Origin of the sequence: Spirochaeta thermophila DSM 6578 (genome assembly GCF_000184345.1) — a bacterium.
GTDB lineage: Bacteria > Spirochaetota > Spirochaetia > Winmispirales > Winmispiraceae > Winmispira > Winmispira thermophila.
Genome location: NC_017583.1, coordinates 1,718,438 through 1,833,780, shown reverse-complemented (window position 1 = coordinate 1,833,780; position 115,343 = coordinate 1,718,438). Strand labels below are relative to the sequence as shown.

General features: G+C 56.8%; 102 protein-coding genes and 2 pseudogenes (2 of these 104 running past the window's edge). 71 read left to right on the top strand and 33 right to left on the bottom strand.

Annotated elements, in window-relative coordinates; genetic code table 11:
* Together SPITH_RS08335 and hisS are read right to left on the bottom strand one after the other, a co-directional pair.
* Positions 1-162: the 5' portion of a helicase-related protein gene (locus SPITH_RS08335; protein ID WP_014625224.1), read on the bottom strand. Its footprint begins 2,352 nt before the window's first position; only the first 162 of its 2,514 coding nucleotides appear in the window; it begins with the start codon at positions 160-162; its stop codon lies beyond the left edge, outside the window.
* 51 nt (positions 163-213) lie between these two features.
* Positions 214-1,527 carry a histidine--tRNA ligase gene (gene hisS / locus SPITH_RS08330; RefSeq protein WP_014625223.1) on the bottom strand — a complete coding sequence of 438 codons (1,314 nt, stop codon included), beginning with the start codon at positions 1,525-1,527 and terminating at the stop codon, positions 214-216.
* Positions 1,528-1,648: 121 nt separating this feature from the next.
* Between hisS and pcnB the strand changes: the two genes are divergently transcribed.
* The 20 genes from pcnB (at position 1,649) to SPITH_RS08240 (ending at position 22,800) form a co-directional block, all read left to right on the top strand.
* Positions 1,649-2,716, top strand: coding sequence for a polynucleotide adenylyltransferase PcnB (gene pcnB / locus SPITH_RS08325; RefSeq protein WP_245523366.1), 1,068 nt, complete (start codon positions 1,649-1,651; stop codon positions 2,714-2,716).
* A 99-nt stretch (positions 2,717-2,815) separates the two neighbouring features.
* Positions 2,816-3,106: a nucleotidyltransferase family protein gene (locus SPITH_RS08320; protein ID WP_155816539.1), complete on the top strand. Its 291-nt coding sequence runs from the start codon at positions 2,816-2,818 to the stop codon at positions 3,104-3,106.
* On the top strand, positions 3,103-3,372 hold the full coding sequence (locus SPITH_RS08315; protein WP_014625220.1) for a HepT-like ribonuclease domain-containing protein: 270 nt from the start codon (positions 3,103-3,105) through the stop codon (positions 3,370-3,372). Before SPITH_RS08320 ends, SPITH_RS08315 begins: the two co-directional genes overlap by 4 nt.
* Before the next feature lie 173 nt (positions 3,373-3,545).
* On the top strand, positions 3,546-5,051 hold the full coding sequence (locus SPITH_RS08310) for a hypothetical protein (RefSeq protein ID WP_014625219.1): 1,506 nt from the start codon (positions 3,546-3,548) through the stop codon (positions 5,049-5,051).
* Positions 5,052-5,085: 34 nt separating this feature from the next.
* Positions 5,086-6,366, top strand: a complete 1,281-nt coding sequence (locus SPITH_RS08305; protein WP_014625218.1) for a sugar transferase — start codon at positions 5,086-5,088, stop codon at positions 6,364-6,366.
* 24 nt (positions 6,367-6,390) lie between these two features.
* On the top strand, positions 6,391-7,326 hold the full coding sequence (locus tag SPITH_RS08300) for an NAD-dependent epimerase/dehydratase family protein (RefSeq protein WP_014625217.1): 936 nt from the start codon (positions 6,391-6,393) through the stop codon (positions 7,324-7,326).
* 84 nt (positions 7,327-7,410) lie between these two features.
* Positions 7,411-7,764: a HEPN domain-containing protein gene (locus tag SPITH_RS08295; protein ID WP_014625216.1), complete on the top strand. Its 354-nt coding sequence runs from the start codon at positions 7,411-7,413 to the stop codon at positions 7,762-7,764.
* Between the two features lie 2 nt (positions 7,765-7,766).
* Positions 7,767-8,882 (top strand): glycosyltransferase family 4 protein, encoded by a 1,116-nt coding sequence (locus SPITH_RS08290; RefSeq protein ID WP_014625215.1) that lies wholly within the window; start codon positions 7,767-7,769, stop codon positions 8,880-8,882.
* A gap of 2 nt (positions 8,883-8,884) precedes the next feature.
* On the top strand, positions 8,885-10,021 hold the full coding sequence (gene gmd / locus SPITH_RS08285; protein WP_014625214.1) for a GDP-mannose 4,6-dehydratase: 1,137 nt from the start codon (positions 8,885-8,887) through the stop codon (positions 10,019-10,021).
* Positions 10,022-10,037: 16 nt separating this feature from the next.
* Positions 10,038-11,147 carry a GDP-L-fucose synthase family protein gene (locus SPITH_RS08280; RefSeq protein WP_014625213.1) on the top strand — a complete coding sequence of 370 codons (1,110 nt, stop codon included), beginning with the start codon at positions 10,038-10,040 and terminating at the stop codon, positions 11,145-11,147.
* Positions 11,148-11,167: 20 nt separating this feature from the next.
* The gene (locus tag SPITH_RS08275) at positions 11,168-12,517 is read left to right on the top strand and encodes a flippase (RefSeq protein ID WP_014625212.1); all 1,350 of its coding nucleotides are present in this window, start codon (positions 11,168-11,170) and stop codon (positions 12,515-12,517) included.
* Positions 12,504-13,532, top strand: a complete 1,029-nt coding sequence (locus tag SPITH_RS12010; protein WP_169311818.1) for a nitroreductase family protein — start codon at positions 12,504-12,506, stop codon at positions 13,530-13,532. The genes SPITH_RS08275 and SPITH_RS12010 overlap by 14 nt, the downstream gene beginning before the upstream one ends.
* Complete coding sequence (locus SPITH_RS12005; protein WP_014625210.1) at positions 13,529-14,830, top strand: polysaccharide pyruvyl transferase family protein; 1,302 nt, start codon at positions 13,529-13,531, stop codon at positions 14,828-14,830. The genes SPITH_RS12010 and SPITH_RS12005 overlap by 4 nt, the downstream gene beginning before the upstream one ends.
* Positions 14,827-15,741 (top strand): glycosyltransferase, encoded by a 915-nt coding sequence (locus SPITH_RS08270; RefSeq protein WP_014625209.1) that lies wholly within the window; start codon positions 14,827-14,829, stop codon positions 15,739-15,741. Before SPITH_RS12005 ends, SPITH_RS08270 begins: the two co-directional genes overlap by 4 nt.
* A complete protein-coding gene (locus tag SPITH_RS08265) occupies positions 15,711-16,991 on the top strand; it encodes a glycosyltransferase family 4 protein (protein WP_245523365.1) in 1,281 nt (426 codons plus the stop codon). The genes SPITH_RS08270 and SPITH_RS08265 overlap by 31 nt, the downstream gene beginning before the upstream one ends.
* Positions 16,988-18,049, top strand: coding sequence for a glycosyltransferase family 2 protein (locus SPITH_RS08260; RefSeq protein ID WP_014625207.1), 1,062 nt, complete (start codon positions 16,988-16,990; stop codon positions 18,047-18,049). The genes SPITH_RS08265 and SPITH_RS08260 overlap by 4 nt, the downstream gene beginning before the upstream one ends.
* 59 nt (positions 18,050-18,108) lie before the next feature.
* Positions 18,109-19,218, top strand: coding sequence for a glycosyltransferase family 4 protein (locus SPITH_RS08255; RefSeq protein ID WP_014625206.1), 1,110 nt, complete (start codon positions 18,109-18,111; stop codon positions 19,216-19,218).
* Positions 19,211-20,548: a hypothetical protein gene (locus tag SPITH_RS08250; protein WP_014625205.1), complete on the top strand. Its 1,338-nt coding sequence runs from the start codon at positions 19,211-19,213 to the stop codon at positions 20,546-20,548. Before SPITH_RS08255 ends, SPITH_RS08250 begins: the two co-directional genes overlap by 8 nt.
* Positions 20,539-21,651 carry a glycosyltransferase family 4 protein gene (locus SPITH_RS08245; protein ID WP_014625204.1) on the top strand — a complete coding sequence of 371 codons (1,113 nt, stop codon included), beginning with the start codon at positions 20,539-20,541 and terminating at the stop codon, positions 21,649-21,651. The genes SPITH_RS08250 and SPITH_RS08245 overlap by 10 nt, the downstream gene beginning before the upstream one ends.
* 9 nt (positions 21,652-21,660) lie before the next feature.
* Positions 21,661-22,800: a glycosyltransferase family 4 protein gene (locus SPITH_RS08240; RefSeq protein ID WP_014625203.1), complete on the top strand. Its 1,140-nt coding sequence runs from the start codon at positions 21,661-21,663 to the stop codon at positions 22,798-22,800.
* On the opposite strand, the gene SPITH_RS08235 is transcribed toward SPITH_RS08240, so the two are convergent.
* On the bottom strand, positions 22,797-24,053 hold the full coding sequence (locus SPITH_RS08235; protein ID WP_014625202.1) for a glycosyltransferase family 4 protein: 1,257 nt from the start codon (positions 24,051-24,053) through the stop codon (positions 22,797-22,799). The two genes, SPITH_RS08240 and SPITH_RS08235, sit on opposite strands and share 4 nt — an antisense overlap.
* Before the next feature lie 128 nt (positions 24,054-24,181).
* Here SPITH_RS08235 and SPITH_RS08230 point away from each other — a divergent pair, with 128 nt between their 5' ends.
* The 6 genes from SPITH_RS08230 (at position 24,182) to SPITH_RS08205 (ending at position 30,923) form a co-directional block, all read left to right on the top strand.
* Positions 24,182-25,306 carry a GumC family protein gene (locus SPITH_RS08230; RefSeq protein WP_014625201.1) on the top strand — a complete coding sequence of 375 codons (1,125 nt, stop codon included), beginning with the start codon at positions 24,182-24,184 and terminating at the stop codon, positions 25,304-25,306.
* A gap of 9 nt (positions 25,307-25,315) precedes the next feature.
* Positions 25,316-26,281, top strand: coding sequence for a glycosyltransferase family 2 protein (locus tag SPITH_RS08225; protein ID WP_014625200.1), 966 nt, complete (start codon positions 25,316-25,318; stop codon positions 26,279-26,281).
* Positions 26,278-27,171, top strand: a complete 894-nt coding sequence (locus tag SPITH_RS08220) for a glycosyl transferase (protein ID WP_245523364.1) — start codon at positions 26,278-26,280, stop codon at positions 27,169-27,171. The genes SPITH_RS08225 and SPITH_RS08220 overlap by 4 nt, the downstream gene beginning before the upstream one ends.
* A gap of 6 nt (positions 27,172-27,177) precedes the next feature.
* Positions 27,178-28,653 carry an oligosaccharide flippase family protein gene (locus SPITH_RS08215; protein WP_041624073.1) on the top strand — a complete coding sequence of 492 codons (1,476 nt, stop codon included), beginning with the start codon at positions 27,178-27,180 and terminating at the stop codon, positions 28,651-28,653.
* A gap of 208 nt (positions 28,654-28,861) precedes the next feature.
* Positions 28,862-29,665, top strand: coding sequence for a LicD family protein (locus SPITH_RS08210; RefSeq protein ID WP_014625197.1), 804 nt, complete (start codon positions 28,862-28,864; stop codon positions 29,663-29,665).
* Positions 29,666-29,807: 142 nt separating this feature from the next.
* Positions 29,808-30,923 carry a DUF362 domain-containing protein gene (locus tag SPITH_RS08205; RefSeq protein WP_014625196.1) on the top strand — a complete coding sequence of 372 codons (1,116 nt, stop codon included), beginning with the start codon at positions 29,808-29,810 and terminating at the stop codon, positions 30,921-30,923.
* A gap of 108 nt (positions 30,924-31,031) precedes the next feature.
* On the opposite strand, the gene SPITH_RS12565 is transcribed toward SPITH_RS08205, so the two are convergent.
* Complete coding sequence (locus tag SPITH_RS12565) at positions 31,032-31,376, bottom strand: hypothetical protein (RefSeq protein WP_245523363.1); 345 nt, start codon at positions 31,374-31,376, stop codon at positions 31,032-31,034.
* A gap of 37 nt (positions 31,377-31,413) precedes the next feature.
* Here SPITH_RS12565 and SPITH_RS08195 point away from each other — a divergent pair, with 37 nt between their 5' ends.
* From SPITH_RS08195 to SPITH_RS08185, 3 genes are all read left to right on the top strand, one after another.
* Positions 31,414-31,734 (top strand): HEPN domain-containing protein, encoded by a 321-nt coding sequence (locus SPITH_RS08195; protein ID WP_169311817.1) that lies wholly within the window; start codon positions 31,414-31,416, stop codon positions 31,732-31,734.
* A gap of 118 nt (positions 31,735-31,852) precedes the next feature.
* Positions 31,853-32,302, top strand: coding sequence for a nucleotidyltransferase domain-containing protein (locus tag SPITH_RS08190; RefSeq protein WP_169311816.1), 450 nt, complete (start codon positions 31,853-31,855; stop codon positions 32,300-32,302).
* The gene (locus SPITH_RS08185; RefSeq protein ID WP_014625192.1) at positions 32,299-32,721 is read left to right on the top strand and encodes a HEPN domain-containing protein; all 423 of its coding nucleotides are present in this window, start codon (positions 32,299-32,301) and stop codon (positions 32,719-32,721) included. The genes SPITH_RS08190 and SPITH_RS08185 overlap by 4 nt, the downstream gene beginning before the upstream one ends.
* 7 nt (positions 32,722-32,728) lie before the next feature.
* Here the strand turns inward: SPITH_RS08185 and SPITH_RS08180 are convergent, their stop codons facing one another.
* The gene (locus SPITH_RS08180; protein ID WP_014625191.1) at positions 32,729-33,067 is read right to left on the bottom strand and encodes a MarC family protein; all 339 of its coding nucleotides are present in this window, start codon (positions 33,065-33,067) and stop codon (positions 32,729-32,731) included.
* A 46-nt stretch (positions 33,068-33,113) separates the two neighbouring features.
* On the opposite strand from SPITH_RS08180, the gene SPITH_RS08175 reads away from it, so the two are divergent.
* The gene (locus SPITH_RS08175; RefSeq protein WP_014625190.1) at positions 33,114-33,509 is read left to right on the top strand and encodes a HEPN domain-containing protein; all 396 of its coding nucleotides are present in this window, start codon (positions 33,114-33,116) and stop codon (positions 33,507-33,509) included.
* Positions 33,457-33,798 carry a nucleotidyltransferase domain-containing protein gene (locus tag SPITH_RS08170; protein ID WP_014625189.1) on the top strand — a complete coding sequence of 114 codons (342 nt, stop codon included), beginning with the start codon at positions 33,457-33,459 and terminating at the stop codon, positions 33,796-33,798. The genes SPITH_RS08175 and SPITH_RS08170 overlap by 53 nt, the downstream gene beginning before the upstream one ends.
* A gap of 280 nt (positions 33,799-34,078) precedes the next feature.
* Here SPITH_RS08170 and SPITH_RS08165 read toward each other — a convergent pair whose 3' ends face one another.
* The 3 genes from SPITH_RS08165 to SPITH_RS08155 are packed head-to-tail and all read right to left on the bottom strand — an operon-like array spanning position 34,079 to position 35,345.
* A complete protein-coding gene (locus tag SPITH_RS08165; protein WP_014625188.1) occupies positions 34,079-34,666 on the bottom strand; it encodes a MarC family protein in 588 nt (195 codons plus the stop codon).
* A gap of 59 nt (positions 34,667-34,725) precedes the next feature.
* On the bottom strand, positions 34,726-35,058 hold the full coding sequence (locus tag SPITH_RS08160; protein ID WP_014625187.1) for a HepT-like ribonuclease domain-containing protein: 333 nt from the start codon (positions 35,056-35,058) through the stop codon (positions 34,726-34,728).
* Positions 35,055-35,345 carry a nucleotidyltransferase family protein gene (locus SPITH_RS08155; protein ID WP_014625186.1) on the bottom strand — a complete coding sequence of 97 codons (291 nt, stop codon included), beginning with the start codon at positions 35,343-35,345 and terminating at the stop codon, positions 35,055-35,057. The genes SPITH_RS08160 and SPITH_RS08155 overlap by 4 nt, the downstream gene beginning before the upstream one ends.
* A gap of 246 nt (positions 35,346-35,591) precedes the next feature.
* Between SPITH_RS08155 and SPITH_RS08150 the strand changes: the two are divergent.
* From SPITH_RS08150 to SPITH_RS08135, 4 genes and pseudogenes are all read left to right on the top strand, one after another.
* A pseudogene (locus SPITH_RS08150) lies at positions 35,592-36,835 on the top strand (IS256 family transposase).
* A 71-nt stretch (positions 36,836-36,906) separates the two neighbouring features.
* A complete protein-coding gene (locus SPITH_RS08145; protein WP_014625184.1) occupies positions 36,907-41,337 on the top strand; it encodes an acyl-CoA dehydratase activase in 4,431 nt (1,476 codons plus the stop codon).
* A gap of 314 nt (positions 41,338-41,651) precedes the next feature.
* Complete coding sequence (locus SPITH_RS08140) at positions 41,652-42,197, top strand: hypothetical protein (protein WP_014625183.1); 546 nt, start codon at positions 41,652-41,654, stop codon at positions 42,195-42,197.
* 217 nt (positions 42,198-42,414) lie between these two features.
* Positions 42,415-43,212 (top strand): class I SAM-dependent methyltransferase, encoded by a 798-nt coding sequence (locus tag SPITH_RS08135; RefSeq protein WP_014625181.1) that lies wholly within the window; start codon positions 42,415-42,417, stop codon positions 43,210-43,212.
* A 168-nt stretch (positions 43,213-43,380) separates the two neighbouring features.
* Here the strand turns inward: SPITH_RS08135 and SPITH_RS08130 are convergent, their stop codons facing one another.
* The 6 genes from SPITH_RS08130 to SPITH_RS08100 form a co-directional block, all read right to left on the bottom strand.
* Positions 43,381-44,829, bottom strand: coding sequence for a phytoene desaturase family protein (locus tag SPITH_RS08130; RefSeq protein WP_081467746.1), 1,449 nt, complete (start codon positions 44,827-44,829; stop codon positions 43,381-43,383).
* A gap of 66 nt (positions 44,830-44,895) precedes the next feature.
* Positions 44,896-46,051, bottom strand: a protein-coding gene (locus tag SPITH_RS08125; RefSeq protein WP_014625179.1) for an IS3 family transposase whose coding sequence is annotated in 2 segments (ribosomal slippage) — positions 44,896-45,796 and positions 45,795-46,051 — 1,158 coding nt in all. Because the reading frame shifts where the segments join, the coding sequence is not laid out codon by codon here.
* A gap of 103 nt (positions 46,052-46,154) precedes the next feature.
* Complete coding sequence (locus tag SPITH_RS08115) at positions 46,155-47,054, bottom strand: hypothetical protein (RefSeq protein WP_014625178.1); 900 nt, start codon at positions 47,052-47,054, stop codon at positions 46,155-46,157.
* 56 nt (positions 47,055-47,110) lie between these two features.
* Positions 47,111-47,767: a TetR/AcrR family transcriptional regulator gene (locus SPITH_RS08110; protein ID WP_014625177.1), complete on the bottom strand. Its 657-nt coding sequence runs from the start codon at positions 47,765-47,767 to the stop codon at positions 47,111-47,113.
* A gap of 226 nt (positions 47,768-47,993) precedes the next feature.
* Positions 47,994-48,449: a hypothetical protein gene (locus SPITH_RS08105; RefSeq protein WP_014625176.1), complete on the bottom strand. Its 456-nt coding sequence runs from the start codon at positions 48,447-48,449 to the stop codon at positions 47,994-47,996.
* Positions 48,450-48,834: 385 nt separating this feature from the next.
* Positions 48,835-49,275, bottom strand: a complete 441-nt coding sequence (locus SPITH_RS08100; protein WP_041624070.1) for a hypothetical protein — start codon at positions 49,273-49,275, stop codon at positions 48,835-48,837.
* Positions 49,276-49,421: 146 nt separating this feature from the next.
* Here SPITH_RS08100 and SPITH_RS08095 point away from each other — a divergent pair, with 146 nt between their 5' ends.
* The 8 genes from SPITH_RS08095 to SPITH_RS08060 all read left to right on the top strand — a co-directional run bounded on the left by SPITH_RS08095 (position 49,422) and on the right by SPITH_RS08060 (position 59,069).
* Positions 49,422-50,489 (top strand): LacI family DNA-binding transcriptional regulator, encoded by a 1,068-nt coding sequence (locus SPITH_RS08095; protein WP_014625174.1) that lies wholly within the window; start codon positions 49,422-49,424, stop codon positions 50,487-50,489.
* 135 nt (positions 50,490-50,624) lie between these two features.
* A complete protein-coding gene (locus SPITH_RS08090; protein ID WP_014625173.1) occupies positions 50,625-52,493 on the top strand; it encodes a methyl-accepting chemotaxis protein in 1,869 nt (622 codons plus the stop codon).
* A 75-nt stretch (positions 52,494-52,568) separates the two neighbouring features.
* On the top strand, positions 52,569-53,036 hold the full coding sequence (locus SPITH_RS08085) for a prepilin peptidase (RefSeq protein ID WP_014625172.1): 468 nt from the start codon (positions 52,569-52,571) through the stop codon (positions 53,034-53,036).
* Between the two features lie 86 nt (positions 53,037-53,122).
* Positions 53,123-55,213 (top strand): type II and III secretion system protein, encoded by a 2,091-nt coding sequence (locus SPITH_RS11810; protein WP_014625171.1) that lies wholly within the window; start codon positions 53,123-53,125, stop codon positions 55,211-55,213.
* Positions 55,213-56,691 (top strand): GspE/PulE family protein, encoded by a 1,479-nt coding sequence (locus SPITH_RS08075; protein WP_014625170.1) that lies wholly within the window; start codon positions 55,213-55,215, stop codon positions 56,689-56,691. Before SPITH_RS11810 ends, SPITH_RS08075 begins: the two co-directional genes overlap by 1 nt.
* On the top strand, positions 56,688-57,884 hold the full coding sequence (locus tag SPITH_RS08070; RefSeq protein ID WP_014625169.1) for a type II secretion system F family protein: 1,197 nt from the start codon (positions 56,688-56,690) through the stop codon (positions 57,882-57,884). Before SPITH_RS08075 ends, SPITH_RS08070 begins: the two co-directional genes overlap by 4 nt.
* Before the next feature lie 16 nt (positions 57,885-57,900).
* Positions 57,901-58,374: a type II secretion system major pseudopilin GspG gene (gene gspG, locus SPITH_RS08065; RefSeq protein WP_014625168.1), complete on the top strand. Its 474-nt coding sequence runs from the start codon at positions 57,901-57,903 to the stop codon at positions 58,372-58,374.
* Between the two features lie 155 nt (positions 58,375-58,529).
* Complete coding sequence (locus tag SPITH_RS08060; protein ID WP_014625167.1) at positions 58,530-59,069, top strand: type IV pilus modification PilV family protein; 540 nt, start codon at positions 58,530-58,532, stop codon at positions 59,067-59,069.
* Between the two features lie 152 nt (positions 59,070-59,221).
* On the opposite strand, the gene SPITH_RS12105 is transcribed toward SPITH_RS08060, so the two are convergent.
* Together SPITH_RS12105 and SPITH_RS12100 are read right to left on the bottom strand one after the other, a co-directional pair.
* Entirely contained in the window at positions 59,222-59,632 is a 411-nt protein-coding gene (locus SPITH_RS12105; protein WP_155816536.1) for a hypothetical protein, read from the bottom strand.
* Positions 59,633-59,650: 18 nt separating this feature from the next.
* Positions 59,651-60,085 carry a hypothetical protein gene (locus SPITH_RS12100; RefSeq protein ID WP_155816535.1) on the bottom strand — a complete coding sequence of 145 codons (435 nt, stop codon included), beginning with the start codon at positions 60,083-60,085 and terminating at the stop codon, positions 59,651-59,653.
* Here SPITH_RS12100 and SPITH_RS08050 point away from each other — a divergent pair.
* The 15 genes from SPITH_RS08050 to SPITH_RS07980 all read left to right on the top strand — a co-directional run bounded on the left by SPITH_RS08050 (position 60,079) and on the right by SPITH_RS07980 (position 79,342).
* Positions 60,079-61,146 (top strand): hypothetical protein, encoded by a 1,068-nt coding sequence (locus tag SPITH_RS08050; protein ID WP_155816534.1) that lies wholly within the window; start codon positions 60,079-60,081, stop codon positions 61,144-61,146. The genes SPITH_RS12100 and SPITH_RS08050 overlap by 7 nt on opposite strands.
* Complete coding sequence (locus SPITH_RS08045) at positions 61,133-61,615, top strand: hypothetical protein (RefSeq protein ID WP_014625164.1); 483 nt, start codon at positions 61,133-61,135, stop codon at positions 61,613-61,615. The genes SPITH_RS08050 and SPITH_RS08045 overlap by 14 nt, the downstream gene beginning before the upstream one ends.
* Before the next feature lie 286 nt (positions 61,616-61,901).
* On the top strand, positions 61,902-62,081 hold the full coding sequence (locus SPITH_RS12180; RefSeq protein WP_169311815.1) for a hypothetical protein: 180 nt from the start codon (positions 61,902-61,904) through the stop codon (positions 62,079-62,081).
* On the top strand, positions 62,053-62,796 hold the full coding sequence (locus tag SPITH_RS08035) for a carboxypeptidase regulatory-like domain-containing protein (protein WP_081467744.1): 744 nt from the start codon (positions 62,053-62,055) through the stop codon (positions 62,794-62,796). The genes SPITH_RS12180 and SPITH_RS08035 overlap by 29 nt, the downstream gene beginning before the upstream one ends.
* Before the next feature lie 205 nt (positions 62,797-63,001).
* Positions 63,002-66,133 (top strand): discoidin domain-containing protein, encoded by a 3,132-nt coding sequence (locus SPITH_RS11805; protein ID WP_014625161.1) that lies wholly within the window; start codon positions 63,002-63,004, stop codon positions 66,131-66,133.
* Positions 66,134-66,403: 270 nt separating this feature from the next.
* The gene (locus tag SPITH_RS08025; protein ID WP_014625160.1) at positions 66,404-67,804 is read left to right on the top strand and encodes an ABC transporter substrate-binding protein; all 1,401 of its coding nucleotides are present in this window, start codon (positions 66,404-66,406) and stop codon (positions 67,802-67,804) included.
* A 68-nt stretch (positions 67,805-67,872) separates the two neighbouring features.
* Complete coding sequence (locus SPITH_RS08020) at positions 67,873-68,790, top strand: carbohydrate ABC transporter permease (protein WP_014625159.1); 918 nt, start codon at positions 67,873-67,875, stop codon at positions 68,788-68,790.
* Between the two features lies 1 nt (position 68,791).
* Entirely contained in the window at positions 68,792-69,658 is an 867-nt protein-coding gene (locus SPITH_RS08015) for a carbohydrate ABC transporter permease (RefSeq protein ID WP_014625158.1), read from the top strand.
* A gap of 98 nt (positions 69,659-69,756) precedes the next feature.
* Positions 69,757-72,075, top strand: coding sequence for a glycoside hydrolase family 65 protein (locus tag SPITH_RS08010; RefSeq protein WP_014625157.1), 2,319 nt, complete (start codon positions 69,757-69,759; stop codon positions 72,073-72,075).
* The gene (locus SPITH_RS08005) at positions 72,059-74,242 is read left to right on the top strand and encodes a glycoside hydrolase family 65 protein (protein ID WP_014625156.1); all 2,184 of its coding nucleotides are present in this window, start codon (positions 72,059-72,061) and stop codon (positions 74,240-74,242) included. Before SPITH_RS08010 ends, SPITH_RS08005 begins: the two co-directional genes overlap by 17 nt.
* Positions 74,230-75,000 carry a beta-phosphoglucomutase gene (pgmB, locus tag SPITH_RS08000; RefSeq protein ID WP_014625155.1) on the top strand — a complete coding sequence of 257 codons (771 nt, stop codon included), beginning with the start codon at positions 74,230-74,232 and terminating at the stop codon, positions 74,998-75,000. The genes SPITH_RS08005 and pgmB overlap by 13 nt, the downstream gene beginning before the upstream one ends.
* Before the next feature lie 44 nt (positions 75,001-75,044).
* Positions 75,045-76,379: a glycoside hydrolase family 99 protein gene (locus SPITH_RS07995; RefSeq protein WP_014625154.1), complete on the top strand. Its 1,335-nt coding sequence runs from the start codon at positions 75,045-75,047 to the stop codon at positions 76,377-76,379.
* Between the two features lie 52 nt (positions 76,380-76,431).
* A complete protein-coding gene (locus SPITH_RS07990) occupies positions 76,432-77,166 on the top strand; it encodes a CIA30 family protein (protein ID WP_014625153.1) in 735 nt (244 codons plus the stop codon).
* 3 nt (positions 77,167-77,169) lie between these two features.
* Positions 77,170-78,762, top strand: a complete 1,593-nt coding sequence (locus SPITH_RS07985) for a hypothetical protein (protein WP_014625152.1) — start codon at positions 77,170-77,172, stop codon at positions 78,760-78,762.
* Between the two features lie 10 nt (positions 78,763-78,772).
* Positions 78,773-79,342: a discoidin domain-containing protein gene (locus SPITH_RS07980; protein WP_014625151.1), complete on the top strand. Its 570-nt coding sequence runs from the start codon at positions 78,773-78,775 to the stop codon at positions 79,340-79,342.
* Between the two features lie 81 nt (positions 79,343-79,423).
* On the opposite strand, the gene SPITH_RS07975 is transcribed toward SPITH_RS07980, so the two are convergent.
* The 7 genes and pseudogenes from SPITH_RS07975 to SPITH_RS12885 all read right to left on the bottom strand — a co-directional run bounded on the left by SPITH_RS07975 (position 79,424) and on the right by SPITH_RS12885 (position 84,844).
* Positions 79,424-80,377, bottom strand: a complete 954-nt coding sequence (locus tag SPITH_RS07975) for a SufB/SufD family protein (protein WP_014625150.1) — start codon at positions 80,375-80,377, stop codon at positions 79,424-79,426.
* On the bottom strand, positions 80,374-81,114 hold the full coding sequence (locus SPITH_RS07970) for an ATP-binding cassette domain-containing protein (RefSeq protein ID WP_014625149.1): 741 nt from the start codon (positions 81,112-81,114) through the stop codon (positions 80,374-80,376). Before SPITH_RS07970 ends, SPITH_RS07975 begins: the two co-directional genes overlap by 4 nt.
* Before the next feature lie 128 nt (positions 81,115-81,242).
* Positions 81,243-81,635 (bottom strand): nucleotidyltransferase domain-containing protein, encoded by a 393-nt coding sequence (locus SPITH_RS07965; protein WP_014625148.1) that lies wholly within the window; start codon positions 81,633-81,635, stop codon positions 81,243-81,245.
* Positions 81,580-81,969 (bottom strand): HEPN domain-containing protein, encoded by a 390-nt coding sequence (locus SPITH_RS07960; protein WP_014625147.1) that lies wholly within the window; start codon positions 81,967-81,969, stop codon positions 81,580-81,582. The genes SPITH_RS07965 and SPITH_RS07960 overlap by 56 nt, the downstream gene beginning before the upstream one ends.
* 316 nt (positions 81,970-82,285) lie before the next feature.
* Positions 82,286-83,531, bottom strand: a pseudogene (locus SPITH_RS07955) (IS256 family transposase).
* A 150-nt stretch (positions 83,532-83,681) separates the two neighbouring features.
* Entirely contained in the window at positions 83,682-84,731 is a 1,050-nt protein-coding gene (locus tag SPITH_RS07950) for an ISNCY family transposase (protein WP_245523359.1), read from the bottom strand.
* Positions 84,626-84,844: a helix-turn-helix domain-containing protein gene (locus tag SPITH_RS12885; protein ID WP_342626132.1), complete on the bottom strand. Its 219-nt coding sequence runs from the start codon at positions 84,842-84,844 to the stop codon at positions 84,626-84,628. Before SPITH_RS12885 ends, SPITH_RS07950 begins: the two co-directional genes overlap by 106 nt.
* Before the next feature lie 87 nt (positions 84,845-84,931).
* Here SPITH_RS12885 and SPITH_RS07940 point away from each other — a divergent pair.
* The 3 genes from SPITH_RS07940 (at position 84,932) to SPITH_RS07930 (ending at position 89,204) form a co-directional block, all read left to right on the top strand.
* A protein-coding gene (locus SPITH_RS07940; protein WP_014625145.1) for an IS3 family transposase occupies positions 84,932-86,087 on the top strand; the annotation gives its coding sequence in 2 pieces (ribosomal slippage) (positions 84,932-85,188 and positions 85,187-86,087; 1,158 coding nt in all).
* A 144-nt stretch (positions 86,088-86,231) separates the two neighbouring features.
* A complete protein-coding gene (locus tag SPITH_RS11795) occupies positions 86,232-87,092 on the top strand; it encodes an IS1595 family transposase (protein WP_014624057.1) in 861 nt (286 codons plus the stop codon).
* A 93-nt stretch (positions 87,093-87,185) separates the two neighbouring features.
* A complete protein-coding gene (locus tag SPITH_RS07930; RefSeq protein WP_245523358.1) occupies positions 87,186-89,204 on the top strand; it encodes a putative bifunctional diguanylate cyclase/phosphodiesterase in 2,019 nt (672 codons plus the stop codon).
* Here the strand turns inward: SPITH_RS07930 and SPITH_RS07925 are convergent.
* From SPITH_RS07925 to SPITH_RS11790, 3 genes are all read right to left on the bottom strand, one after another.
* Entirely contained in the window at positions 89,161-90,222 is a 1,062-nt protein-coding gene (locus tag SPITH_RS07925) for a zinc dependent phospholipase C family protein (RefSeq protein WP_014625143.1), read from the bottom strand. The genes SPITH_RS07930 and SPITH_RS07925 overlap by 44 nt on opposite strands.
* Before the next feature lie 42 nt (positions 90,223-90,264).
* On the bottom strand, positions 90,265-92,157 hold the full coding sequence (locus tag SPITH_RS07920) for an AMP-dependent synthetase/ligase (protein ID WP_014625142.1): 1,893 nt from the start codon (positions 92,155-92,157) through the stop codon (positions 90,265-90,267).
* 64 nt (positions 92,158-92,221) lie between these two features.
* Positions 92,222-93,811 carry a sensor domain-containing diguanylate cyclase gene (locus tag SPITH_RS11790; RefSeq protein WP_014625141.1) on the bottom strand — a complete coding sequence of 530 codons (1,590 nt, stop codon included), beginning with the start codon at positions 93,809-93,811 and terminating at the stop codon, positions 92,222-92,224.
* Positions 93,812-94,028: 217 nt separating this feature from the next.
* Here SPITH_RS11790 and SPITH_RS07910 point away from each other — a divergent pair, with 217 nt between their 5' ends.
* Complete coding sequence (locus SPITH_RS07910; RefSeq protein ID WP_014625140.1) at positions 94,029-95,174, top strand: deoxyguanosinetriphosphate triphosphohydrolase family protein; 1,146 nt, start codon at positions 94,029-94,031, stop codon at positions 95,172-95,174.
* The gene (locus SPITH_RS12805; protein WP_014625139.1) at positions 95,171-98,197 is read left to right on the top strand and encodes a UvrD-helicase domain-containing protein; all 3,027 of its coding nucleotides are present in this window, start codon (positions 95,171-95,173) and stop codon (positions 98,195-98,197) included. The genes SPITH_RS07910 and SPITH_RS12805 overlap by 4 nt, the downstream gene beginning before the upstream one ends.
* A 14-nt stretch (positions 98,198-98,211) precedes the next feature.
* On the opposite strand, the gene SPITH_RS07900 is transcribed toward SPITH_RS12805, so the two are convergent.
* Positions 98,212-99,786, bottom strand: a complete 1,575-nt coding sequence (locus tag SPITH_RS07900; RefSeq protein ID WP_014625138.1) for an aldehyde dehydrogenase family protein — start codon at positions 99,784-99,786, stop codon at positions 98,212-98,214.
* Positions 99,783-100,598 (bottom strand): SDR family oxidoreductase, encoded by an 816-nt coding sequence (locus SPITH_RS07895; RefSeq protein WP_014625137.1) that lies wholly within the window; start codon positions 100,596-100,598, stop codon positions 99,783-99,785. Before SPITH_RS07895 ends, SPITH_RS07900 begins: the two co-directional genes overlap by 4 nt.
* 157 nt (positions 100,599-100,755) lie before the next feature.
* Here SPITH_RS07895 and SPITH_RS07890 point away from each other — a divergent pair, with 157 nt between their 5' ends.
* Positions 100,756-102,459, top strand: a complete 1,704-nt coding sequence (locus SPITH_RS07890) for a glutamine--tRNA ligase/YqeY domain fusion protein (RefSeq protein ID WP_014625136.1) — start codon at positions 100,756-100,758, stop codon at positions 102,457-102,459.
* A gap of 34 nt (positions 102,460-102,493) precedes the next feature.
* Here SPITH_RS07890 and SPITH_RS07885 read toward each other — a convergent pair whose 3' ends face one another.
* A complete protein-coding gene (locus tag SPITH_RS07885) occupies positions 102,494-102,763 on the bottom strand; it encodes a cupin domain-containing protein (protein WP_014625135.1) in 270 nt (89 codons plus the stop codon).
* A 125-nt stretch (positions 102,764-102,888) separates the two neighbouring features.
* Between SPITH_RS07885 and SPITH_RS07880 the strand changes: the two genes are divergently transcribed.
* Positions 102,889-103,731, top strand: coding sequence for a zinc metalloprotease HtpX (locus SPITH_RS07880; protein ID WP_245523357.1), 843 nt, complete (start codon positions 102,889-102,891; stop codon positions 103,729-103,731).
* Here SPITH_RS07880 and SPITH_RS07875 read toward each other — a convergent pair whose 3' ends face one another.
* Positions 103,732-104,058, bottom strand: coding sequence for a DUF1820 family protein (locus SPITH_RS07875; RefSeq protein ID WP_014625133.1), 327 nt, complete (start codon positions 104,056-104,058; stop codon positions 103,732-103,734).
* A gap of 130 nt (positions 104,059-104,188) precedes the next feature.
* Here SPITH_RS07875 and SPITH_RS07870 point away from each other — a divergent pair, with 130 nt between their 5' ends.
* A complete protein-coding gene (locus SPITH_RS07870; RefSeq protein ID WP_014625132.1) occupies positions 104,189-106,429 on the top strand; it encodes an MFS transporter in 2,241 nt (746 codons plus the stop codon).
* On the opposite strand, the gene SPITH_RS07865 is transcribed toward SPITH_RS07870, so the two are convergent.
* Both SPITH_RS07865 and SPITH_RS07860 read right to left on the bottom strand, forming a co-directional pair.
* A complete protein-coding gene (locus SPITH_RS07865) occupies positions 106,360-107,109 on the bottom strand; it encodes a TrmH family RNA methyltransferase (protein WP_014625131.1) in 750 nt (249 codons plus the stop codon). The genes SPITH_RS07870 and SPITH_RS07865 overlap by 70 nt on opposite strands.
* Before the next feature lie 50 nt (positions 107,110-107,159).
* The gene (locus SPITH_RS07860) at positions 107,160-107,783 is read right to left on the bottom strand and encodes a protein-L-isoaspartate(D-aspartate) O-methyltransferase (RefSeq protein WP_041624068.1); all 624 of its coding nucleotides are present in this window, start codon (positions 107,781-107,783) and stop codon (positions 107,160-107,162) included.
* 207 nt (positions 107,784-107,990) lie between these two features.
* Here SPITH_RS07860 and aglA point away from each other — a divergent pair, with 207 nt between their 5' ends.
* Both aglA and SPITH_RS07850 read left to right on the top strand, forming a co-directional pair.
* The gene (gene aglA / locus SPITH_RS07855) at positions 107,991-109,412 is read left to right on the top strand and encodes an alpha-glucosidase AglA (protein ID WP_014625129.1); all 1,422 of its coding nucleotides are present in this window, start codon (positions 107,991-107,993) and stop codon (positions 109,410-109,412) included.
* Positions 109,409-109,984, top strand: a complete 576-nt coding sequence (locus SPITH_RS07850) for a carbohydrate binding domain-containing protein (protein WP_014625128.1) — start codon at positions 109,409-109,411, stop codon at positions 109,982-109,984. Before aglA ends, SPITH_RS07850 begins: the two co-directional genes overlap by 4 nt.
* Before the next feature lie 55 nt (positions 109,985-110,039).
* On the opposite strand, the gene SPITH_RS07845 is transcribed toward SPITH_RS07850, so the two are convergent.
* The gene (locus tag SPITH_RS07845) at positions 110,040-111,236 is read right to left on the bottom strand and encodes a hypothetical protein (protein ID WP_014625127.1); all 1,197 of its coding nucleotides are present in this window, start codon (positions 111,234-111,236) and stop codon (positions 110,040-110,042) included.
* A gap of 257 nt (positions 111,237-111,493) precedes the next feature.
* On the opposite strand from SPITH_RS07845, the gene SPITH_RS07840 reads away from it, so the two are divergent.
* From SPITH_RS07840 to SPITH_RS07830, 3 genes are all read left to right on the top strand, one after another.
* The gene (locus SPITH_RS07840) at positions 111,494-112,048 is read left to right on the top strand and encodes a carbohydrate binding domain-containing protein (protein WP_014625126.1); all 555 of its coding nucleotides are present in this window, start codon (positions 111,494-111,496) and stop codon (positions 112,046-112,048) included.
* Between the two features lie 315 nt (positions 112,049-112,363).
* Positions 112,364-114,403, top strand: a complete 2,040-nt coding sequence (locus SPITH_RS07835; RefSeq protein WP_014625125.1) for an alpha-glucuronidase family glycosyl hydrolase — start codon at positions 112,364-112,366, stop codon at positions 114,401-114,403.
* A gap of 97 nt (positions 114,404-114,500) precedes the next feature.
* Positions 114,501-115,343 carry the start of a glycoside hydrolase family 3 N-terminal domain-containing protein gene (locus SPITH_RS07830; RefSeq protein ID WP_245523356.1) on the top strand. Its footprint extends 1,200 nt past the window's final position, so only the first 843 of its 2,043 coding nucleotides appear in the window; the start codon lies at positions 114,501-114,503; its stop codon lies off the right edge, out of view.

Sequence of the window (115,343 nt, the reverse complement as noted above, 5' to 3'; positions counted from 1 at the left end):
CACCATCCCCTCGTGGGTGTACCCCGCCTCATGGAGGATGATGGGAAGCTGGGTGGTCTTTCCAGAACCCGTCGGGCTCTCGACCACGATCACCTGGTGCGTCTGCAGTGCTTCGAGAATCTTGTCCTTTTGCTGATATACCGGCAGCTTTTTGGGATCCATAGACACATGTTACTCCATGATCGAAAATTCTTGTGACAAACATACACATATTCAGGACGGATGCACACCCTCACGTCGGTGCTCCACCGCGTGCACCACCTCCTCGAGGCCCCGTACCACGCGCTGGGTGCGGGCGGCGAGATCCTTCAGTGCCATGGCGCCGGCGGCGATCTCATCTTCACCCATGATGAGGGCGAACGGTATCCCCTTCTTCTCGGCATACGAGAACTGCTGCCCCAGCTTGCGTGCCTGTGGGTATACCTCGGTCCGTACACCGCGGGCCCGCAGGGCTGCGGCCACCCCATGGTAGTGGGCGAGGAACCGTTCCTCCATGCACACCACCAGCACCTCGGGCGCCATGGTGGGGATCGCCTCGAGCATGCCCAGCTCTTGCATGGCCGCCATGAGCCGGTCGAGCCCGATAGACGCCCCCACCCCGCTCATGGACTGGGCGCTGTAGAGCCCCACCAGGTTGTCGTACCGTCCGCCGGAGCACACCGAACCTATGTCGGGCAGATCCGAAAGAAAGGTTTCGAACACCACCCCCGTGTAGTAGTCGAGTCCCCTCGTGATGGAGGGGTCGATGGTGAAGAATCTGGCGAGTCCCAACTCGCCTATGACCGCCCAGATCTCCTTGAGTCTCGCGAGGTGTGGGTTGTCGGCACCCACCCCCTCCTCCATGCGGGAGAGCGCCTCCTCCGGCTCCGAACCAGGAGCGATGAAGTCGAGGATACGCCCGGCCCGCTCCTCGTCGGAAAGCTGTGCGAGCGTCTCCCGCACCTTCTCCCGGCCGATCTTGCGGATCTTGTCCACGGTGCGCAACACCTCCACCGGTTCAGACACCTCGAGCCGGGCGAGGAAGTCCTGGAGCACCCCCCGGTGGGAGAGGTGGATGGTGAACCGCTCCATCCCCAGCGAAGCGAGAGCCTTCTGCATGATGAGGAGCACCTCGAGATCGGCCGACGTGCTGTCGGGTCCCACGATGTCGAAGTCGCACTGCATGAACTCCCGGTAGCGGCCCCGCTGGGTGTTCTCTCCACGGAACACCTTGGCGATGTGGTACCTCCTGAAGGGAAGGTAGAGCTCGGCCATGTGTTGGGCCATGAACCGGGCGAAAGGCACCGTGAGATCGAACCTGAGCGCCACGTCCCTTCCTCCGTGGTCGGTGAAGCGGTACACCTGTTTCTCGGTCTCGCCCCCCGACTTCCCCAGGAGGATCTCCGCGTACTCGAGTACCGGAGTATCGATGGGAAGGTAGCCGAACGAAGTGAACACCTCCTCGAGGGTGCGGACGATGGACTTCTTCCTCGCCTCGAGATCGGGAAGGAAGTCTCTAAATCCTTTGAGAACACGAGGTTGTATCATGAATCCTCTCTCCTTGTGTTTTTCCCATCTTTTCGTATAGAATGTGGAAGATACTCCTGTGTATCATATATTTCTGTGTGAATAAAGGGAAGGCTTGGGCAACGTGCGGATACGTTATCGAATGACCGATGATGGGACACCGATCCCGTTTGCAAAGGTGTACGGAGTCGAGGAGCATGGCATACGGCGGGAGGCGATCGATCACCATGCCCTCATGGTGATACGCCGACTGAGGAAGGCGGGGCACACCGCCTACGTGGTGGGCGGCGCGGTGAGGGACCTCCTCCTGGGAAAGCACCCGAAGGACTTCGACATCGTCACGTGCGCCACCCCGGGGAGGATCAAGCGACTCTTCCCCTATGCGCGGGTGATAGGGCGCAGATTCAGGCTGGTCCACGTGTACGTGACGAAGGACGAGTACGTGGAGGTGACCACGTTTCGATCGGCCCGAGCCGACGACCCCAACGCGTACGGCAGCATCGAGGAAGACGCCTTCCGCAGGGACTTCACGGTGAACGCCCTCTACTACGATCCCTTCTCCGAGGAGATCCTCGATTTCGTCGACGGGTTCACCCACGTGAGGGAACGAAGGCTTGTCCCCATCATTCCGCTCGATCGGATCTTCGAGGAGGATCCGGTGCGCATGCTCAGGGCCGTGAAGTATCACGCCCGGATGGAGCTCGAGATGCCCAAAGAGCTCGTGCGGAAGATACGGGACGATGCCTGGCGGCTCGAAGAAGTCTCGACCTCGCGGCTCACCGAGGAGATCTACAAAATCCTGGCCTGCGGCGAGGCGTCGTCGGTGTGGGAAGCCCTGCAGAGGTTCCATCTGTTCGACCACCTGCTGCCTCACGTGCATGAGGTGCTGGGTGCTGCCGGGCCGGGGATACCCCTCGCTCGGTGGCACGAGGAATTCGAGCGGCTCGACAGACTGGTGCGGGAAGGGGAAGTGGACCGCGACGTCCTCATCCTGCCCTTCGCCCGGCTCTTCGTGGAGCGAGACGGGATGAGGGATCTCCCCTTCAAGGAGCTCTACCGGGCCTTCAAGGAGTTCCTCAGGCCCTTCACTCCCCCCAACCGCGACGTGGATGCGGCGCTCAGGCGGGTGCTGCGCAAGAGGCGGCGGAAACGGCGGAGGCGACGACGCGTGCGACACGTGGCCGTACAGGATGCGCGAGGGGAGGGGTAGAGTGGTGAAGAGGATGGCAGGTGGTGTATGTTTTAAAGAAAGATCGAAGAAGAAACAGCACAAGGGGCGGGGGAACTCGTGCCTATGAAGAATGAGAAGATGAACCGACAGGAACTCATCAGTCTCTTGAGAACCCTTAAACCTGTGCTCGAAGACCGCTATCGAATCCGGAGCATCGCATTGTTCGGATCTTTTGCCAGGGATGAGCAGACCCAATCGAGTGATATTGACTTGCTCGTGGAGTTCGAGGAAGAGGCAGATCTCTTTGATCTTGTGGGGGCTTCACAGTATCTTGAAAAGCACCTCCACCGTCCTGTCGATCTTGTATCCTCTAGAGCCCTCGGGGAGAACCTCCAAGAAAGCGTGCGTAAGGACGTTGTTTTTGTATGAGAGATTATACCCTCTACATGAAGGATATCTCTGCTGCCATAGAGAGTATAGAATCCTTCATCGAAGGAATGGATATCAATGAGTTTATGACTGACGATAAGACATCGAGCGCTGTTCTTCGAAAACTCGAGGTAATAGGAGAAGCTGCGAAACAAATACCTCTTGAGCTTCGAGAGAGATATCCCCATATCCCCTGGAAAGAGATGGCGGGAATGCGGGATAAACTGATTCATGCCTATTTTGGAGTGGATTATCATCTCGTATGAAAGACTATTACACAGCGGTTACCTAGTGTGAAGCAGTAGATCAGACTGATCCTTGACTCGTTCCTATGAGCCCCGGCTCGAAGGAGGGGCACAGTGGCCCCACCATGATTGAGGTGTTTTATGAGGCTGTATTTTCTTCCCCGTCTTTGCTATAGTTGCAGGAGGAGACCAACATGCGCACGTTCATACACTCCCTGTGCCTCGCCTCTACCCTCCTTGTCTCCCTGCCGATCCATGCCCAGCTCACGGACCACCCCTTCGCCTCGCCCGTCCCGGTGGAGTGGGTGGGGCTCCCCCGTACGGACGGCCTTTCCCTTCGGTTTCAGCCTTTCATTGGAGTGGGCGACTGGCCGGTGGATCTGGTGAGAGGTGATTACTGGGCCGCAGGCGTACCCGTAAATCCCGCCGAGCACCTCTTCTACCTCTCCGATCACATCCCTCCGTTTCTCCTGCTTCAGGTTTCGGGACACGCCGGCCCCTTCGGCCTCCATATCGAAATCCCCGTCCAGAAAGAATACCTCTCCCGTGCCACCTATCCTTCCACCAACTATCTTTCCGACTCGCTCGCCGGTGCCTTTGACATCACCCATTACTCCTTTGACATGACCTTCCCCCACACCGCCTACCTCTACTACGCCTCGGAGCCGTTCTACTTCGCCGCAGGACGCTTCCCCCTCAAGTGGGGGAGGGCCCGGTATCCCCTCACCATCTCCCCCTCCACCTATCAGGACAACCTCACCGCGAGCTGGCAGGGCGGCGCCTTCCGGTATACCTTTCACGTGATCTCCTCGTCTCCGCTTCTTGGAAACAGCGAAGAGGATATTCAGACCCATTGCTATGACTATCTCTCGGAGGGACGGATCTTCTCCGACCCCTACAAGACCATTGCAGCCCACAGGCTCGACCTCTTGGGCCCCTTATGGCGGGTGGGGGTGGGTGAGATCAACATCATCGGCGGAAAGGCGCCCGATCTCCTCGACGTAAGCCCCCTCATGTACTACCACAACACCTATGGCGAAGGGTACTCCAACGTGGTCTTCGCCCTTGATGGAGACCTCACGCTGTGGGACTCCCTCACCATCTATGGCGAGGCCTCGTTCGATGACGCTGACGTGCCCCTCACCGAGGCCGGGGTGGACTACAAGCCCGGCGCCTACGGCTTTAACTTCGGTCTTGAGTGGAACCAGCCAGGATGGCAGGTGTGGGCCGAGTATGACTACACCAGCGAGTGGATGTACGTCACTAGCTATCTTCCCTACCTCCATGTGAACGTGCGCCACTTCTACATCGACAACTACACCAGCCCGAGCAGGATACTGGTGGACTACCCCCTGGGGTTCACTTACGGCCCTGACGCCCAGATGGCCTCGGTGGGAGGATCCTTCAACGGTACGGAAATCGCTTGCGGCCTGGTGTATAATGTGTTAATAAAAGGGACGGTGAAGGATGGAGACGAGGTGCGGTGGAAGTGGTTCTGGGACGGCTGGCCTGAGAGCGTGCGGAGTGCCGATACGACCAAGGTCGACCCCTCCGCCCTTCCTCCTGGCCCCGGCCAGGTCTACCACATCCTCACGCTCCAGGCCTCGTGGCGGGAGTTTAGCCTCTGGGGACGCATGGTGGCTGGCGCCGAGTGGCGCTGGTTCGCAGGGATCTCGTGGAAGAGGGTATGGAGCAAGTGAGAGAGAAACCCCATAAGGAGTGGTGTGACAGCCGATGCGTGAAAATGAATCTCCTGTGGTAATCGAATTTTCGATTTTCAGGAAACGTGTGTTTCTCCTGATTTTCGAGGGGCTCATCAGTATCCCTCTCTTGTTGTATATTGCGGGATCCTCCCTTTCGCTATGGGAGATGAGTGAGAGTATAGGCCTACACCTCATGGGTTTCTGGATACTGGGATTCCTTCTCATGGTCTTTCTCTGGCCGTTTCTCTCTCAGTCGTTTTGGATCTCGTCCCTCAAGGCTTTTCTGTTCGCCATCCTCGGTGCTTTTTTGATGACCGGTCTCTTGGGCGTGACTGGAGATGAAAGATTTTTCATCTCCAGTCATATTGCATGGAAACTCAGAGGGATGTATGCCTTTCTCTTTCTTATTCCTTTTCTCTTCAAACCTCCTAACGCCCAGCAGAGGAAACTCGCGGTTGTTCCATTAGGTATAGCAGAGAAACTCCTCTCCTGGAACAGTCATATAGAATGGGAGGTGCTTAACGATCCCACAGGAAGTCTCCCAAAGGTGGAGGCGCTTGTAGTGGATTTCCACTATCCTCTTCCTCAAGAATGGCTCTCTTTTGTGGCCCAGCAGTCTTTGAAGGGCACTCCTATTTATCATGCAGTCTCTATGTATGAACAGTTTACTGGACGTGTACCTCTCGATTACGTAAAGGAAGAAGTCTTCCTCCCTATTGCCACACGAAACCGACCGTACCGAGTAGTAAAGAGAGTAGCGGACATCATCATCACTCTTGCCATCGCTCCAGTGCTCCTTATTCTTCTGATATGTACAGGCCTTGTGGTACTCATCGATGCAGGAAGGCCCATTTTGTTCATCCAGGAAAGGGTAGGGGAACGGGAACGCCTCTTTAAAATGGTGAAGTTCAGGACCATGCGAAACGATTCTTCTCGCCCCAGTTTTACTCAGAATAATGATACCCGAATCACTCGCACGGGGAAGTTCTTGAGAAAGTTTAGACTCGATGAGATCCCTCAGTTCTGGAATGTCCTCAAGGGAGAAATGAGCATCGTGGGCCCACGTCCTGAGCAAAAGCCCTTTGTGGAGGAGTTCAAGCGAGAGATTCCTTTCTACTCATACCGGCATCTTGTTCCACCTGGAATTTCTGGCTGGGCCCAGGTTCAGCACGGGTATGCGGCGAGTGTGGAGGATACGCGGACCAAGTTGGAGTACGATCTCTTTTACATAAAAAACCAGGGTATGTTTCTCGATCTCTACGTACTGTTCCTTACAATCAGAACAATTCTCACCGGTTTTGGAGCTCGTTAGATCCCTACGAGAGGAGTGAATCTCATGCGAACAGTATGTGTGACAGGAGGGTGTGGGTTTATTGGTTCACACCTTGTAGAGGCCCTTGTAGAAAAAGGGTGTACTGTAAAGGTGCTCGATAATCTCTCCACAGGGAGAAAAGAAAACATTGCACACCTGGATGTGGAGCTGTATGAGGGAGATATCAGAGATCCTGACGAAGTGGTCCGGGCTTTGCATGGTGTGGATACGATATTTCACCTTGCAGCTCAGATCAGCGTTCCAGCGAGTATTGAAGATCCCCTTACTACAGAAGAGATAAACGTAAGAGGTACCCTCAATGTGCTCGAGGCGGCGAAGTTGCATAACGTAAGTACGGTAGTCTTTGCCTCTTCTGCCGCGGTATATGGAGACAGCCCTGAATGTCCCAAGCGCCTCGATATGATTCCTCAGCCCGTTTCCCCTTATGCCATTACGAAACTTGCAGGAGAATACTATGTTGCTATGTATCAGCGTCTCTGCGGTATTAGAGGTGTATCAGCTCGGTTCTTCAATGTCTTCGGCGAACGCCAGGACCCTTCTTCAGGCTATGCCGCCGCAGTGCCGGCCTTTATAAGCCGGGCCCTTAAAGGAGATCCTCTCACCATATTTGGTGATGGAGAGCAAACGAGAGATTTCATCTACGTCAAAGATTTAGTCGCTTATCTTATCGCACTGGCTGAAGAAGGCGAGGGACTCTACAACATAGGATACGGCACCTATATCACGATCAATCAGCTTGCGCGCACCATTATCTCTCTCTGCGGGACTGAAGCCTCAATAGTATACACCAACCCACGCCCCGGCGATGTGCGCTATTCATACGCAGATGTAGACCGGATCACATCCCTCTCTGTGCCTCTGATAGGATTTGAAGAAGGCCTACAGCGTACTATTGAGTGGTTCAGTACACAGGAAGACCCCTTACATCCGAGAGGATGAGTGTGGTCCGCCTGCCGAGGGGAGGAAGCCTTTGCATCTTCTGCGAGAATGATATAAAGTAATGACCAAAGGAGCCTGCAGGCTGTGGAACAGAGTCAGGACCGGATTACCGAAGCAGAAGGAGCTCTCGATCATGCGCGTGATGATCTCGAGAAAGGGGGCTACAACAGGTTTTGTTTTTCTTCTCAGCATGTGGTCGGGAAGGGAATGATGGCAGTGCTTCAAAAGCCAGGAGCCCACGGCTGGGGCCATTCAGTGATCGATCTGGTGGAAGAACTCTGTCGTCCATATGAGGCACCTGAGAAGCTCATCGAGAAGGTGCTCGAGCTCGATAAGGCCTACATGCATACCCACACGATACCCGATGCTCTTCCCTCTGGTTTTCCTTGGGAAAAAACGGCTTTTTCAGGTTGTCACCAAAAGGTGTTCATGAGGTGAACATGAAAGTCGCTCTCGTATATCTCGGTAGAAAAGGAGCAGGACCGATATTCACCCTGGAACTTGCGAAACGGCTTCATGAGCGTGCCGATCTGCGTTGCTACGTAGCTGAGAACATGGAAGGACTTGCCTCGTGGACCGGTTTGTCGGTGGAGACGTTCCGGGTGTTTTCATCGGGCAAACCTTTTAATGATTTCTTCCTTCTCTTCTCAAGGGCAAAAACCATCGCCAACGCAGTGCTCGATTTCGCACCTGAGATCGTGTTGTTCACGATGACCCATCCGTTGAACTGGTACATCATTTCACAATTAAAACGACGCAGCATCCATCAGCCTTTGGTTACGGGGATCATCCATGACCCCATCCCTCATCGTGGGGAACGCGTGTGGGTACGGTTGCTTCAGCATCTGGAGATGAAGAGATACGACAGACGTATCGTCTTGAGCGAGAACTTCAAGTACTATCTTCTGCGAAAAGGATGGAAAAACATCGCGTGTCATCCTCATCCCTTGCTTCCGCTGGGGGGCTCTTCCTGTTCGATGGAACTCGCTGCCCCTCCGGCTGAAGAGAAAGCGCTCAGGCTTCTTTTCCTGGGACGATTTGACAAATACAAAGGGATTCCCTATCTCCTTCGTGCGTTCGATCTTCTTCCCTCGGAGGTCCGTAAGAGAGTCCACCTCACACTCGCAGGAACGGGGCGTCTCGATAGAGTGTCAAGGCGACTTATCAAGAAATATAATGAATCTCTTTCCTTCTCGCTTGTCAACAGATGGCTTTCAGAAGACGATATCTGCTCACTCATGAAACAGTGCGATCTCGTGGTGCTTCCTTATACTCATGCCACTCAGTCGGGGGTTGTCCCTATCGCTTTTCATTACCGAAAACCTGTACTGGTGACCGCCACGGGGGGATTGCCTGAGCAGGTACAATTCGGAAGGCTTGGGTTCGTGGTGGAAGCCGCGAACGATTATGCGCTCTTGAGTTGTATCCTCACGGTGCTCCATAATAGGGACATGCTCAAAGAGAAAAGAGAGAACGTCGTGCGGTTCATGGAAAAGGGAGAATACCCGAAGTGGGAGACGCTCGCTGAGCTCATTCTTACCCCGGAGGGAGGCTGACCGTGGCTCTACGTGCACTCATCACCGGCATCACAGGACAGGATGGATCATACCTCGCTGAATTTCTCCTTTCTAAAGGCTATGAGGTACATGGACTCATTAGAAGAGCAAGCACCTTCAATACTCATCGTATAGACCACCTCTACACTGACCCTCACAATCCAGGAGTCCGCTTTTTTCTGCATTATGGAGATCTATCGGATTCCGGTCAACTCACCAACCTCATCTATGAAGTACAGCCACATGAAGTATACCATCTGGGTGCTCAGAGTCATGTCCGCGTGAGTTTCGATATGCCGGAATATACAGGTGAGGTTACTGGGCTCGGAACTACTCGTCTCCTCGAGGCCATACGCCGTAGCGGGGTGAAAACCAAATTCTATCAGGCCTCGTCCTCCGAAATGTTTGGAGCCGCACCACCCCCTCAGAACGAATCCACTCCCTTCTATCCCCGGAGTCCTTATGCTGCTGCCAAGGTGTACGCCTACTGGATGACGATAAACTACCGGGAAGCCTACGGGCTCTTCGCCTGCAATGGCATTCTCTTCAACCATGAATCTCCTAGGCGAGGTGAAACCTTCGTGACTCGTAAAATCACCCGAGGACTCTCCCATATCCTTGCAGGTAAAGAGAAGAAGCTCTACCTTGGTAATCTTGATGCAAGGAGGGACTGGGGCTTCGCTCCCGAGTATGTGATGTGTCAATGGCTCATGCTCCAGCAAGAGGAACCTGACGACTATGTGATAGGCACGGGAGAGACCCACAGCGTGAGAGAGTTTGTTGAGGAAGCATTCACTTATGTTGGCGTGGAGCTCGAATGGAAAGGAAGAGGAGTTGAGACAAAAGGGATAGTAACATCAGTGAGGGAGGAGTGGTCAGATAGAATAGCTCCGGGCGATGTGGTGGTAGAGATAGATCCGAGATACTTCCGTCCCACAGAGGTGGATGTGCTTCTGGCCGATGCTACCAAGGCTGAAAGAAAATTGGGTTGGAAGCCTCGGGTGGCTTTCACCCAGCTGGTAAGAATCATGGTAGATGCAGACATGGAGCGTGTGGGGTTGACATCTCCGGGAGAGGGTCTGAAAATCTTGAAGGATCACGATATCTTGTGGACTCAAAATACCCTTACTATGGGGTGAGCCTCGAGGAAGACCTATGGAAAAAGAGAGTAAGATATATGTAGCTGGACACAGGGGGCTTGTGGGAGCAGCGCTCGTGCAGGCGTTGAGGAAGAAGGGATATACGAATATCCTCACCAAAACCCATAGCGAACTTGACCTCACTGATCAGGAGGCAGTCTCTCGTTTCTTTGAGAACGAGAAGCCAGAGTATGTCTTCCTTGCCGCAGCAAAGGTGGGTGGAATTTGGGCGAACAACCTCTACAGAGCAGAGTTTATCTACCAGAACCTCATGATTCAGAGCAACGTCATTCACCAGAGCTATCTTCATGGGGTGAAGAAACTCCTTTTCCTTGGATCCACATGTATTTATCCACGTCTTGCCCCCCAGCCGATGAAAGAAGAGTACCTTCTTACCGGCGAACTCGAGTATACCAACGAACCATACGCCATAGCAAAGATTGCTGGCATGAGGATGTGCGAGAGCTACAACCTCCAGTATGGTACTAATTTTATCTCCGTAATGCCCACCAATCTTTATGGTCCCAATGACAACTTCGATCTAGAGACCTCGCATGTGCTTCCTGCCCTTCTCCGAAAGTTCCACCTCGCAAAGGCCCTCCAGCAAGAAAATTGGGAGCTTATTCGGGCCGATCTCTCCCGTCGACCTCTTGAAGAGAGAGGGGATGATATCTCAGAAGGCGAGATTTTAACCTTACTGGAGAAGTACGGAGTACGAAAGTCATCCCATGGAGTAGAGGTTGAAATATGGGGTACTGGGAGACCCAGACGAGAGTTCCTCTGGGTGGATGATCTCGCTGATGCATGCGTATTTCTTATGGAGCACGTTGATTTTGAGGACATAGTAAAAAAGTTCCTAGGCGGTCAACAGGAGATTAGGAACACACATATCAATATAGGCACAGGTGAAGACATTAGTATCAGAGACTTGGCCGAGCTCATGAAAGAGGTGGTGGGGTTTAAAGGAGATATTGTGTTTAATCCCGAGAAACCCGATGGTACACCGGTGAAGCGAACCGATGTTTCAAGACTCCACTCCCTCGGCTGGCGGCACTCGGTGGGGTTAAGAGAAGGGGTGGAGAGGTTGTATGAGTGGTATGTCTCTTCTCTAGAGATGGGTAGTTGAGGGGATAAAGAGGGAATAGAATGCGAGAGAAAGTTCTGAAACTGAAAAATCATAGTGGAGCGATAAAGTATTTTCATAATACTTCTTGGTTACTTTTTGATAAAGTATTAAGACTATTCCTTGGTTTTCTTGTTGGGGTATGGGTAGCTAGATATCTTGGACCGGAGAACTATGGGATTCTGAGTTTTGCTCTTAGTTTAGTGGCTCTTTTGGGAGTAGTTGCCAAGCTGGGATTGGATGATATCGTTGTCAGAGAGGTTGTAGAGAATCCTCCTCTCACAAGCACTATTATAAGCACCTCGATGGTTATCCGTACAATAGCGGGAGCGGTTGCCTTCTTAATCTTGGTGCTACTTGTGCTGATTCTTGATTTGGCATTCATTGAAAAAGTAGTGGTGATACTTGTAGGAGTAAGTCTCTTTTTCTCAAGTTTCGAAACATTTGATGCTTTCTTCAGAGCAAAATTAAAAGGCATATACTCAGGTATTGCGGGGATGGTTGCCCTTCTATTGAGTTCAGCTCTCAAGGTTTTGTTCATACTCTTTAATGGTTCTTTATTCTATTTCGCTATCGTGGTTGCAATAGAAATGGTAGTCAAAGGAATTTTCCTTTTTCTCTTTTTTTCGCTTACTTCTGATAAACTCATGTCACTCCAAGATTTCTCCTGGAAAATAGGGAAAAGGCTTATTGCTGAAAGTTGGCCTTTAATCTTTTCGTCTTTTTCGGTAATTGTCTATATGAGAATAGATCAACTTATGATTAGATCACTGCTCAACGTAGAGTCTGTTGGATTATATTCTGCAGCGGTGAGAGTGGCTGAATCTTGGTATTTTGTACCTGTAACTATAGTCAACTCTTTATTCCCAGCGATGATAACAGCGAAAAAAAATAGTGAATCGGTTTCGAAGCAAAGGTTGCAATATTTACATGATTTACTCTTCTGGTTTGGTATAAGCATTTGTGTTATGTTTTCTATAGCATCTGAGGAGATTGTTTCGTTTCTTCTCGGATCAGAATACAGCCAATCTGCAGAGGTTTTGAGCTTATACGTCTGGGTAGGAGTCTTGGTGGGGCTTTCTTATGTGAGAGGACGTTACTGGATTGCTGATAAATCTACACATGTAATAATGGTTTCTACACTGATTGGTATGTGTGCAAATATATTTCTAAATTATTCATTTATAAAAATGGCCGGATTCGTAGGGGCTGCATGGGCTACTTTATTGAGTAGGTTTCTCTCATTCTTTCTGATCCCTATTATCTATACGAAGTATGGTCATCTTAATTCAATGTTTTTTAGGTCTTTACTTTTTCCTTTGTTCCTGTTTAAAAGACTCAGTAGAGGAGGCGAGAAGAGTGGGGGGAATTAGTCTCTTAAAAAAAATTTATAGAGAAATAAGGGCAAGCATTTGGAGAAAAAGTATGCTATGGGCATCAAAAAGCAGACTATTTCTAGTATTGTTCCTCATATTAGATAAACAATTAATATGGGAGTATGTGAGATATCTAAGAGGTTTGTACAAGTATAATAGATTAGAAAGATTAAATAGCAATGAGTATTCTTTACGCCGACGTCTTCATGGAATTGAAAAAGGGTTGACGCAAAAGGAGTTTCGTTCCGAATTTGCACTTTCGTATATTCTTGAGACAGTAATGACACTAAAAAATCTCGCTCCATGCCTTCATGAAGAAAATCCCTCTTTCTTTGAATATTCCTTGAGGGTACTTGAAGAGTATTTCTTTAGAACACACAGTGATGATGAGAGATATATTAGAGCAATGGAGATTTTTACTGAATTGAAGGCGGGTCATGCTGTTGAGAAGATCCCAGAAGAAGAGAGGTGTCCGAATGATGACTCCTCTTTCTTCTCTTTTCTCTGTAGCAGGAGTAGTATTCGTGTGTTTTCTAAAGAAGTCCCAAGTGATGAAGTTCTCACATATGCAATAAGATGCGCTCTTCAAGCCCCTTCTGGCTGTAACAGGCAACCATATAGATTTGTTATCATTAAAAACGATAAAGAATTGCTCAAAAAGGTAGCGGCATTGCCGCCAGGTGGAGGAGGAAATGCATTTGATGCACCCGTTGTTGTTTTTGTAATTGGGGATTATAGTGCCTTTCCTACAACAAGATCGTTCCATGAAGTATATGTGGATAGTGCTCTAGCCTCTTTGGCTTTTGTATTAGCTCTGCATGAGCAAGGCGTTGATTCATGTTTTATGAACTGGCCTCGTGATTATAATCTCAGTCAGAGGTTAGAGACTCTCTTAGCTTTGAAGCCATATGAAACTGTGGTAACAAGTATTGCTTTGGGGTATAGAGAGATGGAGTCTCGAGTGGCTCTTTCGGTTAGAAAAACGATAGAGGAAATTCTGGAGATAAGATGATCTGTAAAGAGAAAGCAACGGCAAAAACCAGATATCAGAAGGGGAGTATAGTCATAATAGGGGGTAACTTTGTGAATAAAGGAGCTCAACTTCTTCTGGACACCACCCTTGCTCTCTTGTCTTCCTATTATCCCTATATGGAAAAGTATATTGTAGATTCTTTTCCTATCCGAGTAAGAAAATCCTATAGGGAACATCGCATTTTACAAATTCCCTATATTTATAATTTTTGTTACATCTTGTTTGACTCAGATATAAATATAAGTGGAAATATAAAAATACTGATCAGAAATATAAAGTTTTTTATGAAAAGAATTTTGTCACTCAGATTAATACTTGACATCAAGAATGTCTTTTACCTTTTACGAGTAAAGAAAGAAGTGGTCTTGGTCATAGATATCTCTGGATATGGTTATAAGATCAAAGGAAACGATTACGATATTATGAATTTTATTCAACTGAGTTTTGATAAGTTATTCAAAAAAAGTACGTATGTTTTTTTCCCACAGTCTTTTGGTCCTTTTGAGGTGAGAGGAGAGAATCCAATTGTAAAGCGAATACAAAAACACCTATCAAGGAGTGTGGTTTTTGCACGAGAGACCACATCTTTAGAAGCGCTGGTATCGTTGGGTATAGAGGCTATTCTCTGGCCTGATATTTGTTTGTTATATTCTTTTAAATCAAAAGATGTAATTTCCCCTTTGCGCTGGTATTTCCCTCGGAATAAACATGTTATCGTCATTCCCAATATGAGACTGTATGATTACTATCCATCGGAAATAGTAGAGTCTTTTTATAAGTCATTGTTGAAAGGATTAATTGCTCTTGAAATTCCTACGATACTGCTCATGCATAGTTTAGATGATGCTCCAATATTCCTACTGCTAAAGACTGAATTCTTGGATCACAATCGCTTTCTCTTTCCGTTTGATAAGGAGTTGTCTCCTAATGAGATTGAAACGATAATCAAATCGTACGGTGCTGTAGTAGTAAGTGGCAGATATCATGGACTCGTAGTCTCATTGAGAAATTATATCCCGAGTATTGCTACAGGATGGGCTCATAAATATGAGGATCTTTTTGAACTACTTGGTATTGAAGATTTTGCTTTTGATATTGGTGAACCAGGAATATGCGAGCAGATTTTAAATAGAGTAAAATCCCTTTATTATGACCCACATTTTAGAAATGAATTGGTAACTTCTCTTCAAGAGCGCATAAAAAAATTGCAAGAAGAATTTCCAATCTCTGAGTTTATAAGCTACATAGCGAATAAAACTGGAGGAATTTATTCATGAAAAGAATGACACCTGTGGTGATGTTTGTATATAATCGTCCATATCATACTCAGCAGACACTTTTCTCAATCTGTGAGAACGAAGGGATCGAAGATAGCGTTTTATATATTTTCTCTGATGGGCCTCGGACTTCTAACGATGAGGTTAAGGTGAATAAAGTAAGAGAACTCCTTAAAAAGGCAAAAGGTTTTAAAGAGATAATAATAATCAAACGGGAGGAAAATTGGGGACTTGCGCGTAATATCATTGACGGTGTCACTTCTGTGATTAACGAGCATGGGAGAGTAGTTGTTCTTGAGGATGACTTAGTGACGAGCCCTTATTTTCTTCATTTTATGAAAGCTACACTTGAACGGTATGAAGACGAACCTAAAGTATGGCACATAAGTGGATGGAATTATCCTATAGATACTACAGGAATGGAAGATGCCTTTTTTTGGAGAGTAATGAATTGTTGGGGGTGGGGTACCTGGGCTGATCGCTGGACTTATTATAAGAAAGATCCCCAACAACTAATAACCCTTTTCTCTAAGAAGGATATCCGCAAATTTAATCTAGACGGAGTTGAGAATTTCTGGAGACAGGTCCTGGATAATTTTCATGGAAAGTTGGATACATGGGCAATTTTCTGGTATGCCACAATTTTCCAACATCAGGGATTATGTCTTAATCCTTCTGTCTCATATGTAAAAAATATTGGCCTTGATGGTTCGGGAATGCATTGCGGACATACTCATTGGTTTGATACTTCTTTAAACATGAAGAAAGAGATAGATTTTCCCTCAATGATTGAAGAAAATTCACTTGCGGTAGCTCGGATCAAGAGATTCTACCGGCAGAGGCGAGGGAGTCTTTTCCTACAGATAGTTAGAAAAGTGAAATGGGCGTATTCGGAGATAAAAGACAGATGAGAATTCTTCACATAAACACAAATGACATCTTCGGTGGGGCAGCTCGGGCTGCGTACAGGTTGCATAAAGGGCTGCAGAGAGCAGGAGTGGAAAGCTGGATGCTGGTGCAGCAGAAGATGGGGGATGATCCATCAGTGGTAGGTCCGCGAACGAGGTGGGAGAAGGGAACAGCTTTGCTTCGCTCCTTTCTCGATCAGTTACCGCTAAGAAGATACAACTATAAATCGACTACTCTTTTCAGTCCTTCGTGGGTGCCTTCGCCGCGCTACGTGTTTGAGATTATAGATGAACTGGATCCCGATGTGGTCCATTTGCATTGGATCACAGGTGGTTTTCTTCGAATTGAGGATCTCAAAAAAATAAAAAGACCACTTGTATGGACTATGCATGATATGTGGCCTTTCAGCGGAGGTTGCCATCTCACCGGAGAGTGCCGGGCATATGAGGTTGTATGCGGGAAGTGCCCTGTGCTTGAGAGTGAGAGAGAGAAGGATCTGAGTAATTCAGTGTTTTCGAGGAAACAGCGCACACTTAAAGCTGTTGCTCACAAGATATATATCATAAGCCCAAGTCATTGGTTAGTACATTGTGCCCAAAAGAGTGCTCTCCTAAAGGAGTGTCCTATAGAGATACTACCTAATCCCATTGATGTATCAATATATAAGTCTGTAGAGAAACGTTTTGCAAGAGAGTTGTGGAATTTACCGGATGATAAAAAATTAATCCTTTTTGGAGCAGTATCTGCGACTCTGGATCCCAATAAAGGGTTTCAGCAACTGTTAGGCGCTTTAGAGAAATTACGCCATTCCGCTAGGAAAGTGGATGATATTTTACTCGTGGTTTTTGGTAGCTCAAGTGGTCCTTCTTTATGGGAGGACTTTCCTATCCACTACGTAGGCCACGTAAATGATGATGTTGCTCTTATAGCATTATACAATGCTGTGGACGTGGTTGTAGTGCCTAGTTTGCAAGAGAATCTCTCAAATACAATTATGGAAGCCTTGTCCTGTGCTACTCCTATTGTAGCATTTAAGATAGGAGGAAATAGTGACATGATTGATCATCAACACAACGGCTACCTCGCTCGTCCCTATGATCCAGAGGATCTCGCGCGAGGGATAGAGTGGGTGCTTTACGAAGCTGATTATGAGAGCCTCTCGCGGAACGCAAGGAGAAAGGTTGTTGAGCACTTCTCTTTCGAGAAGGTCGTCCCGCGTTATCTCGCTCTCTTGGAGGATCTGGTGTCATGAAATCACAGCAGGTTCTCTCTCTTGGCAGGTTGAGCACTACTCGTTATCTCATCCGACGCATTCCACAGATCGATATTCCTTCGACGGAAGAAGCCTTTTCTACTCTTCTTTCCCTTCCCCCCCATCCTTCTCGGAAAAGAGAAGATGGTCTCAGAAAAAACGGTCTCTATAAATACTCCTTCCGCCAGGAAGATGGGAAATGGTGGGCGGTGGAAAAAGGTGTACTTCTTTTCCAAGTGGAAGGAAGGATTCTCTCTCCCTTTGAGGGTATGCTTCCTCTTGTCACGGTTATCACCGTGACATACAACGCTGAGAAACATCTCCGCGATGCGATGGAGAGTGTGCTCTCTCAAACGTATCCTAATGTTGAATATATCGTGATCGATGGTGGGTCCAGTGATGGGACCCTTCGGATCCTTGAAGAGTATTCGTGTTCTCTTGATTACTGGTTGAGTGAGCCTGATGAGGGGGTCTATCATGCCTTCAACAAGGGGCTTCTGCTCGCCAGGGGCGAGATCGTAGGGTTTTTGAATGCTGATGACGAGTATCTCCCCCGTGCTGTAGAAGAGAGTGTGGGAGCCATTCTCTCCTCAGGTGTGGATTATAGCATAGGAGCGGTGATCCATATAGATCAAAAGATTCTCATGAAGCCTATCTTTCCCCTTTCCTCAAATAAGATATATCAAGAGATGCCGTATCCCCACATAGGAGCATTTTTCAGGAGATCGGTGTACAAAAAAACAGGTCTTTTTGATACAAGATACAGGATTGCGGCCGACCATGACATGGCGCTTCGGATCATAAAGAGAGGATTCATTCCAGTATATGTCGAACGTGTGATAGGGAAGGTGAGAGGAGGAGGCATCAGTGATTCGATTGGTGCCAATGAAGAATTTATGAGAATAGCTGTTGCCCATGGGAAGCCACGATGGAAAGCGTATCTGAGTTTTGCTTTTCAATTGGTCAAGGTCGGGATTCAGCGAATCCTTCCCGATTTCCTCGTGAAGTGTATAAAGAAGAAAATGAAGAAGAGCAGATTTGAGATGCTCCTCCCCTGATTCTTGCATCGATACATAAATATCTGTAGAGTTGAAACACACATGGAGAGTAGATCGAGATGCATATAGTTTATGTTCTCACCAGATCCGACACAAGAGGAGGGGCTCAGGTTCATGTGAGGGATGTAGCATGTGAGTTGGTGAAGCGTGGGCATGAAGTGACGGTCCTTATAGGAGGAGAAGGGCCTTTCTTGAGAGAGCTTGAGCAATACGGTATTCCCTATCATGTGGTTCCTTCTCTCCATCGGGAAATTTCTTTCAGAAAAGATGTTATAGCCTTTTTCTCTCTCATGCGTCTTTTTAGAAGATTGCAGCCCGCTCTTGTATGTGTGCATACTTCAAAGGCCGGAGTGCTCGGACGTGTGGCGGCTTGGTGTCTCAGATTGCCCGTGGTGTTTACGGTTCACGGATGGGCGTTTTCGGAGGGAGTTCCGCCGCGATTAAGGAGGAAGTATAGGAAGATAGAAAAAATCGCCGCTTTCTTCGCATCGAAAATCGTTACAGTTTCTGAATATGACAGGGGCCTTGCGATTAGAGAGAAGGTTGTGAAGCCTGAGAAAACAATCACCATTCACAATGGCATTCCTGATGTGTCGCCAACACAGCTCTCAGATCCTTTTCTCCATCCTCCCCAGCTTGTGATGGTGGCGAGATTCGATTATCAAAAAGATTACTCGTTGTTGTTCAAGGCCCTTTCGCTGCTGCGAGACCTCGAGTGGAATCTTGTCTGTGTGGGTGATGGTCCTCTCCTTGAATCGATGAAGGAAGAGGCGAAGGTATTGGGTATTGGAGACAGGGTACAATTCCTCGGTTTCTGCGAGGACGTGGAGGGAGTACTCGCCTCTTCTCAGATCTTCGTACTCACCTCCAGATGGGAGGGGTTCCCCATCAGTATCCTGGAGGCCATGCGCGCCGGGCTTCCGGTAGTGGCTTCCGATGTGGGGGGGTGTAAGGAATCTGTGGTTGAAGGTGAGACGGGCTACCTCATACCGCGGGGTGATCACATGGTTCTTGCCGAGCGGTTGCGCGAGCTTATCCTCGATCCCGGCAAGCGAGCGAGGATGGGCCGGGCGGGTCGTGAGCGGTTTGTGGCCCATTTCACCTTTGATCATATGATGAAGAAGCTACTCGATCTCTACATGGAGTTGACGGAGAGCCGGCATGAATAAGTGGTGGGGTGGGAAGAGGGAGCGATTACAGGAAATGGGGATTGTACTCCTCTCTCTTGTGTTGATAGGGATAGCGCTTCCTGTGATCTTCAGATCTGCCGGTGTGTTCTACTGGGAGTTCTGGCGGTATAGGTACCTGGGTATGGATCCCTTCTGGGAGTTCGTGTATCCGCTCGTCTGGGCTGGGATCCTTTTCATTGTTTCAATGGTGGGTCTCTATTATCTCAACTGGTACAAGAGTCTCTATGTATTTGCCTACATGTGGAGAATGATAATCATTTTTCTTCTTTTTCCTATATATGAATCAACATATTTTGAAACATTCGATGCGTTTATTTTTTATTCAGAAGGGATATGGCGATTCCGACCTTCGCTTGTCTTTGGAGCTGCGACTCTTAGCATAGAGTCAGTCGTGTCCTGGATACATGCTTTCCTTGGTCCTTCCTATCGATTGGTCATCGTGATATTCGGTACGCTCAGTTGGTGGGCAAGTATAATGTTCGATAGAGTGCTCCTCAGCAAGATAAAGGAGGATCTGCGAAAGCATCTTCTCGAAGTGCTTCTGTTCTTTGAGCCCATGTTCCTCTTGTGGTCGAGCCACTACGGGAAGGATCCTATTCTCTATGTGTTTTCCGTAGTCACTTCTCTTCTTCTTTATCGTTTTTCGCGGGAACCCAGTATAAAGAAGGCTGTGTGGGTCTTGCTCTCCCTGGTGCCTTTCATGTATTTCCGTTTCTGGTACGTGGCCATCTATGGCGCGGTGCTCTATGTGCTCTGGGTGGTGTATACGCGTGGGAGGAAACGGGTGGTGGGGGCGGTGCTGGGTGGTGTAGTGGCAGTAGGAGGGGCGTTGGTCGTCTTTAGGTTATTTGAGATAAGCAACCTGAATGCATTTCTGGGTTTTATCATAAAAAAGTCTCAAGCCTGGGCTCACGGGGGAGCAGCACAAAGGGTGACGATTACCTCCTGGGGAGATCTTGCGCGAGTGTATCCCTGGATGTGGTTCACGGCTCTCTTCAGGCCTCTCCTGTGGGATGCGCACAATATGTTTGCCGCCTATGCGGCCCTGGTGAATACCGGCCTTCTCGCGTATTTCCTTTTTTCCTTGGGAAGGCTCAAGAGAATGACGAAAGAAGAAAGAAGGCTTTTCTTCCTGGCACTGGTGGTGGTCACCATCTGGGGAGGGGCGTACGCCGTCATTTCTTACCAGAATCTCGGAGCCGCAGTTCGGTATCGTACTCCCATATGGCACTGGATGCTGATCTTTTTCACTATAGTAGGGGTGGGAACGGATAAGGAGGAGAAAGCGAGGGAACCGGAATGCACATAGTGTATGTCCTTACCAGGTCCGACACCAGGGGCGGAGTTCAGGTCCATGTCCGTGATCTCTGCAAGGCGCTCATGGCTCTGGGGCATCGGTGTACCGTGCTTGTGGGTGGGAGAGGGATTTTCCTCGATGAACTTGCCGAATGTGGTATTCCCTACGTGGTAATACCTTCATTGAAGAGAAGCATTTCCCCGTTCAAGGACCTCGAGGCGTTCTTGAGGATTCGGAAGGTCTTGAAGGATCTCCGTCCGGATCTCGTCTCAACCCATACGTCGAAGGCCGGTGTCCTCGGGAGATTGGCGGCGCGTTCCCTCGACATCCCCGTGGTCTTTACGGCCCACGGCTGGGCCTTCACGGAAGGGGTACCTCCCGCTTCCCGGTGGATCTATCGCGTGGTGGAGCGGATCGTGGCTCCCTGTGCTCGAAAGATCATCACGGTGTCCGAGTTCGATAGAGAGATCGCCCTCAAGGGGAAAGTGGGGAACCCCTCTCAATTGGTTGCCATCCACAACGGGATGCCGGATATTCCTGTAGAACTCCATGCGAGGCCAGAAGTTCTTCCTCCACGCATGGTGATGTTAGCTCGATTCGAGCCTCAGAAGGATCACAGGACGCTCTTCCTCGCGCTCTCGAAGCTGCGCCACATGGAATGGCACATGGAGTGTGTGGGAGATGGTCCGCTTCTAGGGGAGATGAAGCGACTGGCTTCCAGCCTCGGACTGGGGGAGAAAATATCTTTCCACGGATTTCGCAGTGACGTGGAGACGATTCTCTCCCGAGCGCAGATCTATGTGCTGGTAACCCATTGGGAAGGCTTTCCAAGGAGTATCCTCGAGGCCATGAGGGCGGGGCTCCCTGTCGTGGCCTCTCGTGTAGGTGGAGTGGAAGAAGCCGTGCAAGATGGCGTTACGGGGTATGTGGTAGGCAGGGGGGATATGCATACCCTTGCCGACAGGCTCGAGCGATTGATCGCTGATCCCCGATTGAGAGCTTCCATGGGCAGGGCCGGAAGAGCACGGTACGAAACCCATTTTACCTTCGAGAGGATGCTGAACGAGACGCTCGACCTCTACCAGCACGTCCTGGAAGAAGAGAGGAGAAGCTGAGGCACGGGTATGAACATCCTCGTGGACGCCCTCGCGGTAGTGGAGCACATGACAGGGGTATCACGGTATGCGTTTCAGCTTCTTACCCACCTGGCCCGCGTAGATGAGAAAAACTCATACAGGGTCCTGGTGCCTTCTTCTTTATCTCCAGATCACCCCCTGATACAGAGACTTGAGGGCTGTGCCAACTTTTCCCTGATGAAGGCGGATATTCCTCCGGTTGGACCGAAAAGAGATATAAGGTATAGATCTCTCGCTAGGTTGGATTTCGATGTGTATCACTGTTTGAACTCGAATTATCCCCTTGGTTTCCATCATTCAAAAGGGGTGGTGACCATTCATGATGTAAAGTACCTCAAGTATCCGAGATTCATGGGAAGAGCCTGGTGGCTCAAGACTCGCTACCTCGAGCTGGTATTCAAGACTGCAGCCACGCGATGCGCAAAGGTGATCGCTGTCTCCCATGCCACGAAAAAAGACCTCGTCGACCTCTTCTCCATCCCCGATCCTGATCGTATCGTGGTCATTCACGAGGCGGGAGGTCTCTTTTCAGCCTCTTCGAATGTCCCTGAACAGGGAGAGCGTATCCTCGAGACATATGGGGTGAAGAGACCGTATTTCCTTTTCCTCGGTGAGCATCGCCCCCACAAGAATATAGAAGGTGTGATTGAGGCCTTCGAACGCTTCAGGCACATGTATCGAGATCCCTTCCACCTTGTGATCACCGGAAAGGTCCATCCTTCTTACAGGGCGAGGATGACTCGACTGAAGTGGGGGCGAGACGACGTGGTATTCACAGGATTCATTCCCGATGAGCATCTTCCTACACTCTACCGGCATGCGTATGGGTTCCTTCTCCCTTCTTTCTACGAGGGATTCGGCATTCCTATTCTTGAGGCGATGGAGGCGGGAATACCGGTGATCACCTCCAATGTCTCTTCCATGCCGGAGATTGGAGGCGACGCGTGTCTCACCGTCTCTCCATATGATCCCGAGGATATCGCCCGGAAGATGTACGTGCTTGCCACGGATGCGGGGTTGCATGCCCTCTTGAGGGAAAAAGGCTATGCACGGGCCAAAGACTTCTCATGGGAAAAAGCCGCCCGTGAGACGCTCGAGGTATACGAACAGGTGGGTTCGAATGGTTAAGCGTGTTCGAGGATATACTTGTACATCTCCACCAGTTTGTCTGTGGTGTGCCTCCACGTGAAAGAAGCGCTTCGTTCCAACCCCTTCTGTGAGAGCCATTGCTGAAGTTCGGAATCCGTCACGATTCTACATATCGCTTCCGAGAAGCCATGGATATCATACGGATCGAGGAGGATCCCCGCGTCTCCTACGACTTCGGGGAGCGATGAGGTATTGCTACAGATGCTGGGAAGGCCGCAGGCCATGGCTTCGAGTGGAGGAAGGCCGAATCCTTCATAGAGGGAGGGAAAGACGAAGGCCTTTGCCGCGGAGTAAAGGGCTCTCACCCTGTCGTCCGGAAGAAATCCTGTAATGATGACGTGTGAAGCGATACCGAGTTCGTTGAGCACCGTGAGGATCTTTTCTCGTTCCTCTCTACGGGTGTAGCCGATGAGCACATACCTCAGTTCGGGGATTTCTTTTTTCGTTGCAGCGAACGCCCTGAGTGCGGTGAGGAGGTTTTTCCTCTCCTGAAGTGTGCTGAGGGAGACGATATAGGGCGTGTCCACCTCGAGCCCATAGCATCTGAGTGTTTTCTCTATGACCGACGTGTCGGTTTCCCGGAAGAAACGAGGGGAGACCCCGTTGGGAACCACGAAGACATGGTCCGGATCGAGATGAGGTGCGTAGGTGAGAAGATCCTTTTTCGTGGCTTCGGAGATGCAGTGGATCCAGTCTCGGGGACGGAGTTCACCGAGCTTCCGGATGAGAAACCTCCTGAAAAGCGGGTCTTCTCCTGAGGGGAGGAACAAAGGTATGAGATCGTGCACGGTGATAACCATAGGGATGGGAAGGGGGGGTATACTCGGCCCGATGAAAGAAGGAAGGTGGAGTATGTCGTAAGGCGTAAAGAACGATGGAGGGATCTCCATGATGGAAGAAGAGGTTCCCCACGATTTCCGAGTGAAGCGTTTGTAGATGTCGTGGAATGGACGTCCCATCTTCAATATGAGGGCAGAAGCGTACGCAGGGAGCTTGGAAGAGGGGAAGGCAAAGGGTATCCGGCGTGCAGCCGACAGCCTTCTCGTATAGAAGTATGAGGCACCGCACAGTCCCTTTCCCGCAAGAGAAGTGAGGGTGAGAGAGACCTCACTGTCTGGGCCCAGATGTTTCACTAGTTCTTCTATCACCCTGAAGATACCTCTCTTCCCCCGGGGAAGATAATCGGTCCACACGTTTCCCAGCCGGGTCACATCGAACAAGAGTCGTATCATACAAAGTGGAGCTTCAAAGACAGAGACGGGAATGTCAAGATATCAGGGGAGGTGGGGACACCTCCCTGGATTGCAGCGGGATGTGGATTCTGATATAGTATTCCTACTGCCAGCATCTGGAAGGGATTATGCAGAGAGACCAGGATCTTTCTTTGATCACCCTGATACAGATTTTCCGTTCGAGAATCAAGTTGTTCTGGCTCGTCTTTTTTCTGAGCATTATCGTAGCAATCGCTTATGCTCTACTCGCGAGGCATCTCTATACTGCACAGGCCGTAGTGCTCACCCAGAGCGTCTCCAGCTCCACGAGCAGCCTTTCCAGTGCAGTTATGGATCAACTTTCCTCTCTAGGACTGGGTGGGAGGGCTGCTCCGCTGGAGGGGATCCTCTATCCCAATGTCCTGGAGAGTGACACGGCGGCACTCTATGTATACAAGAAGCTCGACCTTTCCCAGTACGAATTATTCAAAGGAGAGACCACGGAGGACAGGATAAAGGCACTTCGAGACAGGGTGAGAATCCATGCCGATTCCTATAGCCGAAGAGTGATCATCGAGGCCACCACCCCTGATCCAGAGCTTTCCGCGGACATCGTGAACGCCTTTGTGGAAGCCCTCGAAAAATTGGTGGCACAAGTGCAGGCCAGTCCGGCACGCAGAAAACTCGCTTACCTGGAAGATAAGCTGGTGAAGGTGAAACAGGAACTGGATGATGTTCAGAGAAAACTCAAGGAGTTCCAGGAGACGTACCTCCTGTGGGATGTGGAAGAGCAGGCTTCGAAGCTCATAGAAGAGGTGACCGAACTTTCGGTTGAGAAGGAGCGTCTGTTGCTGAGCCTCAACACCGAACAGAAGCTCCTGGGAAGTGCCGGTCCCGGGGACAGTGTCCAGCGGAGCAGGATAGCCGCCTATGATGACGCGATAACGCGATATCAGGAAGAACTGAAGCGTATCGCAGGGTTGAGTGGAGTGTTGGCCGACCTCATGCGGGAAGTGAAAGTGAAGGAAGCGGTATATACATTCCTCATCACTCAATACGAGCAGGCCAAACTCGAAGAGATGAACGAGGTCTACGTGGTGCCCGTGTTGGAGTACGCCAGGGTGCCTGAGAAGCGAAGCTGGCCCACCCGAAAGCTTATTGCAGGGATAGGTCTGGTTGCAGGGATTCTTGGGGGACTCTTTCTGGTATTCTTCCTCGAGTTCTGGAACAGATTCAGAGAGAAACTCCGGGAAGCAGAGCGGGAATCGCTATAGGGCGGATCGATGGAGTCTTCACTGGATCTCTCTGTCATCATCCCTCATTTCGACTGTCCAGACCTGCTTTATAGGCTTCTCTCCACTATTCCCCCGCATCCGGGGGTGGAGGTGATCGTCGTGGACGACAACAGTGAGAAGAAGCCGGATCCCTCCAGCCTCTCCAGGTTTCCCCATGTCGTGTATTACGAGAATACCTCGGGGAAAAAGGGTGCGGGCACCTGCAGGAACATAGGCCTCGAGCACGCGAAGGGCAGGTGGGTGATATTTGCGGATGCCGACGATATCTTCCTCCCGGGGTTCTATTCCATTGTGGCGAAGTACTTCACCGCTGAAGAGGAGGTGATCTTTTTCGTTCCCACCAGCAGATATTCCGATTCCGGAGAGCTTGGTTTCCGGCACGAGGCGGATGCGGGTATTCTCTTGCGCTATCTAAAGGAGAGGGACCACAAGTCGGAGCTCCTGGTCCGGTACTACATTGCAGCACCGTGGTCGAAACTCATACGGCGGGACTTCATAGAGATGCATGGGCTTCGTTTCGATGAGGTTCTCGCCTCCAACGATGTGATGTTTGCGACAAAACTCGGCTATCACATGAAGAGATTCCAGGTTTCTCCCGAGACCATCTATTGTGTGATGTTGAGGCATGGAAGCTTGGTCATGCGCAAGTCGAGAGAGGTGATCGAGGCCAGGATAGATACTCATATACGATATGTCCAGTTTCTCAAGTCGTATCTTCCGGGGAAGGATGCACGATACGTATTCCTTAGTCGAGCGTTCAAGCGGAGTCTCGGATTGCTGAATGCTGCAAGAAGGATAGGTGTTACATATTTCTTATCCACCTGGTTTCGTTTTATCAGATCGGGCGTCCCAATTGTGAGCTGGAGATTGATCACCCCCTCGTTTGTGTGGGAGAAGATTACCAAAACCCTCCCCAATATGAAGAGAGAATCTCGTTTTTATACCGGGAGATGAGTAAGATGCGAATTCTCACGAAACTGTATCATAGAATAAGAAGGGGGACAAAAAAGAAGATCCAATATCTGTTTTATCTGTTGCGATTGAAAAAAGAGATCTTTGTCAGAAAGGATGTACATCTTGCTCTTGATTCCTCGTCTGATGAGGTGATCATCAGCCTCACCACCTTTCCGGCACGATTCAATGTACTGGGATTGTGTCTCAAAAGTCTACTCTATCAACGAGTACGTCCTCACCGATTGATCGTCTGGCTTGCGGAGGAAGAGGTAGAGGGTTTAGATCTTTCGAAACAGATCCCGGAATTTGAGTTTTTTGTACGAAGCGGGATAGAATTCGCCCTCATAAACGAAAACCTGAGGTCCTATAACAAATTACTGCCTGCTCTAAAGCGCTATCCAAGAGGAATAATCGTAACATGTGATGATGATATTCTCTATCCTCCATGGTTTCTGGAGAAGATGGTTCGTGCGTATAATCCAGAGGAGATATGCTTTTATAGGGCATGGGAGATGGAAACGGATCCTAGAGGGAGAATGACTCCCTATCACACGTGGAATGATGCTTCTTCAAAGACTCCCTCTTCAAGGTTGTTCTTTACTGGGGTAGGAGGCGTGCTCTATCCCCCTGGTTCTCTTGCCGAGGAGGTATTCAATGTGTCCCGGATACGGGAACTGTGTCCTTCGGGTGATGATATATGGTTCAATGCCATGGCCTTGCTCAAGGGCACAAAAAAGCGATTGTTACTTTCGAATTCCTATTCCTTTCCCATAATCAAGGAATCACTCTCCCAGAGGAGTGCCTTGAGAGAGCGAAACGTGGCTCAAGGCTTCAATGATGTGATGTTGCGTGCAGTCTTTGATTGTTACAACCTGTATCAGTTTTTGTGAGAGTATATGTCATCAAGAAGATCCTTAGTGAAGGGCTTTCTTTCTTTCTCGATCGGACCATGGCTCAGTGCTCTTGTCGCGTTTGTCACTACGCCTCTCATCACGTGGTTGCTTTCGCCTGAGGAGTTCGGGAGAGGCTCTCTTTTCCTTACCGCATATGGATTGCTCATTACCATGGTCCTGCTCGGTTTCGATGGCGCGTATGTACGGTATTTCCATGAGTACAATGACTCAAGGCAGAGGGCTTCCTCCCTTCTTTTTACCTTTCTCGTTACGCCTCTTACCACGGTGTTTCTCTTTTCTTTGTTGCTGGGATTCTTCAAAGAAGAGATCGCCTTCTTATTGACTGGGACTTCGGATAATGCCGGGAATATGATGTTGTTCCTGGGGCTTCTGCTTCTGGTGGGAGTCTTGCAGAGATTTGCCCTTCTGATAGTAAGAATGCAACAGAAAGGTGTAGTGTTCTCGCTCCTCACGTTGCTAAATTCCCTGGCCAATGCGGGTTTCATCATCGGCTATAGTCTTCTCGTGAGAAAAGATTTCAATGCCATGGTCTGGGGACGTCTGGGGGGGCTCTCCCTCAGTTTTCTGGCGGCGAGTCTCCTGGTGGAACGAACGTTATGGATCGGTTTTTTCAGGAAACGAGTGACTTTGAACGCTTCTCTCATGCGAGAGGGGTTTCTCTACGGGCTCCCGCTTGTGCCGGCCGAACTTCTCACGTGGGTGCTCAATTCCATGGATAAGATCGCACTCCGGAGTTTCTCCTCCTTTTCCGAAATCGGACTTTATACGGCAGCGAACAAACTGCTTTCTGCCCTTCTTCTATTGCGGACTAGTTTTAGTATGTTCTGGGTCCCTGTTGCGTACCAGAAGTACGAAGAGGAGGGGGATGCAAGATTTTTCGGGAAGGTCGCGGGCGTAATGGCCGGTTCCCTTCTCCTCTTGGCCATGGGAGTGATCCTGGTAAAGGATCTCGTGGTGCTTCTGCTCGCAGGAGAGTATAGAGAGGCGGCGAGCGTCATGCCCTTTCTGGTTTTCGTTCCCACGATGTACACGCTCTCTGAAGTGACAATGGTGGGAATAAACTTCAAGAAGCAGACCCATTGGCACGTCGTCGTCTCGGGTATTTCTGTGGTGGTCAACTTGGTGGGGAATTATCTCCTTGTGCCTCGTTTCGGAGCAAAGGGAGCAGCCATCGCTACGGGGGTTTCTTATATCGTATTTTTCTATATGAGGACGATTGTCTCCCGACGATTGTTCCCTGTTGACTACGGGATGGGCAGGCTTACTGTCGGAGTTATTCTCCTTATGAGTGCAGCCGTTGTGAATACCTTTCTCCCGTCCCTGTGGGGGATGGCTGCCGCAGGGATCGGGATCGGGATGCTAGGTGTGCTATATGTGCATGAAATAAGAAAGGGGTTCTCCCTTGGGATTGGGATACTCCGATCTCGAATAATGAGGAAGGGCTCGGATTCGAGATGATGTAGTTTCGATGATATATAGTGTCTGTATATCCACGTGCCCTTGTCCACTGAGTGTCATTATCGGAAGAGACCTGAGAAAAGGGAGCTCCTCTCTATCTCCTCTCAGTGATCGAATCAATGGACAGGGGGCGGATACTGATGCCTGGTATCATGATGGGCTTGTATGGTCATAGAGTACGAGTTTTGATGTTCATCTCTTGATATCTATGGAGCTGGGTGATTATTATTTGCCACTTGTCAAAGAATTCGATAGGGTATGCAGGATCCTGGGTATCCCTTACAGTTTGAGTTCCGGAACCCTTCTCGGAGCCGTTCGCCATAGAGGATACATACCGTGGGACGACGATATCGATGTAATGATGGTGAGAGAGGAATACGAGCGATTTCTGAGGGAAGCTCCCGCCCATTTGTCTCCCCACGTGGTAATCCAGAACTATCGTACCGAGCTCTGTTCGGTGGGTTATTTCACAAAGCTTGTAGATAGTACCACCTTTCTTGTGGAGCTTGGAATGAGTGAGTTGCCCATCACGAAAGGTGTCTATATCGATATCTTCCCAGTCGATAGAGCGGCTTCCCGTTTCGGTGTCATGGTGATGGATAATATCGCCAAGCGAATATTGCATGCATTGAGGCGGTCTTATACGCTGGAAAGTTGTTTTGCTCCTTCTCGAAGATATGCAAGGATGTTCAGGCTTCTCTTGTTCCCCCTGGCCCGGCTTCTGGGTTTGTACAGAATCAATGAGATGGATACCTATATACGAACACGTCATAATTCTGGGGGCCGAGAGGGGTATACCTATGCGGACTACGCTGAGATCCCGCTCTTCAGGAGGCCTCCCTTTCCCATGCGTATCTTTTTCGAGGTAGAAGAGATCTCGTTTGAAGACGGCAAATTCTTTGCGATAAAAGAGTGGGATCAGTATCTAGAGAGAATGTACGGGGATTACTGGAAACTGCCTCCTGAGGATCAGAGAAGGCCTGCCCATAAGATTCTTGAGCTCCAATTGTGATCCGCTGCGAGGAATATGGGATTTTCCCGATCAACTCCCCATGGGAGTCCAATACGAAGCGGGCTGTCTGGGGATGGAGGTTTGTTGGATTTTTCCCTATAAACTATAAGCAGTGAAAAGGGACCCTCTAAGAGAGGATCGTATGAGTGATGTAGTGGTTCTTCGTGTCAACGACTATGATGTGGAAGCGATCGAGGGGGTGGTGCGGGGGTGGGTAGGGGGACGGGTGGGGGGAGGGGAGAGGGTACTGGTGAAGCCGAATGTGCTGGGGGCGTATCCGCCTGAGAAGCATGTGACGACCAACCCCGTGGTGGTGGAGGCGGTGGTACGGGTGCTGCTCGATGCAGGGGCTCAGGTGTGGGTGGGGGATTCGAGCGGGATGCCGGTGCACAGAGGGACGGCTCGTGCGCTCGAGGTGGCGGGGATGAGTGAGCTTGGGCGACGGTACCCGGTGAAGGTGCTCCCCCTGGAGGATGTGCCTGCGGTGGATCTTCCGGTGCCACAGGGGAGGGTGCTCGACCGGGTGCGGGTTTCCGGGCTCATCGAAGAGGTGGACTGGGTGGTGAACCTCCCCAAGCTCAAGGCCCACCAGCTCACCCGCTACACGGGTGCGGTGAAGAACCTGTACGGCTGCGTGCCGGGCGGGATCAAGCAGCAGTACCACGCCCAGGCCCCCACCCCCTCCGCCTTCGCCCACCTCCTCCTCGACCTGTACAGCGCGCTCAAACCCAAACTCCTCTTCTCCCTCATGGACGCGGTGGTCTCCCTGGAGGGTCACGGCCCCGGCCCCACCGGCACCCCCCGCCACACCGCCTTCCTCGCCTTCTCCCCCGACGCCCCTTCCCTCGACCTCGCCTGCTGCAGGGCCGTGGGCCTCGACCCCTCATCTGTGCTCCACCTGCGGTTCGCGCAGGAGCGGGGCCTGGTGGACCCCCTCCCCGGCGAGGCCCCTCCAGACGCCGCGCCCCTGCTCGAGGCCCCCATGCGCTTCCCCGCCTCCAGCCCGGCCGGCTGGCTCGGCATGGCCGCGAGCCGGTGGGTGCGCTCCCGCCCCCGGGTGATCGCAGACCGGTGCAGGCGGTGCGGCTACTGCGCCCGCGTGTGCCCCGTCTCGTGCATCACCATGGACAGCCTGCCCCGGTGGGACTACAGCCGGTGCATCTACTGCTACTGCTGCCACGAGAACTGCCCCCACGAGGCCATCGAGCTCAAAGAACCGCTCCTCCTCAAGCTCTACCGCGCCTTCTCGGGAAGGTGAGCCCCGCCGGGGCACACGCCCACCCCTGCGCCTGTCCTTCGGGCTGCCCGCCACCCCGTTCCAGGAGCCTTTCGGGGGGCTTTACATGGAACACTGGATGGAGCGCACTTACTGTAGACAGATGCTGGGGAGGAGACGTGATATCCAGAGTTCGTGAAAGAAAGGCACGTGTTGAGAAAGAACTACTCCGAATTCTCCTTGCTTCTCATCTCTGAGTATGAGCCGGAAAAAGTGGTGGTGTTTGGTTCGCTGGTGGGGGGACATATCCATCCGGGAAGCGATATAGACCTGCTCATCGTAAAGCGCACTTCGAAACGGCCTTTGGAGAGAATCCAGGAAGTAGCCCGGCTCATTAAGCCACGAGTGGGGATCGATCTCTTCATCTACACCCCCGAGGAATGTGATCTTCTTCTCTGAGAAGGGAATGGGTTTTTGAGGGAGGTGTTCACGCACGGAAAGGTGGTGTATAAGAAGGGACACTGAGGAATGGGTGAAACTTGCAGAAGAAGTGTATGAAGCCGCCAAGGTGCTGCTCAATGATGGCCTTTATCGAATGGTCTGTTATCACGCTCAGGAATGTGTAGAAAAAAGCCTTAAAGCCATTCTCATAGAAAGAGCCATAGAGTTCCCTCGGACCCATAACGTACTTGATGTGGCTGCCCTTGTGCAGGAGGCCGGATATACTGTTCCGATGACCAACGAGGAAGCATTGATCCTGATGAGTGTGTATCGGTCACGGTATCCCATTGATCTCGGCCTGCTTCCATACGGAGTCCCCTTGGGGACGATGCTGAATGGACGTTGGAGATAGCGAGACGGGTATATACCTGGGTAAGAGAGGTGTTGTGTGCATAGCTCTTCGCTCCGTCCCTTGCCCCCTCCGGCCTTTCAGGCTCGCATCTTCACGCCCCCTGTGGTACAATGACCACGTGAAGACACCGGTGTGGCACGAGGTCGTCCGTCATTTCCCCTCACTCACCGAGGCCCTGCGCCGTGCCTATGGCGATCGATTGGTGGCGGCCGTGGTGTTCGGATCGGGTGCACGGGGCGATCTCTCGGTCTCCTCTGATCTCGACCTTCTCGTGGTGCTCAATCCCTGCGAAGCCGACCATAGGGCGCGCCTTTCGTTCTTCTGGGAGCGCGTGGGAGAGGTGCTCGAAGGCAGGTTCCCCATACCTCTCTCTCCCCTCATCCTCTCGGTAGAAGAGGCACAGACCTTCCACCCCCTGTGGCTCGATATCGTGGAGGCCCACAGGGTGCTCTACGATGCGGGTGGCGTCATTGCGCGCATGGAACAACAGGCGCAGGCATACCTCAGGCAAGGCAAGGTGGAGGCGCACAGTCTCGGAGGAAGACGCTATTGGAGGATACGCCCATGAGGAAGGAGCTGGTCCAGGACTACCTCATGCGGGCCCGCATCCGGATAAGGGCACTCGAGTTCTTCCGAAGCGAAGGGGATCACGCCGATGTGGTGAGGGAAGCCCAGGAGGTGGTGGAACTCCTCCTCAAGGCCCTCATGATGCGGATGGGGCTCGATGTCCCGAAGGTGCACGATGTCTCCCGCGCCATGGAGGTGCATCGGGATCTCTTTCCCCCTCTCATCCGGGAGGAGATGCCCTTCATCAGACGTCTCTCGCGGGACCTCAGGAAGGAACGTGAGCTCGCCTTCTACGGGGCGCACGACTGGATCCCCGGCCAGGAGTACACCGATGAAGATTCAGCCCGCCTCCTCGGCGAGGTGAGACGCCTCGCATCCCTTGTGGAGGAGGCGGTGCGGCTCCTGGATGAGGCCGGCTAGCGGCCGCCTACCCCGCGAGGGCGAGGTAGTCGCGGATCCCATCGAGGAGCATCTGGGCCGCCATGGCGGTGAGGAGCATGCCCATGAGGCGCTCCACGGCCTCCAGTCCGTTCTTTCCCAGCAGGCGCTGGAAGATCTCGGAGGCGAGGAGCACGAGCACGCTCACCAGCCACGCCCCGCCCAGGGCCAGGCCGAGCTCGAGCCTGTGGGCCGGGTAGCGGGTGGAGAGCAGGGTGATCATGGCGATGGCCGAAGGCCCGGCAATGAAGGGCACGGCGAGGGGCACGATGAGCGGCTCTGACTCCTCCTGGGCATAGGAGCCGGTGCCGGAATGAAGGCTTTGCATCTCAAGGAAAAATAAGCTAGAGTAATGTCAAAGGAGCGTGCAGGCTGTGGAACGGAGCCAGGACTGGATTGACGCCGCAGAAGGAGATCTCGAGCACGCGCGTCATGATCTGGAGAAAGGGTTCTACAACTGGGCCTGTTTTTCCTCTCAGCAGGCTGCCGAGAAGGCGGTGAAGGCAGTGTTTCAGAAGATGGGAGCCGAAGCGTGGGGCCATTCGGTGGTCGATTTATTGGAGGAACTGCGGGGCTTCTATGAAGTACCTGAGAGGCTCATCGACATGGCTCTCGAGCTTGACAAGGCCTACATCCCCACCCGGTATCCCGATGCCCTTCCCTCCGGGTCTCCCAGAACCCGATACTCGAGGCTGGAAGCCGAAAGGATGATCGCCTATGCCCAGGAAATCTTCGACTACTGTAAAGGTCTTTTATCCTCGGTACAGTAGAGAGGAGGTGCTTCACCGCATACGGGCATCCCTCCCTCTGTTGAGAGAGGCGCTTCCGGTGCTCTCCGTAGTGCTCTTCGGGTCCTACGCAAAGGGCACGAATACCGCATTCAGCGATATCGATCTTCTCGTGGTCTACCAGGATCCCCCTCGGCACGATGCGTACACACTGGTGAAGAGGACTCTCCCCCTCAGAGGCCTGGAGCCCCACGTCTATGCACGAAGCGAATACGAGCAGGTGAAAGACGTGGTGGAGAGAATGATAGAGGGAGGAGTGAGGGTGGTGTAGCATACGAGACGAATGAGCGCAGAGGTGATCCTTGGGTACTCCTCCTTCCTGGTTACCGGAGGGCCCCTCTAGGTGGGGAATCGCCCTCTTCTTTACGCGTTCCTTCCTGTGAACGTTCCACATAAGGAGCGGGATGAACGGGGTATGCCTTTCCCCATGTGAATGGGTGTGGTGTGAAGCCCCTGGAACGTGCGACCTTTGTTGGACCATTTGCGGGGACGCCTCGCATCCCTTGTGGAGGAGGCGGTGCGGCTCCTGGATGAGGCCGGGTAGCCGACGCCTACCCCGTGAGGGCGAGGTAGTCGCGGATCCCGTCGAGGAGCATCTGGGCGGCCATGGCGGTGAGGAGCATGCCCATGAGGCGTTCCACGGCCTCCAGTCCGTTCTTTCCCAGCAGGCGCTGGAAGACCTCGGAGGCGAGGAGCACGAGCACGCTCACCAGCCACGCCCCGCCCAGGGCCAAGCCGAGCTCGAGCCTGTGGGTCGGGTAGCGGGTGGAGAGCAGGGTGATCATGGCGATGGCCGAAGGCCCGGCAATGAAGGGCACGGCGAGGGGCACGATGAGCGGCTCCGACTCCTCCTGGGCATAGGAGCCCGTGCCGGGGAAGATCATGCGGATGGCGATGAAGAAGAGCACCACCCCGCCTGCAATCCCGAGGGCGGGCTTTTTTATCTGCATGGCGTCGAGTATGAGGTTGCCGAAGAGGAGGAACAGGAGGAGCACACCCAGGGCGATGAACATCTCCCGTATGATGATGCGCCTGCGTCGCTCGGGGGTGTAGCCCTTGAGCACGGCGAGGAAGGCCGGTATGTTGCCGAACGGATCCATGATGAGAAGAAGGGTGATCATGGTAGCCCACAGGTTCATGCTGCCTCCTTACGGTCTGGTGAACGATCCGGCGAGTGGAGATGGGGAGACCCTCTGTCTTACCGTTCGTCAAGGAGTCTCTCGAGGGATTCCTTCAACGAGGGAATATCATGCTCCACCGTGTACCATACTTCATCGAGATCTATTCCAAAATATTCGTGCACGAGGAGGTTCCTCATGCCCACTATCTTCTCCCATGGAATAAAAGGGGTGCGTGCCCGGAGGTCTTTGTCCACCCGTGCAGCGGCCTCACCGATGATTTGGAGGTGATAGAGCATCCATACCTGAATGAGCTCGTTTTCTTTAAATGTCTCATATCCTTTTCCCCTATGTCGTTCTATCTTGGATATGGCATCCAACATATCACGAAGGTACTCTCGGGAGTCCCTCATAAGGGTCTGGCCTCTTTGAGTATCCTTTCGCGGATGCGAGGTTTTATCCCCTTATCGCTTACCACATCGACCTTGCATCCTGTGATCCTTTCCAGGTCCCGCACAAGTTGGGCGTGATCGAGGAGTGAGACGGGCTGTGTGAATTCCACAAGGAGATCGATATCGCTGGCCTCAGTGGCCTCCCCGCGGGCGACCGAGCCGAATACCCGGACGTTGGAAGCCCCATAGGACTCACAGATCCGAAGGATAAGTGATTTTTTCGCATGAAGGATCTCTCGAGGTCTCATGTGTTTCAGCCCTCTTCTCTAGTCTTCTCCAACTACATTCTCTGTGATCCGGGCGGCTCTGTCAATCTGAACATTGAGGAATGTATCCGGTGGGTTCCGGCAATGGCGGGGAAAAAGGTCGCCTCGTCAACATGTCATCTCGTGAGGGCTCTGAGGGACTGTAACATCGAGTGTTGAAAAAGGCGGGGAAAAAAGATAAGGGGTATCTCCCACCCACCAACATCACACCTAAGGAGGAGATACCCCATGAAGCGCGGCAAGACACGCGCATTGACTGAAACACAGTATACCCTCTCTGCTCTGATGAAGCAAGTAGAGGCCCAACTCCGGGAGGAGGTGCGCCACACCTACAAGACGTACCTGGAACACCTCCTTGAGACGCTGAGAGAGGAGGCAGTGGGACGACCACGATATGCACGAGGGGAGGCTGAGAAGGCACCGTACTACCGGTACGGCTACAGGAAATGGAAGAGCGTGCAGACCCCCTGGGGGCCGATCGAGGATGTACGCGTGCCCCGCATTCGCACCGGCGGGGGGAAGGAGGTGAAGCTGGTCGCCTATGAGCAGAGGCTCGTGGCCCTCGCCGAGCAGCTCCTTCTCGGGTATGTGGGAGGGATGAGCGCGCGGACGTGGGCCATCCTGTTACGGGAGCTGGGGATAGGCGAGGCTCACCCGCAGACACTCCTGCGGCTCATAAAGCGTCTTCGTGAGGAGAAGGAGCAGTGGCGGAGGAGGTCCCTTAGAGGAGTGAAGGCCCTTGTGCTGGATGGAGTGTGGGCAAAGAGGCGTGGGAGGGGTCAGAAGAAGCTGGTTGTCCTGAGTGCCGTGGGGGTGAAGGAGGACGGATCTCATGAGCTCCTCGACTGGGTCGTTGCGGAGCAGGAGGACCAGGCGAGCTACGAGCGACTCCTTACCAGGCTCTATGAGCGAGGGCTTCATGAGGTGGAGCTGGTGGTGGCCGATGAGGCTGAGGGGATCCGGCAGGCCGTGGAGACGGTGTATCCTGAGGCGAAGAAGCAGGTGTGTCTCTGGCACCTGCAGGGTACGCTTGAGCAGAAGCTCCTGCAGGACATGGGGGAACGGAAGGGGAAGAACGCAGACCTCCAGAAGGAGAGGCGAGCTTTTCGAGCGGAGTACTGGAAGCTCTTTGAGGCAGGAGGGAAGGAGGACGCAGCACGTGCGTTGGAGGCATTCGTGAAGAAGTGGGCGGCGAAGGCTCCCCGGATGACGGCCTCCCTCCTGTGGCGGAAGGACCGGCTTTTCTCCTATCTGGAGTTACCCTATGCGTGGAAGAAGAAGGTGAGGACGAGCAACCTTGCGGAGAACATGTTTCGGCACATGAGAAGCTTTCTACGGAGGTATCCTGGGTATATGAGTCGTGCCCATGCGGATGAGGTGGTAGGCCTCTACGTGGTGGGCATGCAGGTGATACAAGAGGTGGGGAGACGCACCCCTACGGGCTCCAGCTCAATTTCAACACTCCTCCTTGACAGTGCCGGGCTCTGATATGCACTTCCCTCTTTCGTGCCTTTTGTATAGGATGAAGAGAAGGGGTGGTACGATGCGCGAGCTTCTGGTGGGGCTGGATGTGGGATCCACCACGGTGAAGGCCGTGGTGCTCGATCCCGACTCTCATGAGGTGCTGCACGCCAGGTACCGGAGACATCAGGCAGAGCAGGCGCGGTGTGCGCTGGAGCTCCTCTCCGAGGTGGAGGAGCGGTTCCCAGGCCTGCCCCTGCGGGTGAGTGTGTGCGGTTCCGGAGGTGAGGGGATCGCCCGTGCGCTGGGGGCCTTCTTCGTGCAGGAGGTGGTGGCCAACGCGGTGGCGGTCCGCACCTGGTACGACCATGTGCAGGTGGCGATCGAGTTGGGGGGGCAGGACGCCAAGGTGATCTTCTTCACCCGTGATGCGAACACGGACCAGCTGGTGGCCTCTGACATGCGGATGAACGGGAGCTGTGCAGGAGGCACGGGTGCCTTCATCGATCAGGTGGCCGAGCTTTTGGGGATTTCCATCGAGGAGTTCGAGCGCTATGCGGCTGCGGGGCGCACGGTGTACGAGATCTCTGGTCGGTGTGGGGTCTTCGCCAAGACCGATATCCAGCCCCTCCTCAACCAGGGGGTCTCTCGGGAAGACATCGCCCTCTCCACCTTCCATGCGATCGCCAAGCAGACCATAGGGGGCCTTGCCCAGGGCATGGAGATCCGCGGGCCGGTCATCTTCGAAGGGGGGCCGTGTACCTTCAACCCCACGCTCGTGCGGGTGTTTGCCGAGCGGCTGGGCCTGGGACCGGATGAGGTGGTGGTGCCCTCCCGGCCCGAGGTCTTCGTGGCCATGGGGGCTGCGCTCGCAGGGGTGGCGCTCTTCGGCGGGGAGGAGAGTCGGTACGAGCGCGGCAGGTCGCTCGAACGGCTTGCCGGGGCTGCCGAACAGGCCGGTGCGGCGTCGGGGGAGGGGAGGGCCTTCTTCGCCTCGCCCGACGAGGAGGAGGCCTTCTTTGCCCGTCACAGGAGGGAGGAGTTCCGGCCTCCCGAGGTGGCGCCCGGCACCGAGCTCGAGGTGTACCTGGGCATCGATGCAGGATCCACCACCACCAAGTTCGTGCTCCTCGACACCGGGGGCAGGGTGGTGAATCTGTTCTATGCCTCCAACAGGGGGGAGCCGCTCCTCATCCTGCGCGATGCCCTCATCCGCATGCACGATGCGTACCGGAAGGCAGGGGTGCGGCTCAGGGTGAAGGGGGCCGGTACCACGGGCTACGGGGAGTTGCTCTTTGCAAAGGCCTTCGGCGCCGATTACCACACCGTGGAGACCGTGGCGCATGCCCGTGCGGCCCGCGAGGTCGACCCTGAGGTCTCGTTCATCCTGGACATAGGCGGGCAGGACATGAAGGCCATCTGGCTCCACGATGGGGTCATCTCGGCCATCACCCTCAACGAGGCCTGTTCGGCCGGGTGCGGCTCGTTTCTCGAGACGTATGCCCGTTCCCTGGGGATCCCGCTCGACATGATCGCGCCGCTGGCCTTCAAGGCGCGCAGGCCCTCGCGGCTTGGTTCCCGGTGCACGGTGTTCATGAACAGCTCCATCATCACCGAGCAGAAGAACGGCAAGGGGGTCGACGATATCCTCGCAGGGCTGTGCATGTCGATCATAGAGAACGTGTTCACCAAGGTGGTACGGGTGCGCAACTTCGACCTGCTCGGCGATCACGTGCTCGTGCAGGGGGGTACGTTCAAGAACGATGCGGTGCTGCGGGCCTTCGAGCTCTACACCGGGAAGATTCCACGCAGGCCTGTGCTCGCAGGGGAGATGGGGGCGTGGGGCGTGGCGTTGCTCACGAAGGAGTACGTGGAAGCGCGGGAGCGGGAAGAGGGGGGCTTCCAGAGCGGGTTCTGGGATCTGGACCGGCTCGAGGAGTTTTCGTTGGAGAAGGAGCCGGGGCTCGTGTGTCCGTTCTGTGCGAACAGCTGCAGGCGTACGGTGGTGCGGTTCTCGAACGGCGGGTACTTCGTGACGGGTAACCGGTGCGAGCGGGGGGCGGTGCTGGGCGACCCGTCTGATCCCGAGGTGAGGAGCCGCGTGAAGGAGGCCTCCCGGCGGGAACGGGCGGTGCCGAACACCCTGGACCTGCACGCCGCGCTCCTTGCCCGGCCGTACGAGGGGCCGGTGGTGTGGGATGGGTCTGCGCCGGGGGTGGGGGTGAGGGGGCGGGCGATGGTGGTGGGGATCCCGCGGGTCCTGGAGTTCTGGAACAGCCTGCCGTACTGGATGGGGGTGTTCGGGGCGCTGGGGTTCAGGGTGGTGGTCTCCAGGCCGAGTTCCTACGCCCTGTTCGAGCGCGGGCTTCCGGGGGTGCCGTCGGATACGGTGTGCTTCCCGGCCAAGCTGGCGCACGGGCACGTGCTGGATCTGGTGTCGCAGGGGGTCGAGCGCATCTTCATGCCCATGATGATACGGGTGCCGAAGGAGAACCGCAGGGCGCAGGGCTCAGAGGTGTGTCCTGTGGTGCAGGGCTACCCCATGGTGGTGGCGAAGCACGAGGATACGGGGAGACGTTACGGCGTGGCCTTCGATCACCCGGCGTTCCACTTCTTCAACGAACGGCTCCGGGCCCGGCAGACGGTGCGGTTCCTGGTAGAGGAGTGGGGGGTGGACGAGGCTGCGGCGCGGGAGGCGGTGCGGAGGGGCGAGGAGATGTTGGGGGCGTTCAGGGCGCGGATGCGGGAGGAGGGGAGGCGGGTGCTCGCGTGGCTTGCGGAGGATGAGCGGCGGTGGGCGGTCCTGGTGGCGTCGCGGCCCTACCACGCGGACGGCCTGGTGAACCACGGGCTGGGCAGGCTGTTCGTGCGAGAGGGGGTGCCGGTGCTCACGCCGGATGCGGTGGAGGCGTTGGGGGAGCAGGAGGTGGAGCGGGCCAGGATGGACAGCTACAACCCGTTCCACACCCGCATGCTCGCGAGTGCCATATGGGCAGGAAAGCACCCTCAGATCGAGCTCGTGCAGATCGTGAGCTTCGGCTGCGGGCACGACGCCATCATAAGCGATGAGATGCAGCGCATCCTTCACGAAACCTCGGACAAGGAAATGCTCATCGTAAAGCTCGACGAGGGCGACAACCCCGGCCCCCTCTCCATCCGGGTGAAGTCCTTTGTGGAGAGCGTGCGGCAGCGCAGGGCGCGGGGTATGGGCCGGACCACCCGGCCGTTGGGCAGACCCTTCCGGCGGCCCTACACCCGCAAAGACAGAGACCGGGTGGTCCTCATCCCCAACCTCTCGGAAAGCTTCACCTACATGAGCGCCCGCATCCTCGGGATGCTCGGCTACAAGGCAGAGCCCCTCCCCGTGGCCGACGAGCGGGCCGTCGAGCTCGGCAAGAAGTACGTGCACAACGACATCTGCTTCCCGGCCCAGGTGAACATCGGGGAACACCTCGCCTTTCTCGAACGCGGCCCCTACCGTCCCGAGCAGGTGGTGGCGAGCTTTGCCCGCAACTGCATCGCCTGCCGCGCAGGCCAGTACGCCATGCTTGCCCGCAAGGCCTTCGACGATGCAGGCTATACCGACATCCCCATAGTGACCACAGGCAAGGACGACAAGCGCATGCATCCCGGGTTTTTCCTCTCGCCCCGGTTCCACCTCAATATGCTGGTAGGCATTGCCGCCTCGGACGGCCTCGAGTACATGCTCCAGCGGACCCGCCCCTACCTCGACGATCCGCGCACGGCCGATTCCCTCTTCTGGACCTGGCTCGACCGCGTGGCGAGCGCCCTCGAGCGGGGGTGGCGGGCTGCCTTCCGGGCCCTGGAGGCCGCGGTGGAGGCCTTCAACGAGCTTCCTGTGGTGCGGGCCGTGCGCAAGCCCCGGGTGGGCATCGTGGGCGAGATCCTCATGAACTACCACCCCGGTGCCAACTGGCACATCGCCGACTACCTCGAACGTCACGGCATGGAGCCGCTCATCCCCGGGATGGTGGACTTCTTCAGACGAAAGAACGTGGTGGAAGAGGAGATGAGCCGGCGTGACCTTCACCCCGCCCCCCTCATCCTTGGGCTCTTCACCGGTGTGAAGGATTGGGCCTACGAGCAGGTACTCTCACGCGTGCACCGGGCCCTTACCCGGTTCAGGTGGAAGGACCCGCTCTACACCATCCGGGACATTGCACAGAAGGTGAAGGACCTGATCGACCTCTCGTACCTCATCGGTGAGGGCTGGCTCCTTCCCGGCGAGATCATGATGATGGCCGACCAGGGTGTGCGCTCGTTCGTCATCCTCAACCCCTTTGCGTGCATGCCCAATCACATCACCGGCCGCGGTATGATCAAACCCGTCCGTGAGCGCTACCCGCACATACAGATTCTCTCGCTCGACTACGATCCAGACGTGAGCTTCGCCAACATAGAGAACCGACTCCAGATGCTCATCATGAACGCGAGGGAGCTCGAGCGGCTCCCCTGTCCCCGCTGCGGTCCGCCGGAGCCGGTGGCGGACTAGAGTGTCCGGGAGATCGGGTGCGCGGACGTGGGCCTTCTCTCTCTCCTTGAGTCTCTCGCGGGGTGATATGCGAGAGGGAGAACCACTTGCCGGAGAGCGGCCCGATCAGTGGGAGGCCGTGCAGGAAGCCTCGGCCGTAATCTGTGCGCTCCAGGGGGAATCGCCCCGGTATCGGGGCACTGTTTCCGAACATCCGAGTGCCGGTTCCTTTGAGTCTTTCGGAATTCCGTGGTATAATGGTTATCAATCATGTCTCTCAGTTGAGATGTGGAAACTTGCGTTCGAAAAGACAACAGGCAAAAGGAGGTTTTTATATGGAAGACCACAACTTTCGCACGTTTTTGTGGCGAGTGGTGTCCATTCATACCATCGTATATTTCATTGCGGGAATACTTGCGCTGCTATTCATGAACTACAAAGAACTTTTTGCCGGGGACATGCTCTCCGTGTTCATGCGGCCGGTGGATTCCCCCTGGGTCGCAGCTGGTCCTGCGTTGCAGGTTTTCAGGGGGATACTCCTCGGCTGCATCCTCTATCCCTTCAGGAAGGTCTTCCTTAAGGGTGCATACGGCTGGCTCACATTGTGGCTTCTCGTATTTGGACTGTCGTTCGTCTCGACGATAGGTCCTACCGTGGGATCGTTTGAAGGCTTCATCTACACGAAATTCCCGATCCAGTACCATCTTCTGGCGATCCCGGAGGCACTCGTATATTCCTTCGGTTTTTCGTATCTCCTCTGGGCGTGGTATAGAAATCCCAGGAAGCTCTGGACCGTTCTCTCTATTGTCCTCGTCGCTTTTATCCTGTTGATGAGTGTGATGGGAGTGCTCTCCAGTCTCGGGATCTTGAATGCCGCGTGACGGCGTGGAGGATGCGGGAATGACTACCGATACGAAATTCTGGATTGGTGGAATGGGCTGCCTCATCCTCGGTGTGTTTGCCCTTTCGATGGGGGTGAAGAGCGTGGGGCTCTGTGTCATCGGTATGACTTTCTTCGGATTCTCGGAGGAGGGCCGCCGTGTACGTTCGGTTGAAGCGTGAGGCGGACTCCCCTCTTCTCGAGCGGTGGAGGAAGTGATGGATTTCTCCAGGATCTCCGGGATGTATGAAAAGGCGGCTTCTCTGCAGCGTGCAGCTTCGGATGTCCTGCTGGATCTGTTGGGGATAAAGGACACTGAGAATGTCCTGGATGTGGGGTGCGGAACAGGAGGCATCACGAAGAGGATCAGGGGGTTGACGCGCGGGAAGGTCGTGGGGATCGATCCCTCTCCGGGGATGATAGAAGAGGCCCGAAAAGGGGCCGGAGGGCTTGATGTGAGCTTCGAACTCAGGGGCGCGGAGGAGATGGAATACCAGGAGGAATTCGATGTGATCTTCGCCAATTCCTCGTTCCAGTGGTTTGAGGCTCCCGAAAAGGCGATATGGAACTGCCACCGGGCACTGAGAAAGGGCGGCAGGATCGGCATCCAGGCTCCGGCGAGGAACGTCTACTGTCCTAATTTCCTCCAGGCGATCGAAATGGTGAAGAGAGATGATCGAACCAAAAGGATCTTCTCCGGCTTCAGGAACCCATGGTTTTTCCTCGAGACGGCTGAAGAGTACAGATCCTTTTTCGAGGATTGTGGATTCAAGGTGACCTTTGTGGAGCTCAGGAGCATCGTGACAGTACACACCCCCGAAGAGGTGTTCAGGATATTCTCGTCCGGGGCGATAGCAGGGTATCTGAACGAGGCCTACTACGATATCGAGCTCACTCGGGACTACATCGAGCACTTCATTGAGATAGTGAAAGAGGCCTTTGCGACGCAGGTTGAAAGGGACGGTATGGTCCGTCTGCGGTTCAACAGGATATTCCTGACCGCGGTGAAGGAGTGAAATGCCGTCGATTCCGCTTGTTAAAAAACAAGCGGAACTCTTCGTCCCCTTTCCCTTGGAGGGGATGTCGGATCCTCATGCAGAGAAAAGGCAACCCCGCGGGAGGAGGGCCGGTCCCGCATGTGAAGAGCGCTTGAACGTGGCTTCCTCAGGGGAGGGGAGCCCTTGTCACGGCGTGACCTCGTCCCTCTTGCCTGTATGCATTTTCAGAATTTGCCGGGCCACGTGCCATGCCGTGATCATGGCGGTGGGGACCCCGCCGGGTGAGTATACCCAGTGACCTGCGAAGTAGAGTCCTTTGATGATAGCGAGATCCCTCACGGGGTGGATGTGGGGATTACGAGACGGATCCCAGTTCCATCCAGCAGTGGCCCCGCGCCAGTTCCCTGTATACCGTTCGAACGTGAGAGGAGTGGCGCTCTCCATCACCCTTATATGGTTACTGAGCCCGGGTATGAACTTCTCCGCCTCTCTGATGAGGTTCCACGCTTCTTTCTGTTTTTGCTCTTTGTACGCTTCACGGCCCAGCCCGCTCCACCGTTCGTAGGGACTGCCTCGCCCCACCCATAGGGCATGTCCTCCTTCGGGTACCACTGAGGGGTCATCCTTGTCGAGCCACACGATGTGAAACGGTTCTCCCCCATCAGGGTGGAAGGCGACATGGTTCGCATGGAATCGCTCCAGATGCGATGCAAGGCCTTCGTCATGATCGAGACCCAGATATACCACACACATCGACTCCGAAGGAGATCCTTTTCCCAGGGTCTCGATGAGAGGTGCGGGGAGATGCTCCTCATCGAGCAATCCCAGGAGGGATGTGCGCATATCGGCAGCGCTCACCACGAAACGGGCGCTCACTTCGCTTCCGTCTTCCAGCCGGACCCCTGTGACCCTCCTGTTCTTTACCAGTATGCGACTCACCCTCTTCCCGAGATGGATCGTCCCGCCGTGGCCCGTGATGTACGAGACGAATGCCTCGGGGATTACCTGCATCCCTCCGATGGGCATGTGGTAGTCGTGAAAGAAGGAGTACCACATCCCCATGGTCACGAGGCCTTCCATCACAGGGTACCCGAGGCTGTCGAGGAATCCTCGTAGCTTTGGATCGGAGAAGTGTCCGGCGTGGAGATCGCGATTGGTCTTCTTCCGGGCCTTTGCCATGGCCCACGGTATGAGCGGATTCTTGAATACCAGTCGGAACATGGTGCGGAAGGCACCGTTTCCACCCCCGAACATCACGTTGCTCTCGTGCATGGCCTTGAATGCCGCCTCTCCCGCCCTCACCCATGAGAAGTAGTGTTTGAGATGGCGCCGTTCGTGTGGGAATGCACGGGAGAACGCCTCGCACACCTGTGTGGAGGAGTGGAGTGGGATGTCGTGGGTCCCCCAGCTCAACTGGTAGTCCGCCCTGACGAATCGGAGTCGATCTTTCAGGCCGAGGTCCTCCAGGATGGGGAAGACGATGCCGCTCGAACAGAAGGAAGTAGTCCCTCCCGGAAAGATGAAGCCCTTCCTTTGAAAGGAGGAGACGTATCCCCCTGGCACAGTATGCTGCTCGAATACGTGTACATCCATACCGGCTCGCGCCAGATAGGCGGCCGTGGTGAGACCGGCGATCCCGCTGTACTGCGCCCATTAAGTCAAGACAAAAAGGGTAGGGAGAAATGGTAGTACCGAAAGGGGTCATGCGACCTCCTCTCCTTGCATCTGCGCCCAAAGGGCCTCATATTCCTCAGGGCTCCTGTACCCTAGCGCACTGTGGACATAGTGCCGGTTGTACTCCTCCGCCCATCCCCTCACCGCCTCCTCCAGCTCCCCCACGTGCTCCCACTCCCGCAGCCACAACAGCTCCTCCTTCATCGTCCGTATCATCCGCTCCGTGTCCGCATTCCCCTTCGGATTGTTGTAGCTCGTGAACACCTGTTCGATCCCCAATACCTCCATCGCCTTCATGAACGACCGGCTCAACGGTTGGCTCCCGTTGTCACTCACCAGCCGAAGCCCTCTCCCCCTCACCCCCTCGGGAAACTCCCGCTCCACCGCCATCTCCATCGCCGCACACCACTCCTCACTCCTCCCCCTCACCGACACCTTCCACCCCACCAGCTTCTTCGTGTACCAGTCAAGTACGATCACGAGATAGACCCATCCTATCCCTTTCACCAGCACCTTCGTCATGTCGATCCCCCACCACTCCCTCGGTCTCCTCGCCACCGGCTTCCCTCGCCCACTCCCACGTCTCGCTTTCTTCTTCTCCCGTCTACACATAAGCCCCGCACCCTTCATAAGTCCTCTCACCCGCTTCTCGCTCACCTCCTCCCCCTCCCGCCTCCTCAACCACCACGCCACCCGCCTGTACCCCCAGTACGGATGCTCCCCCACAAGATCCCTGATCTTCTCCATAAGCCGCCCATCGTCCCTCTCCTTCTCCTCCCGCTTCTTCCCCACCTTCTGCCCCCTTTTCCTCCTCGCATAGTACCGGCTCCGACTCACGCCAAGTGCCTCACACGCATCCTTCACCCGGTACCCTTCCCCCACCAGCCGCTCCACCGCCTCTATCTCCCCAACAGCTCCTTCGTTTTTTTAGTATCTCGATCTGGATCGCCTGCTTCGCTATGATCTTCTCAAGCTGCTCTATCTTCGCTCGATAGGTGTCCTTCTCCTTCCTGCCGTCTGCAAGGGCTCTCGTGCCCCCTTCCAGAAACCTGTCCCGCCATCGGTAGTACATCGTCTGGCTGATCTGGTGTTCCCGGCAGATCTCGGCGATCTGCCGTTCGCCTCGGAGTCCTTCCAGGACGATCGCAAGTTTCTCTTCAGTGGTCCATGTCCGCTTCTTCATCTGCGTCCTCCTCCCTTATTCCAGTCTTACCTCTACCATTTCTCCGTGTCCACTCCTACGGGACGCAGTATACCGCCGCCGATCACGATGACATCAGTGTCTCTCATGTCGTTCCTCCTTCGATCGATTGAATTTCCATCTGTCTTCGTGCGAGGAGACCCGATCCCACGATGATGAGAAGGGCTCCTGTACCCCCAAGGGGGAGGGAAGAAGGCCTCGGCGGTGAAAGGGCGAGCACTGCAAAGTAGCTCACAAGGGGGAGCACCTGTTGCGGAAGGCTCTGGATCGGAACGAGCCTTATCACATCCCCCGATCGGAAAGCTCGCTGGGTTTCGGCGATGCCGAAGATGCTTGCCAAGAAGATCACCAGAGAGGCCAGCCCCATGAAGGTGAGCTCGGAATGGCTGAGGCTACCCGAAGTCCACCGCATGAGGAGTCCCATGAGGAAGGCGAGCCAGAGGTTCGATTGCACATAGAGGAGCCCGGCGTTGAGAATGTGCAGGATCCCTTCGTGTCTCTTCATGCTTCCTTTGAGCGTGTGACAGAGTATAGAAAGACATGCGACCACCGTGGTGAAGATGAGGAATCTCATGAGCAGAATCGAATCGTGCAGGTCGACCCCCTTCATATCCACGGTGAGTCCGCTGAGACCGAGGAGGGTCACAGCGATCATCACCAGGAGGATCCCCGTTACGTCTTCGATCCGGACGGATTCCCGGGCGATGAGCATGCCTGCCAGGGCCAGGACGATGAGTCCCATGCTCATCAGCCCCGGTACGATGGCAGGTCCGAGATACCCCAGGGCGAGCATGTTGAGGGGGGTGCCGAAGAGGAACTGGATGCCGAATCCCATGAGCCAAAGCGGGCTTCGTACCACGTGACGCATGAGATGGGAGGTCTCCTTGGGCACGCGGGCGACGGCCACCTTCTGGAGGACGAGGCCGAGGTTGAACGCGATTCCCGCTGTGATTGCCGAGAGGACGCCGATGAGGTGGATGGACATAGCGCACTCCTTTCTTTAGTCGTGTGATGTGTCGGTTCCTGGAGGAGATGCCGACCTCACTCGGGAGTCTGCTCCAGGGAACGCGCGGTGGTTGGCTCCTCCGTACTCCGATGGGATTCGATGAGTCTCAGGAGGGTGGCCGCGTCCACCGTCACGGGTTCACCTCCCATCTTGAGGCTCGTGTTCCGGGTAATGGCAAGCCCGGTGATCGCCGAATAGAGAAGGACGAAGTGCTGGAGGGGGTCTCCCTCGCGGAAACAGCCTGCTTTCTGGCCTTCGGCGATCACCGCGGCAACGGCACGGGCGCTCTCCATGCCGCTCCTGAATATGTCATTCGCTTGGGAGGGGAGGGCTTCCGCCATCAGCATGATCTGAGCGGCCAGGATGTAGTAGGCCGGTTCCTTCTCCATCCCCTGAAGCATGAGCTCCAGCACACGGAGGAGTGTGGAACGCGGGTCCCCGGATTCGTGTGCGATTCGGGCGGTTGCTTCCGTGCTCTTCACGAGGCGACTTGTCAGTTCTGCGTAGATCTCTTCTTTCGATCTGAAGTAGTGGTAGACCAGTCCGTGGCTGATGCCGGCGGTTGCAGCGATGTCTGCGATCTTTGTCGCCGAGTAGCCTTTCTGGATGAAGACCTCCAGTGCGGCGGAGAGTATCTGTTCTCTTCGCTCGTCCCGGATCCTTGTGTTCTCTTCTGCCTTTCGTGGTGACATCGTTTCACCTCCGAGGCTACCCGATACGTCCAAAAGCCCCGAAGCTCACGCAAAGTTGTCCCGGAAGCATGTCTTTTGGGGTCTTTTTTGATTGACTTATCAGTCATTATATACCGTGTCGCTTTTTTTGTCAAATGGGATAAACGCTTGGTAGCCATTCTCCCGTGAATAGCTCATAGATGCGGGCTTTGCCCCAGGATCCGGGAAGAGAGTGTGGCCGATGCTCCTATTCGATGAAGGTTACAGGGACCCTCTGGTCCTTGAAGTGGCATACGGCTATCAGATCGGTCCACTCGGTTGTTTTCGCCTTGTAGAACGTCACATCGGAATCGAAGACGAGGCATATGCCCTCTTCCGATGGATCGAGGGGAGGGTCGATTCCCTGGAATACGATACTGTGTTCATATAGAGACGGGAGATCGCCTGGCCGATGCTGTCCGTCACAGAACTCGAAAGCTGTACGAAAATCGAAGGTCTCGCCCCCGATCTCTTCCGTCAAGTAATCATACGAATTTAGGTTGTCTACGTTTGCTATGATGATCTCCAAGATGTCGTATTGGATGGAGTATTCCACGCGAGCCACGACCCACTCTTCCTCCCCTTCCGGACCGAGGAAACAGGTGGTTAAAAGCGGTGACACTATGACCAAGAGTACCAGCAGCTTCTTCAAGGATCGTTTCATGGTGTTCTCCTCATTTCATTGGTTTCTCTGTCATTCCAATCCGTTCAGACCACCTCTCTCTACCGTTCCCGTATCGTGATGCTGTAATAGTCTGTGTGTCCTCTCCATGCTTCATATATCTGAGTGGACTATGTTCCGATGGAACCAGACGTGGTGCGACTCCCCGGCGCAGTCGGATTTCCCGCCCTCGAGGAAGCGCCCTTCCGCATCGTATAATCCGAATACGGGCTCGAGGTCTCCAGCAGGGAGCGTGTGTGGAATAAAATAGGATATGTTCCGGGAGATCGCTGCTCCCGTCTACTCCTCCTCGGTTCCATGGTATAGGTGGCGTTACTGCATCCCTCCCCCGGATATGGACCGTGCCTACTCGAGGGTATCGTCAGGTTCAATCCGTGCCGTTCACCTCCACAGAGAGTGTATAGGTGCCTCTATCGTCATTTCCCCATTCGAATATCCACAGGTAGTAATATCCTGTATATTCAGGTACGTATGTGAAGATCTCCGAATGATACGAGTTCGGAGAATCGATGCAATCCAGCCAGTATTTCTCCTCATCGTATAGTACCACCACAGGATTGATGTGGGCATCGCCTTTTACCGAAATGAGGTACTCGGTGTTTTCCGAGAGATACGCCTTCACGTAGTCATCGTCTCCTTCGACATGAAAGGTCCGATGCTGTCGCTCTCCTAGGTCGATGGAGGATGCCTCGTCGAAGGAATCGTCGGGTTCATAGTGGTCGGGCTGGACGAAGAGAAGAGTACATCCACCGGAAAGGGCCACCCATGTGAGGAGAACGAAAAAAGAGGTGAGCGACAGTTTGTTCATGGCCTCACTATCAGTATACCCCAGTGGGAGGTATGTCTCCACCGGAACAACCCCGAGCAGTCGGAGGGAGATCTGGACAAGGAGTTCCGTGAACCCCGTGACGCGACGGGGGAAATATGGTAAAGAAGGTTTCATAAGGAGCGTCTATGGCACGGAAGGGCAACCAGAGGGGGCGGAAGACCCAGCCTGACAGCGTCACCATAAAGGATATCGCCCGGGAAGCGAATGTGAGTGTGACCACGGTGTCGAACGTGATCCATGGACGGTACCACAGGGTCTCGCCGGCCACGGTGGAGAAGGTACGGAGCATCATCCGGAAGTACAACTACACCCCCAACATGTTCGCGCGGTCGCTGGTGAAGCAGCAGTCGCGCATCATCGGGGTGATCAACCATCTCATTCCCAGTCAGCATGGAAGCTTCCTTCAGGATCTCTTCCACGGGACATTCGTGGGGGGCATAGAGCGTACGCTCAGGGGGCGCGACTACTTCCTCATGCTGCGGACGGTGGACGATACCAGGGAGTTGTACTCGCTCCTCAAACACTGGAACATGGACGGCGTGATAGTGGTGGGGCTCTTCAAGGACGAGTTTTTCGACCTCCTTCTCTCCTCGGGTACGCCCCTCGTGCTGATCGACAGCTACATCGAGGTGGAGAGCGACCGGGTCTTCAAGGTGGGGCTCGAAGACTACAAGGGAGGATATCTCGCCACCAAGTACCTCATCCAGAAAGGGCATACGCGCATCGCGTTTGCAGGACCGGAGATCCTGGACGGTGGGGTGGTGGCCGAGCGCTTCCGTGGGTATCGCGACGCTCTCGAGGAGGCGGGGCTTTCGTTCAGGGAGGAGGATGTGTTCATCCAGGACATCACCGTGGAGGAGGGGAAGAAGCTGGCCTACAAACTCTCGCGGGTTGGCGGGATTACGGCGGTATTCGCAACGGCCGACAGCCTCGCGGCGGGTATCCTGCTGGGGACGCAGGATCTGGGAAGGCGGGTGCCGGAAGACCTCTCCATCGTGGGCTTCGACGATCTTCCGATGAGTCGGTTCACCCATCCGCCTCTCACCACCATACATCAGGATGTGGAGGAGAAGGGGGTGATGGCGGCCAACCTGCTCATCGATTTTCTCGAGGGAAAGCCGATTCCTCAGAGGGAGGTGGTCTTCTCTGTACGTCTGGTTGAACGTTCCAGTGTGGCCGAGAGGCGGTCCTGAGAAGGAACGCAGGGATGAGTCTCCGACCTGAAAAGACTTGACGGCATTGAAAGGAGGAGGTAGTATACATTTCATGTTTAACGTTAAATCTGAGAGATTGGGTCCCCTCCTGTCTCCTTTGAGCAGGAGGACGCCATGAAGATCAGAACGCGTCTCCTCCTGCTCGTGAACAGTGTGATCGTACTCTTCGTTTCGACGGTGGTCCTCTATTTCTTCCTCCTGGCGCCGTTTCAGGCTATGCGACGTGAACAGGAGGTGCTCAACCGTGCGGAGATCTCGTTGAGAGATCTGCGATACATGGTGAACCGCCTCGATACGCTCGCGTTCAACCGTGGCCGTGAGCTCCTCCAGCAAACCATGGAGGTGTTCTCACAGGAGTTCGAGGAGATCGCCGGTATCCGGGAGATACGGAGAAGGGGCGAGGTCCTCGCCGAGGCCCTTGCCACGATAGGGGAACTTCAGGATCTCAACGAGCGCAATCTCAGAGGATTCCGGCAGCTCTACGAGTCTCTCTACGAACACGCCGCTGAGGTGTACGGCAATCCATCCCCGGTGATCCCCCGCAGGTTCTATACCGATACTGCCATCTTACGGGGGAGTGAGGAGCGTTACGCAGAGGCTCTGAAGACCCTCGAGCTCTTCTACACCGTGGGAGAGACTCTCTCCTCCAGCCTGGACTCTTCGCTCTCCGTATTCGAGGAACAGAAGGCCTTCATCGATGAGGCGCTCGCCCGTACGGAGCAGAGAGCCTTTCTCGTGACCGGGGGATTCCTCGTACTCCTCTTCTTCGGTGCGTTCTTGCTCTCGCTGCGGACGGGGCGGGGCCTTTCGAGTGCCACGGAACGGATGGTCGCTGGCCTCTCGACCCTGGGCACGGGTGATCTCTCGGTGCGGTTCAAGGTGGAGAAGGTGAGGGACGAGTTCCAGCAGGTGATGGAGGGCATGAATCGTTTCGTCGATGCCCTTTCCAGGGTGATCGCCTCGCTCAGGGAGACGGTGAGGCTGAACAAGGAGGCTGGGGACCAATTGCTTCATGGTACGCAGATTACGGATGCGAGGGTGAAGAGGGTTGGTGAGGAGCTGGCGACGGTACTGGCGGAAGTGGAAGAGTTGGAGGAGATCGCCGAGGCTACGGCGGGGGCATCTGGGAAGATTTCCCAGCAGATCGATCAGCTGGAGGAACAGGTGCGATCCCAGACCGCGATGGTGGAGCAGTCCTCGAGCGCGATCGAAGAGATCATCGCGAGTCTCCGAGGCCTCGCCTCGCTCGCCGAGAGAGACAACGAGGTGGCCGTGAGGCTGGAGGGGGAGACGCGGGAGGCGCGGGAGGTGGTTTTCGCGCTGGGTGAGCGTATAGAGCAGCTGAGCCAGTGGATGGACAGGGTACAGCGCATGGTTGATGTGATAAAAGATGTGGGCGACAGGACGAACATCCTGGCCATGAACGCGGCCATAGAGGCAGCGCGGGCGGGTGAGGCGGGGAGGGGGTTCTCAGTGGTGGCGCAGGAGATCAGAAAGCTGGCCGAGGTCGCCACGAGGGAGGCAGAGGGGATACACAAGGGAGTACTGGAGATGATGGATGAGTTGTGTCGGATCCAGGAGGGGAGCGGGAGGATGCTCGCTGCGTTCGGAGTGATGGAAGGACATATCGGGGAGGTGTCGGCTTCGTTCCACGAGATGCACGAACGGATCAGAGAGAGTGCCGCAGGGAGCCGGGAAGTCCTTGAGGCTGTGGAGGAGTTGCGGACCGCTTCCGGGTTGATCAAGGAGTCGTCACACGTCCTGAGCGGGCAACGTAACGTGGTGAGTGAGGGGAGCGACCGGCTTCAACGCGTCGCTGCAGGGGTGCGGGAGGCGATGCACAGGATCGCCCGCGAAGCGGAAGAGCTCACCAGGGTGGCCGACGAGACTGCCCTCACCGCGGAACGCCTCAACAGGGCAGGGGAGGTGCTGGATCGAGAGATGGGCTATTTCTCGATACCCGACGAGCTGACATGGTACTGAGCTCGTTTCATGATACCCCTTGCTGGGGAGAGAAAAACCCGACTGCTTTTTTATCAGCGGGAGGGACATGTCTGCATGGTGATGCATATGCAGGTGGAATTGTATATGGGAGAGCAACTTGACCTCATGGCGAGTGTGATAGGTATAGGGCTCCTCATTTCTGTCATTGATGCGAGGTCCTACCGGATACCCGATTTCCTTGTATTTCTGACAGGATGTGTGAGTGTGCTCTTTACGTGGACGGAAGGCTGGGGCCTTCTTCGTTTTCGCATTTTTGCTGCTCTTACAGGAGGGCTCGTGTTGCTCTTTCTTCACCTCCGCAAGGGACTTGGTTTGGGGGATGTGAAGTACGGGACTGTACTCTCATATGCAGTGGGCCTCTACGGCACTTGGATCATGCTCGCCGTTGCCTCACTTACAGGAATGGTGTGGTATTTCATGAGGGGGCGTTCTCCTTTGCAGAAGATTCCTTTTGCTCCGTTTCTCACCCTGGGGGCGCTGGTGACTTTTTTGTGGAAGGGGATGGAAGGGGGCGGGAGTTGAGACACAGAGGGATCGTGCTGCTTTTCTTTACGATTCTTGTGAAAGGGGGCCCTTCCCTATGGGCAGAAGATACGGTAATTCAGCAGATGGACTTCCAGGACCAGAACATCAGGGATATCCTGGTGGTACTCGGTCGTGTCTCGGGTAGGTCCATCGTCCCCGATGAGACGGTCACGGGGAAGGGCTCGTTTCACTTCACCGCTACGGATTTCAAGACCGCTCTCGAATCCTTTCTCTCTGCCTATAAACTCTACTACAAGGAGGAGGGGGGGATCATCTATGTGTCTCGAGTCTTTGTCTCCTGCGATCCGGATGCTGGTACCGTCTCCCTTCACGCCGAAAATGTGCCTCCGCAGCTCGTTTTGCAAAGCCTCTCCCGGGAAGTGGGTGTGACAGTGGTCTTCGATGCTCTTCCTCGAGATGCAGTCACTGTCCATGCCGATGGAGTGACACCTTTCAGAGCAGTGCAGCTCGTGATGTGGAAGTTCCCGGAGTATCGGGTGACACAAAGGGGGGGTGATCTCATAGAAGTGCGCCAGCTGGAAGAAGGGGCGAGAGAGGAAAGAGATCTTTCTGCGGGAATTGTGAAGGAAGGGGACGGGACGTATAGTGTGAATCTCCGGCAGGCCCGGTTCTCCGATGTGATTGAGAAGCTCATGGGAGAGGAATCCAAGGAGTACGTGCTTTTCCTGTCCGCAGATCCCGTGATAGAGACTCTCGTCCTTTCGCACAAACCTTTCCAGCAGCTTCTTGATATCGTGCTCGAGCAGGTGGGGGTCGATGTGACGGAACGGGACGAGGTCTACTATTTCTTCGAGATCCAGAGACAAAACGTGTTGAAGGACCTCAAGGATACCAGGGTGGTGCACCTTTCTCATATCCCCGTCACTGAGGCGGTCTCTCTCATCCCTGGAGAGCTCGCGAATAATTCTCTCTTTCGTGTGGATAAGAGCACGAACTCTCTCATCCTTCTAGGGAGCAAGAAGGAGCTGGACCCGGTGGAGAGATTCCTCCGTCAGATCGACATTCCTCTTGAAGGGAAGCAGTACTACCGTTACCGTATGCGCTACGTCCCCGCGAAAGAGGTTGTCTCGCTCATCCCGCCTCGTCTCCTCGGAATTCCTCCCATCACGGCTTCGGGTGACGAGTACACCTTCTATGTACTGCTGGATGACCGTATGAAGCAGGAGTTTGACGAGTTCGTGAAGCTGGTGGACAGGGAGACGGAAGCAGTGCCCTTCACGTTGAAGTTTATAAGGAAAGAAGATTTTCTTTCAAATCTCCCCACCCTCTTCTCGAAGGAGGAGATAAAGGACAGCGGGTATCCTTCCCTCCTTTTCTATGTAGGGCCGGAGGGTAAGAGGGAAGCTTTCTTTCAGGCCTTGGAACTTATAGACAGACCCCAACCTCAGATACGTTACGATATCCTCGTGGTGCAGTACCAGAAATCAGAGGGGAGTGACTGGTCGAGGAACCTCGACGTTTCTCTCACTGATACCTCAGTGGAACAGGAACCCTTCTCTTTGGTGGGCTCCATGGGCAATCTTGTCTCCCTGGGTATAGATGTGGTGTCGGAGTTCGGCTATACATTTGCCTCTCAGCTCAATCTCAAACTGGAAGAATCCCGCGCGAACATCTATGCCCACACCACCCTTACCGCGCTTTCCGGGAAGGATGTGAGCTTCCAAAATACGAGCACGTTCCGGTACCGAGACCTCGAGGTGGATCCTGATACGGGAGAGCTTCTCTCCACGGGAGTGATCCGGGAACTCACGTCGGGATTCATCCTTAACCTTGGGGGATGGGTCTCAGGGGACGGGATGATCACCATGAATATCTCGGCCACGCTCTCTGAGAGGAGCTCGGAGTCCTCCGATTCCACGAGCGCCATCCCTCCCACCACGGAGCGCGTGGTGTCCACCTTCCTTCGAACCGACTCAGGGAAACCCGTCTCCATAAGCGGTTTGGTTCAAAAGAAAAAGACGAAAATCGTGAACAAGGTGCCTGTGTTGGGTGATATTCCCCTCTTGGGATTTCTTTTTAGAAACTCGCAGGAGAAAGAGGAGGATATGGAGATGGTGATCTACGTGGTTCCTCGGGTGATGGATTCGTTCCTGCTCACCGAGGCACCGGGCCTGGTGATGGAACAGTGGTATCACGAATTTATGGAGCGCTGATGTCTATGGTGGAAAAGGATGACAGGGGATCTGCAGAGGTCTCGCGATCCAACGTGCAGTATCCTCTGGAGTTCTGTGAGGCGAATCGGGTGCTCCTTGACGAGGAAACCGAGGAGTACGTGCGGGTGTTGATGTGTGATCCCGAGGACCGGGAGCTTCTCGATCTTCTCGGGTTCTATCACCGGAAACGTGTCGTGCCCGTGAAGATAAGCGCGGTGGAGTTTGCCACCATCCTGGGACGGCTGGAATCGTCGGAAGAGGAGAAAAACGGGGAAGGGGGAGGCGGGGAAAGGATCTTTCTCGACAGGATCTCCAACGACGCCCCTGTGGTGAACCTCGTGAACTCCCTTATTCTAGACGCCCTGCATCGGGGGAGTTCCGATATCCATATTGAGTGCTTCACCGAGTATGCGGCAGTCAGGTTCAGACTCGATGGGGTACTCTTCGAGATGCAGCGCCTTTCGAGGGAGCGGTTCGCCGCGGTTTCCACCAGGCTCAAGGTGATGGCCGGGCTCAACATCATGGAGCGCAGGCTCCCCCAGGATGGTCGGATCACCGCCGAGATAGAGGGACACAGGATCGATATGAGAGTATCGTTTGTGCCCATTGTCCGAGGGGAATCGATTGTGATCCGTTTGTTCACCACCAGGGAGGCTGGCTTGGCACTGGAGGACCTCGGCTTCGAGGTCGATGTGCAGGAGACGGTTCAGCGGCTCTTGCGGTATCCTCATGGACTCATTCTGAGCACGGGCCCCACAGGGAGCGGAAAGAGTACCACTCTCTATGCAATGTTGAGGAGACTCCATCAGCCGGGGGTCAAGATCATCACCGTAGAGGACCCCATAGAGAATGTGCTCGACGGAATCAATCAGATCCAGGTACACGAAGCCATAGGGCTTTCCTTCGACTCGCTGCTCAGGAGGGTGCTACGCCAGGATCCTGATATCATCATGGTCGGAGAGGTGAGAGACGAGAGCACCGCCGAGCTTGTGGTGAGGGCGGCCCTCACCGGGCATCTCGTATTGAGTACGCTTCATACCAATGATGCGATTTCTGCGATAGACCGGTTGAGGAACATGGGGGTTGAGACGTACATGATAGCCACGGTGCTTCGAGGAGTCCTTGCCCAGCGCTTGGTGAGAAGGCTCTGCCCTCACTGCGTATACTGGAGGGAACCTGCCGAGGAGGAGAGAGCACTCTGGGAGCGGATTGGAGAGAAGGTGGAACGTCTCCCCATGCCTGGGGGATGTGAGTTGTGTAGGCATACGGGATATCAGGGGAGGTTACCCATCGTGGAGTACGTGGTGATGGACGATGATCTCGCCGAATTGGTGGGGCGGGGAGAACGTGTGGCCATCATCCGCCGTGAACTGGAGAGGAGGGACTTCCAGCCCCTCTTCAAGCGGGCGCTCGGTCTTGTTTCTCGGGGATTTACCACCATGGAAGAAATTCAACGGGAGGTGGAGCTTCCTGTATGAATAAATATGAGGTGAGGTTCGTATCGAAGGAGGGTGCTCTCAAGGTCAGGACGCTCGTGGCTTCTTCTGTGGAGGAGTGCGAGCGGGTGATAGCCCGCGAAGGAGGGGCTGTGATAGAGGTGAAGCCGAAGGCGATCCCGCTGCGAGAAGGGAAGATCTATGGATTCCCAGTTCTGGTAGAGTTCACCAGGCTCCTTGCCCGACTCCTCGCTGCCTCTCTCACTGTGAGGGATGCTCTCGTAGTGATAGGGGAAGTGGGAGCACGGAAGGATGTGAGGGAGATCGCGATGCGGCTGGTAGAGGAGATCGACAAGGGAAATCGATTCCAGTCGGCGTTGACGGTGATCTGGAGGAATCTTCCTCCCGTATACACCGGGCTCATCGCAGTGGGTGAACGGACCGGGAATCTCCCGGGGGTATACTCCCAGCTCAGTCACTACGTGGAATTGCGGAAAAAGGTGAAGGACAAGGTGGGTGGGGTGCTCGTATATCCATTGATCGTACTCGCGGTGGCCTTCTTTGTAGGAATTGGATTGTTCGGCTTTGCCGTTCCCCGGCTCGAGTCCGTATTCGCGGAACTTGGTGGGGAAGCAGCCTCGCACCTCCATACCTCTCTCAGCCAGGCCCGACTCTTCGGAGGGATACTTCTCAGTGTCATCAGCGTATTTCTCTGTCTTTTCCTCCTGGTAAGAGTCATGAGGAGACGAGGAAGATCATGGGCTCTGCTCATCGACAGATGGAAAGTGCGCCTTCCTCTAATAGGTGCGCTTGCCATGAAGAGGGAGATGTTCGACTTTTGCTTCGCGATGGAGGTGTTGAGCAAGGGGGGGGTCTCCGTTGATGAAGCCCTTGGGGTGGCGGCAGAAAGCGTGGAGAACGCGGCGCTCAGGGAGGAGGTCTCACGTGCGAGAGCTCGAGTGATGAAGGGGGCGTCCCTCGCAGAGGTCCTGGGGGGGAGTTCTTTGATCCCTGCAGTGGTGAGGCAATGGGTGGGAGTAGGTGAACGAACAGGGGCCACCGAGGAAGTCTTTGCACACATGAGGCGATTCTTCGGAGAAGAACTCGAACAGGAAATATCGGTGTTGTTGAATCTCATGGAACCTCTCACCAGTGTCATAATAGGAATGTTCATCCTGATTTTGGTGCTAGTGTTTATCGTGCCAATCTTTACAACTTATGGAAGTCTTCTGTAGGATGTCGGAGGTGATGATGATAAGGAACCGGATTCTCAAGAAGCGAGGGGCGTGGGTCACGAGGGAGAAAAAAGGGGAGGAGGGATGGACCTTCATAGAGACTTTGATCGTGCTGGGGATCATCCTCATCCTCACCGCATCAGTGGGGTTTATGTCGATCCGTTATCTTCAGAAGGCGAAAGTAGTGGCTGCAAGGAATCAAATAGAAACTTTTGTGACAGCCCTCCAGGCCTACTATCTGGATTGCGGCATGTTTCCTACGCAGGAGCAGGGTCTTGATGCCCTCTATACGAGGCCCTCGATAGAGCCGGTTCCCGAGAGCTGGAACGGCCCCTACATCGCGAAGCCGGTTCCCAAGGACCCTTGGGGAAACGAGTATGTATATGTGGTACCTGGGCCCGATGGATTTCCTTTCGGGATAAAGTCGCTTGGGGCCGATGGAATGGAGGGAGGAGAAGGAGAGAATGCGGATATCGTCTCGTGGGAGTAGAAGCTCCAGAGAAGTCCGAAAGCTGAGAGCACGAGCTGGATGGACTACCCTCGAGGCCTTGATCGCCCTTACGATTCTGGTTTTTGCATTTGGGAGTGTCGCAGCAGGGGCAAGAGAGGCTCTGCAGACGGCCCGTATGCTCGAAGGGAGGCTGAGTGAGAGGATCACGGAGAGGAACGAATGTGCCCAACGAGTGCTCGATCTGGCGGAAGTCGAGTGAGGGGTTCTCGCTCGTAGAGGTGCTCATGTCTCTCTTGGTATTCTCAATAGGGGTTGTGGGAGCCTGGACTCTTTCCATGGTGGTGCTCTCCCATTTCTCTCGGGCTGGATCGGCCGTCAAGAGGGCTGAGGAGGCACATAACTTCGATCTTATCCTGAGACGCCTCGTGGAGAAGGTGAGAGTCCCCTTCTGGGAGAGAGTACCGATGGAAGAGTCTCCCATGCGTCTGGTGGTGCCCTGGCTGGATGGAATTGAGGCGAGCACCCTGGAAATTTCCATAGAAAACGGACGTATGACAGTGCGCGCTCAGGATACCACACTGAGACTTCAGGTGGATGAGGGGCGTCTCTCTCTCATGAGAACCTCGGATGGGAGGGTAGTGGGAGTCTGTGTCGAGTATACGCTCGATGGTATCCGGTACACCTGTGTGGCGAACTTCAGGAGCTGGTCGGTCCTCCCAGGGGGTATGCGGTGAAGGAAGGGGGAAGTGTGAGTGTCCAGACCCTTCTCATCATAGCGGGAGTCTCGATCATTGGGCTTGTGGTGCTCCTTTCCCTTCAAGACAGTGTGACGAGGGTCGCAAAGTATGAGGACCGCGTCGCAGTTCGGCAGGAGGTACTCTCCGCGCTAACGGAGGTACTCCGTGCGATGGAAGAAGATGAAACCCCTGAGGGTGATTCCTTTCATGACCAATGTTTCACCACGGTGCAGGAGATATCCTATGCCTTTCGCGTGGAGATACGGGATCTTTCGAGCAGAATCAATCCAAATTGGGTACGTAAGCAGCTCTTTCAGCGTACTTCTATGGGAAGCCTTCTCAGGAATGGGATCTCTGCCGATGCGCTTCAGCAATTCAGAGAGGACCACGGTTTTTCCCCCAATATTGATAACTTCTATGCGGAGTTTTTCAAGGATGTAGCATTCCATCGTTACCTCACGGGCTATTCCTTCGCCAATATCAACACGTCCGACGAATTCGCTCTTAGAAAGCTCTATGCACGTCTCACGGGGGATACCGCTGCGGCGGAGGTTTTCCATACGCGGGTACAGAATCTTCTACAGAGTAGGGAACTCCTCACTGAGGAAGAACTTCCCACCTTTCTTTCCCCGTATCCCGAGGAGCTCCTCCCTGTAATGACCACCCTTCCTCAGTGGAACGTGAACTTCCTTGATCCCTTTCTCCTGGAGGCGATACTCTCGTATCCCGCCTTCGGTATCCCTTCCCCTTCTGACAAGGCGGCCTCCCTCGTGGTGGAGCGGGATGGTTCGGAAATCACTCCTGTGAGATTGGTAGAGCTTTGTGGCGTTGACCCCTCCCATCCTCTCTTTTCTTACCTCGGTACGCAGACGTTTTTCTGGGAAGTACAGGGTGTGAACGCAGAGGGAGAGCAGGTCTTCTCGGCGATCCTTGCACGCGATCTCCTCTATCGGGAGCGCAAGATTTTTCGTTTGGTAGAGATAGTATGGCCCGACTGAAGGTTGCTGTGGCATATGTGGATAGGGGAGAAGTCCACGTGCAGTCGAGGGAGGGGAATCCTCGTGTCGTCTTCCTGTGCAGGCAGGCATATATTCTCCGCACCATGGAGGTTCCCCCCCTTCCGAAGGAGGAGGTGAGGCGGTTTGTCGGTTACCGGATACGAAAGCTGTACCCCGGAAGCGAGGACGAAGTCATCGTAGATGCTTTTGCGCGAATGGATGGAACCGGGAACGTCCCGGTGATCGTGGTTCCCAGAGATCTGGTGATTCGCCTCCAGAAGCTGTGTCCCTCGGCAAAGGTGGGCACGATCGTGGATATGTTCGTCCGTCCTCCTGGCGACTTCGCCCGGATGGTGGTGCTCGAGGATCATCTCGAGGTGGTGAGGTATAGAGAAGGCAGGTGGTCGCACGTCGAAGAAGGGCCTGTCACCGACGAGGCGCTAGGCCACTGGAAAACCCGCCTTCTCAAGGAGACCCCGAGGCTTCAGGTAGTTTATTCCTCCGGGTTGAGGAGTATAGTGGAAGATCTGGCCGGAGAAGGGGTGGATCTTCTTGAGTTCGATCGGGCGATAAGCAGGGATTTCCTCTCCGAAGGAGCTCTGGGGGTTCCCTCAAGAGGTATCCCTTGGGGAAGGTGGGCGACGGTAGTGGCTCTGACTGGTGTTCTTATACTTAATGTTGGTCTTGCCACTTCTCAGGGTATCATGCGAGAGGAGATACGGTACTACAGGAACGTGGTGGAACGATCAAGAGAGGTCCTGGGAGTGCTTCAAGGCCTGAGGAAGAAGAGCGAGGAGGCAGGAGGGAATACGTCTGCCAGCGAGAAGGGTCTCCGTCCCTATCGATTCATCAGCCGGGTGAGAGAGAGTACCGAGCTCCCTCTCCAGATCTTTTCTGTGTCCATCGACAGAAGTGGAGCCTTCACCCTCCAAGCGGAGACCACCGATGCCCTTCTCCTCATGAAACAACTCGCTGCCTCGGGCTATTTCTCCGAGTTGGGGCTCTCGGGGGTACAACGCACGCTCTCAGGACGCGAACGCTGTGGGTTGAAAGGGGTGTTCCATGACACGCCGTGAGAAGACCCTTCTCGCTGTGTTCCTCCTACTCGTGATAACGGCGGGGACGGCGGTGAATTTGGGATCCTACTTCACTGTGAGGGAGGAATGGAGCGGGCTTAGAATACGGAGCACCTCCATCCTGCGTCAGATGCGACAGATGATGTTCGAGATCCAGGAGCTCGGCTCCCTCCTTCGGAAGGAGAACGACCTCCCGGAAGAACACACCCTTCTCTCCGATCCGCTCCTCATAGGAGAAGCGTACAGGGCGGTAGTAGAGAGACACGGAGTTCAGCTTCTTAGGTATGCAATCAGAGGGGGAGAGGAAGGGGTGGTAGTGTTCTCTGTGAGGGGGAGCCCTTCGTCCGTCCTCTCCATGCTCCGGGAGGTGGAGGAAGTGCCTGTTCTTCTGGAGTCGTTCACCTGTACAGCGAACGGCGGTATGCTCGAATGCACCATGGAGGTAAGGTATGGGGGGAAAGATCTCTAGGTTTCTCTTTGCAGGAGCCTCTCTCGTGTGTGCCTTGAGCGTGTGGGCAGTCTACGTTCTGACCTCCTTCCCCTCTCTTCCCGAGGTTGGAGATGCAGCGCCTCTCTCCTCGACTTTTCCCTCCCCTTCCCAATCCGAGGGGGCCTTTTCTGCTGCGACCTCTCTTGCGAATGTGGAGGCCCTTGCGAGGCTCTTTCCTTCGGCGAGGTCCCCTGCAGCCACTCCAGGGCCCAGGAAGTCTGCGGAGGAATCTTCTTCTCCCTCTCTACCGATAGTAGAGGAAGGGGTGAGTTTTCTGGGAGTGGTTCAGGACAAGGAGGGGATGAATTATTTCTTCAAGAACACCCGCTCAGGGCATATCTATAGAGTTACTCCGAGGGGAGGAGGTGATGCTCGCCTCGTGAAAGAGGGTGATGGATGGTTCATTCTCGAGATAGATGGCACACTCTACAAGGTGGAGCGTTGATATGAGGGTGTATTTCGTACGTGTTTTCTTTCTGCTGATGGGTACAATGTTTCTCCTCTCTTGCGTCTCGGGACCTCAGATGGAGGAGAGTTTTGTGCTCCAAGGGATGGTCTACGATCGCGCGGGTAATCCAGTGACGGATGCCGTGATCGAGATAGAAGGGAAGCAGATGGGGGTGAGCGACTTCAACGGCAGATTTTACATCCCGGGCATGGTCCCCGGGACGTATACGGTGGGTGTCCAGAAAGAAGGATACCTCCCCTACGAGGGTACAGTTGCCATACGATCCCATACGGATGTTCTGTATGTGGGTATGGTGTCATGGGAGGACCTGTGCCGGCGTGCAGAGCGGGCGCTCCAGGAGGGCCGATGGGGAGAGGCGGAGCAAGCTATCTCTCGTGCCCTTGAGATAAAGCCCGATGAGCCGCTGGTGAGATTCCTGGCGGCTGTGGTGTGTGCGATGCCGGCGAGGCCCGAGAGACGTCCGGATCGGGCCGTTGAGCTTCTTGAGGATCTCCTTTCGGAAGGATACAGGGAGCCGGCAATTTATCTCATGCTTGCCGATCTCTACGAGTATGATTTCAAAGACCTCGTAAAGGCAGAAGAGCGCCTCTCCCAGTATCTGTCTTTGAAACAGGACACCGAGGCGGAGAATCGTCTCGCTGCATTGAGAGATATGCTGCTGCTCTCATCCAAGCCTGATGGGCAGAAGTAGGAGAAGAAGAGGCGAGAACGCTCTTCAGGTGTCTCTCTTTGGGGGAGTGTGTTGATTTATAGGTAGAATGTTCGACTTCTCCCAGAGTTTCCGAGAATTGGGAAAATTGAGCAAAAAAAGTTTGACAATCCATCAAATGTCACGATAGAATGTGGATGAACAGGTTTAACGTTACACCTGTTCGAATTTTTCAGAGGAGGGTGTTATGAGACGTCTTCTGTTTACCCTTTTAGGTGTTCTTCTCCTCATGGGAGGGGAACTCTTCGCGGACACTGCCAATCTGGCATTGGGCAGATCCATCAGCGCGAGTAGTTATACTCAGGTATATGTGCCGCAGAACGCGAATGATGGGGATGTCTACACCTACTGGGAGGCCGCGCCCAATTCATATCCCAACTACCTCACGGTGGATCTGGGAAGTTCGATGACGGTCTACAAAGTGGTGGTGAAACTCAATCCGGATCCTATTTGGGGACCCAGGACCCAGACGATCAGTGTGAGAACATCCACCAATGGATCCAGTTACACCACGACGGTTTCTGCAACCCAGTACCAGTTCGATCCCGCCACTGGGAATACTGTGACCATCACATTTCCCCAGGTAACCGCTCGATATGTACAGCTCGTCTTCACTGCAAACACTGGGGCTACCGGAGGACAGGCGGCTGAGTTCGAGGTGTACGGACCTGGTGAAGCTGGAGCGCCTGATCTCGTGGTCACTGATGTAGCCTGGTCTCCTGCGAGTCCTGTAGTGGGGCAATCGGTAACGTTCTCTGCTACCATCCAGAACCAGGGGACTGCTTCCACTCCTGTAGGTGTAATCCATGGAGTAGGGTTTTTCGTGGATGGAAGCATTGTGAGCTGGTCCGACACCTTCACCTCTTCTCTTGCCCCAGGTGAGAGTGTGATTCTCACCGCGAACGGTGGTCCAGATGGTGACCAGTGGTGGACGGCAGTGGCTGGTGAGCATACCATAATGGCATATGTAGACGATGTGAACCGGATTCCCGGTGAATTAAACGAAAATAACAATACTCGCACGGAGACTGTTTCTGTAGGAACCTCTGGAGGTGGCCAGGAGCCTTATAGTGGAGTTCCGGTGACTATCGCCCCCGGTAGCCGGATAGAAGCCGAGAATTATGATCTCGGTGGAGAGGGCGTTGCGTATCATGATACTACAGCAGGGAATACTGGTGGTGCATATAGGAGCGATGATGTGGACATAGAGCCGTGTGGTGAGGGGGGATACAACGTAGGATGGATCATCGATGGTGAGTGGCTCGAGTATACGGTGGATGTCCAGGAAGGATACTACAACATCGAGGCGAGGGTTGCCTCTAATGGGGCTGGGGCGATTGGGGATCTGCGCATCCTTCTCGATGGGGTTGAGCTTGGGGTGTTCTCTGTAGAAGCAACAGGAGGGTGGCAGACCTACACCGATGTGGTGCTGTACAATGTGTACCTCTCTGGTGGAAGCAACAAGATTCTCCGGCTCGAGGCGGTGAACGGGGGAGATTTTAATATCAATTATCTTCAGTTTTCTCCTCCTACCACTCCGACTCCGACTCCCACTCCCACTCCGACTCCCACTCCGACTCCCACTCCGACTCCCACTCCGACTCCCACTCCGACTCCCACTCTCACTCCGACTCCGACTCCCACTCCCACTCCACCTTCCGGAAGAGGAGCCTCTGTGCCATGGGTGAGGTATGAGGCGGAAAATGGTCAGGGGAATGCGACGGTAGTGGGACCGAGTCGGGAGGTGGGTACCATTGCAGGTGAGGCTTTGGGTAGAAAGGCCGTGGTACTTGATGCGACAGGAGAATACGTCCAATGGACTGTGGGAGATGGCTATTCCAATGCAGGTGTTGTAATCAGGTTCTGCATCCCAGATGCTCCCGGTGGTGGGGGTATCGATGCCACCCTGAGTCTCTATGTCAACGGTCAGCATAGGACGGATTTTCAGCTTACCTCCAAACACGCATGGCTCTATGGTGATGAAGCCAATCCTGTGAACGATCCCAATGCAGGTTCTCCCAGGAGAATCTACGATGAGACCAGGGCTATCATAGGATCTGTACCTGCGGGTGCGGTCATCAAGGTGCAGAAAGATTCCGGGGATACGGCTTCCTACTATGCTGTGGATTTCATTGAAATCGAAGAAGTTCCCGAGCCTGTTGGGCGACCCGCCGGATACATTTCTATTCTCGATTACGGTGCCGTGCCGAATGATACGAGTGACGACTCCAATGCGATCCAACAGGCGATCTGGGCTGCGAGCCAGCAGGGGACGGGGGTCTATATTCCGCCTGGTGTGTACTATCAGTACAACAAGTTGATGGGGGCAGACAATGTGACCGTACAGGGAGCCGGTGTATGGCATACGGTGATCTATGATCCTACCGGCTCGGCAGGCGACTGGGGCAATGTGGGTTTCAATCTCAACTTCGCTGACAACTTCAAGGTCTACGACCTTGCCATCTTCGGGTCGGGTACCATCCGTGACACCGGTGGAAAGGCCTTCTGCAATTCTCCGGGTGCTGGCTTTGAAGTCCGCAATCTGTGGATCGAGCACGTGAATTGTGGATTCTGGTTGGGGAGCCCCCAGCCCACCGTAGGGGCCTATATCAGGGATGTGAGAATCAGAAACACGTATGCGGATGGCCTCAACCTCTGTAACTCCACTCGAGATACGATTGTGGAAAACTCTACGGCCCGATATACTGGAGACGATGCGTTTGCTATGTGGTCTGCGAGAGATCTCTCGGCCGATCCCGACAGGAACAACGTCTTCCGCTACCTTACTGCGGAAATGCCGTGGCGGGCTAATGCCTTTGCTGTGTACGGTGGTGAGAACAACAAGATTCAGAATTGCGTGGCTGTCGATACCCTCACATATGCTGGAGTGAACATAAGCTCCTGTTTCAACCCATACCCGTTTGCCGGAACCACTCTGGTGGAAGAGGTGACGCTCATCCGGTGTGGTGGGGCTTTCTGGGGCGGACTCCAGTTCGGCGCCCTCTGGATCAACGTGGATGATCTGCCCATACCTGGCCTCGTGGTGCGCAACGTGGATATAATCGATTCGACTTTTTCCGGGCTCCACATTCAGAGTGAGACGTACAACCAAAATCCGGTATATGATCTTCAGAATGGTCTTTTCGAGAATATCTCTATTACCGGGTCGGGTACTGATGGGATCTATGTGAGGGCTGGGTCGAGGGGAAGCGCCACGTTCAACTATGTGTCGGTCTCAGGGAGTGCAGGATCGGCTTTGAGAAACGACGCCTCTGACACCTTCACCATTATCCGTGGTCCTGGAAACGAGGGATGGTGATTCACAAAAGAATTGTTGGCCCCCGGAGATTTCCGGGGGTTTATTTTTCGAGGTGGAGCATCTGTCTTCCTGATTCTGATATAGCGGATATGGGGAATTTCCTGGAGATTAAGGAGTCTCAGTGGATGATGAATCGAGGAATGTGTTTTTTGGGAGATAGAAAGTGCTTGACAGGAGAGGGAACCGGGGTTAGAATAGTTTAACGTTAAACCTGCGGTGCAGGTTTCGCCCTCTGGGCGGGAATACCATGTGCGTTGTGAGGAGGGTTTGATGAAACGTTTTGTTTCCCTGATGGCCCTGCTGCTCCTTCTCGTAGGCACCTTGAGTGCCGGCGGTGCGGGCGAGAAGCAGTCGGCCCAGAAGGAGATGGTGGTCCTCAAGCTGGGCATCTGGCCCGAGGAGACCATGACCGGCGACATCGAACTCCATGAGGAGTACGTGAAGCGGTTCCAGCAGAAGTATCCCAATGTGAAGGTGGTGCCGCAGCACTACAAGTACAGCGTGGATACCTTCGTGCCCCTCGCCGAGTCGGGTCAGCTTCCCACGATCTTCGAGACCTGGTTCACCGAGCCCCAGAAGCTCATCGCCGGCGGTTTCGTGAAGGACGTGACCGATGAGCTCGTTCAGCTCGGGTGGGTCGACAAGATGAACCCCTCGGTCCGCCAGCTTCTCTCGGATGAGAACGGTCGGGTGTACGGCGTGCCGCGTGATGCCTATGCCCTTGGTCTCATGCTGAACGTGGCGCTCTTCCGTGAGGCAGGACTCGTCGATGCGAACGGTCTTCCCAAGTATCCGAAGACGTGGCAGGAGCTTGCCGAGACCGCGAAGATCATCAAGGAGAAGACCGGTCAGGCCGGTATGGTGATCCTGGCCAAGGACAACGCGGGCGGCTGGCACTTCACGAACATCGCGTGGAGCTTCGGTGCGCGCTTCGAGGTCCAGAAGGACGGCAAGTGGATCGCCCAGATCGATACTCCTGAGGTGAAGGCCGCGCTCCAGTTCGTGCGTGATCTCAAGTGGAAATACGATGTGCTCACTCCCGATCCCACGAGTGAGGACTGGGGTACCGGGTTCAGGGGGATCGGTACCGGGACTGCGGCCATGTATCTCGCTGCCCAGGACGCCGTGAACCAGCCCACCATGACGTATGGACTTCCGGTGGAAGATCTCGCGCTTGTGCCGGTGCCTGCCGGTCCGGGAGGTCAGTATTCGCTCATGGGTGGTACGCCGTACATGTTCGCTGCGAACGCCACGAAGGATGAGGTTCTCGCGGCACTCGGGTATCTCGAGATCATGGGTAAGGCGCCCGTGCTCACCGATGATGTGATCGAGGGTCTCAAAGCCGATGCGGCCAACCGCAAGGCCAACGGTGTGCCCGTGATCCCCACCTTCCCCGCGTGGACCGATCCCGAGTATCTCAAGGTGCAGGATGAGATCCTCGCCGAGTACCGCAACGTGGACATGCGCCTCTACCAGGACTACTACGACGTGATCAAGAAGCCCGGTGTTCTCAGGCCGGAGGAGCCCATGCTCGCCCAGGATCTCTACGCCGAGCTCACCAAGTTGCTTCAGGCGGTGCTCACCGATAAGGACGCGGACATCGATGCCCTTCTCGCGAGGGCCCAGAAGAACTTCCAGTCGCTTCTCGATGCACAGGTGAACAACAAGTAGTATGCTGTTTCAAGGGGCGTGTCTACGGCACGCCCCTTGCCCAGATCTCTCAACCTCAAGGAGTGTTCATGGGTATGCTACAGCGAGGGATTTCAGGAATAGGTAAGGGGAGGGCCTCTGCGAGGGATGTGGCCGGGTGGCTCCTCATGTTTCCCACGGTGCTGCTCTTCGCGTTCTTTGTATGGGAGCCTCTTCTGGAGAGTATTCGCCTCTCCCTCTATTCGGCGAAGGGGGTACGTCTCCAGGAGTTCGTGGGGTTCAAGAACTACGTGGATGTGGTGCGGCATCCCGACTTCTGGGCGGCGGTGCGTAACACCTTTCTCTACACCTTCTGGTCGCTGGTGATCGGATTCATGGTACCCATAGTGATGGCTGTGTCCATCAACGAGATGTTTGCGCTCAGATCGTTCTACAAGATAGGGGTGTACCTTCCCAACGTGGTGCCGGGGATGGCCACGGTGCTGCTGTGGGCCTTTCTTTTCAGGCCCGGCGAGACGGGTGCGCTCAATATCCTCCTGGGTAAGCTCGGGTATCCTGCCCAACCCTGGCTCAGCAACCCTCAGTGGACGATCCCTCTCATCGTGGCGACCCTCACGTGGAAGAGCGCAGGGGCGACGACACTCATCTACATCGCGGGGCTTCAGGGAATTCCTTCCGAGCTCTACGAGGCTTCGATCATAGATGGGGCGGGGATATGGGCGAGGGTTCGCCACATCACCATCCCTCAGATCTTCAACCTCGCACGTACACTACTCATTCTGCAGATCATCTTCGTCTTCCAGATCCTCTACGAACCGCTCGTGATGACGAACGGGGGGCCCAACAACGCATCGGTGTCCCTCATGCTCCTGGTCTTCAGGTATGCGTTCGAGAAGTACGACTATCCCAAAGCCGGGGCCGTGTCGGTCATCATCTCTCTCATCCTCGTGTTCCTCACGTGGCTGTATTTCAAGCTGGTGAAGGAACAGGACACCCAGGGGGCCTAGTATGTTCATCCGGAAACAGTACGGCATCATCCGAGACCACGACCTGCGTTCGCCCGTGGTGCTTCTGGGGTACATAGGACTTACTCTGTTGTGTGTGTTCTTCGTGGTGGTGGCGTTCGGACCCATTCTCTGGCTCTTCTTTGCGAGTTTCAAGGACATCCGCGAGTTCGTGAGGGAGCCCACCTTCCTGCCTCGTTCGTTCGATCTGGGTAAGTTCGTGAAGACGTGGAACGATCTCAAGTTCGTGCGCTACTACAGGAACTCGCTCATCTCGGTGACGGGATGTGTGATCTCGGCGGTGTTCTTCAACGGGCTGCTCGCCTATGCCCTCTCGAAGGTGAGGCCGCGGGGGGCGAAGCTCGTCTTCTCGCTCGTCCTCTGGAGTCTTCTCATACCGCCTACCACGAGCATCGTGCCGCTGTTCATGAATATCGTGCGCTTGGGGATGGTCGGTACGTTCTTTCCCATCTGGTTCTCGTTCGGGGCGAATGCGTTCTACGTGATCCTCTTCAAGAACTTTTTCGATACCATCCCGCAGTCACTCATCGAGGCTTCGAGGCTGGACGGGTGCAACGAGCTCCAGATCTTCCAGAAGGTGGTGTTGCCGCTGAGCAGGCCGATCGTGATGGTGGTGGTGATCTATGCCGTGAACGCGGCCTGGTCGGATTTCCTCCTACCGTACCTTGTGCTCACCAACTCGGGGCTCGAGACGGTCATGGTGCGGCTCTTCCAGTTCAGGGGGAGCTATACCACCGAGGTGGATATCCTCAGGGCCATCGTGTTCGCGGTGATTCCTCCGGTGGTGCTGTTCGTCCTGTTCCAGAAGCAGATCACCGAGATGGCGGCTCATTCCGGTATAAAGGGTTAGCATGAGTTTCTCTTTGGAGAACTGCGCATCTCGTCCGATGAGTGGGGTGCGTCTGTCCATAGAGGTATGTGTAGATGTTCTCGTAGTGAGGAGGTTGTATGGCCAAGGTTGCTGACAGGTACCTGGTGGTGGATCCTTGGAAGGTGATCGAGGAGGGGTTCCATCCTGATCGGAGTATGGTGAGCGAGTCGCTGTTCTCGCTCGCGAACGAGTACATGGGGGTGCGGGGATATCTCGAGGAGGGGGCGTCGTGCGCGTCGATGAGGGGGAGCTACTTCAACGGGGTGTACGAGGTAGAGCAGGAGGGGGAGACGGGGTACAGGGGGATCGTGACCACCACGCACTTCATGGTGAATGGTCCGGATTGGCTGGATGTGCGCGTGGAGGCGGATGGGGAGGTGTTCGATGTCGCGAAGTGTAACGTTACATCTTTCCGTCGGGTGTTACACCTGGACCGCGGGCTGCTCGAGCGGTCGCTGGTCTGGGAGACGCAGTCCGGCGGGGTGGTGGAGATGCGGTTCGTCCGGTTCCTCCACCGCGAGGTGCCCCAGCGGGCCTACCACCTGGTGGAGGTGCGTGGCCTGAGGGGCGAGGCGGCGGTGAGGGTCTGGGTGGGGCACAACGGCCGGGTGGTGCACTACAGCAGAAAGAAGTGCTACTGGGAGGGGGTGCGGAGCGGTGGGGGGGATGGGGTGGTGGGGCTCCTCGTGAGGACGGTGGGGACGGAGCAGCGGGTGTTCACAGGGAGTGTGGTGGAGGTGGAGGGGGGCGAGGTTTCGCCGGTGGTGGAGGATATGAGGGTGGGATTCGTGGTGGAGGGACGGGTACGCGAAGGTGGGGTGCTGCGGGTGAAGCGGTATGTCCACAACCTGGTGGAGAAGAGGGCGGAAGTGGACGACGGGGAGGTATGGCGGCAAGGGATGACGGGGTTGGGGCTGCAGCGGGAGGAAGGGTTCGAGGGGGCGCTGCAGGCGGTGGCGGCTTACTGGGAGCGGGTGTGGAAGCGGTATGATGTGAGGATAGAGGGGGATCCACTCACCCAGCAGGGGATACGTCTCTGCATCTTCCACCTCCTACAGACCTACCAGGGGCAGGATCCCTCCCACAATGTCGGGGCGAAGGGACTCACGGGCGAGGCCTACAACGGCCACGCCTTCTGGGATACCGAGACCTACTGTCTTCCCTTCTATCTTCTCACCAACGTGAAGGCGGCGCGGAATCTCCTCGAGTTTCGGCATCGCACCTTACCTCAGGCGAGGAAACGGGCGGTGGAGGTGGACTGCAGAGGAGCCTGTTACCCCGTGGCAACCCTCAACGGTGACGAGGCCTGTACGCTCTGGCAGCACTCGAATCTCCAGCTTCAGCCCAGTACAGGGGTAGCCTATGCGATATGGCACTACCTCAAGGTCACCGGCGATCTGGACTTTCTCTACGACTACGGGGTGGAGATGCTCGTGGAGATAAGCCGGTTTCTCGTCTCGCGTGGCGACTATAGCCAGCGGAGCGGTCTCTTCGGGTTCTATGGCGTCATGGGCCCCGACGAGTTCCACATGATGGTGAACAATAACTGCTATACCAACTTCATGGCAAAGAAGACGTTTGAGTTCACTCTGTGGGCCCTGGATCGGATGGCGGAGGACCAGCCCGACCGCTACCGTGAACTTGTGGAGCGACTCGGCTTTTCCGATGAGGAGCGGAAAGAGTTCGCCGTGTGCGCCGAGAAGATGATCATCCCCTATGACGAGAAAACGGGGGTCTTTGAACAACACGAAGGTTTCTTCGACCTTCCTCACATCGATATCGATGAAATCCCGGTCACCGACTTCCCGCTCTACAGCCACTGGTCGTACGATCGCATCTACCGGTACGACATGATCAAGCAGCCGGACGTCCTCATGTTCCTCTTCCTCTATAACCGCGAGTTCTCTCTCGAGTGCAAGCGGGCCAACTACGACTACTACGATCCGCGCACGGTACACGAGTCCTCACTCTCGCCGGCGATCCACTCCATCCTCGCTGCCGAGCTCGGCCGGGAGGAAGAGGCCTACCGACTCTTCGGCTTTGCCACCAGGCTCGATCTCGACAACTACAACAGGAATACCCACGAGGGACTTCACCTCACCAGTATGGCGGCTGCGTGGCTCAACATAGTCTACGGGTTCGGAGGGCTCCGCACCGATGGCGACCGACCTGCTCTCGCGCCCATGCTCCCGTCTGCCTGGAAGAGCTACTCTTTCTCGTTCGGATGGCGGGATGCGCGTATCGGCGTAGAGGTGGGGAAAGAGGGGGTGAGGCTCCGGCTCCTCGAGGGAGAGCGCGTGGAACTCGAACTCTACGGAGAACCGGCGGTGCTCACCGAGGAGGGGCTCGTCCGCTCGTTTCCTGACAAGGGGAGGCCGCATGGGCTGGTATCTTGAGCACAACGAGGTGCCGTCAGACCGGGAGCGGATCCTCCAGCTCGGTGTCACCTATGCCGTGGCGAACGGCTACATGGGCTACCGGGGAACCCTGGAGGAGTACACGGCCGACCAGTTCGTGGCGTGCAACCTGAATGGGGTGTACGACCGGGTGGGGGAGAAGTGGCGGGAATCGGTGAATGCGCCCAATCCGCTCTACGCCGCCGTTTCGGTAGACGACGAGTCCTATTCGGTGGTGGATCGAGCTCCGGCCTTCCACTGCCAGAAGCTCGACTTCCGCTACGGACTCCACCGGAGGAAGACCTCGTGGAAGGCGGGAGGGCAGGCCGTCACCGTGCACGTGGAGCGTTTCGCGAGCATGGACGACGTGCACCTGCTCGCCATGTCCTATACGGTGAAGGTGAGCACAGGGGGAAGGATAGTCGTTCGAACCGGGATTGACGGCCGCGTGTGGGACCTGAACGGTCCGCACCTCCACATCTATGACCGGGGAGTGAAGGGGGATGCGATATACCTCGCATCCCTCACCCAGGAACTCCATATTCCGGTGGTGGTGGCCGAGATCTGCAGACGGGATTTCCCGGCAGAGGAGCGGATCGTCACCACCGGGGAGGGGATCTACCGGGATTTCACCTTCGATGCCGACCCGCAGAGCGAATACACCTTCTGGAAGTTCGCGGTGATCTATCACGGAATGGAGACGGAGGAAGACGTCTTTCGCCTTGCTCTGGATGCGGTGGGCAAGGCGGCGCAGACGGGGTACGATGGCCTCCTCAAGGCCCATAAGAGGGTGTGGGACCGAATGTGGAAGACCTCCGACGTGAAGATAGAGGGCGACCCTGAGGCCCAGAAGGCCCTCAGGTACAGTATCTACCAGCTCTTGAGCTGTGCTCCCCGGCACACCGACAGGCTCTCCATCCCGGCCCGGGGACTCTCGAGCCAGACCTACAAGGGGGCGGTGTTCTGGGACACGGAGATGTTCATGTTCCCCTTCTTCCTGGCGACGCAGCCCGGGATCGCCCGCAACCTCCTCGGCTACCGCATACACACCCTCGAGGGGGCGAGGCGGAAGGCCCGCGAATACGGATACGTCGGCGCCTTCTATGCGTGGGAGAGCCAGGAAACAGGCGACGATGCGTGTTCGCACTTCAACGTGGTGGACGTGTTCACAGGTCGTCCCCTTCGTACCTATTTCAGAGACAAGCAGATACACGTAAACGCCGCCATAGTGAAGGCCTTCCGCGACTATGTGGAACGTACGGGCGATGAGCGGGTGCTGCTCGAGGGCGGGGCCGAGGTGATCCTGGAGTGTGCCCGCTTCTACCTCTCGTACCTGTATTACAGTCCCTATTGGGAACGTTACGAGGTTCTCGATGTGACGGGTCCCGACGAGTACCACGAGCGGGTGCACAACAATGCCTACACCAACCGGATGGTGAAGTACACCCTGGAGACCGCCCGATGGGTGGAAGACCGGCTTGGGGAGGCGTACCCCGACGCGTGGGTCGAACTGAAGGAGCGCCTCGGGTGGGAACGGGAGGCGATGCTGATGGAAGACGTGGCGGCCCGCCTTTACGTGCCTGATCCCGATCCCGAGACAGGAGTGATGGAGCAGTTCTCGGGATACTTCAAGCTCGAGGATTGTCCGCTCAAGGAAGTGAGATCCAGGCTCCTCGATCCCCGGGAATACTGGGGCGGTGACCTCGGCGTCGCCACCCACACCCAGATCATCAAACAGGCCGACGTGGTCCTCCTCCTCGCCCTCTTTCCCCATGAGTATTCCCGGGAGGTGATGAGGGCCAATTGGGAATACTACGAGCCCCGCACCGAACACGGGTCGAGTCTGAGCCACTACGCTTATGGCCTCGTGGCCTGTCATCTGGATATGCCGGAGCGGGCGTATCCCTTCTTCATGAAGAGTGCCACCATCGACATTACAGGGTCCTCGAAGCAGTTCGCCGGGCTCATCTACATAGGCGGGGCGCACCTCGGTGCCTGCGGGGGAAGCTGGATCCTCGCAGTCCGGGGGTTTGGTGGGTACCAGGGCGATGGAATACTCACCCCCCGACTTCCTTCTACGTGGAAGGCCCTTGAGTTCACCGTGTATGAAGGCGGTACGCCGCGGACATATCGAGTAACACCGGAGGGAACGACATGTCGCGCATAGAAGGTTTCGAACCGGAGAGAGATCTCCTCCCGTGGTGCAAAGGAGCCATCTTCGATCTCGATGGGGTTATCGTGGACACCGCACGGTACCACTATCTCGCGTGGAGGAGACTGGCCGAGGAACTCGGCTTCGAGTTCACTCCTGAACACAACGAGCGGCTCAAGGGAGTGAGCAGGATGCGCTCGCTCGAGATACTCCTCGAGGTGGGAGGTATCTCCGTGAGTCCCGAGGAGAAGCAGCAGCTCGCGGAGAAAAAGAACCACTGGTACGTGGAGTACATCTCCGCCCTCACCCCCGATGCGCTTCTCCCCGGCGCCCGCGAGTTTCTCACGTGGTTGCGGGAGCGGGGGGTGAAGATCGCCCTCGGTTCTGCGAGCAAGAATGCGCCCCTCATCCTCGACCGGCTCGGGATAACGGGGCTCTTCGATGCGGTGGTGGACGGTACCATGGTGGAGAAGGCCAAACCCGATCCGGAGGTCTTCCTCAAGGGGGCCGGCCTCATGGACGTGGATCCAAGGGAGTGTGTGGTGTTCGAGGATGCGGTGGCTGGGATCGAGGCGGCACGACGGGGGGGGATGAAGGCAGTAGGAGTGGGCGATCCTGAGGTACTCGCAGAAGCCGACTGGGTCGTGCGGTCACTCGCCGAGTGCCTTCCCACGGGGGGAGCATCCGAAGGGAGCTCGGAAGAGAAAAAACTTGACAGCTCGCCGGAGGGGGTCTACAATAGTGACACCAAGTGTAACGTTAAACCTTTCTAGTTTAACGTTACACCTTACATAAATCCGTCGTATGGGAGCATGCCATGGAATCCAGAAAGGGGATTGTACGTTCGATGATCCTACCCGTTGTTCTTCTTCTCCTTGGAACCGTTGTCCTCGTTTCGCTGCTCGGGTGCAAGACCGTTTACAGCCCCGAGGCAGACGAGAAGCTCGTTGACGAGGCCCTCGGGAGGATACGCATAGAGACGCCTCCCAACAGGAACGTGACCCGGCCGCTCGTGCTCGCGCACTACATGCCCTGGTACGAGGCTGTGGTTGATCCCGATCATCCCGAGAACGAGTACTTCGGCTGGCACTGGCACATGGGCTTTTTTGATCCGTACACCGTTGGTCCCGACGGCAAGCGGGAGATCGCCTCGCACTACTATCCCCTCACCGGGCCGTACGACTCACGTGATCCGGATCTCATCGAGTACCAGCTCCTGCTCATGAAGATGGCGGGGATAGATGGTGTGATCGTGGACTGGTACGGCATCAAAGACGCCCTCGACTACGGGTTCATCCACGAGGCCACCCAGGCCCTTTTTCATAAGATCGAAGAGGCGGGGCTCAAGTTTGTGGTCTGTTACGAGGATCAGACCATCCGCCACATGATCGACACAGACTACCTCAAGTCCACCGAGGCGGTGGCCCATGGGAAGGAGGTCTTCTCCTGGCTCGAGGCCAACTGGTTCCAGAGTCCTTCCTACGTGAAGATAGAGGGAAGGCCGGTGGTGATGGTCTTCGGACCCCAGTACTTCACCTCGGCCTCCGAGTGGGACGAGATATTCTCGGGCCTTGCCGTCAGGCCCTATCTCGTGACCCTGGATGCACACCTGGAGAACTCCGCCGATACCCTCTATCCCTGGCCTCCCATGTACCTCTCGGGTGGGGGAGAACTGAGCATCCTCAAGGTGGTCGACTACCTCAACGGTTTCTACGCCAAGACCAACCAGAAGGAGCACCTCATTGCCACCGCCTTCCCGAGATTCCATGACATCTATCGCGAGGCGGGTGTGGGGCCGAGCTACGGGTATCTCGCCGATCTCGCGGGAGGCACCTTCCACGTGACCTTCACCGCAGCCGTGAAGTCGGTGCCGGACATCATCCAGATTGCCACATGGAACGATTACGGAGAAGGAACGGTGATAGAGCCCACAGAGGAGTACGGCTACCGCGACCTGGAGTACCTCCAGGAGTGGCGGAAATCGGTGGAAGCGGGCTTCCCCTTCTCCAAAGCCGATCTTCGCATTCCACTTGGGATCTTCACACTGAGGAAGCAGGGCAACACCGATCCACGGATCGACCATCTCGTCTCCGCGGTGTTCGCAGGCCAGGTGGAGACGGCCAGGAGCCTCGCACAAGAGCTTGGGCTTTGATCCGGCGTTGCCGGTACGGCATACCACAACCTCGTGATTGAGGAGGGCAGCAATGAAACATGAGCGATTCTTTCTCCTGGTGGTGGGAGTGAGCCTCCTGCTCCTGGGAGCGTGTTCGAACCCCGCAGGGAGTGAGGAGAAGCAGGATACCACGACCACACTCACCTCAGAGCAGGTGTCCATGTGGAGTATCGAGCCCGGATCTGGAAACGAAGATCAACCAACTGAGAACTACTCCGTGGCACCCGATGTGGAGAACGTGAATCCAAACGGGGGTGGAATAGGGTGCATGAAGGTGACATTCTCTTCCAATCCATGGGCCATGACCGAGCTCTACGCACCCATTCCCGACGATGACTACAGCGGGTATGACGGGGTGGCGTTCGATATCAAGATCGATTATTCAGAAAACTTCTGTGTCATCGTAAGAGGGGACAATACGAGTGTGGGTGAGCAGCAACACTGGAAGTATGAGAACTACGTGTACTACGGAGGTACTCCGGATACCTGGCAGACCGTCCAGTTCGCCTTTGCTGATTTCACGGATCCCGGTTGGGCGACGAGTGGAAGCAATGTGGATGCGACGATCTATGATTTCTTCTCCAATCCAGACACCGTAGTGACACAGCTCAACATCAATCCGATTCTCAATCTGGGTGACAGCGAAGCGGGGGAAGCTGAGGATACACCCATCACCTTCTACATCGATAATATTCGTCTCTACGATGCGGATGGGGTGTTGGAGGATCTCGTGCTCTTTGATTTCGACGACGTCCAGGAGCAGTAATGCGTGACTGAACAGGACGGGAACGTGTTCGTTCCCGTCCACTTCTTTTGGAGGTACCACATGGGCAAGCGATTGGTTTCTACCATTACCTTCTTGAGTATCTTCCTGATACTCGCCCCAATTCTTCCTGCCAAGGAAGTGCAGATGGAGCAGTCGGCCCAGCTCGTTATCACCACCCGTACTTCCTTCGGCGTGGATCTCGACGAGCCTTACAAGTTCGGGCTCCTCACCGAGTTCCCCCGGATAGGCCTCTACTACCGGCTCTCGCCCTGGCAGCCCCTCACCAATCTGGTGAAGAGCGACGAGCCTGTGGGATTCGTCGAGGTGACCCTTCACCTCATGGAGATCAGATTCACCAATGGACAGTATCCAGACGACAACAATCCGGGTGAGATCATAGGGTGGGGCTGGAACGATCCCTCCACCGCGACCGGCTACTTCGCGCCAATCTATCTCGAGAACATGCGGGCGGGGATCGCCTGGAACGAGTGGATCCTCCAGCTCGCGGCAGGCGGAGACGACGAGTTCTGGAAGCCGTGGAACCGGAGCCTCGCGTACGCGAACGAGCGTGTGCTCGCGAGCTGGGCCTACATGGACACCCGGGTGCAGTACCGCAGGGACATCATCCCCAACATGCCGACCATGGGTGAGACCTACTACTGGACCTTCTCGGATCAGACCAGCCCCATGGATCAGCTCTCCGCAGCCTACGGCGGTTCCATGGTAGGGGTGCAGTACACCGGCGAGGAGTTCGTGGGCATGCTCAAGTTCGCCACGGAGTTCCCCTGGACCGCCCCCCAGATCACCGAGGAGAACAGTAACGGCCTGGCCGCGGGTTTCGACTATGCGATCACGCCGGCGGCACTTCCCGGATTCAGGACCATAGGGAGCATCGTGGGCAAGTACCAGTACGGCACCGATGCCGATCCCGATCCCATCGTGATGGGCACCAATGTCTCCTACGACATACCCATCGAGGTGGCGAGCGGCTTCGGCGGGCTCTCGGTGGAGCCGTACCTTGGCTACGACATCGCCGCCCAGATCCCTGAGACGGGAGATCCCCTCTGGTCCCATGAGGTGGGTGTGGGAGTCACCTTCCATTGGCCGGGCACGTCGGGCTGGGCCTACGACTACCTCGCAGACCGCACCGGTGTCACGCAGCCCGGTATGAGTATTGCGTACAAGCTATACCAGGAGGATCTCTCTTCCTCCGACGAGCCGGTGCAGAGCCTCCTCGTGACCCTCTTCGAGGATCCGGGCGACGAGGGCATCCTCTACGACGTGGGCATGGAGCTGGTGGCCGAGTGGATGGACTTCACCAATCCGGACAGCAAGATCCTCATCTCCCTCTATACCGACTACCTCACGCCGGTTTCCGCCGAGGGTATGCTCAGGCCGTGGGTGAAGCTCTTCTGGGACACCCTCTCCCCCGGTGGCGAGGTGGATCACAACCTCAAGTCCGACGTGGGCGTGAAGCTGGAGAACGTCATCCGGAACACCACTCTGGGGCTCACCTGGGAGTCGAGGAACCTCCTTGACGAAGAGGAAGGACCCGGACTGGGTTCCGCCTATGTCTATGCCGAGATCACATTCTAGGGAGGATCGTATGAAAGGATGGACTCGTCCTCTTGCCTTTGGCCTGCTCGTTGCCTTGGTGCTTGCAGGATGTGCGGTCACCGGCGGTGCCGTGAAGGAAGGCGCCCAGCCTGCAGCCGCAGCAGGCCCTTCTGAAGCCGAGACCGATCCCTACGCAGGGTACAAGAACCTCGCGCTCGGAAGACCCATCAAGGCCAACAACCACATCTACCAGTTCACCGCCGACAAGGCCGTGGATGGCGATGTACTCACCTACTGGGAAGGCGGGCCGAACAAGTATCCCAACGAGGTGGTGGTGGACCTGGGTGCTGTACACACCATCAAGGCCATCCGCATCAAACTCAATCCTGCACGCATCTGGCAGCCGAGAAAGCAGACCTTTGAGATTCTCATAAGCGACGACGGGGAGAACTTCAGCGTGCTCGCACCATCGGCCGAGTACGCCTTCCACCCGGTCCAGAACAAGAACACCGTGACCATACCTGTGGAAGGCCAGGGTAGGTATCTCAAGGTGGTGTTCACCGCCAACACCGAGGCCACCGCAGGTCAGATAGGCGAGCTCGAAGTCTTCGGTGAATAGCTGGCGCGAACGGTATCCCTCCTGTGGACGCCGGGGATTCCCCGGCGTCTTTTTTGTGCCCAGGAACGAGCCGGTGCTCTCCTACTCCTCTGTGAACAGTGCCCTGATGATCACGTCGGTGGCCTCTTCCTCTGAGAGCCCTCGGGCCATGAGGGTCTGGAGCTGTTTTGAATCGACCGAACCTATCGCGGCCTCGTGGGTAATGTGGGCCGCAGGGTCCTCCACCTGAATGAGCGGCACGGCCCGGGCGACGGCCCTGTCCTGGACGATCTCCTTGCAGTCCACGTGCCCCCTCGCCCCGGGTGCACGGGCAGTAAGCTCATTTACCACCTCTGCCTTTGCCTCGTCTTTCACCGCAATGTGGCTCATAAGCACTGCCACCGCATCCTTTCCGTTGAGGAAGGAAGCCTCTCGCACCCTGATGGTATCCCTGAGCTTGCCGTACACATAGGTGCGCAGATCGACACTGCTTTCTGCCTCTGCCTCCACCTCGTAGTCCAGGTCGACCTTTCCGGCGCACCCCTCCACCAGATAGAACTCGCTGAAGAAGCTCCCCCCTTTCTCTACCTTTACTTTTGTTTTGGGGATCACCACCACCCCGCCTTCAGGGCCGTGAATGTGTTTCTCCACATACCGATAGCGTGCCCCTTCGCCAATGACGATGCGCGCATCCATGAGGTGGTGAATATCCTTTGCCTGTGGAAAGGTGCAGTGGGCCTGAAAGGCCACCGAGGAGCCCTTCTCCACCTCTATCTCCATGTCGATCTTCTGTACCCCCCGCTCTCCGGTCATGCCGAAGCATAGATGCACGGGCTTTTCTATGGCAACCCCTTCCTTTACACGCACCTGTACCCGGATCCCCTCTCCGCCTTCTACCTGGAGGGGCGCAGTCACCACCTCCAGCCCCTCCACCAGGCCCTGGCCCACCACCCGACCACCGTGGATTTCAAGGTGGGCCTGATCGGGGGCATAGTGAGGTGCGCGAATGGAGGTCAGAAGGGCCTCGAGCAGGGCCCTGTCGTCGTTGGTGCTCATGCGCTGCCTACCTCACCGGGAACAGGACTGTTGGGATGATTGCAGGGGTAACACCGCGAAGAAAAGTAGGGGAGAATCTCTTCCACCGTACCCTCCCTGAGAAGCTTTCCGTTGCACATGAGAAATGCCCGGTCGGCATGTGTGAGCACATGCGCACTGTGGGTCACCAGCACCACAGTGGTCCCCTGTTCCTTGAGATACCTGATGACATCGAAGATCCGCTCCACCGCATCGATATCCACACCCGAGTCGGGCTCATCCAGTAAGGCCAACTTTGGCCGCATCGCCACCACGGCGGCCAGTTCCACCCGCTTGCGCTCGCCGCCCGAGAGCGTCTGATCGACCTTCCGTGTGAGGTACCGGGCAGGGTCGAGCCCCACCAGCATGAGGGCCTGCTCTGCCTCTTCGTCACTGTGCCCCTTTGCCGAAAGCCTTAAGTACTCACGAACCGGGAGGCCGTCGAACCGGGCCGGCTCCTGCCACGCCAGGGTGATGCCCCGGCGTGCACGCTCGTCGATGGAGAGGTCGTTGATTCGTTCTCCCTCGAAGATGATCTCTCCTTCTATCTCCCGGTACCCGTGGAGTCCCATGATCACCGCCGCCAGGCTGCTCTTGCCGGCACCGTTGGGCCCTACCACGGCGTACACATACCCTGGTTCGATATCGAGGCACACATCATGGAGAATGGTCTTTCCCTCTTTTGTGAGGGAGAGGTGACGAACCGAAAGGAGTGCCATCCGGATCCTTGTCGTAATGAAGATGGGGGAAATATATAACTTTTTACCCAAACGGATCAAGGCCTCCCGGAAGGCGGCCCCGGCGGCAGGCGATGCGGCCTTGTACCCGCCGCTCGGTACGGCGGTACTCACCCCGTGATGAGGGCCTTCACGTCCATCCCCTCCCGCGCCCACAGGACGGTACCCCCCTCGAGCGCCGTGCGAGCGAGGGGCTGTCCTCGTCGAACCTCTTCGACGGTGTAAACGAACACATCGATGTCTACAGGGAACTCCTCCGGTCGGTAGTGTGCCGAACGGTCGAAGAACGGCACCGGGGTGTCCCTCACCACCACGAGGATGTCCACATCGCTCCCCACGCCGAACCGATCGGTGTTGAACGAGCCGAACAGCACCACTGCCTCCACCTCGGGCCGCTGCTGGAGCTTCTTCACGTAGTCATCCAGCGCGCGGTGGATGAGGGTGCGATCAACCGAGTAGATGACGAGCGAACCGAAGGATCTCCTCTGAATAGCGGAGGGCATCCTCTGCCTCCTTTCGTGTGTAGAACTCGGTGGGAGCCCCTTCCGGAAGACCATTGGGGTACCGGGTGGGGATGTAGTGTTTGTCGAGGACGCATGCAGCCTCGATGAGAGGGGGAGGGATCTCTACCCCCTCCTCTTTCAGGTGCTGGAGCATATACGTGATAGTATGGCCCCATACCGGCTGAAGGCGGTGGGCGTAGACCGCCTTCAGCGCCTTTTCGGCTGCCTGATGAGCCGCAAAGCACGCCCACTCGTAGTCGCCCGCTTCGAGGGAGTGCTGCGCATGCCGCAGGTCGGCCTCGGCCTGGGTCCACCAGTCTTTCCAGCGAGTCATGTAGTAACAATAGGGAGTTTTCGGGTAATGATCAATCGTATGCGTGGGGTTCACTCTCCCATACTGCCATTATCCTATCGTGATTTTCCCACGAAGAGATTACTCTGTGGAGTCCTTGAGGGGGTGAGGGGAAGAGGAAGTCTTCGATATCGCGCAAGGATCCACACGTGGAACCCATAAAAAATCCGGGCAGATCCCTGCCCGGCGTAAGGCCACCGACCCCCGCAGGGGTCGGCATTATTATACTAGCAGTTCATGCACTATCCGTCAATGCCGACGGTGCTGGGGTGTCAAGACTCGATAAAAATGGGCACTGTCAAGGGGGAGTGTTGAAATTACGCTGGAGCTGATAAGGGGTGCGTCTCCCCACCTCTTGTATCACCTGCATGCCCACCACGTAGAGGCCTACCACCTCATCCGCATGGGCAAGACTCATATACCCGGGATACCGTCGCAGAAAGCTCCTCATGTGCCGAACCAGGTTCTCCGCAAGGTTGCTCGTCCTCACCTTCTTCTTCCACGCATAGGGTAACTCCAGATAGGAGAAGAGCCGCTCCTTCCGCCACAGGAGGGCGGCCGTCATCCGGGGAGCCTTCGGCGCCCACTTCTTCACGAATGCCTCACACGCACCCTCTGCCTCCTCCTTCCCTCCTGCCTCAAAGAGCTTCCAGTACTCCGCTCGAAAAGCTCGCCTCTCCTTCTGGAGGTCTGCGTTCTTCCCCTTCCGTTCCCCCATATCCTGCAGGAGCTTCTGTTCAAGCGTCCGCTGCAGGTGCCACAGACATATCTGCTTTTTCGCCTCGGGATACACGGTCTCCACCGCCTGCCAGATGCCTTCTGCCTCATCGGCCACCACCAGCTCCACCTCCTCAAGCCCCCGCTCGTAGAGCCCGGTAAGGAGTCGCTCGTAGCTCGCTCGGTCCTCACGCGCTGCAACGATCCAGTCAAGCAGCTCGTGTGTCCCGTCCTCCTTCACCCCCACGGCACTTAAGACCACCAGCTTCTTCTGATCGCTCCCCCGCCTCTTGGCCCATACCCCATCCAGCACAAGGGCCTTCACTCCTCTAAGGGACCTCCTCCGCCACTGCTCCTTCTCCTCACGAAGACGCTTTATGAGCCGCAGGAGTGTCTGCGGGTGAGCCTCGCCTATCCCCAGCTCCCGTAACAGGATGGCCCACGTCCGCGCGCTCATCCCTCCCACATACCCGAGAAGGAGCTGCTCGGCGAGGGCCACGAGCCTCTGCTCATAGGCGACCAGCTTCACCTCCTTCCCCCCCGCCGGTGCGAATGCGGGGCACGCGTACATCCTCGATCGGCCCCCAGGGGGTCTGCACGGTCTTCCATTTCCTGTAGCCGTACCGGTAGTACGGTGCCTTCTCAGCCTCCCCTCGTGCATATCGTGGTCGTCCTACTGCCTCCTCTCTCAGCGTCTCAAGGAGGTGTTCCAGGTACGTCTTGTAGGTGTGGCGCACCTCCTCCCGTAGCTGGTCTTCCACTTGTTTCATCAGATCAGAGAGGGTATACTGTGTCTCAATCAGTGTGCGTGTGTTACCACGCTTCATGGAGTATCTCCTCCTTGAAAAAAGGATTAGTGTGGTGGGAGATACCCCTTATCTTTTTTCCCCGCCTTTTTCAACACTCGATGTTACAGTCCCTAAAAATGTCACCCTTTTTAACTCAGTTAAAATGTCACCCCCTGGGTAGTATTCTCTTCATCCTGCCCGCTGTTTGGTGCGCCGTGCAGGAGTTACCCGCTCATACTTCAACTCCCTATTCTCATGGAACAGGGAGATCGTTTCATCCAGGTATTTTCGAACCAGGACCTTCTGTTTCGGCCGAGGAAGGAAGCCTTTGTCGTTCTTGATCTGCAGCACCTGCCTCTCATAGTAGATTGTGTAATCGTTTTGTACCACTCGATTCGCTTCAAAGCAAAAGATCTCTTTCAGCTTCGTTTCTTTGGTACATCGCACATGCACGTCCTGCGAGTCTTCCGCTTCTACCGCAAAGCGTTCGTTGAACTGAGGCAGGAACGTCTCCCACAAGTACCGGTTCGCCTCCTCGATCGTACAAATCCCCGCAAGACGCAGTTCCTTCACCAACCGATCCTGCAGAATCCCGTTCCGCCGTTCCACCCGCCCTTTCGCTTGCGGCGAATACGCACTCACGATCTGTACCCCCAGTTTGTCGCACGCCCGCTCGAATGCGGTTTTCGGCTCTTTGCCCGCCAACTGTTCCTCCAGCGTCGGTTCCCGCAGCGTCTTGTAGCCGTTTTTCAAGTCACAGTACAGACTCATCGGGATCCCATACTGCTCCACCCAGCCCCACAGCAGCTGCATCGCCGCAGCGCTCGTCTCCTGTTCACTGAACCGCGCATACGTGATCCCCGTCGCATCATCCACCATCACCATCAAGCAACAGGCACTGCGCCGTCCTTCAAACCAATCATGCGGGGACCCGTCAAACTGAACCAGCTCCCCAAAACAGGCCCGCCGTTTCCTCCGGCTTCGGTACGGCTTCCTCCTCTTCTTCCTCGCCCAGATTCCTTCCTCCAGCAGCCACCTGCGTAGCGTCTCGTGATCCACCTCAAGACCTTCCTTCGCCAACTGCTCGCTCGCAAACGTCGGCCCAAAATCCCCGTACCTCTCCCGATACCTACTCACCACCCTCTGCCGAAACTCCTCCTCCTTCCGATTCCCCGACGGTTTGCCTCGGTTCCCATGCCGCAATCCCGCGATCCCCCTTCCCGGAGCCTCTTCTTCCACCGCTGCACCTGCCGTTTGCTCACCCCTAAGATCTGCGCTACCTGCTCGTTCGTCAGACCTTGGCTTTCCATCTTCCCCAACACTTCCGCTCGTTTTAATTCCTTTAGACTCATCTCGATCATCCCCCCTATACTGCGTCCCGTAGGAGTGGACACGGAGAAATGGTAGAGGTAAGACTGGAATAAGGGAGGAGGACGCAGATGAAGAAGCGGACATGGACCACTGAAGAGAAGCTTGCGATCGTACTGGAAGGACTCCGAAGCGAACGGCAGATAGCCGAGATCTGCCGGGAACACCAGATCAGCCAGACGATGTATTACCGATGGCGGGACAGGTTTCTGGAAGGGGGCACGAGAGCCCTTGCAGACGGCAGGAAGGAGAAGGACACCTATCGAGCGAAGATAGAGCAGCTTGAGAAGATCATAGCGAAGCAGGCGATCCAGATCGAGATACTAAAAAAACGAAGGAGCTGTTGGGGAGATAGAGGCAGTGGAGCGGCTGGTGGGGGAAGGGTACCGGGTGAAGGATGCGTGTGAGGCACTTGGCGTGAGTCGGAGCCGGTACTATGCGAGGAGGAAAAGGGGGCAGAAGGTGGGGAAGAAGCGGGAGGAGAAGGAGAGGGACGATGGGCGGCTTATGGAGAAGATCAGGGATCTTGTGGGGGAGCATCCGTACTGGGGGTACAGGCGGGTGGCGTGGTGGTTGAGGAGGCGGGAGGGGGAGGAGGTGAGCGAGAAGCGGGTGAGAGGACTTATGAAGGGTGCGGGGCTTATGTGTAGACGGGAGAAGAAGAAAGCGAGACGTGGGAGTGGGCGAGGGAAGCCGGTGGCGAGGAGACCGAGGGAGTGGTGGGGGATCGACATGACGAAGGTGCTGGTGAAAGGGATAGGATGGGTCTATCTCGTGATCGTACTTGACTGGTACACGAAGAAGCTGGTGGGGTGGAAGGTGTCGGTGAGGGGGAGGAGTGAGGAGTGGTGTGCGGCGATGGAGATGGCGGTGGAGCGGGAGTTTCCCGAGGGGGTGAGGGGGAGAGGGCTTCGGCTGGTGAGTGACAACGGGAGCCAACCGTTGAGCCGGTCGTTCATGAAGGCGATGGAGGTATTGGGGATCGAACAGGTGTTCACGAGCTACAACAATCCGAAGGGGAATGCGGACACGGAGCGGATGATACGGACGATGAAGGAGGAGCTGTTGTGGCTGCGGGAGTGGGAGCACGTGGGGGAGCTGGAAGAGGCGGTGAGGGGATGGGCGGAGGAGTACAACCGGCACTATGTCCACAGTGCGCTAGGGTACAGGAGCCCCGAGGAATATGAGGCCCTTTGGGCGCAGATGCAAGGAGAGGAGGTCGCATGACCCCTTTAGGTACTACCATTTCTCCCTACCCTTTTTGTCTTGACTTAATGGGCGCAGTACACCCCTTTGTCTGGATTTTCCTAAAGGTGATTACCATTTTTGAGCCACCTGTGGTATAATACCGAAGAGAGAGGTGGCACGGATATGGACGTCGTAAGTCTTTCAACACTTGCAAGCGATAGAGAGAAAACGGTCTCCTATCTGAGAGAGAAAGGTCTCCTCGTCACGTACACCCGGTGTCCCTTCTGTGGAAGTGAGCATATAGGCGAGGTGAGACGAGAGAAGTACAAGTGCTACCAGTGCAGGAAAGAGTGGAGCATACGACGAGGGAGCATCTTCGAGGGGATGAAGCTCTCCTGGGAGAAGATCCTGTGGGCAATGAAGCTCTTTGAGATGGAAGTTACCGCCCACAAGGCGGCTTTGCAGTTACGGCTCTCCTATGAGGTGACGCTGAGGCTCTACACATTGTTTCGGAAGGCGATATGGGTCCACACCCAGAAGGAGGGGAAGAGCCTGCTCGAAGGTGAAGTAGAGATGGACGAAAGTTATTTTGGAGGAAAGAGAAAGGGGAAGAGGGGGAGAGGGGCGGCAGGGAAGATTCCTGTGTTTGGGATTCTTGAGCGAGGGGGAAAAGTGCAGGTGGAAGTGGTGGAGCAGGTAAGTGCGGAGGAGCTTGTACGACTGGCAGTGGCCAAAGTGAAGCGGGGGTCGCTTGTGTATACCGACCGGTTCAAGAGCTATGATGGGCTTGTGAGCTATGGATTCAGGCACAAGCGGATTGATCACGGGAAGCGATTTGCGAATGGGAAAGTGTACATCAATGGGATAGAGGGGTTTTGGAGTTATGCGAAAGGGCGGCTGCTCCAGCATCACGGGGTGAGTGTAGAACGTTTTCCGCTGTACTTGAAAGAATTGGAGTGGCGGTATAATCATAGGGAGGAGGATCTATTCGAGCTTCTGCTGGAGGTACTTAGAGAGTACTCCCGGGTGGCAAATAATGGATAATCACCTTCCAAGAATCTATAAAACCTCAAAAATCTCTAAAAAAAATAAAAAATCGAATTGCGGGCCGAAATTTCTCATGCTATGGTACATCTCGTGAAGACGGGACCCTGGACTCGCTTTTCGATACTCGGCGTGTGTCTCGGCATTTCCTTTCTGGGATATGTGGTCTTCATACTGGTGGGATCGTCCGTTACAGGGGCCTATGCGATCCTCGTGGGGCTTGTTCCCCTCATCACGGCGTACTTCCTGGGGGTCCGGCGCGTCCCCGTGGTCACGGCCCTGCTGTTGGTGGGAGCGACTGAATTCGTGGCTTCAGGGGGTTGGGGCCTCTATCTCCAGGATGTGTCGGCCCGATACATGGGAGACCTCCTCCTCCTCGCGGCAGGGGTGTTCCTGGAGGTGGTGCGCTCCCTCAGGAAGGAGGTTCGGGAGCGGTCCAAGGAGTTTCTCTTCGCCCTCGATACTGCGGAGGAAGGATTCTTCCGCTATACCCCGTGGCGGGGGGAGTTCGTTTTCAGCAAGAGGTTCTGCGAACACTTCGCCCCCGAGCTTTCTCCCTTCGTCTCTTATCCTGCGAGGGTGTTCTTCGAGAACATCCATCCCATGGACAGGGAACGGGTGGAGGAGATGTTCGTGGGCAAACACTGGGCGGAGGGACAGCGGTTTTCCTTCGAGTGCAGGGTGAGGAGGGACTCGGGCAGGTTTCTCACGGTGAAGGTGTACGGGCTCGTCTACATCGCGGAGAACGGGCGGCGTCATCCCGTGTTCATCGGTTTCATGGAAGATGTCACACAGACCCGCGAGCTGGAGGAGAAGCTGGATGAACTCACCCATCGGCACCGGATCTCGGGGCTCGAGACCGCTCCGCGGTTCTATGAGAGAGTGGGGGCGAGGATCGGGCGAGGGACGGAGGAGAAGCTCGCCCTTCTCGTGGCGAGCCCCGAGGATCTCTCCGAGGTGACGGATCTCTACGGCCACGAGGCGAGGGACCTGGTCATAAAGGAGATCGCTGACAGGTTCCTTCTGGTGAAGCGGCGGGGTGATCTCCTCTTCCACATCGAGGACCAGACCTTTGTCTTCACGCTCGAGGGGGCCTCCTCTTCGGGTGACGTGGCCCTCTTCGCGCAACGGATACTGGACACCTTCGCCCGGCCGTTCTTCGTCCGAGGCACCCCGGTGTATCTCTCGGGCGTGGTGGGTATCGCCCTCCATCCCGAGAACGGGGGATCGGCCGAGGTCCTCCTCCAGCACGCCGAGGCTGCACTCCACCATGCACGGAGGGAGAGAAGCGGGTTCAGATTCTATTCCCAGAGCATGCTTCAGGGGGCCGCCACGAGGCTGAGGCGCATGCGCGATCTTCAACGGGCTCTTCGGGAAGAGGAGCTCGAACTCTACTACCAGCCTCTGGTGAGCATCGAGGGGGTGGTGGTGGGGGCCGAAGCCCTCCTTCGGTGGCGTCATCCGAGAGAGGGGTTGATCCTTCCCTCCGAGTTCGTTCCCATCGCAGAGGATACCGGGCTCATCTTTCCACTCGGACGCTGGGTGATAAGCAGGGCTGCAGAGGCATGGGGGAGGTGGAGGAGGGAGGGCCTTTCCTCCCTCCTCATCTCGGTGAATCTCTCCCCCCAGCAGATAAAGGACGTGCAACTGGTCGATCACCTGAGAGAGACGCTCTCTCGCCACGGGATACCTCCCGGATATCTCACACTCGAGATCACGGAACGGACCTTCCTCGAGCATATGGGGAGCAGGGAGTTCTTCTCCCGGCTGGAGGAGATGGGGATAGGGATCGCCCTGGATGATTTCGGGACGGGCTATTCCACGTTCCAGTACATCAAGCAGTATCCGGTGAAGGCCATAAAGATCGACAAGTCGTTCGTCCAGGGGCTGCCTGCGAGGGGAGAGGACGTGGCCATCATACAGGCCATCCTCACGCTCGCCGACGGGCTCGGCCTTGCGGTGATCGCCGAGGGAGTGGAGAACGAGCAGCAGGCCCTCCTCTTGCGGACCTTCAACTGCCAGATCTTCCAGGGGTTCTTCTACAAGGAGCCGCTCAGGGAGGAGGAGTTCATCCAGTACGTGAAGGCCCTGCACCGGCCGCCGGGGCAGTGAGGGGAAACCTCTCTTCGTAGTGGACGAGAAGATCCTCGAGGTAGGAGGGAAGGGGCAGGGGATTGCTGTAGCGTACGTGCGGCCTTCCCTCACCCCTGCCGTCGGAGAGGTTGGTGCCGTCTCTCCGGAAGGCCTCGAGGGGGACTTTTGATACGCGGGGGGAGTAGAGGGGGACGAGGGTGCCGGTGGAGAGGTCCACGGCCTTCTGGAAAAGTTCGGCGATGCCTTCCCGCCTGGGGGTGGGGGGTGGGCTGGGTTCGTACCAGAGACTCCGGCGGGTGTTGGCAATGTCGAAGGACGGGGGGAGGAGCGGGTGGAGGAGGGCGAGTCCTCTGAGCTTCGCCTCCCGTGAGGTCCTTTCCTCCATGCGCCGGACGACGAGGGCGTGGGTCATGGGATGTATGGCGGCATAGAAGTCCCGCGCATCCGCATAGGCGTTCTTGATCCTGAGGAGGAGTTTCTTGTCCTTGCGCGCCTCCTGGTAGGTGGAGCGAAAGCCCGTCTTCAGCATCCGTATGAGCCAGGCGGGGGCTTCTTCCCCCAGATCCACGTAGTCTCTGAACTCGAGCTCCTCTATCTCGAGAGTGGTCTCCTCGGCGAGCAGGTGGAGATCGATGAGCCGCTCCAGGAGGGTGTGGCATCGTATGTACCGTGTGGTATGAGGCAGCGCGGGGCTGAACCAGCCGCTCCGGTAGATCACGTAGGGATGGAAGATGCGGTCGGTTATCGCGTGGGTGATCCATCCCGCGAGGTAGGCGAGGCCGAGAGCGTCGTCCTCGGCGAGGGTTTCCTGCATGGCGGAGGTGAGAGGACCGTAGGCGCTCCTATGGGCAAGGGCGCCGAGGGACAGGCCGGAAGGTTTCCTCCTCCTGTTGTGGAAGAAGATGTCCGGTCCCTGGGCCCCAAGGGTGAGGGCTTTAAGATGACGGGGAAGCGGGCTTTTCTCTGGGATACGTTCCCCTGTAACGAGAGACCAGGCCTTCCATGCGACGAGGGCGTGCGTGATGTGCGACGGCATGTGGCCAGGGTAGCAGAGAGGAGATGGCGTGCCAAGCAGGACTCATCGATACAGGGCCCTGATCTCGTCTGCGTACTTCCTGTAGACCACGTGACGCTTGATCTCCTGTTTTGCGGAGAGTTCCTCCCCCACGGTAAGGGTGTTGGGGAGGAGGGTGAACCGGTAGATCCTCTCGAAGGGTTTGAAGCCGTGACGTGGGTGTATCCTGTGCGAGATGAAATCGGAAAATTCCTCTATCAGTCTAGGGTGTCGGTGGATGTCGTCCGTGAGATCCAGTCCGTGTTCCGTGCACCACTCCTTGAGGCTGTCCTGGTCCACGAATATGAGGACCCCCAGGTACTTCTCGTCCTGGCCGACCACCATGGCATGGGCCACCAGGGGGTGTTCCTTGAGGGCCTGTTCGAGGGGGGCCGGTTCCACATTCTCCCCTCCTCTCAGGACGATGGTGTCCTTGGCCCGGCCGGTGATGGCGAGTTCGTTGTCCCAGGTGAGCATCCCCAGGTCACCCGTGTTGAGCCAGCCCTCTTCGTCGAGTACCTTCCGGGTCTCTTCCGGTGCCTTGAGGTAGCCGAGCATCACCTGGCCCCCCCGTGCGAAGATCGTGCCTTGCCTCCCCGGCGGGAGCACGTTACCTTCTTCGTCCCGGATCTGGATCTCGGTGTCGGGGAAAACCGGACCCACGGTGTGTGGCACCGGGTGGTAGTAGGAGCGTACGGCCAGTACAGGTGCGGCCTCGGTGAGGCCATAGCCTTCGAGCACTGTGATTCTTATGGCGTCGAAGAATCCGTCGACCTCGGGCGGAAGCGCCCCTCCTCCCGAAATACCGGCCACGAACCGTCCTCCCAGCTTCCGGTGAAGCTTCCTGAATACCAGAAGATGGGCGAGCTGTTTGAACGGCCAGAGGAGGAGGAATGGGATGATGCCGATCACCCTGTCGAGGATACGGGGACGCCACTTGAAGCGGGGAAGCTCTCCCTTCACCATATGTGTGAAGAACGCGTACGCCCTCCCCACGACGAGAGAAGCCTGAAAGATCGCCTGGACCAGAGGGGACTCCTTCTTTATCGTCTGGAGGATGCCCTTCCGTATCCCCTCCCAGATCCGGGGGACCGAGGCCATCCAGGTGGGTTTGAGGGTCGCCATGTCCTGGAGCATGATCCTGCCTATCGGTTTGGAATAGGCGATCGCCGAAGCGCTGCTCAACGCCACATACTGCATCATGCGCTCGAAGGAATGCCACACGGGGAGTACCGAAAGCCAGATGTCTCCGGGCCCCACCTTGAGGAGGATGGGCACCCCCTTCACCTGGTGCAGGAAGTTGCCGTGTGAGAGCATGACCCCTTTGGGGAGGCCCGTGGTGCCGCTCGTGAAGATCACTGTGGCGAGGGCCTCGGCCGGGAGTTCCTCGACGGCGGTGAGTATGTGATCCCTCATGCCGGGGAGGGCCTGAGTTCCCCTCTCCATGAGAGCGGAGAAGGAAAGCACGGTGATCCCGGCTGTCTCCCTTTCGATCTGTGCAGGCATGTCGAAGAGTATGGCCGTCTTGAGTTGTGTGCGTATCCTCTCTGAAGCGAGGGCCTTCTTGAGTTGGCTGATGTTTTCGAACACCCCGATCGAGCACTCGGCGGTGAGGAGGATGTGTTCGAGCTCCTTCTCGGTGACGTCGCATCCCCTTGGAACATCGGCGGCGCCGAGGAACAGGAGCCCCATGTCGGCGAGGAGCCATTCCCTCCGGTTTTCAGAGATGAGGGCTACGAGATCTCCCTTACCCACACCGAGCGCCGCGAATCCTGCAGCACAGGTGAGGACGTCTTCGAGGAGCTGTCTGTAGGTGATGGGGGTGAATCCTCCTTCAGGCTGCCTCACGTACTGGGCGACGCTTTCAGGGTAGGTCTCCGCCTGCAGCTTGAGGAGATGGGGGAGGTTCCTGTACATCGACTCGTTCCTCCAGGATGTGATGGTAGCATTATAGGGAAATGGAAGATACGTAACAAGAGAACTAGACGATGACTGTGTTCCTCCCGCTTCCCTTTGCCCGGTAGAGTTTCTCGTCGGCCTCTTTGAGCAGGTCCTCGAGGGATTTCCCGGGAGAGAAGGAGACCACCCCGGCGCTGATGGTCACGCGACACGAGGGGAGGGGCGAGGTACGGGCGATCTCCTTACCCAGCTTTGAGGCGATGAGTGCCGCTTCTGAGAGACGGGTCTCCGGGCAGAGCACGAGAAACTCCTCGCCTCCCCAGCGCCCGACGATGTCGGTGCTCCTCAGATGGGTGCGGAGGATCTCCGCCGTCCATATGAGTACTTCGTCTCCTTTGCCGTGGCCGAAGGTGTCGTTGATGGTCTTGAAATGATCCAAATCGATGAGGATGAGTGAAAAGGGGGAACCGTACCGAAGTGCCCGGTGGTATTCCCTCGTGAGTTCCTCCTGGAGTTTTCTCCGGTTGAAGATCGAGGTGAGGGGATCGGTGGTGGAGAGGATCTCGAGGCGTGTGTTGAGGGCCTTGAGCGCCTGATTCTTCCTGTAGAGTTCGGTTCGTGTGAGCTGCTCGACTCCCTTCGCGATCTGACCCACTTCGTTGTCCGGATAGTCTGCGAGAGGTACTCCCGGGGCGCCGGAGATCACCCGCTCGAGGTCAGCCTGGAGGGTTGCGAGGGGCGTGATGACGTGACGGGTGAGGAGCCTGCTGGCGGCCCACCCGGACGTGGCGGCGAGAAGGGCCACGACGAGGAAGCCCATGGTGATCTGATGAATAAGGGGGAGGAGCACCTCTGACTTGTTGAGTACAGTGACAACAACCCATCCCAAGTCGGGAAGCACGGTGTAGTGCGCGAACTTTTCCACCCCTTCGAAGCGGTATTCGAATGGAGATGATGTTTTAGTGAAGGCCGCCGGCGGCCGGATGATATCCGAGAGATTCTTGCCCAGGAGTTCCTCCCGGTGATGGATGAGTATGATCCCGCGAGGGTTCACCACGTAGCTGTAGCTCGTGGTGTAGGGGGTGATGCTCTCTCTCAGGAATTCAGCCGCCCGCTCCATGGAGGCGTCGATGGATACCACTCCCACCCGATTTCCTTCGTCGTCGAGCAGTACCTTGCTGATGGAGACGAGCCATTCTCCGGTCTTTATCTCCTGGTAGGGGATGCCGGGAGAAAGGTCGGGGGCCGAACCGAGCGCGGCCGTGTACCAGGGGCGCACCCGCGGGTCGAATCCCGGAGGAGGAACGTAGTTGTTGATGACGAGGCTGCCGTCCTCATAGCCCGAGTAGACGTAGTAGAGGTCCGGGTTCGCGGCCTCGAGGGCGCGGTAGAGCCCGAGGACCTCCTCTCTCTCCTTCAGGCCGAGGCGGGGGAGGTTCCTCACTATGTCCTGGGAGCTCAGGAACTCCGCGGTGCTCCTCAAGGGGGTGAAGTAGGCCTTGAGGTAGTAGGCCGCGGCGAGGTTGCGCTGGGCCACCAGCTGACGGGCGAGACTCATCCCCCTGGAGAAGAGGATCGAGGCCGTGAGGGATCCGTAGATGGTCACCCATCCTATGACGATGAGGACTACGGTCCTGAATATGGTCCTCTGGAGGGAAGTGGTGGAAGACATCGCTCTTGTTCCTTTCCACGTCGTATGCTGCTTTGTATCAGTGCATTCTCAGTCGTCCTCCCCTTCCATCCTTCTCAAAGTATAAAGCAGAGGGAAGAAAAGTTCTAACCGTGGGGCTAAATGTATTAAATGTCGTGGGAGATAAAACGGCTGTTGATGTGGTCGGCGGAGGGAGTCCCCCTTGCCTTTCGCCGGGCCTGGCCGTACAGTAGTGGCGATGGGCAACCTCTTCTTCGTCAATCCTCTCGACGACACTGTGTATCGACGGAGGAGGCGGCCCCGACCGGAGGAGGGGACCGACCCTCGCGGGGCCTACTTCAGGGACGCCACGGCGATCATCCACTCGTATCCCTTTCGAAGGCTCAAGCACAAGACCCAGGTCTTCTTCATCCCCGAGAACGACCACATCTGTACCAGGATCGAACACGTGATGCACGTGGCGACCATCGCCGCCACCATCTGCAGGGCCTTGGGGCTCGACAGCGACCTCGCGTGGGCCATAGGGGTGGGCCACGACCTCGGCCATGCACCCTTCGGACACCTGGGTGAGGAGATCCTCGCCTCCTACATGCCGCGGGGGCGCACCTTCCACCACGAGCTCTACAGCCTGCGGGTGGTGGATCTGCTGGCCGGGTACGGTCAGGGACTCAACCTCACCTATGCGGTGAGGGAGGGGATTGCCCTCCACTGCGGGGAGCGGTTCGAGCGAGAGATCGTGCCCGATAGGGAGGAACGCGTGCTCGAAGATCTGGAGGGTGTGGAGGGGTATCCCTCGACGTGGGAGGGATGTGTGGTACGCATGTCCGACAGGATCGCCTACGTGGGGAGGGATCTGGAGGATGCCCTCCAGCTCAGGATCATGAGAAGGGAGGATATCCCCGAGAGGGCGGTGCAGATACTCGGGAGCACCAACAGTGAGATCATCAACACCCTGGTGAGAGATCTCATCTCGTATTCCCTGGATCACGGGGGCATCGGTTTTTCGGAGCCGGTGTACGAGGCCTTCATGGCCCTGCTCGACTTCAACTACCGTGCGATCTATCGGAGTCCCCGGCTCACCTCGTTCCACGAGTACTTCGAGCGTATCCTCAAGACCCTCCATGACTACCTGAGCGAGCTCTTCGAACGGTACGGCTGGGAGGTGGGGCGCTACGCGAGGGAGCACAACAGGCTCGCGCGCCAGTTCGGTGACTTTGTGGGAAAGATGAGCACGGTGTATCAGGAGCGGAGTGAGGAGGACTGGGTGGTCTTCGACTACATCGCGGGGATGACCGATGAGTTCGCCCTGAGGAGTGCCATGGAGGTGATGATGCCGCGCAGGTTCTCGCTCCTGTTCGAGGATGTGATAGAGGAGGAGGAATGAGGTTCATCGCCGATCTGCACACCCACTCCCGTTTCTCGCGGGGGACGAGCAAGTTTCTCACGCCGCAGCTTCTCGACCTGTGGGCGCGGGTGAAGGGAATTACAGTGGTGGGGACCGGTGACTGCACCCATCCGGGTTGGCGGAAGGAGCTCTCCGAGGTGCTCGAGCCTGCGGAGGAGGGGCTCTTCGTGCTCAGGCGGGAGGCGCTTCCCACCCCAGCACAGGCGGGAGAGATCGCCTTTGCCCTCGATCGGGCTCCCACGAGGTTTGTGCTCTCGGGTGAGATCAGCACCATCTACAGCGCCGAATCATCTGATGGGAAGCGGGTGAGGAAGGTGCACCACGTGGTCCTCTTCCCTTCGTTCGAGGCGGCCGAGCGGTTCTCTCGTGCCCTGGAGCGACGGGGGAACCTTGCTTCGGACGGGAGGCCAATCCTGGGAATCGACAGCAGAGATCTGGTGGAGATGGCGCTGGATGCCCATCCCGGGGTGATCTTTATCCCTGCGCACATCTGGACTCCGTGGTTCTCGGTGTTGGGGTCGAAGTCGGGCTTCGATTCGATCGAGGAGTGCTACCGCGACCTCTCTTCTGAGATCTTTGCGGTGGAGACCGGGCTCTCGTCGGATCCTCCCATGAACTGGCTCTGCTCGTTCCTGGACAGGTTCACCCTGGTCTCCAACTCGGATGCCCACTCCGCGGGCAATCTGGGGAGGGAGGCGAACCTCTTCGACACCGAGCTTTCGTTTCCTGCAATGCGGGAGGCGCTCAAGACCCGGAAGGGGTTCCTGGGGACGGTGGAGTTCTTCCCCGAGGAGGGGAAGTATCACCTGGACGGACACCGGAAGTGCGGGGTGTGTCTCACGCCGGTGGAGACGCTCGAGAGGGAGGGGAGGTGCCCGGTGTGTGGTCGGCCGCTCACCGTGGGGGTGATGAACCGTGTGGTGCAGCTTGCAGACCGGGATCTGATCGAGCCGGAGCGGTTCCCGCCGTTCTACTCGCTCGTGCCGCTCGATGAGGTGGTGGCCGAGGTCGAGGGAAAGGGGGTGCAGTCGAAGGGGGTGAAGGGGCGCTACTTCGATCTTGTCCGGAAGCTGGGGGGTGAGCTTCAGGTCCTGCTCGAAGTGCCGGTGGAGGAGATCATCCGGGTGGATGGGTGGGTGGCCGAGGGGGTGGTGAGGATGAGGGCACGGCGGGTGTGGGTGAGGGAGGGGTTCGATGGACAGTATGGTGTGGTGCGGGTGTTTCCTGAGGGGTGGAGGCCTGAAGGGGGGCTCTTCGGGAGGGATCAGGCGCCCGAGGTGCCGGTACGGCCCCTGCTCGCCTTCGATCCCGGGATGCTCTCGCGGGTGAAGGGAAGGGAAGAGGGGGGTGCTGTGGTCGAGGGAGGGCTCACCGGTGTACAGAGGGAGGTGGTGAGAGTCGGGGATGGGGCGCTGTGTGTGGTGGCCGGGCCGGGGGCGGGGAAGACGAGGGTCCTGGTGGAGCGGGTGGCGAGGCTGGTGGCAGAGGGGGAGGGGGGTATCACCGTGCTCACGTTCACGCGCAAGGCTGCAGAGGAGCTGAAGGCGAGGCTCCAGGGGACCTGTGGAGCCGAGGGGGTGTGGGCGGGGACGTTCCACGCCTGGGCCTATGAGTGCCTGGTGCGGTTCCACCGTGAGGCCGGGTACGAGGTGCCGCCGGTGGTGCTGGATGAAGAGGAGCGGCGGGAGGTGTGGGAGGAGGCGTGCGGACGGGTGGGTGCGGGAAGGGTGGGGTTGGGGAGGCTGGAGCGGCTCAAGCGGGAGGGGATGCGTCCGGAGGAGGTGGAGGGAGTGGTGGGGGAGGTGTGGCGGGTGTACGAGGGGGTGCTTGCGGAGCGGGGGGCCTGCGACGTGGATGATCTTCTCCTTCGGGCGGCCCGGCTCATCGACGAGGTGGAGGGGGTGCGGGAGTGGGTGAGGGGGCGGTGCCGGTGGGTCCTGGTGGATGAGGCGCAGGATCTCAATGCGGCGCAGTACGAGCTCCTCGTGCGGATGGCGCCCGGGGGGGAGGGGGTGGTGTGCATGATAGGGGATCCTGCGCAGGCGATCTACGGGTTCAGGGGGGCTTCCCCTGAGTGGATGGATCGGTTCGTGGAGGAGTATGGGGCGCGGGTGGTGCGGCTCGAGGAGAGTTTCCGCTGTCCGGCGGAGGTGCTGGAGGTGGCGGAGGGGGTGCTGGGTGAGGGGGTGGGGCGGAGGATGCGGGCGAGGGGTGGGGGCGGGAGGGTGAGTGCGTGGGAGTGTGCGAGCCCGGAGAGCGAGGCGGAGTTCATCGCACGGCAGATCGAGCAGCGGCTGGGGGGGACGACGTTCTTCTCGTTCGACAGCGAGGTGGTGGAGGATGAGGGCGGGGTGGCGCCGGAGGAGATAGGGGTGCTGTGCCGCACCCACCTGGTGATGGATGTCCTGGAGGAGGCGTTCAGGAACCATGGGATCCCGTACCGGCGGGTGGGGGAGGGGGTGCGGTTGTCAAGGGGGGCGCGGGAGCGTCTGGCGCGGGTGATGGGTGAGGGGGGTGTGTGGGAGCGGGCTGCAGGGGAGGTGGGGGGAGGGGTGGGGAGGCGGTGGGGGCTGGAGGGCGAGGATCTGCGGGTGTGGGAGGAGCTCGTGGGGAGGTTCCCGCACCTTCCGGTGCGGGAACTGGTGGCGGACTGCCTGGCGGGGGGGATGGAGGGGGTGGAGGGGAGGAAGGGGGAGGTTTCCCTCCTCTCCATGCACGCCGCCAAGGGCCTGGAGTTCGAGGTGGTCTTCATCCCCGCCTGTGAGGCGGGCCTGGTCCCCTTCTCCCTGTTTCCCACCGAGGGATCGGACGAGGAAGAGGAGCGTCGGCTCCTCTACGTGGCCCTCACCCGCGCGAAACGCGAGGTGGTCCTCACCATGGCGAGGCGGCGCACCCTGAAGGGGCGGATCCTCCCCGGCGCCCCCTCCCCCCTCCTCGCCCACCTCCCCTGGCGCCCCGCACCCTTGCCCGACCGTGGCCCCCGCCAGTACACCCTCTTCTAGCCCGCCTTGTCCCCCTATCCCCTCCGCACCTTCCTCACCGCCCCCCGCGCCAGCCTCACCCACCCCTTCACCCGCTCCCACACCCCCCTCCCGTACAGCGCCCGCACCCCTGCCCCCAGCGCCCCGAACGACTCCTCGCCGTACGGGTGCCACCACACCTGCTTCGGCAGCCACGAGAGCACATCGTCGACCACCGTCTTGAGGCGCACCATCTCCTCGAACCCCCGCCTCCCATGCGTCCACCCCAGCCCCGAATCCTTCCACCCACCCCACGGCGCCTGCGGCAGGCCGTGACTCATCAGGTGATCGTTCACCGTCACCACACCCGCCTCCAGCATCCGGGCGATGCGCAGCGCCTTCCGCCTGTCCCTGCTCCACACCGACGCCGTGAGCCCCATACCCCCCTCATTCGCCAGCCGCACCCCCTCCTCCACGCTCCCCACCCGCATCACCCCCACCACCGGCCCGAACGTCTCCTCGCGCATCACCCGCATCGAGTGGTCCACCTCCACCAGCACCGTAGGCGGCACGGCGAGAGGATGCCCGGCCCAGGGCTCGGGGACCTCCTTCCGGTAGTACACCCGCGCCCCCCTCGTGAGCGCATCCTCCACGTGCTCCCTCACCACCCGCGCCTGCTCCTCCGTGCTCAGCCCCGCAAGATCGTTCTCCACCCTCCCGTCCAGCCCGTAGCGCAGCCCCTCCAGCACCCCCGCGAGCCGCTCCAGGAAGGCCTCGTACACCCCCTCCTGCACGTACACCCGCTCCACCCCGCCGCACGACTGCCCCGCGTTCTGGAACCCCGCCCACGCGATCCCCCACGTCGCACGATCCAGGTCCGCATCCTCGAGCACCAGGGCCGGATCGTTCCCCCCCAGCTCGAGCACCACCGGCACGAGCCTCGCCCCTGCCCGCTCGGCCAGCCGCCTCCCCACCGCCACCGACCCCGTGAAGCACAACTTGTCCACACCCCCCTCCCCCAGGAAGCACTCCTCCGCCACCCTCCCCGGCACATTCACCAGCGAGAAGAGCCCTTCCGGCAGATCCGCACGCTCGAAGCACCCGGCGAGCCTGTGCGCCACGAGCTGGCTTATCGAAGCCGCCTTGAGCACCACCCCGTTACCCGCAAGGAGGGCGCACACCACCTCGGAGAACGGGATCGCGAACGGGTAGTTCCACGGTGAGATGATACCCACCACCCCCCATGGCTCCTTCACGATACGCACCCGCTTGTGGGCCAGGATCACCGTCGCGCCCCCGGGACGCTCCTCCCTGAGCCACCGTGGCGCCATCTTGCAGTAGTAGGTGAGTGCGATTGTCGCAGGGAGCACCTCGGTCGCCATCGCATCGGTGGGCACCTTGCCGTTCTCCCGACTTATATCCATGGCAATCGCCTCGGCCTCCTCCACCAGCACCTCCCGCACCCGAAGGAGCCTTCGCGCCCGCTCCCGTGGTGGAACCTCGCGCCACACCCGCGAGGCCTCCCTTGCCCGGGCGATCGCCTCGCGAACCTCCTCCGGCGTATGCACCGGAAACCTCCCCAACTCCTCCCCGGTATACGGATCGCGGGACACCGTGTACACCCTGTTCACGAGGTCCTCCTTCCCACAAACGTATCCATGCTCGTGTGCACCCCGAGCACATCGGCCACCGCATCGAACACCCGCACCCCGAGGAGCCTGAAGAACCACACACTCCGCACCACCGGAGGCAGTACCACGAGGGGCCTGTCCTTCTTGATGGCCTTGAAGATCCGTGCCACCACGTACTCGGGCTCGAGGAGGGGAAGCACCCACGGCACCCTGGTCCTCACCCCCTCGAACATCCCGGTCTTCGCATAGTAGGGAGCCACGATCGTGGTCTTGATGCGAAGCCCCTCCTTCTTGAACTCCATACGGAGGGCCTCGGTGAATCCGAACACTGCGAACTTCGAGGCGCAGTAGTCAGCGAGCCTCCGCACTCCGATGATACCCGCAGCAGAGGAGATCGTCACGATGTGCCCCCGGTTCCGGGCGATCATCTCCTCCAGAAAGGCCTTTACCAGCCACACGTGTGCCAACGTGTTCACTGCGAACGTAGCCTCGATCTTCTCCACCGGCGCCTCCCGGAATGACCTCCCTGTCACCACCCCTGCGTTGTTCACCAGAATATCCACCGGGCCCGCCTCGTCCTTGATCCGTGCGGCCGTACGGAAGATCTCCTCCCTCGAGGAGATGTCGACCACATACGGCCACACCTTCACCCCACATGCCCCACATGCCTCGCTCGTGGCCTCGAGGCCCTCCTTGTCCCGGTCGACGAGCACGAGATCTCCCCCCTCCTGCGCGACCCTGAGCGCCAGGAGCTTTCCGAACCCTGAGGCTGCTCCGGTGATGAGCGTGATCGCACCACGCACCTCTGACATGTGCCGTTCCTCCCTTCGTCACGTTCGTCACGATAGGAACATAGTATACCATGAATCCGTACATCTGTCGTATGTATTTGAAGTCACTTTCCCCTTGTCACTTCTCTTCCTTCAGGCTACTCTTGCACCCGTATATCTCCTCACACAAGGAGCCGCTATGTCGCCTGAGCCGGTACGAGAGACCATGCCCGACAACTTCATAGACGATATCATCCGAAAGGACCTGGAGACCGGGTGGTGCACCACGGTACATACACGCTTCCCCCCCGAGCCGAACGGCTATCTCCACATAGGCCATGCGAAGTCCATCGTCCTCAACTTCTCCCTCGCCGAGAAGTACGGGGGCACCTGCAACCTCAGGTTCGACGACACCAATCCCGAGAAGGAGACCGAGGAGTACGTGCGGGCCATCATGGAGGACGTGCGTTGGCTCGGCTTCGACTGGGGGGACAGGCTCTACTTCGCCTCCGACTACTTCGACCGGATGTACGAGCTCGCGGTCCGGCTCATCAAAGAGGGCAAGGCCTACGTGGATCATTCGACCCCTGAAGAGATAAGCAGGATGCGAGGGGTGCCCACCGAGCCGGGTATCCCGAGCCCCTACCGGGACCGGAGCGTGGAGGAGAACCTCGAGCTCTTCGAGAAGATGCGCAGGGGCGAGTTCGAGGAGGGGGAGTGCGTCCTGCGGGCCAAGATCGACATGTCCTCTCCCAACATGCACCTTCGTGACCCCGTGATGTACCGCATCAGGAAGGTCTCCCACTACCGTCAGGGCGACAGGTGGTGCATCTATCCCACCTACGACTGGGCCCACGGACTCGAGGATGCCTTCGAGGGCATCACGCATTCGATCTGTACCCTCGAGTTCGAGGTGCACAGGCCGCTCTACGACTGGTTCCTCGACCAGATCCCCGATCTCCCGCACCCCAAGCAGATAGAGTTTGCACGTCTCAATCTCACCCACACCGTGATGAGCAAGCGCCTTCTCACGCAACTGGTCCAGGAGGGCCACGTGGACGGATGGGACGACCCCAGACTTCCCACCATCGCCGGCCTGAGGCGGCGGGGGTTCACCCCATCGAGCATCCGTACCTTCTGTTATCGCATAGGTGTCTCCAAGGTGGAGAGCGTGGTGGACATGGCCTTCCTCGAGGCCGTGATCCGAGAGGAGCTCAACAAGACCGCGCCCCGACGCATGGCCGTGCTCGAGCCGGTGAAACTCGTTATCACCAACTATCCTGAAGACCAGGTGGAGTGGCTCGAGGCCGAGAACAACCCCGAGGATCCTTCCGCCGGTACCAGACTCATCCCCTTCTGTCGTGAGCTCTACATCGAGCGCGAGGACTTCATGGAGGATCCGCCGCCGAAATACTACCGCCTCGCTCCAGGAAGGGAGGTGCGACTCAAGCACGCCTACATCATCCGGTGCGAGGAAGTGGTGAAGGATGAGGCGGGCAACATCGTGGAGATTCGCTGCACGTATGATCCCGAGACCAGGAGCGGAGGACGGAGAAGCGACCGGAAGGTGAAAGCCACCCTCCACTGGGTCTCGGCTCGCCACGGCTTCAGGGCCCAGGTGCGGCTGTACGACAGGCTCTTCACCAAAGAGGACCCCACCGACGTGGAGGAGGGCAAGACATTCCTGGACTACATCAACCCCGATTCCCTCGTGATACTGGAAGATGCGGTGCTCGAGCCCTCGCTCGAACACGTGGAGGCAGGAGAGAATTACCAGTTTCTCCGCAAGGGCTACTTCTGCCTCGACTCAAAATACTCCACCCCTGAGCGGCTCGTGTTCAACCGTACCGTCACACTCAAAGACGAGTGGGAACGTATCAAGCGACGGATGGAGCAGGGCTGATACACACAGGGCCGGGCATCACGCCCGGCTTTCCTTATCCCAGCAGGTAGTGCTTTCTAATGGGCTCCTTCACGTCCCATATACAGGAAAGACCTTTCGGAAACCTCACGAAGTCGCCAGCCTTGATCTCCACCTTCTTCCCATCGGGCGTCTCCACAATGACCCGGCCTTCGAGGATGAGGCACTCCTCATCCTCATCGTAGATCCAAGGGAAGCGCTCGACCCCACAGCTCCAGACAGGCCACGAGCGGATGCCCCGCCGTTCTATCTCCTCTTCCGTAAGCCTCTTCACCTCTATTTCCATGGCCTCCTCCTCGGTACAGGGAACTGCTCAGTATGGTGCCGACCTTTCCTTTTCTCTGCAAGGGGTGTTCGATGGGACGGTCCGTGGGTATCTTCTTTACTGGAGAAGGTACAATGCCCAGGGACATGGTCGTGAGAGAAAAGATGCTCCTTTTTTTCAAGAGTGCAGGCCTCCTCGCCCTCCTCGGTGTCCTCCTCTACCTCTCGGCGCGCACCATTTTGGGGCTCTCCGGACTGGGACTCTTTCTCATCGGAGGGCTCATCTACCTCATGGTACGCCTGTCGAGAGACGCCTACTTCATCCCGGCGAATGCGCGCCCGCTCTCCCGTTGGGAGGCCCCTGAAGTGTATCGCCTTGTGGACACCCTCTCGGAGCGTGCAGGCATCCCTCAGGCTCCTCAGCTCTACCTCGTCCCTTCGCCGCTCATGAACGCCCTCACCACAGGCCCTGCCGAACGTCCCGTCATTGTGGTCACCGACACCCTCCTCTCCTCCCTTCCCCCCCGCGAGCTCGCCGGTGTACTCGCGCATGAGATCGCGCACATCCGCAATGGAGACCTCACCCTCTTCAGGATGGTGGAGATCATCCGTCAGTTCACCGAGATGGTCTCCCAGGCCGGCTGGGTCCTCCTCGTCTTCTTCTTTCCCTTCCTCCTCTTCGCCCGTCAGGTTCAGCCCTTGAGCTTCTTCCTCTTTATGGTAGCCTCGCCCATCCTGAGCCTGCTCCTCGCCCTCGCGATCCAACGCACCCGTGAGTTCCAGGCCGACCTCACCGCCGCGGAGCTCACCGGCGATCCCCAGGGCCTTGCGATGGCCCTCTACCGCATCACGAGCCCTCGCTACGACATCCTTGGGGCCCTCTTCCCCTTCGGCCGCAGTCTCAGACGACTCGAGCGGGAGCACTCGCTCTTCCTCTCACACCCGCCCACCGAGGAGCGGATTAGGAGGCTCCTCTCGTTGCGTGCGTGATCAGCCGTCCTTGGGATCACCCGGTCCTCCGTCCTCCTCGTCCACACCCTCGCCCGTGACCGGGAAGGCCTTGATCTTAGGCCCGCGGGTCTTCTTCTCGTCGAGTTCCTCGATGAGGGTCACCTTCTGGAAAGGGAACATGAGGTGGTGGGCGTCACCGATGAGTTTCCGCACCTCGTCGGCCTGCGGGTTGATGATGAGGGAACTCTCTTCGGGAAGGAGGATGTCCTTGATCGAGACGAAGTAGGGGTGGGTGAGGTCGAGACTCCTGGCCTCTACCACCAGCTCCTTGTCCTTCCACTGGATGTGCACCCTGTAGATCGACACGCTCACGCTCCTTCACCTGTCGGTCTTCGCATGGCCGGGAGTACAGCATACGTATAAATCGGTCTCTTGTACAAGACCAGACCATACCTGCAATTGTATACGGGATTCGAATGATGTATAGTGGTGGTCCATGAGGACGCAGTATCTCACCCCCCAGGAACGAAGGAAGGGGAGATGGGCCTACCTGCAGGGCTCCCTCTTCAACGGTCTCGGTTTCTCCTTCCTGGGGTCCACCGTCATCTCGTTGCTCGCCATCTCCTATGGCGCCACCAACCTGGAGCTCGGGTACCTCTCCTCCGTGATCAACGTGGCGGGGCTCGCGCTCCTCTTCGTCCCCCGTCTCCTCGAGGGGCTCCCCATGGGGAAGGTGTGGGCGGTGGCGTGGTGGATTCGGGGGGCCACCGGTCTCGGGTACTGGTTCCTCCTCCTCACTTCCGGAAGGGGGGCGGTCCTCCTCATCCTCGTGCTCTATACCCTCTTCTGCGTCGCCCGGATAGTCGGGATCGCGATGCAGGAGACGGTCCAGAAGAGGGTGGCTCCGAGTCACGAGCTGGGTGAGTTCATCTCCTCCCTCAATATCCGTTTCCAGATCACCGGGGCCCTCTCACAGGTCATCAGTTTCGTGGCCGTCACCTACCTCCCGTTCCCGCACCCGTATGAGCTCCTCTTCCTCCTCAGCCTCGGGGTGGTGATGAACTCCCTCGCAGCGTACTACTACTGGCAGGTCCCCTCCCGGGATCGGATCCAGCCTCCTCCCGGTACCTCCGGGTTGTGGGAGGCCGCTCGCTACGCATTCACCAGGGAGGTACGGAGGAGGACGACTATCAGATGGGTGGCCTCCATCGTCTTCACCCTGCAGGGAATGATCGTTCCTTTCCTGAGGAAGGTCCTCCTCTTCTCGCAGGGTACGGTCTTCCTCTATTCCCTTGCATCCTTCGTGGTTTCGGCCCTCGCGGGCATGCTGATGATCCCGTTCGTCGACAGGATGGGGGCTCGTCCCCTCCTCATCCTCGGTACGTCCGGGGCGGCGGTGTGCGTACTCCTCTTCGTGTTCATGCCGCTCTCGGCACCGGTGTGGGCGTTTTTCCTCGTCGGCATGGCCTTTCAGTTTTTCGTGGGCGTGGTGGGGCTTTTCGTGAGCAAGATCAGCATCCAGATGATCCCCGACGGGAACACCGCAGGATTCTCCTCGTTCATGACGGCCTCCACCGCGCTCATCGCCCTGGGCAGCGGCTTCCTCGCGGGAGTGCTTTCCGACCTCTCCGGGACCGTGCCCGGGACCGACGGGTTCGACCTCGTGTTCCTCGCCATGGGTGCGGGGCTTTTCACCCTCGTCTTCCTCGCGGCCGGACTCGAGGAGGGAGGAGGGATGAGCGTGCGGGACGTCCTTTCCATCCTCTTCTCCACCCGCAACCTCAGGGTGTTCCTCGCGAGCCATGCCCTCGTGGAGGAGAAGGACCCCCAGCAGAAGCAGGTGCTCCTCTTCAGGATCACCCAGGATCCCGGTCCGCTTGCGGACAGGACCCTCAGGGACCTCCTCCTCTCTCCCTTCTCTCCCGAGAAGAAGCAGATCCTCCTCGCCCTCTTCGAGCATCCCCGGCCCTCGCTCTTGCCGTACATCCTCAAGGAAGCCGCCGACCCCGATTCCTACGTGAGGGAGGAGGCCCTCTTCGCCCTGGGGGCCTATCCCGGAGAGGAGACCCGAAGGCTCCTCGAGGAGGTCTGCAGGAACGATCACCTGCGGCCCGCCTCGGTCGCGGCCAAGTCGCTCGCCCGGATCGGGGAGAAGGGGCTCCTCCCCCTGGTGGAGTACCGTTTGAGGGAACAGCGTGAGTTCATGGACCCGGTGAGCCTCCTCAACTACGTCATCGCCTGGATCCTCATGGGGCCCCGGGAGTTCGATCTCTTCTTCCAGATCCCGTCGGGGCGGTCGCAGGGGTTTCTCCAGACGTACCACTCCCTCCTGGCCGACTTGTTGGACGGTGAACCCCCTCTGTCCCTTGTCTATCAGAGGGAGAACCGGAGGAAGGGAGCGGGGCTTTCCCTGCTTCTGGACGAGGCGCGTCACCTCGATGTCTTCTTGAAGGCACGCAAGGATCTGCGCACCTTGTGGGAGGAGGGGAGGTTCGCCGATATCGGTGCATGGGTGTCGCACGTGCTCGCAGGAGTGCCTACCTCCCGGCTTACCCCGGTGCTCGGGAGACTCGCAGACCTCGTGAAAGAGGCACCCGTCCCCGAAGGACGGGCCGAGGCCCTCGCCCTGCTCTACTGGTGCTACACGCTCCTCTCCCGGGTCTCGTTTCAGGAGGACGAGGCTTCCTCCGGCGTCGAGTCCCCGAGGACTTCGGAAGAGGCGAGTGCCTCCAGATAGGGGGAGGGGTCTTTCCAGAAGACTTCCTCGAGCTCCTTGTGGTGAGGGATCCGTCTCCTCAACCACGAGAGGAGGAGGGCCTCCTGCTCGGAGGACGTGAGCCTCCACGGGATGTCGGTCTTCCTGAGCCGCTGGACCACGTTATGGAGTACGATTCCTGCCGTCACCGAGATGTTGAGGCTCTCCACGAACCCGTACATGGGGATGGTGAGGTATTCGTCTGCCGCTTCGAGCACGGCGTCACTGAGACCCGGAAGCTCGCCTCCGAAGAAGAACGCGCACTTTCCCCGTGTGACATCGAACTCGTCTACGGGAGTGGGGGTGCGGTGCGGGGTGGTGGCGATGATGCGGTAGCCTTCCTCCCTGAGGCGGCTGACCGCCACTCGAGGATCCTGGTATCGATGGAGCGAGAGCCACCGGGCGGTGCCCATTGACACCCCTTTCGACGGAGTGAAGGGAACGGCATCCTCCACGATGTGCACATCCTGTAGACCCATGGCCTCTGCGCTCCTCAAGACCGCATTGGCATTGTGCGGATGGTAGATGTTTTCGAGGACGACGGTTATGTACCGGGTCCGCTCTTTCACCACCTCCTGCATCCTGCGGAACCTCCTCGGCGTCACCCACCGCGCGAGGTAGAGGATGAGTGCCTTCCTGTAACGGTCATCGACGTGCACCATGGGGCTCAAGTATAGCCGATGTGTACGGAATGTAAACCCCGCCGACCGCCTCACCGCGTCACGAGCGGCACGAACCTGAAGTAGCCGTGAGTGGTGGTGTGGAACTCGTCGCCCCCGCGCTGGATGCGGGTCATGACCGACGTGCCCCCGCCCACGTGTACAGGGATGACGAGGATTCCTTCTTCTCCGAGCTGAGAGAGCAGGGTGGAAGGCGTCTCCTCGGCTGCGGCTGTCACGATGATGCGGTCGAAGGGCGCCTCTTCCGGGAGCCCCTTCGAGCCATCCCCCAGGATGAAGCGAATGTCGGTGTACCCCGTACGTTCGAGGTTGGCCTTTCCCATCCGGTACACCTCTGGATGGATCTCCATCGAGTACAGCTCTCCCGTGTGGTTCATCACCTCCCACATGACGGCGGCGTTGTAGCCCGAGCCGCCCCCTACTTCCAGAACCTTGTGTCCCGGCATAAGCTCGAGCAACTGGATCATGAAGGCCACGGTGTAGGGCTGGCTTATGGTCTGGCCCCAGCCTATCTCGAGGGGAATGTTTTCGTACGCGTACTGCCGTTGATCAGGGGGTACGAACTCTTCTCGAGGGACCTTGTCGATGGCGTCGAGGATCCTCCGTTCGTGAATCCCCTCACGCTCGAGGAGGCGGATGAGGGTATCTTTTTCCATATTATAGTTATACTTCAAATAGAGCGGGAATGGAACTGGACCCGTCGTGTGGCGAATAACCAACGGTATTTTTAAAGATGGTTTATTTTTCTTGACAGCGTAGAAGGGCATGGTATAATCGAACGAGAAGGACGATCTGTTGACAAGACGTCCCCTCGATAGGATGACAGATCATATCGGGTACGTGTTTTTGGGAAAGGAGATGGTGTGAAGCTTGCAATCGTCGGTGCAGGAAGTGTTCGGTATGCGCTTCAGCTCCTGGGAGATCTCGCGAAGATCGAGGAGCTTTCGAAGAAGGGTCCTGTGGTGAGCCTCATGGACATAAGCGAGGAACGACTTGAGGCCACCGAGGTCCTCGCCCGCAGGTACATGGAAGAGCTCGAGGTTCCAGTGAAGATCGAGGCAACTACCTCTCTCGAAGCGGCGCTGGAGGGGGCCGACTACGTGATCAACACGGCCCTCGCCTATCCCCGTCCCGAGGGAGGCGATGGGTTCGCCGCCTACGAGAAGGTGGTGGAGGTCTCCGAGAAGCACGGCTACTACCGGGGGATCGACGCCCAGGAGTTCAACTTCGTCTCCACCTATACATACCTTTTCTGCAGCTACTACGACCTCACCCTCGCCCTCAACGTGGCGCGGACCATGGAGAAGTACGCCCCCGAGGGCTGGATCCTTCAGACCGGAAACCCTGTGTTCGAGATCACCCAGATCCTCACTCGGGAGAGTCCGGTGAAGGCCGTGGGGTTCTGCCACGGCCACGGCGGGGTCCACGAGGTCTGCGAACAGCTTGGGCTTCCGTACGAGGAGGTGGACTGGCAGGTGGCCGGGGTGAACCACGGGATATGGCTCAACAGGTTCCGTCACAACGGCCAGGACGCCTATCCGTTGCTGGATCGCTGGATGGAGGAGAAGGGGTCCTCCTGGGAGTCTCGCAGTCCCTGGGACGTGCAGATGAGCCCCGCGGTGATGGACATGTACCGTTTCTACGGGATGCTCCCCATAGGGGACACCTGCCGGAACGGGTCCTGGAAGTACAACTACGATCTCGCCACCAAGAAACGGTGGTACGGGAAGTTCGGCGGTATAGACAACGAGGTGGAACGCCCCAGGTTCCACGACCAACTGAGAGAGGGAAAGAGGAAGATGCTCGAGCTCGCATCCGAGGTGGCCTCGGACCCGACCATCCGCCTCACCGAACGCTGGCCTCGTCTCTTCTCCAGGGACAGACTCAGCGGGGAGCAGCAGATACTCTTCATCCAGGCCCTCGAGTGCGGGACACCCCGGCGCCTTGTGCTCAACATACCCAACAGGGGTGTCATCGAAGGTATTCCCGACGACGTGGTGGTGGAAATACCTGCACGCGTGGATGGAGAAGGACTCCACCCCGAGAGGATCGAGCCCGACCTCACCCCGCGCATCAAGAAGATGTACCTCTGGCCGCGTATCCTCCGCATGGAGTGGGCCCTCGAGGCCTATCGCTCACGGGACATCCGTGTCTTCGAGGAGATCCTGGTGAGGGATCCCCGCACCAGGTCGTTCGAACAGGTACAAGCGGTTCTTCGTGACATCTGGGCGTTGCCCTTCCACGAAGAACTGAGACAAAACTTTCCCATGGGAGGTACGACATGAAACGTGCGTTGAGCGTGCTCGGGATCATCCTGGGCGTCTTGGTGATCCTCTTCCTCGCAGGCTGTGAGGAAGCAGGTGCAGGAGGAGGTGGTGGAGGGGAAGAAACGCAAGGATTTGTGCCACATGGGGGAACCTATGCGTTGAAGGTGGAGACGGGAGATGCGGGATGGAAGACTGCGTGGTACTACGACATCGAGAACCATGTGTCGGCTGATCAGACCTATCACTACGCAGTGTGGGTCTATCAGGAGACGGGATCCGACCAACAGTTTACCCTCACGTTGAAGTCCTCTGATGGTTCGACTGAGCATTATAACTCAGTCTTCTATCAACAGACGGTGCCTTCCGGAGAGTGGACACTCCTTGAAGCAGACTTCACTCTTGACAGTGCTACTCTTGGCAATCCTACCGACCTGTATCTCGAATCTGCTACTAATCCCATCACCTTTTATTTCGATGACTTTGTCATCACCCAGAATGATACAGAAGTGGTGACGTGGGATTTTGAGGATGGGACAGAACAAGGATGGCAGGGGAATAATGCTACTGTCACTGTGGTGACAGCTGAATAGTGGACACAAAAGAAGAGGGGAGGCTCCCGCCTCCCCTCTCTTATTGGTGTGTTTCTCACCAGTAGAACTTTATCCTCATGTACAGGTTGCCCACCTTGTCGCCTTCGTCGTTGGTGAACACACCCACCGTGCCCTGGGCGGCGTACATATCCTGGCCGTTCTGTGTGTAGTTGTAACCCAGGTACATGGCCACCGCACCGAACTCCTGCTTCACGCCGTACTCATAGGACATCTGTCGCTCATACTGACCGCCGTTGTCCTCGGTGTCCAGGAGGTCGTCGTAGCGCACACCGCCGTAGATGGTGGTCTTGGTGGCCTTGACGGTGAGCCCCCCGTCCACTGCGAGCTTGTGCACATTGGTCGTATCTCCCCCGGCGGGCATGGTGGTGGCGAGCCCGTACCAGGCGCCGAGATACGCGGTGCCGAGACCTGAGAGGTAGAGTGAGGGTTTGATACCCACGAAGAGTGCGTTGTCCGCTTCTTTTGTGTCGGTGTTGGTCTTGTAGTCCTCTCCCAGGAATCCCCCGAGGGTCACCGGTCCCAGCATCATCGTGAGGTTGAGCCTCCCTCCCCCAGCCATGAGGTATCCCTCGCCTCGGAAGTTCACATCGCCCTTGAGGGACACGAGTCCCAACGAGAATTCCCCGAAGGTGATCTCTCCGAGCATGGGGATGCGCTTCTCTTCGCCGTCGGGTCCCACCCTATTGATCAGGGGCGAGAGACCGTACCGGAGGACGATTTTGTTGTCCATCAGTCCGAGTCTGAAGTCGAGCACGCCGAATCTGTTCCACCTGTCATAGAGGTGTGCCACGCCCCAACCGCTCCAGCGCCCTGTGCTCCAACCGGTGAGATTGTCGTATCGCCCGCTCACCGCGAGGGGGCCGTAGCCGCTCACCATCTTGAGGCTGAAGGGAAGGCCCGAGAGCCCGAACGGTCCCAGGAGGTCGGTGGTGAGGAAGAACTCAGAGACGCCCAGGTTGAAGCTGTTCTTCAAATCCAAGCTGGTGATCTCCTTGTCGTACCAGTCGTTGTACTCCAGTGTGAGGGAGTACGAGTTGTACTCGTCGATAGTACCGTCGAGCTTCACGATCGACCAGTCGAGTTTGGCGGTGGATGAGCCGTCCTTTGCGATGCCGGGAATCCCCACACCGAATCCGAGGTCCATCGTAGCGGTGATCTTGTAGTCGCCGGCGACCAACGGGGTGGCCATCACTGCGATGAGCAGCACAACCCATAGCCGTTTACTGTTCATGGAAACCTCCTCATGATATTATGGTAGTTTGCAGACACATACTCTGCAGGGAAATTATAAATCGCCTTTAGAAATGTGTAAAGAAAAATCTGTGTCAGGTATGCTATTTCCCTTGACACAGGAACATGGTGTGATATAATCGAGATGACGGGTTGTGGGGACAGGCTTTTGAAGGGTTTTTTCGTATTGGTTTTATTATGTGAACCCCTGCCCGGACCGGGGCTGTCCCCGGAAGATACTTTGTGAGGAGGTGCGACATGAAACGATTCATGGGATTCCGTTGGCTTATGATCATGCTCTTGCTTGGGGGATGTGCCTCTCAGCAGGTGACGATGGCCGAGACGCCGACTTCCCCTCAACAGGCAGTGATCGTCTCGAACGATTTCGAGGACCAGAAAACCGGGGACTGGATGGCGCGGGGAGATGGAACCAGGATAGCAATCTCGGACGCTGCGGCCCACTCCGGGAAGTACAGCCTCTATGTCTCCAACAGGAGCGCCAACTGGCATGGCACGCAGATCGATCTTCTCAAGAAGCTCCAGCCCGGCAAGAAATACGGCTTCTCCGTGTGGGTCTACCACACCTCCGCCTCTCCCAAGAAGCTCATCATCACCATGGAGCGTATCTACAACGGGGAGAAAGGGTGGGACCGCATAGGTGAAGTGATGGTGGCTCCCAACACATGGGTTGAACTGAAAGGGGAGTACCAGGTGAAGCCGGTGAAGGTGGAAGAGCTCGTCTTCTATGTGGAGGCGGAGAACAGCTCCCTCTCCTACTATGTGGATGATGTCACCATCTCTCAGGTGAAGTAGCAAAAAGTTCTTTACGGTACAGGGGTTCCGGTGGAATACCGGGACCCCTCCCGTTTTTTATCGAGGGTGAAGACTGGAATCCCATGGAGGACGTCCTGAGAGTGACTACGGGTCTTTTCCTTTCCCCATCTCGGCCTCCGGAGTCCGAGGCCTCTCGACGAGTGAGCAGTCCTTCCTGCGGGTGTGTCTTTCCGGCCCACTCCCGGCTGGATACGGGGAAAAACATCGGTTCTGGGAAGCAGCATCTCGGGGTGGGGTCTTGCTGGAATTCGAGACTCTCACGTGATATACATTTCTGGAATGGAAGGAGTTGTTATGCCTCGATACGCTCTCTGCTGGCTGGAGTACCGGCCGTGTGACGACCGTGTGTACAGGGAAGCTGTCATCAATCGTATCCGCACCCTGTGGGTCCAACCGGGCGAGGACATCGTCGGCTCCGAGATCCGGGATGCACTCTCCCGACTCTTTCATCATACCCCCCAGGAGGGATCGACGGGAGGCGGTGGAGCCCTCTACGTTGGAACCTCTGACCAGTCGCCTGTAGCGGAGCGGATTTCTGCCGCGGAGCTGGGGAAGCTCGGTGATGAGGGGTTCATCCTGAAGGAAGTGGGGGAAAGGGATGGTTCCTCCTCCTTGGTTCTCACCGCTCGGACCCGACGGGGTCTCGTGTACGGGGTTTTCTCTCTCGTTTCCATGTTGCAGAGAGGCATCTCTCTGGATGGGATCTCTCTCCACGAGGAACCGGCGTTTCCGTTGAGGATCATCGACCACTGGGACAACCTCGACGGCACGATAGAGCGTGGATACGCAGGCAAGTCGATTTTCTTTCACAGGAACAAGGTGGTGAAGGGGCTCCATCGCATAAGGGACTATGCCCGTCTCCTTGCCTCGGTGGGCATAAACGGAGTGGTGCTCAACAACGTGAACGTACGGAACAAGGCCCTCAGACTCATCACCGAGGAGTACTTGCCCTCCGTGAGAAGGATAGCCGATGTCTTCCGCGACTACGGGATACGGGTATACTTGAGCGTGAACTTCATGAGCCCCGTATACGTCGGGGGGCTTCCCTCCGCCGATCCCTTTGACCCCTCTGTGAAGAAGTGGTGGGCCGAGGTCGTCGCACGCATCTACGAGTACGTTCCCGACTTCGGCGGTTTCCTTGTGAAGGCGGATTCCGAGTTCAATCCCGGGCCGCACAGCTATGGGAGGTCCCAGGCCGACGGCGCCAACCTGCTGGCCGAGGCCCTCGCTCCTCACGGCGGTCTTCTTATCTGGCGGGCCTTTGTCTACAACATCCAGGACTGGAGGGACAGGAAGACCGATCGGGCGAGGGCGGCCTACGACATCTTCTCCCCCCTCGATGGGCGGTTTGCCGACAATGTGCTCCTTCAGATAAAAAACGGGCCCATGGATTTCCAGGTGAGAGAACCGGTCTCGCCCCTTTTCGGCGGCATGGAGCGTACGAATCAGATGGTGGAGTTCCAGATCACCCAGGAGTACACCGGTCAGCAGATCGATCTGTGCTACCTCGTGCCCATGTGGAAGGAGGTGCTCGAGTTCGATACGCATGCGAGGGGTGAGGGCTCCACGGTGAGACGTGTGGTGGACGGTTCCCTCTTCGGACGTCCTCACGGAGGGTGTGCAGGTGTGGCGAACGTGGGATCGGATTACAACTGGACGGGGCACTGGCTCGCCCAGGCGAATCTCTACGGATACGGGCGTCTCACATGGAACCCCGACCTTTCGTCGGAGGAGATCGCGAGGGAGTGGTGTCTGAGAACCCTCACCCGGGATGGAGAAGCCGTAGATCGGCTGGTGGACATGCTCCTCGCCTCGTGGCCTGTCTATGAGAAGTATACCACGCCGCTCGGGCTCGGATGGATGGTGAATCCGGGACATCACTACGGTCCCAGCCCTGAAGGGTATGAGTACTCGTTCTGGGGAACCTATCACAGGGCAGACAACCACGCCATAGGAGTGGACAGATCGTCCCGTGGAACGGGGTTCGCCACCCAGTATCGTTCTCCGTGGCGGGAGCTCTACGACGATCCTGCGACCTGCCCGGAGGAGCTCGTCCTCTTCTTCCACAGGTTGCCTTACACCTATACACTGAAGGACGGTAGAACCCTCATCCAGTACTACTATGACAGTCACTTCGAGGGAGTCGAGGAGGTGAAACGCCTCAGAGAGGAGTGGCTCAAGCTGAGGAAGCACATATCTCCTCGTGTATTCCGGGAGGTCCTCGAACGATTCGACAGACAGGTGAAGAACGCTGTGGAATGGCGTGACGTGCTCAACACCTATTTCTATAGAAAAACCGGTATACCGGACGAAAAGGGGAGAACTCTCTACTGATTGTCGATAGACGGGAGGTTCTCTTCAATGACTTTACTTTTTCTGAGGAGGAAAACCTATGGATGGAAATGAGCGTATGACCTCTCTGCTATCCAAGATGTCGATCGAGGAGAAGGCGGGGCTCATGCTGCATCGGGCGAAAGGAATTCCCCGGCTGGGGATCCCCCACTACAACTGGTGGAACGAGGCCCTCCACGGAGTGGCCAACTCGGGAGAGGCCACCGTGTTCCCCCAGGCCATAGGGCTTGCGGCCACCTTCGATCCCGATCTCGTACGGCGGGTGGCGGAGGCCATCTCCACGGAGGCGCGTGCGAAGTTCAACGCAATCGGCAAGGAACGGGCTGCGGAATACGAGCGAGGACTCACCTTCTGGTCTCCCAACATCAATATCTACAGGGATCCGCGATGGGGAAGAGGACAGGAGACCTATGGTGAGGATCCCTTCCTCACCTCCAAGATAGGGGTGTCCTTTGTGAAGGGCCTGCAGGGCGATCATCCCTACTACATGCGGGTGGCGGCTTGCGCGAAACACTACGCGGTACACTCCGGTCCCGAGGGGTTGCGCCATGTCTTCGATGCTCGGGTATCGGAAAAAGATCTCTGGGAGACGTATCTCCCTGCCTTCGAGGCTCTTGTGAAGGCGGGAGTCGAGGCGGTGATGGGGGCCTACAACCGGGTGAACGGTGAACCGGCCTGTGGCAGTAAGCGACTCCTCGATGAGATCCTGAGGAAGAGGTGGGGCTTTAAAGGACACGTGGTCTCCGACTGTTGGGCCATCGCCGATTTCCACCTCCATCACAAGGTGACGAAGGATCCCATAGAGTCGATCGCCATGGCCCTTGAGGCGGGCTGTGACCTCAACTGCGGGAACACCTATGAGCACCTCCTCGATGCGGTGAAGGCCGGAGTGGTCTCTGAGGAGCTTGTGGATAGATCGGTG

Coding starts and splice junctions, on each gene's coding strand:
- hisS (WP_014625223.1), bottom strand. CDS start 1,527: ATGATACAACCTCGTGTTCTCAAAGGATTTAGAGACTTCCTTCCCGAT.
- pcnB (WP_245523366.1), top strand. CDS start 1,649: ATGACCGATGATGGGACACCGATCCCGTTTGCAAAGGTGTACGGAGTC.
- SPITH_RS08320 (WP_155816539.1), top strand. CDS start 2,816: ATGAACCGACAGGAACTCATCAGTCTCTTGAGAACCCTTAAACCTGTG.
- SPITH_RS08315 (WP_014625220.1), top strand. CDS start 3,103: ATGAGAGATTATACCCTCTACATGAAGGATATCTCTGCTGCCATAGAG.
- SPITH_RS08310 (WP_014625219.1), top strand. CDS start 3,546: ATGCGCACGTTCATACACTCCCTGTGCCTCGCCTCTACCCTCCTTGTC.
- SPITH_RS08305 (WP_014625218.1), top strand. CDS start 5,086: ATGCGTGAAAATGAATCTCCTGTGGTAATCGAATTTTCGATTTTCAGG.
- SPITH_RS08300 (WP_014625217.1), top strand. CDS start 6,391: ATGCGAACAGTATGTGTGACAGGAGGGTGTGGGTTTATTGGTTCACAC.
- SPITH_RS08290 (WP_014625215.1), top strand. CDS start 7,767: ATGAAAGTCGCTCTCGTATATCTCGGTAGAAAAGGAGCAGGACCGATA.
- SPITH_RS08280 (WP_014625213.1), top strand. CDS start 10,038: ATGGAAAAAGAGAGTAAGATATATGTAGCTGGACACAGGGGGCTTGTG.
- SPITH_RS08275 (WP_014625212.1), top strand. CDS start 11,168: ATGCGAGAGAAAGTTCTGAAACTGAAAAATCATAGTGGAGCGATAAAG.
- SPITH_RS12005 (WP_014625210.1), top strand. CDS start 13,529: ATGATCTGTAAAGAGAAAGCAACGGCAAAAACCAGATATCAGAAGGGG.
- SPITH_RS08270 (WP_014625209.1), top strand. CDS start 14,827: ATGAAAAGAATGACACCTGTGGTGATGTTTGTATATAATCGTCCATAT.
- SPITH_RS08265 (WP_245523365.1), top strand. CDS start 15,711: ATGGGCGTATTCGGAGATAAAAGACAGATGAGAATTCTTCACATAAAC.
- SPITH_RS08260 (WP_014625207.1), top strand. CDS start 16,988: ATGAAATCACAGCAGGTTCTCTCTCTTGGCAGGTTGAGCACTACTCGT.
- SPITH_RS08255 (WP_014625206.1), top strand. CDS start 18,109: ATGCATATAGTTTATGTTCTCACCAGATCCGACACAAGAGGAGGGGCT.
- SPITH_RS08250 (WP_014625205.1), top strand. CDS start 19,211: ATGAATAAGTGGTGGGGTGGGAAGAGGGAGCGATTACAGGAAATGGGG.
- SPITH_RS08245 (WP_014625204.1), top strand. CDS start 20,539: ATGCACATAGTGTATGTCCTTACCAGGTCCGACACCAGGGGCGGAGTT.
- SPITH_RS08240 (WP_014625203.1), top strand. CDS start 21,661: ATGAACATCCTCGTGGACGCCCTCGCGGTAGTGGAGCACATGACAGGG.
- SPITH_RS08235 (WP_014625202.1), bottom strand. CDS start 24,053: ATGATACGACTCTTGTTCGATGTGACCCGGCTGGGAAACGTGTGGACC.
- SPITH_RS08230 (WP_014625201.1), top strand. CDS start 24,182: ATGCAGAGAGACCAGGATCTTTCTTTGATCACCCTGATACAGATTTTC.
- SPITH_RS08225 (WP_014625200.1), top strand. CDS start 25,316: ATGGAGTCTTCACTGGATCTCTCTGTCATCATCCCTCATTTCGACTGT.
- SPITH_RS08220 (WP_245523364.1), top strand. CDS start 26,278: ATGAGTAAGATGCGAATTCTCACGAAACTGTATCATAGAATAAGAAGG.
- SPITH_RS08215 (WP_041624073.1), top strand. CDS start 27,178: ATGTCATCAAGAAGATCCTTAGTGAAGGGCTTTCTTTCTTTCTCGATC.
- SPITH_RS08210 (WP_014625197.1), top strand. CDS start 28,862: ATGGAGCTGGGTGATTATTATTTGCCACTTGTCAAAGAATTCGATAGG.
- SPITH_RS08205 (WP_014625196.1), top strand. CDS start 29,808: ATGAGTGATGTAGTGGTTCTTCGTGTCAACGACTATGATGTGGAAGCG.
- SPITH_RS08185 (WP_014625192.1), top strand. CDS start 32,299: ATGAGGAAGGAGCTGGTCCAGGACTACCTCATGCGGGCCCGCATCCGG.
- SPITH_RS08180 (WP_014625191.1), bottom strand. CDS start 33,067: ATGCAAAGCCTTCATTCCGGCACCGGCTCCTATGCCCAGGAGGAGTCA.
- SPITH_RS08170 (WP_014625189.1), top strand. CDS start 33,457: ATGCCCAGGAAATCTTCGACTACTGTAAAGGTCTTTTATCCTCGGTAC.
- SPITH_RS08165 (WP_014625188.1), bottom strand. CDS start 34,666: ATGAACCTGTGGGCTACCATGATCACCCTTCTTCTCATCATGGATCCG.
- SPITH_RS08160 (WP_014625187.1), bottom strand. CDS start 35,058: ATGAGGGACTCCCGAGAGTACCTTCGTGATATGTTGGATGCCATATCC.
- SPITH_RS08155 (WP_014625186.1), bottom strand. CDS start 35,345: ATGAGACCTCGAGAGATCCTTCATGCGAAAAAATCACTTATCCTTCGG.
- SPITH_RS08145 (WP_014625184.1), top strand. CDS start 36,907: ATGCGCGAGCTTCTGGTGGGGCTGGATGTGGGATCCACCACGGTGAAG.
- SPITH_RS08140 (WP_014625183.1), top strand. CDS start 41,652: ATGGAAGACCACAACTTTCGCACGTTTTTGTGGCGAGTGGTGTCCATT.
- SPITH_RS08135 (WP_014625181.1), top strand. CDS start 42,415: ATGGATTTCTCCAGGATCTCCGGGATGTATGAAAAGGCGGCTTCTCTG.
- SPITH_RS08115 (WP_014625178.1), bottom strand. CDS start 47,054: ATGTCCATCCACCTCATCGGCGTCCTCTCGGCAATCACAGCGGGAATC.
- SPITH_RS08110 (WP_014625177.1), bottom strand. CDS start 47,767: ATGTCACCACGAAAGGCAGAAGAGAACACAAGGATCCGGGACGAGCGA.
- SPITH_RS08105 (WP_014625176.1), bottom strand. CDS start 48,449: ATGAAACGATCCTTGAAGAAGCTGCTGGTACTCTTGGTCATAGTGTCA.
- SPITH_RS08100 (WP_041624070.1), bottom strand. CDS start 49,275: ATGAACAAACTGTCGCTCACCTCTTTTTTCGTTCTCCTCACATGGGTG.
- SPITH_RS08095 (WP_014625174.1), top strand. CDS start 49,422: ATGGCACGGAAGGGCAACCAGAGGGGGCGGAAGACCCAGCCTGACAGC.
- SPITH_RS08090 (WP_014625173.1), top strand. CDS start 50,625: ATGAAGATCAGAACGCGTCTCCTCCTGCTCGTGAACAGTGTGATCGTA.
- SPITH_RS08085 (WP_014625172.1), top strand. CDS start 52,569: ATGGTGATGCATATGCAGGTGGAATTGTATATGGGAGAGCAACTTGAC.
- SPITH_RS11810 (WP_014625171.1), top strand. CDS start 53,123: ATGGACTTCCAGGACCAGAACATCAGGGATATCCTGGTGGTACTCGGT.
- SPITH_RS08075 (WP_014625170.1), top strand. CDS start 55,213: ATGTCTATGGTGGAAAAGGATGACAGGGGATCTGCAGAGGTCTCGCGA.
- SPITH_RS08070 (WP_014625169.1), top strand. CDS start 56,688: ATGAATAAATATGAGGTGAGGTTCGTATCGAAGGAGGGTGCTCTCAAG.
- gspG (WP_014625168.1), top strand. CDS start 57,901: ATGATAAGGAACCGGATTCTCAAGAAGCGAGGGGCGTGGGTCACGAGG.
- SPITH_RS12105 (WP_155816536.1), bottom strand. CDS start 59,632: ATGGAAAACCTCCGCCGCAGCGGTATCCCCCGTGAGACGTGCATAGAG.
- SPITH_RS12100 (WP_155816535.1), bottom strand. CDS start 60,085: ATGCCACAGCAACCTTCAGTCGGGCCATACTATCTCTACCAAACGAAA.
- SPITH_RS08045 (WP_014625164.1), top strand. CDS start 61,133: ATGACACGCCGTGAGAAGACCCTTCTCGCTGTGTTCCTCCTACTCGTG.
- SPITH_RS08035 (WP_081467744.1), top strand. CDS start 62,053: ATGGCACACTCTACAAGGTGGAGCGTTGATATGAGGGTGTATTTCGTA.
- SPITH_RS11805 (WP_014625161.1), top strand. CDS start 63,002: ATGAGACGTCTTCTGTTTACCCTTTTAGGTGTTCTTCTCCTCATGGGA.
- SPITH_RS08025 (WP_014625160.1), top strand. CDS start 66,404: ATGAAACGTTTTGTTTCCCTGATGGCCCTGCTGCTCCTTCTCGTAGGC.
- SPITH_RS08020 (WP_014625159.1), top strand. CDS start 67,873: ATGGGTATGCTACAGCGAGGGATTTCAGGAATAGGTAAGGGGAGGGCC.
- SPITH_RS08015 (WP_014625158.1), top strand. CDS start 68,792: ATGTTCATCCGGAAACAGTACGGCATCATCCGAGACCACGACCTGCGT.
- SPITH_RS08010 (WP_014625157.1), top strand. CDS start 69,757: ATGGCCAAGGTTGCTGACAGGTACCTGGTGGTGGATCCTTGGAAGGTG.
- SPITH_RS08005 (WP_014625156.1), top strand. CDS start 72,059: ATGGGCTGGTATCTTGAGCACAACGAGGTGCCGTCAGACCGGGAGCGG.
- pgmB (WP_014625155.1), top strand. CDS start 74,230: ATGTCGCGCATAGAAGGTTTCGAACCGGAGAGAGATCTCCTCCCGTGG.
- SPITH_RS07995 (WP_014625154.1), top strand. CDS start 75,045: ATGGAATCCAGAAAGGGGATTGTACGTTCGATGATCCTACCCGTTGTT.
- SPITH_RS07990 (WP_014625153.1), top strand. CDS start 76,432: ATGAAACATGAGCGATTCTTTCTCCTGGTGGTGGGAGTGAGCCTCCTG.
- SPITH_RS07980 (WP_014625151.1), top strand. CDS start 78,773: ATGAAAGGATGGACTCGTCCTCTTGCCTTTGGCCTGCTCGTTGCCTTG.
- SPITH_RS07975 (WP_014625150.1), bottom strand. CDS start 80,377: ATGAGCACCAACGACGACAGGGCCCTGCTCGAGGCCCTTCTGACCTCC.
- SPITH_RS07970 (WP_014625149.1), bottom strand. CDS start 81,114: ATGGCACTCCTTTCGGTTCGTCACCTCTCCCTCACAAAAGAGGGAAAG.
- SPITH_RS07965 (WP_014625148.1), bottom strand. CDS start 81,635: ATGCCCTCCGCTATTCAGAGGAGATCCTTCGGTTCGCTCGTCATCTAC.
- SPITH_RS07960 (WP_014625147.1), bottom strand. CDS start 81,969: ATGACTCGCTGGAAAGACTGGTGGACCCAGGCCGAGGCCGACCTGCGG.
- SPITH_RS12885 (WP_342626132.1), bottom strand. CDS start 84,844: ATGAGTCTAAAGGAATTAAAACGAGCGGAAGTGTTGGGGAAGATGGAA.
- SPITH_RS11795 (WP_014624057.1), top strand. CDS start 86,232: ATGGACGTCGTAAGTCTTTCAACACTTGCAAGCGATAGAGAGAAAACG.
- SPITH_RS07925 (WP_014625143.1), bottom strand. CDS start 90,222: ATGCCGTCGCACATCACGCACGCCCTCGTCGCATGGAAGGCCTGGTCT.
- SPITH_RS07920 (WP_014625142.1), bottom strand. CDS start 92,157: ATGTACAGGAACCTCCCCCATCTCCTCAAGCTGCAGGCGGAGACCTAC.
- SPITH_RS11790 (WP_014625141.1), bottom strand. CDS start 93,811: ATGTCTTCCACCACTTCCCTCCAGAGGACCATATTCAGGACCGTAGTC.
- SPITH_RS07910 (WP_014625140.1), top strand. CDS start 94,029: ATGGGCAACCTCTTCTTCGTCAATCCTCTCGACGACACTGTGTATCGA.
- SPITH_RS12805 (WP_014625139.1), top strand. CDS start 95,171: ATGAGGTTCATCGCCGATCTGCACACCCACTCCCGTTTCTCGCGGGGG.
- SPITH_RS07895 (WP_014625137.1), bottom strand. CDS start 100,598: ATGTCAGAGGTGCGTGGTGCGATCACGCTCATCACCGGAGCAGCCTCA.
- SPITH_RS07890 (WP_014625136.1), top strand. CDS start 100,756: ATGTCGCCTGAGCCGGTACGAGAGACCATGCCCGACAACTTCATAGAC.
- SPITH_RS07885 (WP_014625135.1), bottom strand. CDS start 102,763: ATGGAAATAGAGGTGAAGAGGCTTACGGAAGAGGAGATAGAACGGCGG.
- SPITH_RS07880 (WP_245523357.1), top strand. CDS start 102,889: ATGGTCGTGAGAGAAAAGATGCTCCTTTTTTTCAAGAGTGCAGGCCTC.
- SPITH_RS07870 (WP_014625132.1), top strand. CDS start 104,189: ATGAGGACGCAGTATCTCACCCCCCAGGAACGAAGGAAGGGGAGATGG.
- SPITH_RS07865 (WP_014625131.1), bottom strand. CDS start 107,109: ATGGTGCACGTCGATGACCGTTACAGGAAGGCACTCATCCTCTACCTC.
- SPITH_RS07860 (WP_041624068.1), bottom strand. CDS start 107,783: ATGGAAAAAGATACCCTCATCCGCCTCCTCGAGCGTGAGGGGATTCAC.
- SPITH_RS07850 (WP_014625128.1), top strand. CDS start 109,409: ATGAAACGTGCGTTGAGCGTGCTCGGGATCATCCTGGGCGTCTTGGTG.
- SPITH_RS07845 (WP_014625127.1), bottom strand. CDS start 111,236: ATGAACAGTAAACGGCTATGGGTTGTGCTGCTCATCGCAGTGATGGCC.
- SPITH_RS07840 (WP_014625126.1), top strand. CDS start 111,494: ATGAAACGATTCATGGGATTCCGTTGGCTTATGATCATGCTCTTGCTT.
- SPITH_RS07835 (WP_014625125.1), top strand. CDS start 112,364: ATGCCTCGATACGCTCTCTGCTGGCTGGAGTACCGGCCGTGTGACGAC.